The 110,098-nt window shown below is 71.9% G+C and carries 117 protein-coding genes and 1 pseudogene; 74 read left to right on the forward strand and 44 right to left on the reverse strand.

The window, feature by feature from the left end:
• The first annotated feature begins 371 nt into the window (after positions 1–371).
• From rpmE to NOCJ54_RS0108390, 17 genes are all read left to right on the forward strand, one after another.
• Positions 372–587: a 50S ribosomal protein L31 gene (gene rpmE, locus NOCJ54_RS0108310; RefSeq protein WP_028655134.1), complete on the forward strand. Its 216-nt coding sequence runs from the start codon at positions 372–374 to the stop codon at positions 585–587.
• A 99-nt stretch (positions 588–686) separates the two neighbouring features.
• A complete protein-coding gene (gene prfA, locus NOCJ54_RS0108315; protein WP_028655135.1) occupies positions 687–1,760 on the forward strand; it encodes a peptide chain release factor 1 in 1,074 nt (357 codons plus the stop codon).
• Positions 1,757–2,611 (forward strand): peptide chain release factor N(5)-glutamine methyltransferase, encoded by an 855-nt coding sequence (gene prmC / locus NOCJ54_RS0108320; protein WP_028655136.1) that lies wholly within the window; start codon positions 1,757–1,759, stop codon positions 2,609–2,611. The genes prfA and prmC overlap by 4 nt, the downstream gene beginning before the upstream one ends.
• A gap of 29 nt (positions 2,612–2,640) precedes the next feature.
• Positions 2,641–3,330: an L-threonylcarbamoyladenylate synthase gene (locus NOCJ54_RS24600; RefSeq protein ID WP_232221717.1), complete on the forward strand. Its 690-nt coding sequence runs from the start codon at positions 2,641–2,643 to the stop codon at positions 3,328–3,330.
• Positions 3,323–4,546 carry a glycosyltransferase family 4 protein gene (locus NOCJ54_RS24605; RefSeq protein WP_051485620.1) on the forward strand — a complete coding sequence of 408 codons (1,224 nt, stop codon included), beginning with the start codon at positions 3,323–3,325 and terminating at the stop codon, positions 4,544–4,546. The genes NOCJ54_RS24600 and NOCJ54_RS24605 overlap by 8 nt, the downstream gene beginning before the upstream one ends.
• 79 nt (positions 4,547–4,625) lie before the next feature.
• Positions 4,626–5,072 carry a hypothetical protein gene (locus NOCJ54_RS0108335; protein WP_028655137.1) on the forward strand — a complete coding sequence of 149 codons (447 nt, stop codon included), beginning with the start codon at positions 4,626–4,628 and terminating at the stop codon, positions 5,070–5,072.
• A 30-nt stretch (positions 5,073–5,102) separates the two neighbouring features.
• Positions 5,103–5,348, forward strand: coding sequence for an AtpZ/AtpI family protein (locus NOCJ54_RS24610; protein ID WP_051485621.1), 246 nt, complete (start codon positions 5,103–5,105; stop codon positions 5,346–5,348).
• A gap of 16 nt (positions 5,349–5,364) precedes the next feature.
• Entirely contained in the window at positions 5,365–6,168 is an 804-nt protein-coding gene (gene atpB / locus NOCJ54_RS0108345; protein WP_232221718.1) for a F0F1 ATP synthase subunit A, read from the forward strand.
• A gap of 103 nt (positions 6,169–6,271) precedes the next feature.
• Positions 6,272–6,493 (forward strand): ATP synthase F0 subunit C, encoded by a 222-nt coding sequence (gene atpE / locus NOCJ54_RS0108350; RefSeq protein WP_028655139.1) that lies wholly within the window; start codon positions 6,272–6,274, stop codon positions 6,491–6,493.
• 61 nt (positions 6,494–6,554) lie between these two features.
• Positions 6,555–7,118 carry a F0F1 ATP synthase subunit B gene (locus NOCJ54_RS0108355; RefSeq protein WP_028655140.1) on the forward strand — a complete coding sequence of 188 codons (564 nt, stop codon included), beginning with the start codon at positions 6,555–6,557 and terminating at the stop codon, positions 7,116–7,118.
• A complete protein-coding gene (locus NOCJ54_RS0108360) occupies positions 7,118–7,924 on the forward strand; it encodes a F0F1 ATP synthase subunit delta (RefSeq protein WP_036517311.1) in 807 nt (268 codons plus the stop codon). Before NOCJ54_RS0108355 ends, NOCJ54_RS0108360 begins: the two co-directional genes overlap by 1 nt.
• Before the next feature lie 54 nt (positions 7,925–7,978).
• The gene (gene atpA / locus NOCJ54_RS0108365) at positions 7,979–9,616 is read left to right on the forward strand and encodes a F0F1 ATP synthase subunit alpha (RefSeq protein ID WP_028655142.1); all 1,638 of its coding nucleotides are present in this window, start codon (positions 7,979–7,981) and stop codon (positions 9,614–9,616) included.
• A 2-nt stretch (positions 9,617–9,618) separates the two neighbouring features.
• Positions 9,619–10,533 carry a F0F1 ATP synthase subunit gamma gene (locus tag NOCJ54_RS0108370; RefSeq protein ID WP_028655143.1) on the forward strand — a complete coding sequence of 305 codons (915 nt, stop codon included), beginning with the start codon at positions 9,619–9,621 and terminating at the stop codon, positions 10,531–10,533.
• A gap of 33 nt (positions 10,534–10,566) precedes the next feature.
• A complete protein-coding gene (gene atpD / locus NOCJ54_RS0108375; RefSeq protein WP_028655144.1) occupies positions 10,567–12,021 on the forward strand; it encodes a F0F1 ATP synthase subunit beta in 1,455 nt (484 codons plus the stop codon).
• Between the two features lie 2 nt (positions 12,022–12,023).
• Positions 12,024–12,431, forward strand: a complete 408-nt coding sequence (locus NOCJ54_RS0108380; RefSeq protein ID WP_028655145.1) for a F0F1 ATP synthase subunit epsilon — start codon at positions 12,024–12,026, stop codon at positions 12,429–12,431.
• Positions 12,432–12,436: 5 nt separating this feature from the next.
• Positions 12,437–12,892: a DUF2550 domain-containing protein gene (locus NOCJ54_RS0108385; protein ID WP_028655146.1), complete on the forward strand. Its 456-nt coding sequence runs from the start codon at positions 12,437–12,439 to the stop codon at positions 12,890–12,892.
• 10 nt (positions 12,893–12,902) lie between these two features.
• Positions 12,903–14,306, forward strand: a complete 1,404-nt coding sequence (locus NOCJ54_RS0108390) for an MFS transporter (RefSeq protein WP_028655147.1) — start codon at positions 12,903–12,905, stop codon at positions 14,304–14,306.
• Between the two features lie 6 nt (positions 14,307–14,312).
• On the opposite strand, the gene NOCJ54_RS24615 is transcribed toward NOCJ54_RS0108390, so the two are convergent.
• The 3 genes from NOCJ54_RS24615 to NOCJ54_RS0108405 form a co-directional block, all read right to left on the reverse strand.
• Positions 14,313–17,513, reverse strand: a complete 3,201-nt coding sequence (locus tag NOCJ54_RS24615) for a DEAD/DEAH box helicase (RefSeq protein WP_051485622.1) — start codon at positions 17,511–17,513, stop codon at positions 14,313–14,315.
• 60 nt (positions 17,514–17,573) lie between these two features.
• The gene (locus tag NOCJ54_RS24620; RefSeq protein WP_198020157.1) at positions 17,574–18,101 is read right to left on the reverse strand and encodes a hypothetical protein; all 528 of its coding nucleotides are present in this window, start codon (positions 18,099–18,101) and stop codon (positions 17,574–17,576) included.
• 91 nt (positions 18,102–18,192) lie between these two features.
• On the reverse strand, positions 18,193–18,774 hold the full coding sequence (locus tag NOCJ54_RS0108405) for a cob(I)yrinic acid a,c-diamide adenosyltransferase (protein WP_028655148.1): 582 nt from the start codon (positions 18,772–18,774) through the stop codon (positions 18,193–18,195).
• Between the two features lie 127 nt (positions 18,775–18,901).
• Here NOCJ54_RS0108405 and NOCJ54_RS0108410 point away from each other — a divergent pair, with 127 nt between their 5' ends.
• Positions 18,902–19,240: an STAS domain-containing protein gene (locus NOCJ54_RS0108410; protein ID WP_051485623.1), complete on the forward strand. Its 339-nt coding sequence runs from the start codon at positions 18,902–18,904 to the stop codon at positions 19,238–19,240.
• A gap of 98 nt (positions 19,241–19,338) precedes the next feature.
• Positions 19,339–21,378 carry a protein meaA gene (locus tag NOCJ54_RS0108415; RefSeq protein ID WP_084254990.1) on the forward strand — a complete coding sequence of 680 codons (2,040 nt, stop codon included), beginning with the start codon at positions 19,339–19,341 and terminating at the stop codon, positions 21,376–21,378.
• A 72-nt stretch (positions 21,379–21,450) separates the two neighbouring features.
• Here NOCJ54_RS0108415 and NOCJ54_RS0108420 read toward each other — a convergent pair whose 3' ends face one another.
• Complete coding sequence (locus NOCJ54_RS0108420; RefSeq protein ID WP_232221719.1) at positions 21,451–21,810, reverse strand: ArsC/Spx/MgsR family protein; 360 nt, start codon at positions 21,808–21,810, stop codon at positions 21,451–21,453.
• Between the two features lie 95 nt (positions 21,811–21,905).
• On the opposite strand from NOCJ54_RS0108420, the gene NOCJ54_RS24625 reads away from it, so the two are divergent.
• Both NOCJ54_RS24625 and NOCJ54_RS0108430 read left to right on the forward strand, forming a co-directional pair.
• On the forward strand, positions 21,906–22,295 hold the full coding sequence (locus NOCJ54_RS24625; protein ID WP_036517313.1) for a hypothetical protein: 390 nt from the start codon (positions 21,906–21,908) through the stop codon (positions 22,293–22,295).
• Between the two features lie 53 nt (positions 22,296–22,348).
• The gene (locus tag NOCJ54_RS0108430) at positions 22,349–22,873 is read left to right on the forward strand and encodes a ferritin (RefSeq protein WP_028655152.1); all 525 of its coding nucleotides are present in this window, start codon (positions 22,349–22,351) and stop codon (positions 22,871–22,873) included.
• A gap of 1 nt (position 22,874) precedes the next feature.
• On the opposite strand, the gene NOCJ54_RS28935 is transcribed toward NOCJ54_RS0108430, so the two are convergent.
• Positions 22,875–23,477, reverse strand: coding sequence for a DUF952 domain-containing protein (locus NOCJ54_RS28935; RefSeq protein ID WP_084254991.1), 603 nt, complete (start codon positions 23,475–23,477; stop codon positions 22,875–22,877).
• 50 nt (positions 23,478–23,527) lie between these two features.
• Between NOCJ54_RS28935 and NOCJ54_RS24635 the strand changes: the two genes are divergently transcribed.
• Positions 23,528–24,724, forward strand: a complete 1,197-nt coding sequence (locus tag NOCJ54_RS24635; protein ID WP_051485624.1) for an LCP family protein — start codon at positions 23,528–23,530, stop codon at positions 24,722–24,724.
• 12 nt (positions 24,725–24,736) lie between these two features.
• Here the strand turns inward: NOCJ54_RS24635 and nucS are convergent, their stop codons facing one another.
• The gene (gene nucS / locus NOCJ54_RS0108445) at positions 24,737–25,435 is read right to left on the reverse strand and encodes an endonuclease NucS (protein WP_028655153.1); all 699 of its coding nucleotides are present in this window, start codon (positions 25,433–25,435) and stop codon (positions 24,737–24,739) included.
• 25 nt (positions 25,436–25,460) lie between these two features.
• On the opposite strand from nucS, the gene NOCJ54_RS24640 reads away from it, so the two are divergent.
• From NOCJ54_RS24640 to NOCJ54_RS0108460, 3 genes are all read left to right on the forward strand, one after another.
• Positions 25,461–25,808: a DUF167 domain-containing protein gene (locus NOCJ54_RS24640; protein ID WP_198020158.1), complete on the forward strand. Its 348-nt coding sequence runs from the start codon at positions 25,461–25,463 to the stop codon at positions 25,806–25,808.
• A gap of 107 nt (positions 25,809–25,915) precedes the next feature.
• Positions 25,916–27,082, forward strand: coding sequence for a 3-hydroxyacyl-CoA dehydrogenase NAD-binding domain-containing protein (locus NOCJ54_RS0108455; protein WP_028655154.1), 1,167 nt, complete (start codon positions 25,916–25,918; stop codon positions 27,080–27,082).
• Positions 27,083–27,113: 31 nt separating this feature from the next.
• The gene (locus tag NOCJ54_RS0108460; protein WP_028655155.1) at positions 27,114–27,902 is read left to right on the forward strand and encodes an alpha/beta fold hydrolase; all 789 of its coding nucleotides are present in this window, start codon (positions 27,114–27,116) and stop codon (positions 27,900–27,902) included.
• 17 nt (positions 27,903–27,919) lie between these two features.
• Here the strand turns inward: NOCJ54_RS0108460 and NOCJ54_RS0108465 are convergent, their stop codons facing one another.
• On the reverse strand, positions 27,920–29,080 hold the full coding sequence (locus NOCJ54_RS0108465; protein WP_232221720.1) for an endonuclease: 1,161 nt from the start codon (positions 29,078–29,080) through the stop codon (positions 27,920–27,922).
• Positions 29,081–29,121: 41 nt separating this feature from the next.
• Entirely contained in the window at positions 29,122–29,670 is a 549-nt protein-coding gene (locus NOCJ54_RS0108470) for a CGNR zinc finger domain-containing protein (protein ID WP_028655157.1), read from the reverse strand.
• A gap of 39 nt (positions 29,671–29,709) precedes the next feature.
• Between NOCJ54_RS0108470 and NOCJ54_RS24645 the strand changes: the two genes are divergently transcribed.
• The gene (locus NOCJ54_RS24645; protein ID WP_051485625.1) at positions 29,710–30,675 is read left to right on the forward strand and encodes an EamA family transporter; all 966 of its coding nucleotides are present in this window, start codon (positions 29,710–29,712) and stop codon (positions 30,673–30,675) included.
• A 16-nt stretch (positions 30,676–30,691) separates the two neighbouring features.
• Here NOCJ54_RS24645 and NOCJ54_RS24650 read toward each other — a convergent pair whose 3' ends face one another.
• The 3 genes from NOCJ54_RS24650 to ccrA all read right to left on the reverse strand — a co-directional run bounded on the left by NOCJ54_RS24650 (position 30,692) and on the right by ccrA (position 34,631).
• Positions 30,692–31,867: an AI-2E family transporter gene (locus NOCJ54_RS24650; RefSeq protein ID WP_232221721.1), complete on the reverse strand. Its 1,176-nt coding sequence runs from the start codon at positions 31,865–31,867 to the stop codon at positions 30,692–30,694.
• On the reverse strand, positions 31,864–33,120 hold the full coding sequence (locus NOCJ54_RS24655; protein WP_036517316.1) for a hypothetical protein: 1,257 nt from the start codon (positions 33,118–33,120) through the stop codon (positions 31,864–31,866). Before NOCJ54_RS24655 ends, NOCJ54_RS24650 begins: the two co-directional genes overlap by 4 nt.
• 170 nt (positions 33,121–33,290) lie before the next feature.
• Complete coding sequence (ccrA, locus tag NOCJ54_RS0108490; RefSeq protein WP_028655158.1) at positions 33,291–34,631, reverse strand: crotonyl-CoA carboxylase/reductase; 1,341 nt, start codon at positions 34,629–34,631, stop codon at positions 33,291–33,293.
• 180 nt (positions 34,632–34,811) lie between these two features.
• On the opposite strand from ccrA, the gene NOCJ54_RS0108495 reads away from it, so the two are divergent.
• From NOCJ54_RS0108495 to NOCJ54_RS0108505, 3 genes are read left to right on the forward strand one after another with little or no spacing between them, the layout of a single operon-like run.
• Complete coding sequence (locus NOCJ54_RS0108495; RefSeq protein WP_232221722.1) at positions 34,812–35,573, forward strand: LamB/YcsF family protein; 762 nt, start codon at positions 34,812–34,814, stop codon at positions 35,571–35,573.
• The gene (locus NOCJ54_RS0108500; RefSeq protein WP_028655160.1) at positions 35,570–36,235 is read left to right on the forward strand and encodes a 5-oxoprolinase subunit B family protein; all 666 of its coding nucleotides are present in this window, start codon (positions 35,570–35,572) and stop codon (positions 36,233–36,235) included. Before NOCJ54_RS0108495 ends, NOCJ54_RS0108500 begins: the two co-directional genes overlap by 4 nt.
• Positions 36,232–37,083: a biotin-dependent carboxyltransferase family protein gene (locus NOCJ54_RS0108505; protein WP_051485626.1), complete on the forward strand. Its 852-nt coding sequence runs from the start codon at positions 36,232–36,234 to the stop codon at positions 37,081–37,083. Before NOCJ54_RS0108500 ends, NOCJ54_RS0108505 begins: the two co-directional genes overlap by 4 nt.
• A gap of 25 nt (positions 37,084–37,108) precedes the next feature.
• On the opposite strand, the gene mce is transcribed toward NOCJ54_RS0108505, so the two are convergent.
• The gene (gene mce, locus NOCJ54_RS0108510; RefSeq protein WP_028655162.1) at positions 37,109–37,561 is read right to left on the reverse strand and encodes a methylmalonyl-CoA epimerase; all 453 of its coding nucleotides are present in this window, start codon (positions 37,559–37,561) and stop codon (positions 37,109–37,111) included.
• A gap of 140 nt (positions 37,562–37,701) precedes the next feature.
• On the opposite strand from mce, the gene NOCJ54_RS0108515 reads away from it, so the two are divergent.
• On the forward strand, positions 37,702–38,901 hold the full coding sequence (locus tag NOCJ54_RS0108515) for an acetyl-CoA C-acetyltransferase (RefSeq protein ID WP_028655163.1): 1,200 nt from the start codon (positions 37,702–37,704) through the stop codon (positions 38,899–38,901).
• 14 nt (positions 38,902–38,915) lie between these two features.
• On the forward strand, positions 38,916–39,896 hold the full coding sequence (gene meaB, locus NOCJ54_RS0108520; RefSeq protein WP_232221723.1) for a methylmalonyl Co-A mutase-associated GTPase MeaB: 981 nt from the start codon (positions 38,916–38,918) through the stop codon (positions 39,894–39,896).
• Here meaB and NOCJ54_RS28135 read toward each other — a convergent pair.
• Entirely contained in the window at positions 39,886–41,100 is a 1,215-nt protein-coding gene (locus tag NOCJ54_RS28135) for a polysaccharide deacetylase family protein (RefSeq protein ID WP_084254993.1), read from the reverse strand. The genes meaB and NOCJ54_RS28135 overlap by 11 nt on opposite strands.
• An 83-nt stretch (positions 41,101–41,183) precedes the next feature.
• On the opposite strand from NOCJ54_RS28135, the gene dxr reads away from it, so the two are divergent.
• The 3 genes from dxr to ispG are packed head-to-tail and all read left to right on the forward strand — an operon-like array spanning position 41,184 to position 44,825.
• Positions 41,184–42,287 (forward strand): 1-deoxy-D-xylulose-5-phosphate reductoisomerase, encoded by a 1,104-nt coding sequence (gene dxr / locus NOCJ54_RS24665; protein WP_036517318.1) that lies wholly within the window; start codon positions 41,184–41,186, stop codon positions 42,285–42,287.
• The gene (locus NOCJ54_RS0108535; RefSeq protein ID WP_315897773.1) at positions 42,284–43,642 is read left to right on the forward strand and encodes a M50 family metallopeptidase; all 1,359 of its coding nucleotides are present in this window, start codon (positions 42,284–42,286) and stop codon (positions 43,640–43,642) included. Before dxr ends, NOCJ54_RS0108535 begins: the two co-directional genes overlap by 4 nt.
• Positions 43,643–43,673: 31 nt before the next feature.
• A complete protein-coding gene (ispG, locus tag NOCJ54_RS0108540; protein WP_028655166.1) occupies positions 43,674–44,825 on the forward strand; it encodes a flavodoxin-dependent (E)-4-hydroxy-3-methylbut-2-enyl-diphosphate synthase in 1,152 nt (383 codons plus the stop codon).
• Positions 44,826–44,829: 4 nt separating this feature from the next.
• Here the strand turns inward: ispG and NOCJ54_RS28940 are convergent, their stop codons facing one another.
• Positions 44,830–45,801, reverse strand: a complete 972-nt coding sequence (locus tag NOCJ54_RS28940) for a homocysteine S-methyltransferase family protein (RefSeq protein ID WP_084255000.1) — start codon at positions 45,799–45,801, stop codon at positions 44,830–44,832.
• Here NOCJ54_RS28940 and NOCJ54_RS0108550 point away from each other — a divergent pair.
• The gene (locus NOCJ54_RS0108550; RefSeq protein ID WP_028655167.1) at positions 45,688–46,533 is read left to right on the forward strand and encodes a GNAT family N-acetyltransferase; all 846 of its coding nucleotides are present in this window, start codon (positions 45,688–45,690) and stop codon (positions 46,531–46,533) included. The genes NOCJ54_RS28940 and NOCJ54_RS0108550 overlap by 114 nt on opposite strands.
• Positions 46,534–46,537: 4 nt before the next feature.
• Here NOCJ54_RS0108550 and NOCJ54_RS0108555 read toward each other — a convergent pair whose 3' ends face one another.
• The gene (locus tag NOCJ54_RS0108555; RefSeq protein ID WP_036517323.1) at positions 46,538–47,185 is read right to left on the reverse strand and encodes a TetR/AcrR family transcriptional regulator; all 648 of its coding nucleotides are present in this window, start codon (positions 47,183–47,185) and stop codon (positions 46,538–46,540) included.
• Between the two features lie 141 nt (positions 47,186–47,326).
• Here NOCJ54_RS0108555 and NOCJ54_RS0108560 point away from each other — a divergent pair, with 141 nt between their 5' ends.
• From NOCJ54_RS0108560 to NOCJ54_RS0108575, 4 genes are all read left to right on the forward strand, one after another.
• Positions 47,327–49,081 carry a hydroxysqualene dehydroxylase gene (locus tag NOCJ54_RS0108560; RefSeq protein WP_028655169.1) on the forward strand — a complete coding sequence of 585 codons (1,755 nt, stop codon included), beginning with the start codon at positions 47,327–47,329 and terminating at the stop codon, positions 49,079–49,081.
• 97 nt (positions 49,082–49,178) lie between these two features.
• Complete coding sequence (locus NOCJ54_RS0108565; RefSeq protein ID WP_028655170.1) at positions 49,179–50,957, forward strand: proline--tRNA ligase; 1,779 nt, start codon at positions 49,179–49,181, stop codon at positions 50,955–50,957.
• A gap of 16 nt (positions 50,958–50,973) precedes the next feature.
• Positions 50,974–52,488 carry an acetyl-CoA hydrolase/transferase family protein gene (locus NOCJ54_RS0108570; protein ID WP_028655171.1) on the forward strand — a complete coding sequence of 505 codons (1,515 nt, stop codon included), beginning with the start codon at positions 50,974–50,976 and terminating at the stop codon, positions 52,486–52,488.
• A 2-nt stretch (positions 52,489–52,490) separates the two neighbouring features.
• Positions 52,491–53,201 (forward strand): HAD family hydrolase, encoded by a 711-nt coding sequence (locus NOCJ54_RS0108575; protein WP_028655172.1) that lies wholly within the window; start codon positions 52,491–52,493, stop codon positions 53,199–53,201.
• A gap of 300 nt (positions 53,202–53,501) precedes the next feature.
• On the opposite strand, the gene NOCJ54_RS24675 is transcribed toward NOCJ54_RS0108575, so the two are convergent.
• Positions 53,502–54,020, reverse strand: coding sequence for a ferritin-like domain-containing protein (locus NOCJ54_RS24675; protein ID WP_051485629.1), 519 nt, complete (start codon positions 54,018–54,020; stop codon positions 53,502–53,504).
• Complete coding sequence (locus NOCJ54_RS24680) at positions 54,017–54,520, reverse strand: hypothetical protein (protein WP_036517324.1); 504 nt, start codon at positions 54,518–54,520, stop codon at positions 54,017–54,019. The genes NOCJ54_RS24675 and NOCJ54_RS24680 overlap by 4 nt, the downstream gene beginning before the upstream one ends.
• Positions 54,521–54,596: 76 nt before the next feature.
• Between NOCJ54_RS24680 and rimP the strand changes: the two genes are divergently transcribed.
• The 13 genes and pseudogenes from rimP (at position 54,597) to NOCJ54_RS29835 (ending at position 65,819) form a co-directional block, all read left to right on the forward strand.
• Positions 54,597–55,121 (forward strand): ribosome maturation factor RimP, encoded by a 525-nt coding sequence (gene rimP, locus NOCJ54_RS0108590; protein ID WP_028655173.1) that lies wholly within the window; start codon positions 54,597–54,599, stop codon positions 55,119–55,121.
• Positions 55,121–56,086 (forward strand): transcription termination factor NusA, encoded by a 966-nt coding sequence (nusA, locus tag NOCJ54_RS0108595; RefSeq protein WP_028655174.1) that lies wholly within the window; start codon positions 55,121–55,123, stop codon positions 56,084–56,086. Before rimP ends, nusA begins: the two co-directional genes overlap by 1 nt.
• 80 nt (positions 56,087–56,166) lie before the next feature.
• On the forward strand, positions 56,167–56,523 hold the full coding sequence (locus tag NOCJ54_RS28945) for a YlxR family protein (RefSeq protein ID WP_261376555.1): 357 nt from the start codon (positions 56,167–56,169) through the stop codon (positions 56,521–56,523).
• Between the two features lie 97 nt (positions 56,524–56,620).
• Positions 56,621–59,479: a translation initiation factor IF-2 gene (gene infB, locus NOCJ54_RS0108600; protein WP_028655175.1), complete on the forward strand. Its 2,859-nt coding sequence runs from the start codon at positions 56,621–56,623 to the stop codon at positions 59,477–59,479.
• Positions 59,480–59,582: 103 nt separating this feature from the next.
• On the forward strand, positions 59,583–60,029 hold the full coding sequence (rbfA, locus tag NOCJ54_RS0108605) for a 30S ribosome-binding factor RbfA (protein ID WP_028655176.1): 447 nt from the start codon (positions 59,583–59,585) through the stop codon (positions 60,027–60,029).
• Positions 60,029–60,886: a tRNA pseudouridine(55) synthase TruB gene (gene truB, locus NOCJ54_RS0108610; RefSeq protein ID WP_028655177.1), complete on the forward strand. Its 858-nt coding sequence runs from the start codon at positions 60,029–60,031 to the stop codon at positions 60,884–60,886. Before rbfA ends, truB begins: the two co-directional genes overlap by 1 nt.
• Before the next feature lie 90 nt (positions 60,887–60,976).
• Entirely contained in the window at positions 60,977–61,396 is a 420-nt protein-coding gene (locus NOCJ54_RS0108615; RefSeq protein WP_198020160.1) for a DUF7507 domain-containing protein, read from the forward strand.
• A gap of 56 nt (positions 61,397–61,452) precedes the next feature.
• Positions 61,453–61,899 carry an FxLYD domain-containing protein gene (locus tag NOCJ54_RS0108620; RefSeq protein WP_028655179.1) on the forward strand — a complete coding sequence of 149 codons (447 nt, stop codon included), beginning with the start codon at positions 61,453–61,455 and terminating at the stop codon, positions 61,897–61,899.
• Positions 61,900–61,967: 68 nt separating this feature from the next.
• Complete coding sequence (locus NOCJ54_RS0108625; protein WP_028655180.1) at positions 61,968–62,915, forward strand: bifunctional riboflavin kinase/FAD synthetase; 948 nt, start codon at positions 61,968–61,970, stop codon at positions 62,913–62,915.
• A 22-nt stretch (positions 62,916–62,937) separates the two neighbouring features.
• The gene (locus NOCJ54_RS0108630) at positions 62,938–63,957 is read left to right on the forward strand and encodes a hypothetical protein (protein ID WP_028655181.1); all 1,020 of its coding nucleotides are present in this window, start codon (positions 62,938–62,940) and stop codon (positions 63,955–63,957) included.
• Positions 63,954–64,913, forward strand: a complete 960-nt coding sequence (locus NOCJ54_RS24685; RefSeq protein ID WP_051485630.1) for a nucleoside hydrolase — start codon at positions 63,954–63,956, stop codon at positions 64,911–64,913. Before NOCJ54_RS0108630 ends, NOCJ54_RS24685 begins: the two co-directional genes overlap by 4 nt.
• A 32-nt stretch (positions 64,914–64,945) precedes the next feature.
• A pseudogene (locus tag NOCJ54_RS30685) lies at positions 64,946–65,551 on the forward strand (molybdopterin-dependent oxidoreductase); the annotation flags it as partial.
• A gap of 64 nt (positions 65,552–65,615) precedes the next feature.
• Positions 65,616–65,819 carry a hypothetical protein gene (locus tag NOCJ54_RS29835; RefSeq protein ID WP_028655183.1) on the forward strand — a complete coding sequence of 68 codons (204 nt, stop codon included), beginning with the start codon at positions 65,616–65,618 and terminating at the stop codon, positions 65,817–65,819.
• Between the two features lie 12 nt (positions 65,820–65,831).
• Here NOCJ54_RS29835 and arfB read toward each other — a convergent pair whose 3' ends face one another.
• Together arfB and NOCJ54_RS0108655 are read right to left on the reverse strand one after the other, a co-directional pair.
• Complete coding sequence (gene arfB / locus NOCJ54_RS0108650; RefSeq protein ID WP_028655184.1) at positions 65,832–66,254, reverse strand: alternative ribosome rescue aminoacyl-tRNA hydrolase ArfB; 423 nt, start codon at positions 66,252–66,254, stop codon at positions 65,832–65,834.
• A gap of 4 nt (positions 66,255–66,258) precedes the next feature.
• Positions 66,259–68,370 carry a molybdopterin-dependent oxidoreductase gene (locus tag NOCJ54_RS0108655; protein ID WP_028655185.1) on the reverse strand — a complete coding sequence of 704 codons (2,112 nt, stop codon included), beginning with the start codon at positions 68,368–68,370 and terminating at the stop codon, positions 66,259–66,261.
• 217 nt (positions 68,371–68,587) lie between these two features.
• On the opposite strand from NOCJ54_RS0108655, the gene rpsO reads away from it, so the two are divergent.
• From rpsO to NOCJ54_RS24690, 4 genes are all read left to right on the forward strand, one after another.
• Positions 68,588–68,863 (forward strand): 30S ribosomal protein S15, encoded by a 276-nt coding sequence (gene rpsO, locus NOCJ54_RS0108660; protein WP_028655186.1) that lies wholly within the window; start codon positions 68,588–68,590, stop codon positions 68,861–68,863.
• A gap of 267 nt (positions 68,864–69,130) precedes the next feature.
• The gene (locus tag NOCJ54_RS0108665; RefSeq protein WP_028655187.1) at positions 69,131–71,359 is read left to right on the forward strand and encodes a polyribonucleotide nucleotidyltransferase; all 2,229 of its coding nucleotides are present in this window, start codon (positions 69,131–69,133) and stop codon (positions 71,357–71,359) included.
• Entirely contained in the window at positions 71,356–72,720 is a 1,365-nt protein-coding gene (locus tag NOCJ54_RS0108670) for a M16 family metallopeptidase (RefSeq protein ID WP_028655188.1), read from the forward strand. The genes NOCJ54_RS0108665 and NOCJ54_RS0108670 overlap by 4 nt, the downstream gene beginning before the upstream one ends.
• A 63-nt stretch (positions 72,721–72,783) precedes the next feature.
• Positions 72,784–74,541, forward strand: coding sequence for a BCCT family transporter (locus tag NOCJ54_RS24690; protein WP_051485631.1), 1,758 nt, complete (start codon positions 72,784–72,786; stop codon positions 74,539–74,541).
• Positions 74,542–74,598: 57 nt separating this feature from the next.
• On the opposite strand, the gene NOCJ54_RS0108680 is transcribed toward NOCJ54_RS24690, so the two are convergent.
• A complete protein-coding gene (locus tag NOCJ54_RS0108680) occupies positions 74,599–75,114 on the reverse strand; it encodes a class I SAM-dependent methyltransferase (protein WP_036517326.1) in 516 nt (171 codons plus the stop codon).
• A 51-nt stretch (positions 75,115–75,165) separates the two neighbouring features.
• Here NOCJ54_RS0108680 and dapB point away from each other — a divergent pair, with 51 nt between their 5' ends.
• Positions 75,166–75,981, forward strand: a complete 816-nt coding sequence (gene dapB / locus NOCJ54_RS24695; protein ID WP_084254995.1) for a 4-hydroxy-tetrahydrodipicolinate reductase — start codon at positions 75,166–75,168, stop codon at positions 75,979–75,981.
• A gap of 436 nt (positions 75,982–76,417) precedes the next feature.
• Here dapB and NOCJ54_RS0108690 read toward each other — a convergent pair whose 3' ends face one another.
• Genes NOCJ54_RS0108690 through NOCJ54_RS0108700 form a run of 3 tightly spaced genes read right to left on the reverse strand, consistent with a single transcriptional unit; the run spans position 76,418 to position 77,928 of the window.
• Positions 76,418–76,723 (reverse strand): AzlD domain-containing protein, encoded by a 306-nt coding sequence (locus NOCJ54_RS0108690; RefSeq protein WP_028655190.1) that lies wholly within the window; start codon positions 76,721–76,723, stop codon positions 76,418–76,420.
• Positions 76,720–77,385, reverse strand: a complete 666-nt coding sequence (locus tag NOCJ54_RS24700) for an AzlC family ABC transporter permease (protein ID WP_051485632.1) — start codon at positions 77,383–77,385, stop codon at positions 76,720–76,722. Before NOCJ54_RS24700 ends, NOCJ54_RS0108690 begins: the two co-directional genes overlap by 4 nt.
• 3 nt (positions 77,386–77,388) lie before the next feature.
• Positions 77,389–77,928 (reverse strand): GNAT family N-acetyltransferase, encoded by a 540-nt coding sequence (locus tag NOCJ54_RS0108700; RefSeq protein ID WP_036517327.1) that lies wholly within the window; start codon positions 77,926–77,928, stop codon positions 77,389–77,391.
• Between the two features lie 75 nt (positions 77,929–78,003).
• Between NOCJ54_RS0108700 and NOCJ54_RS0108705 the strand changes: the two genes are divergently transcribed.
• Positions 78,004–79,014, forward strand: coding sequence for an aldo/keto reductase family protein (locus NOCJ54_RS0108705; protein ID WP_028655191.1), 1,011 nt, complete (start codon positions 78,004–78,006; stop codon positions 79,012–79,014).
• Between the two features lie 10 nt (positions 79,015–79,024).
• Here the strand turns inward: NOCJ54_RS0108705 and NOCJ54_RS0108710 are convergent, their stop codons facing one another.
• From NOCJ54_RS0108710 to nadA, 4 genes are read right to left on the reverse strand one after another with little or no spacing between them, the layout of a single operon-like run.
• Positions 79,025–79,696, reverse strand: a complete 672-nt coding sequence (locus tag NOCJ54_RS0108710) for an EthD domain-containing protein (protein ID WP_028655192.1) — start codon at positions 79,694–79,696, stop codon at positions 79,025–79,027.
• 47 nt (positions 79,697–79,743) lie between these two features.
• Positions 79,744–80,334: a DUF3043 domain-containing protein gene (locus NOCJ54_RS0108715; RefSeq protein ID WP_028655193.1), complete on the reverse strand. Its 591-nt coding sequence runs from the start codon at positions 80,332–80,334 to the stop codon at positions 79,744–79,746.
• 2 nt (positions 80,335–80,336) lie between these two features.
• The gene (locus NOCJ54_RS0108720) at positions 80,337–80,696 is read right to left on the reverse strand and encodes a zinc ribbon domain-containing protein YjdM (protein WP_028655194.1); all 360 of its coding nucleotides are present in this window, start codon (positions 80,694–80,696) and stop codon (positions 80,337–80,339) included.
• Complete coding sequence (nadA, locus tag NOCJ54_RS0108725) at positions 80,689–81,864, reverse strand: quinolinate synthase NadA (protein WP_028655195.1); 1,176 nt, start codon at positions 81,862–81,864, stop codon at positions 80,689–80,691. Before nadA ends, NOCJ54_RS0108720 begins: the two co-directional genes overlap by 8 nt.
• Before the next feature lie 83 nt (positions 81,865–81,947).
• On the opposite strand from nadA, the gene NOCJ54_RS0108730 reads away from it, so the two are divergent.
• From NOCJ54_RS0108730 to erpA, 4 genes are all read left to right on the forward strand, one after another.
• Positions 81,948–83,033 carry a glycerate kinase family protein gene (locus NOCJ54_RS0108730; protein ID WP_028655196.1) on the forward strand — a complete coding sequence of 362 codons (1,086 nt, stop codon included), beginning with the start codon at positions 81,948–81,950 and terminating at the stop codon, positions 83,031–83,033.
• A 301-nt stretch (positions 83,034–83,334) separates the two neighbouring features.
• Positions 83,335–83,805 carry a DUF4334 domain-containing protein gene (locus NOCJ54_RS0108735; RefSeq protein ID WP_198020161.1) on the forward strand — a complete coding sequence of 157 codons (471 nt, stop codon included), beginning with the start codon at positions 83,335–83,337 and terminating at the stop codon, positions 83,803–83,805.
• The gene (locus NOCJ54_RS0108740) at positions 83,802–84,920 is read left to right on the forward strand and encodes an NAD(P)-dependent alcohol dehydrogenase (RefSeq protein ID WP_028655198.1); all 1,119 of its coding nucleotides are present in this window, start codon (positions 83,802–83,804) and stop codon (positions 84,918–84,920) included. Before NOCJ54_RS0108735 ends, NOCJ54_RS0108740 begins: the two co-directional genes overlap by 4 nt.
• Before the next feature lie 74 nt (positions 84,921–84,994).
• The gene (erpA, locus tag NOCJ54_RS24705; RefSeq protein WP_232221725.1) at positions 84,995–85,411 is read left to right on the forward strand and encodes an iron-sulfur cluster insertion protein ErpA; all 417 of its coding nucleotides are present in this window, start codon (positions 84,995–84,997) and stop codon (positions 85,409–85,411) included.
• A 140-nt stretch (positions 85,412–85,551) separates the two neighbouring features.
• Here the strand turns inward: erpA and NOCJ54_RS0108750 are convergent, their stop codons facing one another.
• Positions 85,552–85,764: a hypothetical protein gene (locus NOCJ54_RS0108750; protein ID WP_028655199.1), complete on the reverse strand. Its 213-nt coding sequence runs from the start codon at positions 85,762–85,764 to the stop codon at positions 85,552–85,554.
• Between the two features lie 130 nt (positions 85,765–85,894).
• On the opposite strand from NOCJ54_RS0108750, the gene NOCJ54_RS0108755 reads away from it, so the two are divergent.
• Positions 85,895–86,827, forward strand: coding sequence for a carbohydrate kinase family protein (locus NOCJ54_RS0108755; protein WP_232221731.1), 933 nt, complete (start codon positions 85,895–85,897; stop codon positions 86,825–86,827).
• On the opposite strand, the gene NOCJ54_RS0108760 is transcribed toward NOCJ54_RS0108755, so the two are convergent.
• Both NOCJ54_RS0108760 and NOCJ54_RS0108765 read right to left on the reverse strand, forming a co-directional pair.
• The gene (locus tag NOCJ54_RS0108760) at positions 86,820–87,053 is read right to left on the reverse strand and encodes a sulfurtransferase TusA family protein (protein WP_028655201.1); all 234 of its coding nucleotides are present in this window, start codon (positions 87,051–87,053) and stop codon (positions 86,820–86,822) included. The two genes, NOCJ54_RS0108755 and NOCJ54_RS0108760, sit on opposite strands and share 8 nt — an antisense overlap.
• Complete coding sequence (locus NOCJ54_RS0108765; protein WP_028655202.1) at positions 87,050–88,168, reverse strand: cysteine desulfurase family protein; 1,119 nt, start codon at positions 88,166–88,168, stop codon at positions 87,050–87,052. The genes NOCJ54_RS0108760 and NOCJ54_RS0108765 overlap by 4 nt, the downstream gene beginning before the upstream one ends.
• A 126-nt stretch (positions 88,169–88,294) precedes the next feature.
• On the opposite strand from NOCJ54_RS0108765, the gene ctaC reads away from it, so the two are divergent.
• The 4 genes from ctaC to NOCJ54_RS0108785 all read left to right on the forward strand — a co-directional run bounded on the left by ctaC (position 88,295) and on the right by NOCJ54_RS0108785 (position 92,969).
• Positions 88,295–89,167: an aa3-type cytochrome oxidase subunit II gene (ctaC, locus tag NOCJ54_RS24710; RefSeq protein ID WP_051485633.1), complete on the forward strand. Its 873-nt coding sequence runs from the start codon at positions 88,295–88,297 to the stop codon at positions 89,165–89,167.
• Entirely contained in the window at positions 89,164–90,852 is a 1,689-nt protein-coding gene (gene ctaD, locus NOCJ54_RS24715) for an aa3-type cytochrome oxidase subunit I (RefSeq protein WP_051485634.1), read from the forward strand. The genes ctaC and ctaD overlap by 4 nt, the downstream gene beginning before the upstream one ends.
• Positions 90,852–91,268 (forward strand): cytochrome c oxidase subunit 4, encoded by a 417-nt coding sequence (locus tag NOCJ54_RS0108780; RefSeq protein WP_028655203.1) that lies wholly within the window; start codon positions 90,852–90,854, stop codon positions 91,266–91,268. Before ctaD ends, NOCJ54_RS0108780 begins: the two co-directional genes overlap by 1 nt.
• A gap of 495 nt (positions 91,269–91,763) precedes the next feature.
• Positions 91,764–92,969: a L,D-transpeptidase gene (locus NOCJ54_RS0108785; RefSeq protein WP_028655204.1), complete on the forward strand. Its 1,206-nt coding sequence runs from the start codon at positions 91,764–91,766 to the stop codon at positions 92,967–92,969.
• A gap of 19 nt (positions 92,970–92,988) precedes the next feature.
• Here NOCJ54_RS0108785 and NOCJ54_RS0108790 read toward each other — a convergent pair whose 3' ends face one another.
• Together NOCJ54_RS0108790 and NOCJ54_RS0108795 are read right to left on the reverse strand one after the other, a co-directional pair.
• Positions 92,989–93,741 (reverse strand): hypothetical protein, encoded by a 753-nt coding sequence (locus tag NOCJ54_RS0108790; RefSeq protein WP_028655205.1) that lies wholly within the window; start codon positions 93,739–93,741, stop codon positions 92,989–92,991.
• A 17-nt stretch (positions 93,742–93,758) separates the two neighbouring features.
• On the reverse strand, positions 93,759–94,172 hold the full coding sequence (locus NOCJ54_RS0108795; protein WP_028655206.1) for an HNH endonuclease signature motif containing protein: 414 nt from the start codon (positions 94,170–94,172) through the stop codon (positions 93,759–93,761).
• Positions 94,173–94,264: 92 nt separating this feature from the next.
• On the opposite strand from NOCJ54_RS0108795, the gene NOCJ54_RS29395 reads away from it, so the two are divergent.
• A complete protein-coding gene (locus tag NOCJ54_RS29395) occupies positions 94,265–94,621 on the forward strand; it encodes a hypothetical protein (RefSeq protein ID WP_157514836.1) in 357 nt (118 codons plus the stop codon).
• A gap of 554 nt (positions 94,622–95,175) precedes the next feature.
• Here the strand turns inward: NOCJ54_RS29395 and NOCJ54_RS0108805 are convergent.
• Complete coding sequence (locus NOCJ54_RS0108805) at positions 95,176–95,982, reverse strand: acyl-CoA thioester hydrolase/BAAT C-terminal domain-containing protein (protein WP_028655207.1); 807 nt, start codon at positions 95,980–95,982, stop codon at positions 95,176–95,178.
• 37 nt (positions 95,983–96,019) lie between these two features.
• Positions 96,020–96,580 carry a hypothetical protein gene (locus NOCJ54_RS0108810; RefSeq protein WP_028655208.1) on the reverse strand — a complete coding sequence of 187 codons (561 nt, stop codon included), beginning with the start codon at positions 96,578–96,580 and terminating at the stop codon, positions 96,020–96,022.
• Positions 96,581–96,728: 148 nt separating this feature from the next.
• On the opposite strand from NOCJ54_RS0108810, the gene NOCJ54_RS0108815 reads away from it, so the two are divergent.
• Positions 96,729–97,748: a membrane protein gene (locus tag NOCJ54_RS0108815; RefSeq protein ID WP_028655209.1), complete on the forward strand. Its 1,020-nt coding sequence runs from the start codon at positions 96,729–96,731 to the stop codon at positions 97,746–97,748.
• 12 nt (positions 97,749–97,760) lie between these two features.
• On the opposite strand, the gene arsM is transcribed toward NOCJ54_RS0108815, so the two are convergent.
• Positions 97,761–98,603: an arsenite methyltransferase gene (gene arsM / locus NOCJ54_RS0108820; RefSeq protein ID WP_028655210.1), complete on the reverse strand. Its 843-nt coding sequence runs from the start codon at positions 98,601–98,603 to the stop codon at positions 97,761–97,763.
• A gap of 99 nt (positions 98,604–98,702) precedes the next feature.
• On the opposite strand from arsM, the gene NOCJ54_RS24725 reads away from it, so the two are divergent.
• Positions 98,703–99,050 (forward strand): ArsR/SmtB family transcription factor, encoded by a 348-nt coding sequence (locus NOCJ54_RS24725; protein ID WP_028655211.1) that lies wholly within the window; start codon positions 98,703–98,705, stop codon positions 99,048–99,050.
• On the opposite strand, the gene NOCJ54_RS0108830 is transcribed toward NOCJ54_RS24725, so the two are convergent.
• The 7 genes from NOCJ54_RS0108830 to ctaE all read right to left on the reverse strand — a co-directional run bounded on the left by NOCJ54_RS0108830 (position 99,040) and on the right by ctaE (position 105,243).
• A complete protein-coding gene (locus NOCJ54_RS0108830; protein ID WP_028655212.1) occupies positions 99,040–99,528 on the reverse strand; it encodes an SRPBCC family protein in 489 nt (162 codons plus the stop codon). The genes NOCJ54_RS24725 and NOCJ54_RS0108830 overlap by 11 nt on opposite strands.
• 47 nt (positions 99,529–99,575) lie before the next feature.
• Positions 99,576–100,187, reverse strand: a complete 612-nt coding sequence (locus NOCJ54_RS0108835; RefSeq protein WP_028655213.1) for a DUF5701 family protein — start codon at positions 100,185–100,187, stop codon at positions 99,576–99,578.
• A 54-nt stretch (positions 100,188–100,241) separates the two neighbouring features.
• A complete protein-coding gene (locus tag NOCJ54_RS24730; RefSeq protein ID WP_232221726.1) occupies positions 100,242–100,574 on the reverse strand; it encodes a GNAT family N-acetyltransferase in 333 nt (110 codons plus the stop codon).
• Positions 100,575–100,832: 258 nt separating this feature from the next.
• Positions 100,833–102,554: a cytochrome bc1 complex cytochrome b subunit gene (gene qcrB / locus NOCJ54_RS24735; protein WP_051485635.1), complete on the reverse strand. Its 1,722-nt coding sequence runs from the start codon at positions 102,552–102,554 to the stop codon at positions 100,833–100,835.
• Positions 102,544–103,641, reverse strand: a complete 1,098-nt coding sequence (gene qcrA / locus NOCJ54_RS0108850) for a cytochrome bc1 complex Rieske iron-sulfur subunit (RefSeq protein WP_028655214.1) — start codon at positions 103,639–103,641, stop codon at positions 102,544–102,546. Before qcrA ends, qcrB begins: the two co-directional genes overlap by 11 nt.
• Complete coding sequence (qcrC, locus tag NOCJ54_RS0108855) at positions 103,638–104,540, reverse strand: cytochrome bc1 complex diheme cytochrome c subunit (protein WP_028655215.1); 903 nt, start codon at positions 104,538–104,540, stop codon at positions 103,638–103,640. The genes qcrA and qcrC overlap by 4 nt, the downstream gene beginning before the upstream one ends.
• 58 nt (positions 104,541–104,598) lie before the next feature.
• On the reverse strand, positions 104,599–105,243 hold the full coding sequence (gene ctaE / locus NOCJ54_RS0108860; protein ID WP_442937318.1) for an aa3-type cytochrome oxidase subunit III: 645 nt from the start codon (positions 105,241–105,243) through the stop codon (positions 104,599–104,601).
• A 136-nt stretch (positions 105,244–105,379) separates the two neighbouring features.
• Between ctaE and NOCJ54_RS24740 the strand changes: the two genes are divergently transcribed.
• Genes NOCJ54_RS24740 through trpD form a run of 3 tightly spaced genes read left to right on the forward strand, consistent with a single transcriptional unit; the run spans position 105,380 to position 107,787 of the window.
• Positions 105,380–106,336 (forward strand): cytochrome c oxidase assembly protein, encoded by a 957-nt coding sequence (locus tag NOCJ54_RS24740; RefSeq protein ID WP_232221727.1) that lies wholly within the window; start codon positions 105,380–105,382, stop codon positions 106,334–106,336.
• 10 nt (positions 106,337–106,346) lie between these two features.
• On the forward strand, positions 106,347–106,748 hold the full coding sequence (locus tag NOCJ54_RS0108870; protein WP_198020162.1) for an Rv3143 family two-component system response regulator: 402 nt from the start codon (positions 106,347–106,349) through the stop codon (positions 106,746–106,748).
• Between the two features lie 16 nt (positions 106,749–106,764).
• Positions 106,765–107,787 carry an anthranilate phosphoribosyltransferase gene (gene trpD / locus NOCJ54_RS0108875; protein ID WP_028655218.1) on the forward strand — a complete coding sequence of 341 codons (1,023 nt, stop codon included), beginning with the start codon at positions 106,765–106,767 and terminating at the stop codon, positions 107,785–107,787.
• A 6-nt stretch (positions 107,788–107,793) separates the two neighbouring features.
• Here the strand turns inward: trpD and NOCJ54_RS0108880 are convergent, their stop codons facing one another.
• Complete coding sequence (locus NOCJ54_RS0108880; RefSeq protein ID WP_028655219.1) at positions 107,794–108,072, reverse strand: Lrp/AsnC family transcriptional regulator; 279 nt, start codon at positions 108,070–108,072, stop codon at positions 107,794–107,796.
• Positions 108,069–109,796 carry a DEDD exonuclease domain-containing protein gene (locus NOCJ54_RS24745; protein ID WP_051485637.1) on the reverse strand — a complete coding sequence of 576 codons (1,728 nt, stop codon included), beginning with the start codon at positions 109,794–109,796 and terminating at the stop codon, positions 108,069–108,071. The genes NOCJ54_RS0108880 and NOCJ54_RS24745 overlap by 4 nt, the downstream gene beginning before the upstream one ends.
• 87 nt (positions 109,797–109,883) lie before the next feature.
• Here NOCJ54_RS24745 and NOCJ54_RS0108890 point away from each other — a divergent pair, with 87 nt between their 5' ends.
• Positions 109,884–110,090 (forward strand): hypothetical protein, encoded by a 207-nt coding sequence (locus NOCJ54_RS0108890; protein WP_028655220.1) that lies wholly within the window; start codon positions 109,884–109,886, stop codon positions 110,088–110,090.
• The last annotated feature ends 8 nt before the right edge of the window (positions 110,091–110,098 follow it).

A 110,098-nucleotide genomic window follows, 5' to 3' on the forward strand; every position in this document is an offset into this window, starting at 1 on the left:
GGGGCGCCTCGCACCTCAACCAGCGGCGGACGGTAGGCGCTGGGGTTCTCGGTCCTCGACCACCAGCGCCGCGCTGCCGCGCGCGCGGTTGCCTTGCGTAGGTCCAGCCCCCGCCTGGCGGCAAGCCTCGGGTACTTCGCCGGACTCCCGGTGGTTGAGGTGCGACGAGCGCCAGCGAGGAGCCTCGAAACCTCCGGGCCTTCGTGGCGGGCTGTGCCCGGCACAGTCGGGCGCACCGGGCCGACGCGGGGGAACATCCCCGCCCGCCCCGCGGTTTGGGGAGGTGAGGGATCCCGCCGTAGGATCTCCCGTTGGCTCCGGTTCACGCCCGTATCCCGCGAGGCGACCCGGACCCCCGTTGAGAGGACACCATGAAGAAGGACATCCACCCCGAGTACGTCGTGACCCAGGTGACCTGCACCTGCGGCAACAGCTTCACGACCCGCAGCACCGCGACCTCCGGCTCGATCCACGCCGACGTGTGCTCGCAGTGCCACCCGTTCTACACCGGCAAGCAGAAGATCCTCGACACCGGCGGCCGCGTCGCCCGCTTCGAGGCCCGCTACGCCAAGGCTGCCAAGAAGTAGCTGCCTCCGAGCGCCGGTCCGTCCCTGCGGGGGTGGACCGGCGTTCGTCATTTCCGACCGCAGCACCTCCCGACAGCCACCTCCCCGAGGAGTCCCCCGTTGTTCGAAGCCGTCGAGGGCATGCTCGCCGAGCACGCCGAGCTGGAGGGCCGGCTCGCGCTGCCCGAGACGCACGCGGACGCCCGGCTGGCCCGGACCCTCAACCGCCGCTACGCCGAGCTGAACGCGATCATCGCGACCTGGCGCGAGTGGCGGCAGGCCGGCGAGGACGCCGAGGCGGCCCGCGAGCTCGGGGCCGACGACCCGGCGTTCGCCGAGGAGGTCGAGGGCCTGCTCGCCCAGCAGGAGGAGGCGGCCGAGCGGCTGCGCCGGCTCCTGGTGCCCCGCGACCCGGCTGACGACAAGGACGCGCTGCTCGAGGTGAAGTCCGGCGAGGGCGGCGAGGAGAGCGCCCTGTTCGCCGGTGACCTGCTGCGGATGTACACCCGCTACGCGGAGCGGCGCGGCTGGAAGACCGAGGTCCTCGACGCCACCGAGTCCGACCTCGGCGGCTACAAGTCCGTGACCGTCGCGGTCAAGGCGACGGGTACGACGGAGCCGGGCCAGGCGCCGTACGCGCTGCTCAAGTTCGAGGGCGGCGTGCACCGGGTCCAGCGGGTGCCGGTGACCGAGTCCCAGGGCCGGATCCACACCAGCGCCGCCGGCGTGCTGGTGATGCCGGAGGCCGAGCAGGTCGACGTCGAGATCCACGACAACGACCTGCGCATCGACGTCTTCCGCTCCTCGGGCCCCGGCGGACAGAGCGTCAACACCACCGACTCCGCGGTGCGGATCACGCACCTGCCGACCGGCATCGTGGTCAGCTGCCAGAACGAGAAGTCGCAGCTGCAGAACAAGGAGCAGGCACTGCGCATCCTGCGCGCCCGGCTGCTGCAGGCGGCGCAGGACGCGGCCGACGCCGAGGCCAGCGACGCCCGGCGCAGCCAGGTCCGCACCGTCGACCGGTCCGAGCGGATCCGCACCTACAACTTCCCGGAGAACCGGATCTCCGACCACCGCACCGGCTACAAGTCCTACAACCTCGACCAGGTCCTCGACGGCGACCTCCAGCCGGTCCTCGACTCCTGCGTCGAGGCCGACATGGCCGCCCGGCTCGCGGCGCTCGAGGAATGAGCGACGCCAGGCGGCTGGTCCGGGCCGCCGCCGAGCGGCTCGCCGAGGCCGGGGTCGCCAGCCCCGAGCACGACGCCGCCGAGCTGCTCGCCCACGTTCTCGGCACCACCCGCGGGGCGCTGTTCCTCCTCGACAGGGTCGACGACGACGCCCGCCGGCGCTTCGACGAGCTGCTCGCGCGGCGCGCGGCCCGGGAGCCGCTGCAGCACCTGACCGGCACCGCCGGGTTCCGCCACGTCGAGGTCGAGGTCGGACCGGGCGTCTTCGTCCCGCGCCCCGAGACCGAGCTGCTCGCCGGGTGGGCGGTCGACCGGGCCCGGGAGGTGGCGGCCGCCGGCCGCACCCCGGTGGTCGTCGACCTGTGCACGGGCTCCGGCGTGATCGCCCGCAGCATCGCCGACGAGGTGCCCCAGGCGCAGGTGCACGCCGTCGAGCTCGACCCGGCCGCGCACGCGTGGGCCGAGCGCAACCTGGCCGGCACCGGCGTCGACCTGCGCCTGGGCGACCTGGCCACCGCCTTCGACGAGCTCGCGGGAGAGGTGGACGTGCTGGTCAGCAACCCGCCCTACGTCCCGCTCGAGGCGTGGGAGTCGGTCGCGGTCGAGGCGCGCGACCACGACCCGCACCTCGCCCTCTTCTCCGGCGACGACGGGCTCGACGCGATCCGGATCATCGCCGTGCGCGGGCTGCACCTGGTGCGGCCCGGGGGAGTGGTCGGCGTCGAGCACGCCGACGTGCAGGGCGAGGCGGCCCCGGCGGTGTTCAGCGAGGGAGGGCGCTGGGAGGAGGTCCGCGACCACCGCGACCTCGCCGGCCGGCCGCGGTTCGTGACGGCACGCCGCCCCCGGTGAGCGGGCGGACGGATGCGAGGATGGGGGTCGTGAGTGCCGAGCGGTTCCCGACCGAGACCGACGAGCAGCGCGAGGCGGCGCTGGAGGCCGCCGGCCAGGCCGTGCGCCTGGGCCGCCTCGTCGTGCTGCCCACCGACACCGTCTACGGCGTCGGCGCCGACGCGTTCGACCCCTCCGCCGTGACCCGCCTGCTCGGGGCCAAGGGCCGCGGGCGGGAGATGCCCCCGCCGGTGCTGGTCGGCACGAAGGGGACGCTCGAGGCGCTCGCGACCCGGGTGCCGCCGTACGTCGCGCCGCTGGTCGAGAAGTTCTGGCCCGGCGCGCTGACCATCGTGTGCCACCAGCAGCCGTCGCTGCAGTGGGATTTGGGGGAGACCCGCGGCACGGTCGCGGTCCGGATGCCCGACCACGACGTCGCCCGCGCCCTGCTCGACCGCACCGGCCCGCTGGCCGTCAGCTCGGCCAACGTCTCCGGCCAGCCGGCGGCGCTCGACGCCGACGAGGCGGTCGCGATGCTCGGCGAGGCCGTCGCGGTCGTGGTCGACGGTGGCCCGGCCCCGGGCGGCGTGGCGTCGACCATCATCGACGCGACCGGTCCGCGCCCGCGCCTGCTGCGCGCCGGGGCGATCCCGGTCGAGGACATCGACGCGGTCCTGGTCGACCTCGGGCTGACGGTGGAGACCGACCCGACGGAGCCGACCGAGCCGTCCGATGCGTGAGTACCTCGTCGTTTTCCTCGTCGCGGCCGTCGTCACCTACCTGCTGACGGTCGTCGCGCGGGAGATCGCCGTGCGCACCGGGGCGGTCGCCAGGGTGCGCGACCGCGACGTGCACGCCGAGCCGATCCCCTACCTGGGCGGGCTGGCGATGCTCGGCGGCCTGTGGGCGGCCTACGTCGTCGCGAAGGGGCTGCCCTTCCTGGGCGGCGAGCGTGCGTTCGTCTTCGACGACGCGCTCGCGGTGCTGCTGGCCGGCACGCTGGTCTGCGCGGTCGGCGTGGTCGACGACATCATCGACCTCGACGCCCTGACCAAGTTCGGCGGCCAGGTGCTGGCCGTCGGGATCCTCGTCTACTCCGGCATCCAGTTCCGCTACTTCTACCAGTCGCAGGGCGAGGTCTTCTCGCTCGACCCGGGGCAGGGGGCGCTGCTGACCGCCTTCGCCGTCGTCGCCACCGTGAACGCCGTCAACTTCATCGACGGCCTCGACGGGCTGGCCGCCGGCGTCATCGGGATCAGCTCGGCCGCGTTCTTCCTCTTCTGCTACTCCCTCTCGGTGCTCAACGACGTCACCCGTGCGACGACGGGTGCGCTGCTCTCGGCCGCGCTGGCCGGGGCCTGCCTGGGCTTCCTGGTGCACAACTTCCACCCGGCCCGGCTGTTCATGGGCGACAGCGGCTCGATGCTGATCGGCCTGGTCCTCTCGGCGACCGCGATCACGATCACCACCCAGTTCGCGCCGGGCGACCTCACCCAGGGCGCCGACGGGACCCGCGCCAGCCTGCTGCCGGTCCTGCTGCCGGTGCTGCTGCCGATCCTGATCCTGCTGGTGCCGCTCGCCGACCTGGTCCTGGCCGTCGTACGACGGACCCGGGCCGGGCGCTCGCCGTTCGCCCCCGACAAGCAGCACCTCCACCACCGGCTGCTCGAGATCGGGCACTCCCACCGCCGCGCGGTCATCATCATGTGGCTGTGGGCCGGGCTGATCGCCTTCAGCGTCGTCGTGGCCAGCCTGTTCACCGGTCCGGCGGTGTGGGGCGCGCTGGGCGCGGGGTTCGTGCTCACGGTGGCGCTGACCTTCGCGCTGCCGCTGGTCAACACCCCCCTTGTCGAGCAGGTCATCGACCAGGCGCTGGAGACCTCCGACGCACCGCTGCCCGAGCCCGCCGAGGCGCAGGGGAGCACCCCCGATTCCGACGCCCCCGAGACCTTGTGATAACTTTCACGAAGTTCCGTCGCCCCGGTTACGGAGCCCTCCCACAGCCCGACGACCGCCTCGAGAAGAACGGCCGCCGATGATGACGACCGACAGCCGGACCCACCGCGTGGTGGCCCGTGCGGCCCTCGCGGCCACGGCGTCCGCGGTCGTGCTGGTCGGCGTCGCGGCCCTCGTCTCCGGCGGGCCGGCCGCGGCCGGCGCCGCCGTCGGGGGACTGATCGCGGTCGGCGTCTTCGCCTTCGGCTCCTTCGCCGTGGAGGCGGTCGCCCGCCTGCTGCCCTCGGCGTCGCTGCTCTTCGCGATGGTGACCTACACCTTCCAGGTGGCCCTCATGGCGCTGGTCTTCGTCGCGCTCAACACCTCCGGCCTGCTCGACGACGAGCTGGACCGGAACTGGGTCGGGGGAGCGATCATCCTCGGCGCGTTCGTGTGGATGGGCGTGCAGATCGTGCTGGCGACGACGGCCCGGATCCCGGCCTTCGAGACCCGGCCGTCCACCCCGTCCGAGGGCGGTGCGCGATGACCCGTGGCGACTGCTATTGTCCGGGGCGCAATGAGTCAGCCCGAGGAGAAGCCCCAGGGCGATCCGTGGCATGCGTTCGGCTACCTGGTGGCCGGGGTCGTGTTCTACGGCTTCCTCGGTTGGCTCGCGGACCGTTGGCTGGACACCACGTTCCTCGTAGCGGTCGGCATCCTCGTGGGTGCCGCGCTGGGGATCTACCTGACCACGAGGCGCTTCCGCATGGTTGCCTCCGAGCAGCCCGAACGCCCGAAGCCCGAATCCACAGACGAGCAGTGAACGCAGAGGAGACCTGGTGATCACCGCAGCCAGTGCCACCATCGCCGCCGAGGGGGAGTCGTTCCACGCTCCCGGCCCGAGCATCTTCGACCTGCCGCCGGTCTTCGAGATCGCCGGGTTCGGCGTGACGAAGCCGATGCTGCAGCTCGTGATCGCCGCGATCGTCGTCTTCGGCCTGCTGTACGCCGCGTCGCGCTCCCGCCAGCTCGTCCCCGGCCGGATGCAGTTCGCCGGTGAGGGCGCCTACAACTTCGTGCGCAACAGCGTCGCCCGCGACATCATCGGCAGCCGCGACTTCCAGAAGTTCGTGCCCTACCTGGTCGCGCTGTTCTTCTTCATCCTGGTGAACAACCTCTTCGCCAGCATCCCGTTCTTCCAGTTCCCGACCTTCAGCCGCGCAGGCATGGCCTACGCGCTGGCGGGGATGTCCTGGCTGATCTACAACGGCGTCGGCATGGCCAAGCACGGCGTCATCGGCTACCTGAAGCTGCAGAGCGTCCCGTCGGGTGTCAGCCCCTTCATGTACCCGCTGCTGGTGCCGCTGGAGTTCTTCTCGAACATCCTGGTCCGCCCGGTCACGCTGGCCCTCCGACTGTTCTGCAACATGTTCGCCGGCCACATCCTGCTGGTGCTCTTCGCCACCGGTGGTCTGTACCTCATCGAGCACGTCGGCGGCATCGGCTACGTCGCCGGCCCGCTCGCCTGGGTGCTCGCGATCCTCGTCAGCTTCCTCGAGATCCTGGTCCAGTTCCTGCAGGCCTACGTCTTCGTCCTGCTGAACGCGATGTACATCCAGGGCGCGCTCGCCGACGAGCACTGATCCACCAGATCCACCAGATCCACCGGATCTGCGCAGTCCAGCAGTTCCCGAACCACAACCCCACAGTTCTCGCACGAGAAAACAACCCGAAAGGAAAGAAGCCATGGGTGGCTCTCTCAACATGATCGGTTACGGCCTGGCCGCCATCGGCCCGGGTATCGGCATCGGTCTCATCTTCGCCGCGTACATCAACGGCGTCGCCCGCCAGCCCGAGGCGCAGAGCCGCCTCCAGTCGATCGCGATCCTCGGCTTCGCGCTCGCCGAGGCGCTCGCCATCATCGGTATCGCCCTCGCGTTCGTCCTCACCGGCTCCAGCACTGAGTGACGATCGTCGCAAGACGATCGCTGAGCACCGTCAGCAAGCTCGACCCAGATAGGTCAGGTCCATGAAATCACTGGTGATCCTCGCCGCAGCGGAGGGCGAAGAGCACAACCCGCTCGTCCCGCTGTGGGAGGAGGTGGCGATCGCACTCGTTGTGTTCGGCATCCTCTTCTTCGCCATCAAGAAGTTCGTCGCCCCGAACTTCGAGAAGACGTTCGCTGAGCGCTCGGCGGCGATCGAGGGCGGCATCGCTGCGGCTGAGTCGAAGCAGGCCGAGGCCGACGCCAAGCTGGCCGAGCTCGAGCAGCAGCTGAGCGAGGCGCGGCACGAGGCTGCCCGCATCCGCGAGGAGGCTCGTGAGCAGGGTGCCCAGATCGTGGCCGAGATGCGGGAGCAGGCCCAGGCCGAGGCTGCCCGCATCGTCGAGCACGGCAAGGCCCAGATCGAGGCCGAGCGCCAGCAGGCGGTCACCTCGCTCCGCGCCGAGGTCGGCACGCTCGCGACCGGCCTCGCCGGCCGGATCGTGGGTGAGTCGCTCGAGGACGAGGCGCGCCAGTCGCGCGTCGTCGAGCGGTTCCTCGCCGACCTGGAGACGGCCAACGCCTCCGACGCCGGCAAGGACGCGTGATGGTGTCCTTCCGCGGGGCCTCCGCCGACGCCGTGGCCGCCCTCACCGACCTGGTCGGTGGGGTGGCTGAGGCGTCCGCCGCCACGGTGGCGGGCGACCTGTTCTCCGTCGCTGGTGCCTTCCGGTCCGAGGCGGCGCTGCGCCGCGTGGTCACCGACCAGTCGGTCCCGGCCGAGGCCCGCGCGGGCCTGGTCGGCGACGTGTTCACGGGCAAGGTCGACGCGGCGACGCTCGGCCTGCTCCGTGAGGCAGCCGGTCGCCGCTGGACGCGCACCCGTGACCTCGCGGACGCGCTCGAGCAGCTGGGCGTCGTGGCCGCCGTACGCTCCGTCGGCATCCAGGGCGGCACCCTGGTCGACGAGCTGTTCGGCGTCCGCCAGCTGGTCACCGCCAACAGCGACCTGCGCAACGCGCTGTCGGACCCGGTCCGCTCCGCCGCCGACAAGGAGGCCCTCCTCGAGGGCATCCTCGCCGGCAAGGTGCTGCCCGCGACGCTGCAGCTGACCAAGCAGGCGCTCTCCGGCTCCTACCGGACCGTGGTGGCCGCGCTCGAGGACTACGAGCGCACCGCCGCCGAGGTGCAGGGGGAGGGCGTGGCCACCGTCCACGTCGCCCGTGCGCTGTCCGACGCCGACCAGCAGCGCCTCCAGGCCGCGCTCACGCGGCAGTACGGCCGGCCGGTCCACCTCAACGTCGTCATCGACCCGGAGGTCCTCGGAGGCCTCCGTGTGGAGATCGGCGACGATGTCATCGACGGCACCGTCGCCGCCCGGCTCGACGACGCGCGCCGCAAGATCGCCGGCTGACGCCGCACCACACCCACGACTTCACAGCTGTAGAGAAGAGAGAAGGCACCAGAGATGACGGAACTCTCCATCCGCCCGGACGAGATCCGCGACGCCCTCGCCAAGTACGTCGCGGACTTCCAGCCCGCTGCCGCGAGCAAGGAGGAGGTCGGCACCGTCGCCTCCGCCGCTGACGGCATCGCCCGCGTGTCGGGCCTCCCCTCGGCCATGGCCAACGAGCTCCTCGAGTTCGAGGACGGCACGCTCGGCCTCGCGCTGAACCTCGAGGACCGCGAGATCGGTGTCGTCATCCTCGGTGACTTCGACAAGATCGAGGAGGGCCAGACGGTCCGCCGGACCGGCGAGATCCTCTCGGTCCCCGTGGGCGAGGGCTACCTCGGCCGCGTGGTCGACCCGCTCGGCCGCCCGATCGACGGCCTCGGCGACATCGCCACCGAGGGCCGCCGCGCCCTGGAGCTGCAGGCTCCGGGCGTCATGATGCGCAAGTCGGTCCACGAGCCGCTCGCGACCGGCATCAAGGCCATCGACTCGATGACCCCGATCGGCCGTGGCCAGCGCCAGCTGATCATCGGCGACCGCGCGACCGGCAAGACCACGGTCGCCATCGACACGATCATCAACCAGAAGCAGAACTGGGAGTCGGGCGACCCGACCAAGCAGGTCCGCTGCATCTACGTCGCCATCGGCCAGAAGGGCTCGACCATCGCCTCCGTGCGTGGCGCGCTCGAGGAGGCCGGCGCGCTCGAGTACACCACGATCGTCGCCGCCCCGGCGTCCGACAGCGCGGGCTTCAAGTACCTCGCGCCGTACACCGGCTCGGCCATCGGCCAGCACTGGATGTACGACGGCAAGCACGTCCTCATCGTGTTCGACGACCTGACCAAGCAGGCCGAGGCCTACCGTGCCGTGTCGCTGCTGCTGCGTCGTCCGCCGGGCCGCGAGGCGTACCCCGGTGACGTCTTCTACCTGCACTCCCGCCTGCTGGAGCGGTGCGCGAAGCTCTCCGACTCGCTCGGCGCGGGCTCGATGACCGGCCTGCCGATCATCGAGACCAAGGCCAACGACGTCTCGGCGTTCATCCCGACCAACGTCATCTCGATCACCGACGGCCAGATCTTCCTGCAGTCGGACCTGTTCGCGGCCAACCAGCGCCCGGCCATCGACGTCGGTATCTCGGTCTCCCGCGTGGGTGGTGCCGCGATGACGAAGGCGATGAAGGCCGTCACCGGCTCGCTCAAGGTCGACCTGGCGCAGTACCGCGCCATGGAGGCCTTCGCGATGTTCGCCTCGGACCTCGACGCCGCGTCGAAGCAGCAGCTGGCCCGCGGCCAGCGGCTGATGGCGCTGCTCAAGCAGCCGGCGTACTCGCCGTACCCGCTCGAGGAGATGACCGTCTCGCTCTGGCTCGGCACCTCGGGTCGCCTGGACGCGGTCGACACCAACGACGTCCTCCGCTTCGAGGGCGAGTTCCTCGACTACCTGCGTCGTTCCCACGACGGCCTGCTCGCGCAGATCCGTGAGTCGCAGAAGTTCGAGGTCGAGGACGACCTCGCGGCGGCGTACGACTCCTTCCTGAACCAGTTCGAGACCTCCGACGGGGGCAGCATCAAGGTCGGGCACGAGCCCGAGGCCGAGGCGCTCGCCGACGACGAGCTCGAGCAGGAGCAGATCGTCAAGCAGAAGCGAGCCTGAGCATGGCCGTATCGCTGCGTGAGTACCGCGCGCGGATCAAGTCGACGGAGTCGATGAAGAAGATCACGCGCGCCATGGAGCTCATCGCTGCGTCCCGGATCATCAAGGCGCAGCAGCGGGCACAGGCGGCAGCGCCGTACGCCCGGGAGCTGACGCGCGCCGTGTCAGCGGTGGCGACGTTCTCCAACGTCGACCACCCGCTGACGCGGGAGGAGGAGAACCCGAAGAAGGCAGCGGTCCTGGTCATCACCAGCGACCGCGGCCTGGCGGGTGCCTACTCCTCGAGCGTCATCAAGGAGACCGAGCGCCTCGCCGAGCGGCTTCGTGCCGAGGGCAAGGAGATCGACTTCTACCTGGCCGGTCGCAAGGCGGAGGCGTACTTCCGGTTCCGCAACCGCCCGTTCGTCAAGGCATGGACCGGCTTCTCCGACCAGCCGACCTACGACAAGGCCGCCGAGATCGGCGCGGCCCTGATCGAGGCGTTCCTGAAGGAGCAGGGCGAGGACGGTGACGTGGACGAGGTCCACGTCGTCTACACCCGCTTCCGCTCGATGCTCACCCAGGAGCCGACCGCGATCCGGCTGCTGCCCCTCGAGGTCGTGGAGGGCGAGGAGGCTCCGGACGAGTCCGAGCTGCTGCCGCTCTACGAGTTCGAGCCGTCGGCCGCCGAGGTCCTCGACGGCCTGCTTCCGCAGTACGTCCAGAGCCGGATCTTCTACTGCCTCCTGCAGGCCGCGGCCTCCGAGCTCGCGGCCCGCCAGAAGGCGATGAAGTCCGCCACGGACAACGCCGAGGAGCTGATCAAGAAGCTCACCCGGATCGCCAACCAGGCGCGCCAGGCGGGCATCACCCAGGAGATCAGCGAGATCGTCGGCGGCGTGAACGCCCTCGCCGACGCCCAGGCCGCGAACGACTGACCCCACCAGAGACAACACCAAACGGAGTAAGACATGACTGCAACGGTTGAAGAGACCACCGCCAGCGGTGCGGCCTCGGTGGGTCGGATCGCACGGGTCATCGGCCCGGTCGTCGACATCGAGTTCCCGACCGACTCGATGCCCGAGATCTACAACAAGCTCGAGGCCGACATCACCCTCGGCGACGAGACCACCACGCTGCCCCTCGAGGTCGCCCAGCACATCGGTGACGGCATGGTCCGCGCCATCTCGCTGAAGCCGACCGACGGCCTGGTCCGCGGCCAGAGCGTCACCGACACCGGCGGCCCGATCACGGTCCCCGTCGGCGACGTGACCCTCGGCAAGGTCTTCAACGCCACCGGCGACTTCCTCAACCTCGAGGAGGGCGAGCGGGTCGAGGTCAACGAGCGCTGGGGCATCCACCGCAAGGCTCCGGCCTTCGACCAGCTCGAGTCGAAGACCCAGATGTTCGAGACCGGCATCAAGGTCATCGACCTGCTCACGCCGTACGTGACCGGTGGAAAGATCGGCCTGTTCGGTGGCGCCGGCGTCGGCAAGACCGTGCTCATCCAGGAGATGATCGCGCGCGTCGCCAAGAACCACGGTGGTGTGTCGGTGTTCGCCGGCGTCGGCGAGCGCACCCGTGAGGGCAACGACCTCATCGAGGAGATGAAGGACGCGGGCGTCTTCGACAAGGTCGCCCTGGTCTTCGGCCAGATGGACGAGCCGCCGGGCACGCGTCTGCGCGTCGCGCTGTCCGCGCTGACGATGGCGGAGTACTTCCGCGACGTCCAGAACCAGGACGTGCTGCTGTTCATCGACAACATCTTCCGGTTCACCCAGGCCGGTTCCGAGGTGTCGACCCTGCTCGGCCGCATGCCCTCCGCCGTGGGCTACCAGCCGAACCTGGCCGACGAGATGGGTGTGCTCCAGGAGCGCATCACCTCGACCCGTGGTCGCTCGATCACCTCGATGCAGGCGATCTACGTCCCCGCGGACGACTACACCGACCCGGCCCCGGCCACCACGTTCGCGCACCTCGACGCGACGACCGAGCTCTCGCGCGAGATCGCCTCGCTCGGTATCTACCCGGCCGTGGACCCGCTGACCTCGACCTCGCGGATCCTCGACCCGCAGTACATCGGTCAGGCGCACTACGACTGCGCGATCCGCGTCAAGCAGATCTTGCAGCGCAACAAGGAGCTCCAGGACATCATCGCGATCCTCGGTGTCGACGAGCTCTCCGAGGAGGACAAGATCATCGTGTCCCGTGCGCGTCGTATCCAGCGGTTCCTGTCGCAGAACACCTACGTCGCCAAGCAGTTCACCGGCATCGAGGGCTCGACCGTCCCCGTGGCCGACACCATCGAGGCGTTCAACAAGATCGCCGACGGTGAGTACGACCACGTGGCCGAGCAGGCGTTCTTCATGTGCGGCGGCCTCGACGACGTCGAGCGCAACTGGGCCGAGATCCAGAAGAGCCTCTGATCATGGCTGAGACCGCAGTCGAGCACCTGCACGTCGAGCTCGTCGCCGCCGACCGGACCGTGTGGTCCGGCGAGGCAGCGATGATCATCGCGCGCACGCTCGAGGGTGACATCGGCGTGCTGCGTGGGCACGCGCCGACCCTCTCGCTGCTGTCGCCGTCGGTGATCGAGATCCAGGTCGCGGACACGAACCAGCTCGTGGTCGCGGCCGTGGACGGCGGCTTCCTGTCGGTGGCCAACGACCGGGTCTCGATCCTGGCGGAGCGCGTCGAGCGTGCCGAGGACATCGAGGTGGACCAGGCTCGCGTGGACCTCGAGGAGGCCCGCCGCCTCCTCGACTCCAATGACGAGGCGGAGCAGCGCGTCCGGCACGCCGAGGCGCGCATCCGCGCGGCAGAGAAGGTCAGCTAGCACGGATGGCATGGTGGGAGTGGCTGCTCGACGTCTGTGGCGCCCTCCTGCTGCTGTGTGTGCTGTACGGCGCCGGACTCATCGTCCGGCGCCGTCTGCTGTCCCGGCACGGAGGCACCTTCGAGCTGAGCCACCGGTGCCGCACCGACCGTCCCGAGCGGGGCTGGGTGCTGGGCCTGGGCCGCTACTCGGGTGAGACGCTGGAGTGGTTCCGCGTCTTCTCGCTCTCGCCGCGACCCAAGAAGTCGTGGAGCCGCGAGGAGCTGGCGTACGACGGTCGCCGGGCGCCGCTCGGCGCCGAGCAGGCCTCGCTCTACCCCGACCACCTGGTCATCCAGTGCCAGTCCCCCTCGGGCCTGGTCGAGCTGGCGATGAGCGTGTCCTCGCTGACCGGCTTCCAGGCCTGGCTCGAGGCGATGCCCCCGGGCACCGACTGGAACCGCGCCAAGGGCAACCCCTAGGGCGTCGGGGGTGGCAACGCCCTCGGCGGAGGTCGCCCTCGCCTCGCCCGCCGGCCGGGCGGTCCTCGCTGCGGCCACCCTCGGCAGCGCGATGGCGCTGCTCGACAGCACCGTCGTCAACGTCGCGCTGCGCCAGGTCGGGGAGGACCTCGACGCCAGCCTCGGTGACCTCCAGTGGGTCGCCAACGGGTACCTGCTGACGCTCGCCGCCCTGACCCTGCTCGGCGGCTCGCTCGGCGACCGGTTCGGCCGGCGCCGGGTCTTCGTGCTCGGTGTCACCGGCTTCGCCCTCACCTCGGCGGCCTGCGGGCTGGCGCCGGGCGCCTCGTTCCTCGTCGTCGCCCGGATCGCCCAGGGCGTCGCCGCGGCGCTGCTGGTGCCGGGCAGCCTCGCAATGATCCAGGGAGCCTTCGCGCCGGCCGACCGGGCCCGCGCCATCGGCACCTGGACCGGGCTCGGCAGCGTCGCCGCCGCCGTCGGGCCCTTCGTGGGCGGCTGGCTCGTCGACGTCGCGAGCTGGCGCTGGGTCTTCCTCATCAACCTGCCCGTCGCGGCGTTGGCGCTGCTCGCGGTGCGCGCGGCACCTGAGACCCGCGACCCCGACGCGGTGACCGGCTTCGACGCGGCGGGCGCCGTCCTCGGTGCCCTCGGCCTCGGGGGCATCACCTACGCCCTCATCCAGTGGAGCACCACGCCGACCGGCGCGGCCGTGGCGCTGGCGGTGGGCCTGCTGGCCGGCGGTGCGTTCGTCGCGGCCGAACGTCGCAGCGCCCACCCCATGCTGCCTCTCTCGCTCTTCGGCTCCCGGCAGTTCTCGGCCGCGAACGTGATGACGTTGCTGACCTACGCCGCGCTCGGCGGCATCCTGTTCTTCCTCGTGCTGCAGCTGCAGACCGTTGCTGGGTACGACGCCCTGCGGGCCGGGCTCGCCACGCTGCCGATCACGGTCGTGATGGTCCTGCTCGCCGGGCGGGGTGGTGCGCTCGGTGCCCGGGTCGGACCCCGTGCCCCGATGACGGTCGGCCCGCTGCTGTGCGGCACCGGCAGCCTGCTGCTGGCCCGGGTGGACGACGACGTCCACTACTGGCTCGACGTCGCGCTGCCGCTCACCGTCTTCGGTCTCGGGCTCGCCACGATGGTCGCGCCGCTGACCGCGACCGTCCTCGACGCAGCCCCGGCCCACCACGCCGGGGTGGCCTCGGGTGTCAACAACGCGGTCGCGCGGGCCGGTTCGCTGCTCGCCGTCGCAGCACTGCCGCTGCTCGTCGGGCTGTCCGGCGAGGACTACCAGGTGCCGTCGGCGTTCACCGAGGGCTATCGCGACGCGATGCTGTGGTGCGCCGGCCTGCTCGCGGCGAGCGGGCTGTTCTCGTGGCTGACGATCCGCAACCCGGAGGTCGCGCGGTCCGGCTGAAGCCGCTCAGTCCTCGAACAGGCCCCGGATGTCCTCGGCGCCGATCGAGGTGCTCATCGCGCCGTCGCCGTCGATCACCTGGCTGAACAGCTCGGCCTTGCGCGCCTTGAGCTCCATCACCTTCTCCTCGATGGTGTCGCTCGCGACGAGGCGGTAGACGTGGACGTGCTGCGTCTGGCCGATCCGGTGCGCCCGGTCGACGGCCTGCGCCTCGGCGGCGGGGTTCCACCACGGGTCGAGGACGAACACGTAGTCGGCCTCGGTGAGGGTGAGCCCGGTGCCGCCGGCCTTGAGGGAGATCAGGAACACCGGCGCCTCGCCCGAGCGGAACTCGTCGATCACACCGGCCCGGTCGCGGGTGGAGCCGTCGAGGTAGGTCGTGGCGATGCCGGCCTCGCCGAGGCGGGAGCGCACCCGGGCGAGGAACGAGGTGAACTGGCTGAACACCAGGGCCCGGTGGCCCTCGGCGGTGATCTCCAGCAGGTGGTCGACCAGGACGTCGAGCTTCGCCGAACCGACCCGGTCGTGGTCGGGGTCGACCAGTGCGGGGTCGAGGGCGAGCTGGCGCAGCGTGGTCAGCGCACTGAAGATGGCGACCCGGTTGCGGTCGAAGTCCTCGACGAGGCCGAGGATCCGCTGCCGCTCCCGGGCCAGGTGGGTGTCGTAGATCTTGCGGTGCTTCGGTGACAGGTCGACGGCGAGGACCTGCTCCTGCTTCGGCGGGAGGTCGTCGGCGACGAGCTCCTTGGTGCGGCGCAGCAGGAAGGGACGCACCCGGGCGCGGAACCGCTCCAGCGCCACCTGGTCGCCGTCGCGCTCGATCGGGCGCACGACGCGCTCGTTGAACCGGCGCGGCCACGGGTAGAGGCCGGGCACGGTCACCGACAGCAACGACCACAGCTCCATCAGCCGGTTCTCGAACGGCGTGCCGGTCACCGCGAGGCGGAAGGGCGCGTCGAGGGTACGCACGGCGGTGTAGGTCTTGCTCTGGTGGTTCTTCACCTGCTGCGCCTCGTCCAGCACGACGCCGGCCCAGCCGACCGCGGCGTACTCCGCCTGGGCCAGCCGCAGCAGGGTGTAGGTCGTCACCACGACGTCGTTGTCGGCGGCGAGGGCGGCCACGTCGTCGTCGCGGCGCCCCGCGACCCCGACCCGCAGGTCGGGCGCGTGGCGCGCGGCCTCGTCGGCCCAGGCGGTGACGACGCTGGTCGGCGCGACGACGAGGAAGGGGCCCTCGTCCGGCCGCTCGGCGCGCGCGTGCGCCACCAGCGCCAGCACCTGCAGGGTCTTGCCGAGGCCCATGTCGTCGGCGAGGATCCCGCCGAGCCCGTGCTGCCACAGGAAGGCCAGCCACCAGAAGCCCTCGCGCTGGTAGCTGCGCAGCGCGGTGACCAGGCCCCGCGGCTCCGGCCGCGGGATCTCGGTCAGGTCGCGCAGGGCCTCGGCGCGCTGCACCCAGGCCGCGACCTGGCTGTCGACGACGCCGGTCTCGGCGAGCTGGGCCCACAGGCCGAGGTCCTGCCGGCCGACGGTGATCCGCTCGCCCTCGCGCTCGTGCAGCTCGGCCGCCGCGGCGACGACCTCGCGCAACCGGTCGAACTCCGGGCGGTCGGTGGTGACGTAGGTGCCGCTGGGCAGGACGAGGTAGTCCAGGCCGACGGTGAGTGCGGCCAGCACGTCGGGCAGCGGGATCGCCTCCCCGTCGACGCGGACGCTGACGGCGAGGTCGAACCAGTCGGTGCTGGGGGAGTCGGCGTCGGGCTCCACCACGTCGAAGCTGATCTCCGGCGCGACGTCGACCTCGCGGAAGTCCGGGCGCTCCTGCTCGACCACGCGGACCCCGTCGAGGGTGCGCAGGTGCGGCAGCTCGTGGATGGCGAGCAGCAGCGCCTCACCGTCGGTGGCCGTCGTCGTGCCCAGCAGCTCGGGCGGCACCTGCGCGACGATCGCGCGCTCGGCGTCGTGGTCGCGCACCCCGCCGAGGGGGTTGCGGCTGCCGACCGCGCAGCTGCGGCTGCCGTCCTCGCCGTACTCCCAGGTCCAGTCCAGGGACGCCTTCGTCGCGCTGTGCCAGGTGACGGTCAGCACCAGCGTCGGGGTGAGCGGCTCGGGCAGCTCGATCGCCGGGGTCTCGCTGACCACGCTCAGGTGGCGCATCAGCACCGGCAGCTCCGCGCGCAGCTCCTCTGCCTCGGCCGGGGGCACGGTGAGGCCCGGACCGTCCACGAGGTGACGCACCGAGAGCGGCATGGGGGAGGCGAGGGTCGCCAGCACCAGGCGGCCGGCGTCGTCGACCAGGCCGACGGTGGTGGCCGGGTTGCCGATGGGGACGACGGCGTCGCCACGCCAGGACTGCTCACCGAGCGCCACCACGGCCTGCACGTCGGTGCCGCCGCCGTTCGCCGCGTCGGTGAGCCGGACGACCACCTCGGCCGGGTCGTCCGCGACCTCGACGACGTGGATGCCGCCGGTGCCGAGCAGGGTGACCCCGGCGTCGCGGGCGGTGCGCAGCGCGTGCACCACCTGGTCGCCGAACTCCTCCAGCGACGGGGCCGCGCCGGCGTAGTAGTAGGGCCGGTGGGCCAGCCAGAGGTTGTGCAGGGCGGTGACCGCCTCGGCCTGCGCCCGGGGGAAGCCGCCGGTCAGCCCGGACGCCGCGACGTCGGCCCAGTCGGCGCCGGTCTTGACCCAGGGCTTGTTGCGGCCGCGGCGCAGCGGCCGCACGTGCAGCGTCGCCCCGACGCCGGTGTAGCCGCGCCGCGGCTCCTGCAGGCTGACCTCCAGCGCGAGGGGTAGCTCGTCGACCGGCTCGCGGCGCTGCCGGTCCAGCTCGGTGACGACCCGTTCGAGGGTGCGCCGCCACGTCGACGCCGCGGGGGAGGGCGCGGGGGTCGGGGTGAAGGACTGGCGCAGGGTCAGCGCGAGCGCGGCTCCGTGCTTGCACACCGAGCGCACGGGGCACGAGCAGACGGTGAACAGCCAGCCCTCGTAGTCGTCCTTCGGTGCCTCCGCGTGCAGCTGGACCTGGTAGGGCGCCTCGCGGGTGCCCTGCACCTCAGCGGTCGCGGTGACCGACGCCGCGGACAGCATCCCGATCTCCGGGCGGCGCACGGCTCCGCGCTCGACCACCTCGCGGGCGCGCTCGAGCGTCCCGGGGTCGAAGTGACGGGCCAGGAAGGCGTCGGTGAGCTCGGCGAGGACGTTCACGATCCCTCCATGCTGGCACGGAGGTCCGACGTCCCCCGCATCCATCCACACCCGGTCGGGTCAGCGGCGCCGCCGCCGCCCGGAGCCCTCGGGGAAGGGCCACGGGATGGTGACCGACCCACCGGCGGGCAGGGCCTCCCAGCGGGCCGCGAACTCGTCGTACCGCGCGAAGATGCGGTCCAGCAGGTCCCGGTCGACCCCGCCGTCCTCGATGCTGCCGGGCCACGCCGGGTCCGGCGTGCGCCGGCCACGGGCGACCTCCCAGAACGCGACGGTCAGCGACGCCAGCCGCTCGGAGAGCTCCATGTCCGCGGACTCCTCGGGGGTCGGCGCCCGCCGGTTCCGCAGCGACTTCCTCCGCGCGGCCGGGTCCGCCGGCCAGAACATCCCGTCGTCACCGTCCGCGGCGGCCAGCCGGCCGAACACCGCGCCGCGCAGCCCGGCCTCGGACTCGGAGATGAGATGGGCGACGTCGTGGGGCACCGCGTCGTGCCAGCCCGGCCCGTTGCGGGGCGCGAGGGCAGGCCCGACCGTCCGGTCGACCCGGACCTCGTAGCGACCGCGCAGCTTCGTGAAGGTGACGTCCATCGGTCCCAGCCTCACCTGCGGGCGGGAGGGCGGACAACCGGTTTACGGCGGGGCGACCGGCGGCGGCAGGGGGCGACAGGCTGGCAGCGGCTCAGCCCTTCGCGCGCTCGCCGCCCGGCACCCACAGCACGTCGCCGCGCTCGCGGTTCGCGTAGCGGGCGAGGATGAAGACCAGGTCGGAGAGCCGGTTGAGGTAGGTGATCGCGAGCTTGTTCATCGTCTCGCCGTGCACCTCGTACGCCGCCCAGGCGCCCCGCTCCGCGCGGCGGACCACGGTCCGGGCGACGTGCAGGTGCGCAGCGGCCGGGGTGCCGCCGTTGAGGATGAACGAGCGCAGCTTCTCCAGGTGGTCGTTGTAGTGGTCGCACCAGCCCTCGAGGCGGTCGACGTAGTCCTGCTCGATGCGCAGCGGCGGGTACTCCGGGTCGGGCACGACCGGGGTGCACAGGTCGGCGCCGACGTCGAACAGGTCGTTCTGGACGTGGGTGAGCACGGCGACCACGTCGTCCTCGAGCTCCCCGGTCGCGATCGCGACGCCGAGGTGGGCGTTCGCCTCGTCCACGTCGGCGTAGGCGAGGAGCCGGAGGTCGGTCTTCGTGGTCACGCTCATGTCGCCCAGGCGGGTCTCGCCCGCGTCGCCGGTCCGGGTGTAGATGCGGGTGAGGTTGACCATGGGCGCGAGCCTACTGGCGACACGCGCGAAAAATTTCCGGGGCTCGGTGCAACCGAATGGGGTACCCGAGCGTCAAGGTGGGTAAGAGGGCACGGACGGATGGCCCGCAACGACTCGGGAGGCACGGATGGGCGCGACGATCAGGACCGACCTGGGCACCACGTCTGCCGTCCTCGTGCTGGGCGGCGAGCTCGACGTCCGCAGCACGGCGGAGCTCCGCTCGGCGCTCTACCGGCACCTCGACGAGCACGGCTCCGCCGGCGACGGCCGCGTGCTGGTCGACCTCGACGACGTCACCAGCATCGACGAGACCGCGCTCAAGGTCCTGGCAGCGGCCAGCCGCCGGGTGCGCCTGCGCGGTGGCGTGATCGTGCTCCGCGGCGGCGGTCCGGCCGTGCGGCGGATGCTGCACCTCACCCACCTGGCCCGGCTCTTCGAGCTCGAGCGCCTGCCGATCCCCGCCTGAGCGGGATCCATACCTGCCGGTTCCGGACCGGATGCTGTGCAGAACCACACAGCGAACGGGCGTTACCAACTGGTAGCAATCGGCCTAGTCTTCGCTCTATGAGCACCACGCCTGACGCCGACGCCACGCCCGAGAAGGCCTCGCGCCCCAAGGACCGCCCCTGGGTGATGCGCACCTACGCCGGGCACTCGACCGCCGAGGCGTCCAACGCGCTCTACCGCACCAACCTGGCCAAGGGCCAGACCGGCCTGTCGGTGGCCTTCGACCTGCCGACGCAGACGGGCTACGACCCGGACAGCCCGCTCTCGCGCGGCGAGGTCGGCAAGGTCGGCGTACCGGTGCCGCACCTGGGCGAGATGCGCAAGCTCTTCGACCAGATCCCGCTCACCGAGATGAACACCTCGATGACGATCAACGCGACGGCCATGTGGCTGCTCGCGCTCTACCAGGTCGTGGCGGAGGAGCAGAACCCCGACCTGTCGCCGTCGGAGGTCGCCCACCAGCTGGCCGGCACGACGCAGAACGACATCATCAAGGAGTACCTCTCGCGCGGGACCTACGTGTTCCCGCCGGAGCACTCCCTGCGGCTGATCGCCGACATGATCGCCTACACGGTCCACGAGATCCCGAAGTGGAACCCGATCAACATCTGCAGCTACCACCTGCAGGAGGCCGGCGCGACGCCGGTGCAGGAGATCGCCTACGCGATGTGCACGGCGATCGCGGTCCTCGACCAGGTCAAGGACTCCGGCCAGGTCTCGGAGGAGGACTTCGAGAAGGTCGTCGGCCGGATCTCCTTCTTCGTCAACGCGGGCGTCCGCTTCGTCGAGGAGATGTGCAAGATGCGCGCCTTCGTCGAGCTGTGGGACGAGATCACCCGTGAGCGCTACGGCGTCAAGGACCCGAAGATGCGCCGCTTCCGCTACGGCGTGCAGGTCAACAGCCTCGGCCTGACCGAGGCCCAGCCGGAGAACAACGTCCAGCGCATCGTGCTGGAGATGCTCGCGGTCACGCTGTCGAAGAACGCCCGGGCCCGCGCGGTGCAGCTGCCGGCGTGGAACGAGGCACTCGGCCTGCCGCGGCCGTGGGACCAGCAGTGGTCGCTGCGCCTGCAGCAGGTGCTGGCCTTCGAGTCCGACCTGCTCGAGTACGACGACATCTTCGACGGCTCGCCGGTCATCCAGGCGAAGGTCGACGAGCTGGTCGCCGGCGCGAAGGCGGAGATCGACCGGGTCCAGGCCATGGGTGGGGCCATCGCCGCCGTCGACTCCGGCTACATGAAGCAGGAGCTGGTCTCCTCGCACGCCCGCCGCCGCGCAGCGATCGAGGCCGGCGACGAGGTCATCGTCGGCGTCAACAAGTTCGACACCACCGAGCCCAGCCCGCTCACCGCCGACCTCGACGGCGCGATCATGGTCGCGGACCCGGAGGCCGAGAAGGCGGCCCTCGCCTCGGTCGAGGCGTGGAAGGCGCAGCGCGACCAGGCCGAGGTGGACGCAGCGCTGGCCAGGCTGGCCGAGGACGCCAAGAGCGGCACCAACCTCGTGGCCGCGACCCTCGCGGCCGCCCGTGCGGGCGCAACCACGGGGGAGTGGGCCGGCACCCTGCGCGAGGTCTTCGGCGAGTTCCGCGCCCCGACCGGCGTCTCCGGCGCCGTCGGTGTCGCGGAGGCCGGCGCCGAGCTGACCGCGGTGCGCGAGGCGGTGCAGAAGACCGGGGACGAGCTCGGCGGCCGCCTGCGCCTTCTCGTCGGCAAGCCCGGCCTCGACGGCCACTCCAACGGTGCCGAGCAGGTCGCCGTGCGGGCCCGCGACGCCGGCTTCGAGGTGATCTACCAGGGCATCCGGCTCACCCCGGAGCAGATCGTCGCGGCCGCGGTGGCCGAGGACGTGCACTGCGTCGGCCTGTCGATCCTCTCCGGCTCGCACATGGAGCTGGTGCCCGCCGTCCTCGACGGCCTCAAGGCGGCCGGCATGGACGACGTCCCGGTGATCGTCGGCGGGATCATCCCGGAGTCCGACGGCCGCGCGCTGGTGGACCTCGGCGTCGCCGCGGTCTACACCCCGAAGGACTTCGGCCTCACCGAGATCATGGGCGGCATCGTCCAGGTGATCCGCAAGGCCAACGGCCTGGCCTGAGGGCCTGGACCGACCGCCTGACCGCGACGTACGACGGCCGCCCCGGGACCTCCCGCGGCGGCCGTCGGCGTCTCAGCCCGCCTCGATGACCCGGGCCACCGACTCCGGGTCGCGGCCGACCACCGTGGTGCCGTCCGAGGCGGTGATGATCGGGCGCTGGACCAGGCGCGGGTGGTCGGCGAGCACCTGCAGCCAGGCCGCTCGCTGGGCGGGGTCCTTCGCCGGCAGCGTCACCTCGAGCTTGCGCGCGTCGCCGGTCCGGGTGATGTCCCACGGCTCCAGGCCGAGCCGGCCGAGCACGTCCTCGAGCTCGGCCACCGTCGGCGGCTCCTCGAGGTAGCGGCGCACCGTGTACTCGACGCCGGCCGCGTCGAGCTCGGTCTGCGCGGTGCGGCACTTGGAGCAGGCGGGGTTCAGCCAGATCTCGATCACGCACCGCACCCTAGCGACCGCACCGGCGGCAGCCTTCCCGTGGTGGGCGTCACATTGGTTAGGCGCGCCTTGCCTGATCGCCTACCCTCGTACCCGTGGGCAAGAAGTCCGCCGCGAAGGCCGGGAAGAAGTCGAAGAAGAAGCTCGCCGGGGCGAGTCTCTCCGAGACTGACCTGCCCGGGGCCACGCCGGCGAAGGTCAAGCCCGCGAAGGTCAAGCCCGCCAAGGACAAGCCCGGCAAGGTCAAGCCCGCCAAGGACAAGCCCGCCAGGGACAAGTACGCCAAGGGCACGTCGGCGAAGGCCGCGTCGAAGGCCAGGCTGCCCAAGATCGAGTGCTGCGTCTCGAAGGAGAGGTGCAAGCGCTGCCCGCTGCGGATGCTCAAGGAGGGCACGCTGCCGGAGGGCTTCACCGTCAAGCGCCGGGTCCTGGTCACGACCAGCGGCAAGAAGGTGACCAAGAAGCAGCTGCAGAAGGCTGCCTGACCGCGTGCGGTCCCGCTGCGGGCCGCCGCACCCGCCTCGATAGGGTGACGGCCATGGCCGCCACCCGCTTCGCCGACCAGCTCAACGTCCAGATCGGCAACGAGTTCGCCGCGCACAACCAGTACCTCGCGTGCGCCGTCTACTACGACTCCCTGACCATGCCGCAGATGGCGGGCTTCTTCTACGCGCAGGCGCTCGAGGAGCGCGAGCACGCGATGATGATGGTCAAGTACCTGCTCGACACCGACGCCGAGGTCGCCATCCCCGGTGTGGAGGCGCCGGTCTCGTCGTTCGAGGACGTCGTCGCACCGATCGCCCTGGCGCTGGAGCAGGAGAAGCGGGTCACCGAGCAGATCTACGGCCTGCTGCGCATCGCGCGCGAGGAGTGCGACTTCGCCTCCGAGCAGTTCATGCAGTGGTTCATCAAGGAGCAGGTCGAGGAGGTCGCGACGATGAACGACCTGCTCGCCGTGGTGACGCGCAGCAAGGACGACATCAACGCGATCGAGGAGTGGGTCGCGCGCGAGCAGGGCGGCGAGGGCGAGGACCCGACCGCCCCGCCGGTCGCCGGCGCCTGAGTCAGGCCACCCGCGGGTGGCGGCGCCGGTAGACCCGGACCGCCACCAGCACGCCGACCGCGAGGCCGACCAGCCCGCCGATGCCCGGCGCCCGGTCGCCGCCGATCGCCACGCCGATCGCAATCCCCAGCGCGCTGAGCAGGATCGCCACGCTCGCCACGGCAGCGTTGAAGTACATCTCGAGCAGGAACACCTTCGAGAAGCTGTCGCCGCCGGCAGCCGGGCCCGACTGGGCGGCAGGACGCGCGGGCGCAGCCGGTTCCGGCGCAGCCGCGGGCGCGCCCGGGGAGAGCGGGATCGCCCGGACCACCGCCGTGACGGGCAACCGGCCGTAGATGTGCGGGATGGTCTCCTCGACGCCGGGGGCCGGCGGCTCGTCGACGACGGGTACGTCGAGCAGGTCGGTGTCGACCTGCAGCAGCACCAGCGGCTCGGACACGTCGGCGTAGAACCGGTCGCGCACCCCCGTCCACTGGTCCGCGCGGCTGGCGTGGATGAATCCCTCCTCGGCCAGCGACCGCCCGAGCGTCGACGTCGTGTAGACGCCGGCCTCCCGGGCTGCGGCCCACTCCGAGGCGAGCGCGATGTGGAAGATCGTGGCCATGACGGCGATCTTGCCAGCAGCCCCTTGCCATGTTCCCTACGGTGGTGGGCATGAGCTCCGGTGCGGCAGGCGCGGGCCGCGGCAGGCGCAAGGCCGCCCAGCCCGGTCGCACGGTCGCGCGGGTGATCGTGGCGACGCTGGCCGCGCTCGGGCTGCTCACCGGCGTGGGGGTGGTGTGGGTCTACGCGAACTGGAACGGCAACCTCGATGTCCGCGACCTCGACGCGCTGCTCTCCGACCGGCCCGACGACGCCGTCGAGGGGCAGGTCAACATCCTGGTGATGGGTGACGACACCCGCGACGGCAAGGGCAACCGGATCGACGGCGAGGGTGGCGGCGGGTCGGACACGACCGTGCTGTTCCACCTCTCGGCGGATCGCAGCTTCGCCTACGGCATCTCCATCCCGCGCGACACGCTCGTCGACCGGCCCGAGTGCACGCTCGACGACGGCACCGTGCTGTCGGCGAAGCCGGGCGCGATGTGGAACGAGGCCTACGCGGTCGGCGGACCGGCGTGCACCATCCAGCAGTTCGAGCAGGTGACCGGCATCCGCACGCACAAGTACGTCGTGGTCGACTTCGCCGGCTTCAAGGGGATGGTGGACGCGCTCGACGGCGTGGAGGTCTGCATCCCCGAGGACATCGTGGACGAGGAGGCCGGCATCACCCTGCGTGCCGGGACCCGGGAGATCCGCGGCAACGAGGCGCTCAGCTACGTCCGGGTCCGCAAGGGCGTCGTCGGCGGCGACGGCACCGACCCGCAGCGGATCAAGCGCCAGCAGGCGTTCATGGCCTCGATGGTCGAGGAGGCCATGCGAGCGCAGATGCTGGCCCGCCCGGACCGGCTGGTCGGCTTCGTCAACGCGACCACCGACTCGCTGACGACCAACTTCGAGAACGTCGCCCAGATCGCCGACCTGGCCCGCTCCTTCCAGGGCATCGGGCTGGGCAACATCTCCTTCGTCACCACGCCCTGGGAGTACTCCACGACCCAGGAGGGTCGCGTGGAGTGGACCGACGCCGTCGACCGGCTGTGGGAGCTGGTGCGCAACGACCAGCGGCTGACGCCGGAGTTCCTCGACGAGGCGATCAGTGCGGCCGGTGGCCGCGCAGCCGGCACTCCCGGGTCGGGTGCGGACGCCTCCGGGGGCGCGAGCCGGACCCCGGACGCCTCAGGGCCAGCAGGCGCCGACGGCGGGGACAGCCGGACGCCAGACGAGCCGCCCGCCTCGCCCGGCCTCTGTTGATCCTGCAGGTGTTCAGAACAGCCGGTCCTCGACGTTGTCGATGCCGCGCAGCGCGTCGTAGTCCACGACGGCGCAGGTGATGCCACGGTCCTCGGCGAGGACGCGGGCCTGCGGCTTGATCTCCTGGGCGGCGAAGATCCCGCGAACCTGTCCCTTGCTGGTGAGCAGCGGGTCGCGGTTGAGCAGCTCGAGGTAGCGGGTGAGCTGCTCGACGCCGTCGATCTCGCCGCGCCGCTTGATCTCGACCGCCACGCTGAGCCCGTCGCCGTCGCGGCACATCAGGTCGACCGGCCCGATCGCGGTCGGGAACTCGCGGCGGACGAGGGTCAGGCCGGCGGCGAGGGTCGCGGGGTGCTCGGCCAGAAGCTCCTGCAGGTGCTTCTCGACGCCGTCCTTCTGCAGGCCCGGGTCGATGCCGAGGTCGTGCTCGCTGTCGTGGAGGATCTCGTCGACGAGGATCCGCAGGGTGTCGGGGGTCTGTCCCTTCGGCGCCCGCGCGGTGACCGTCCACTCGACCTTGCCGTCCTCGGTGGTGCCCTCGCGCACCGTGCACGGCGGCGACATCCAGTTCAGCGGCTTGTAGGAGCCGCCGTCGGAGTGCACCAGCACCGAGCCGTCGGCCTTGAGCATCAGGACCCGCGTCGCCATCGGCAGGTGGGCGGTCAACCGCCCTGCGTAGTCCACCTGGCAGCGCGCCACGACGAGTCTCACGGGGCAGCAACATACCCTCAGCCCCGTGGAGATCGAGCCCCAGCAGCCGTGGTGGCGTCCTGACGGTGCCGAACCCGGTGCCGACCCCGGTGCCCACCCCGGTGCCGACCCCGCCGGTACGACGACCTGGCTGCTCTCGGTGCGGGTGCAGCCCGGCGCCTCGCGCACCGGCGCGGCAGGTCCGACCGGGCCCGACGGTGCCGAGCTGAAGGTCCGCCTGGCCTCGCCGCCCGTGGACGGTCGCGCCAACGACGAGCTGGTGCGCTGGCTGGCGAAGGAGCTGGGCGTGCCCCGCTCGGCCGTCGAGCTGGTCCGGGGCCAGGCCTCGCGGTCCAAGCTGCTCCGGGTCGACACCTCGCAGCGCCGGCGCTGAGCCGGGCGGCGGGCAGGCGCGCGCCGGCGGTGTGACCTCTGTCTCGATGTGTCCACATTGTTACCGACGGGTAGAACTGGACCCCGGTGACTGCCAGAATCCGGCGCATGACCTCGAACGAGCAGATCTTCAACACGCTGGTGCTGCCGTACCTCAACCATGCGGTGCGCACCTACGAGTCGGGCTACGCCTCGGTGGCCGACATCGACGCCGCCATGCGCTTCGGCTGCGGCTACCCCAAGGGCCCGCTGACCGTCGTGGACGAGATCGGCGCCGCGGAGGTCCGGGACCGCCTCGCCGCCCGCTACGCGGAGACCGGTGACCACCTGCACCAGCCCGCGGACCTGCTCGAGAAGCTGGCGGCCGACGGCCGCACCTTCGCCGACGAGGCCGCGGCCGCCGGCGCCGGCGCCGCGCCCGAGCTCAAGCACGACATCACCCGGGTCGGCGTGGTCGGCACCGGCACGATGGCCTCGGGCATCGTCCAGGTCTTCGCGCAGGCCGGCTACGACGTGGTCTTCGTCGGCCGCAGCCAGGACAAGCTCGACGGGGTCGTCGGCTACATCACCAAGAACCTCGACCGCGCGATCGCCAAGGGCAAGGGCACCGAGGCCGACAAGGAGGCCCTGCTCGGCCGCCTGACCGGCGCCCTCGAGCGCGACGCGCTCGCCGACGTCGACATCGTCGTCGAGGCGATCGCCGAGGACCTCGAGGTCAAGCTCGAGCTCTTCCGGGACCTGGACAAGATCGTCAAGCCGGGCGCCATCCTGGCCACGACGACCTCGTCGCTGCCGATCACGAAGCTGGGCGAGGCCACCGGCCGCCCGCAGGACGTCATCGGCATGCACTTCTTCAACCCGGCCCCGGTCATGAAGCTGGTCGAGGTGATCACCACGTCCGCGACGTCCGCCGAGGTCGACGAGACCGTCCGCGCGCTGACCGCCAAGGTCGGCAAGGTCGGCGTCTCCGCCGGCGACCGCGCGGGCTTCATCGTGAACCTGCTGCTCTTCCCCTACCTCAACGACGCCGTGAAGCTGGCGGAGTCCGGCGAGGAGCTGGCGACCATCGACGCCGCCATCAAGGAGACCGCCGGCTTCCCGATGGGTCCCTTCGAGCTGCTCGACGTGGTCGGCAACGACGTGTCGCTGGCGATCCAGAAGGAGCTGCACGGCGAGTTCGGCGAGCCCGGCTTCGCCCCCGCGAAGACCCTCGAGGACAAGGTCACCGCCGGCGAGCTCGGCCGCAAGACCGGCAAGGGCTTCCACACCTACTGAGGCCCGCCGTGGTGCCCGATAGGGTGCCCGCGTGACTCTTCACCACACGGCTCTCGGCTCTGCCGGGAGCCGTGTGGTGTTCCTGCACGGCCTCTTCGGCCAGGGCAAGAACTGGACCCAGGTCGCCAAGCAGCTCGCCGGGCAGCACCGGGTGCAGCTCGTCGACCTGCCCCACCACGGCCGGTCGCCGTGGTCGGAGCGCTTCGACTTCCTCGAGGCGGCCGACCAGGTCGCCGAGGTCCTCGCGGACGGCGGCGACCCCGTCACCCTCGTCGGGCACTCGCTGGGCGGCAAGGTCGCCATGGTCCTCGCGCTGCGCCGGCCCGACCTGGTCGAGCGGCTGTGCGTCGCCGACATCTCGCCGGTGACCTACCCCGAGGGCCGGGAGTTCCCCGGCTACTTCGACGCGATGCGCGGCATGGACCTGGGCCGGGTCCAGCGCCGCTCCGACGCCGACCGGCTGCTCGAACCGGCAGTCCCGGACGCGACCGTGCGCTCCTTTCTGCTGCAGAACCTCCGCCGCGACCCCGAGGCACCCCAGGGCTGGAGCTGGCAGGTCAACCTCGAGGTGCTGCAGCGCGACCTCGACGTCATCAGCACGTGGCCCGAGGAGCAGCTGGCCGACCTGCCGCCGTACGACGGCCCGGTGCTGTGGCTGGCCGGCGCCCGGTCCGGCTACGTCCGGCCGGAGTACGACGAGGCGATGGACCGCTGGTTCCCGCGGAACCGGAAGGTCACCCTCAAGGACACCGGCCACTGGCTGCACTCCGAGCGCCCCGAGCTCTTCCTCGAGGTGCTGCGCCGCTTCCTCGGCGACTGAGCGCCGCGCCCGGCGGCCTACCAGATCGCCTCGGCGTACTCTGGGTGGTCGACGAACGGGTTGCGGTTGCCCTGGTAGTCGGCGTGGATGCGGTCGTTGCGGGCGCGCTCGGCCGCCGACACGGGGTCGGCTGCGTGCCAGGCCAACAGCACCGAGATCTTGCCGAGGTAGGGCGTGGAGCCGTTGGTGCTGTTGTTGAGCTCGAGGTCGGCGAAGCCGTCGCCGCCCTCGTAGCGCACCGCCATGTACATCAGGCCGCGTGCCACGTCGCCCTTGACGGCGTCGCGCGGCTCGAAGGAGTCGGCGTCGGTGAAGCACCCCGGGCACTGCGCGACCGCGGACCCGCCGTTGTCGAAGTCCTTGTTGCCGCGGGTGGAGTTGACCGTCACGTCCTCGGGGCGCAGGTGGTGCAGGTCGGTGCCGGGGCCGGCGCTGGTCCCGAAGCCGCCGTGGCCCTGCGGCCAGGTGTGCTCGCGGTTCCAGTCGTCGGGGTCGCCGCCGTTCGAGCTCTTCGGCACCGAGCGCCCCGAGTAGAACTCGATGACGTTCACGGAGCTCGCCGGGTCGGCGTCGGTCACCTCGAGCGCCTCCCAGACCTGGCTGTAGCTGAGCGTGGTGTGGCCGTCGATGATGTCGTGCAGCGCGGCGGCCAGGGCGCTGCCGGTCTTGCCGGCGGCGGCGTCGTAGTAGCCCGCGGGGACGCCCGGGTCGGTGGTGCCGCCCCCGGGTCCGCCGACCACGCTGAACGCGGTGCCGTCCTTGAGGCCGGCGTGGGAGAAGTACGCCGTGAGCCGGCCGGTCACGTCGACCTGCTTGCCGAGCAGCGACGGGTTCGACCGCAGGCCGAAGCCGGAGCGGAAGGCCGAGGGGACCTGCACGTAGACCATCTGGCTGGTCGCGGTGGTGCCGGGGGAGTCGGCCAGCGCGATCGCGTAGTCGCTGGGGAAGCCGCTGGTGACGACGGTCGTGGTCGCGGTCGGCTGCCCGACGACGTACCCGCGCACGGTGGCGACCGAGCCGTCCTGCCGGGCGACGGCCTGGCTGACGCTGATCGGTGCCGCCGCGGTCGACACCGCTGGTCGGGGCGCGACGAGCAGCGCGAGGGCGAGCGGGAGGGCGACGAGGGTGAGGGCGAGCGCGCCGGTGCGGCGACGTCGCATCCCGAGCATGCGAGTCATGACAGGGATCCTCCACCCGCCGCGGCCCGCACCGCCAGAGGTCAGCCCTCGGCAGCCTCCTCGGCCTGGCGGGCCCGGTAGGCCGCGACGGCGTTGCGGTTGCCGCAGGTCGTGGAGCAGAACCGGCGGGAACGGTTGCGCGACAGGTCGAGGACGATGCCCTCGCAGGTCGCGTCGGCGCAGGTCGACAGCCGGGACATCTCGTGGGCGCGGACCACGTCGATCATCGCCATCGCGGTCTCCACCACGATCCGCTCCGCCAGCGGCCGGTCGGCGTCGATCGCGTGCAGGTGCCAGTCGAGGCCGTCGTGCCGCCGGAGCTGGGGGAGGGCGCGGGCCTCGCGGAGCATCTCGTTGAGGAGCCGCACCGCCTCGTCGCGGTCGGCGGTGAGCAGCGCGCGCAGCCGGGGGATCACGGCGCGGACCTGGTCGACCTCGGCCTGGTCGCCGTCGTGGCGGCCGGTGTAGCCGAAGTCGGCGTAGAAGTCGCCGAGCTCGGCGGGCGTGGTCAGGCCGACCGGCTCGAGGTCGGAGTTGACCAGCGTGACGGCTGCCTGGAGGGACACGGCGGTGTCATGGGTGAAGACCACTTTGACAGGTTACTGTACCGCCGCCTATCGTCATGAGTCATGGCGACGTTGACTCGTGACACCTCGGGGCTGGGCCGCCGGGGCGCCGGAGCCGGACTGGCCCTGGCGCTCGTCTCCGCCGCCACCTTTGGGCTCTCCGGCGCCTTCGCCCGGCCGCTCCTCGACAGCGGCTGGAGCGCGGGTGGCATCGTCCTGCTGCGCATCGCCGTCGGTGCCCTCGCCGTGCTGCCGCTCGGACTGCGCGCGATGCGCGGGCGGTGGGGCCTGCTCCGGCCGGCGCTGCCGACCGTCGTCCTCTACGGCGTCCTGGCCGTCGCCGGCGCCCAGTTCTGCTACTTCTCCGCGGTGCGGACCATGGAGGTCGGGCCGGCGCTGCTCATCGAGTACACCGCCCCCGCGGCCGTCGTGCTGTGGATGTGGCTGGCCCACGGCGAGCGCCCCGGCGCGCTGACGATCGGCGGTGCGGTCGTCGCGGCCATCGGCCTGCTGCTGGTCCTCGACCTGTTCTCGGGCGCCGACTTCGACCTGGTCGGTGCGGCGTGGGCGCTGGGCGCGATGGTCGGGGCGGCGGCGTACTTCATCATCTCCGCCGACGACCGCAGCGGGCTGCCGCCGATGGCGCTGGCCACGGGCGGCCTCGTCGTGGGCGGCCTCTTCCTGGGCCTGCTGGGACTGGTGGGCCTGATGCCGGTCGCGTCGGCCTCCACCCACGTGGAGTACGCCGGCGTCGAGGTCGCGCCGTGGGTGGCCGTCCTCGCCCTCGGCCTGGTCACCGCCGCGCTGGCCTACGGCACCGGCATCGCCGCGATCCGGCGCCTCGGCTCGCGCCTGGCGTCGTTCGTCGCGCTGAGCGAGGTCGTGCTGGCCGTGCTGTGGGCGTGGGTGCTGCTCGGCCAGCTCCCCGGCGTCGTGCAGCTGCTGGGCGGCGTGCTCATCCTCGCCGGTGTCGTCGGCGTGAAGCTGGGCGAGCGCACGGTCGAGCACGAGGAGCCGGTGCTCACCTGACCGGCCGCCTGACCGGCTAGCGCAGGTCCTGCCGCTTCACCACGACCTCGCGCACGACCAGCAGCACCGCCGCCGCAGCGGGGATCGCGAGCAGGGCGCCGACCACCCCGAGCAGGGCGGTGCCGACCAGGGCAGCGATCACGATGACCGCGCCCGGCAGGTCGACCGACTTGCTCATCACCCGCGGGTAGATCACGTAGTTCTCGAACTGCTGGTAGACCACGTAGAAGATGACGCAGGCGATGCCGGTCTTGAAGTCGGTGGCGAACGCGATCGCGCTCACCACGACGGCGCCCAGGGTGGCACCGATCATCGGGATCACGTCGAGCACCGCGACGACGAAGGCCAGGGCGACGGCGTACTCCCCGATCGGGGTGAACCACAAGAACACCAGCGACGTCAGGCCGGCGCAGAGGGCCACGATGAACGCCCCGGAGACGTAGCCGCCGATGTTGCTGATCACCTTGTCGCCGAGCCGGGTGACCCGGTCGCGGCGCGAGGCCGGCGCGAGGCGGTAGATCGCGTGAGTGGTGGTCTTCAGCGACGCGAGGAAGTAGAGCGTCAGGACGACGATCACGAAGAGGTTGAAGAGCGCCGAGACGATCTTCAGCCCGAAGCCGAGGGCGCCACCGAAGAGCGCGGTGACGAAGTTCTCGTCGGTGATCTTCTCCTTGAGCTTGTCGATGATGTCGTACTCGCGGTTCAGCTCCTGGATCCGCTTGTTCTCCTGGAGCTGGTCCAGCCAGCCGGGCGCGTTGCTGGTGATCGACTGCACCTGGTCGGTGATCACCGGCACGATCGCGACCACGAACAGCGCGACCGTGCCCAGCGCCATCACGATCACCGTGGTGACCGCGATCGAGCGGCGCAGGCCGCGGCGCTGGAGGAACTCCACCGCGGGGTTGAGGCCCGCAGCGAGGAAGAACGAGACGACGACGAGCATCAGCACCGAGCCGATGCCTGCGACGGCCTGGAAGAGCCACCACGCGCTCAGCGCGCCGAGCGCCCCGACGAAGCCGTAGTAGAAGGGCGAGCGCCGGTCGAAGGGCTCGCCGATCTGGCCGTACGTCGCCTCCTCGCCGTCGCCGGCGGTCGGCGCGGCGGGATCGACCCCACCGTGCTCGGCCACCCCGTCGACCTCGGTGTCGAGGTCGTCGGGGTGGCCGGTCGCAGTGTCGTCGGGGTGGCTCAACTCTCGTCCTCGCCGAAGCCGGCGACCAGGTCGGCGAGCGAGGAGAGCTGGGCGGTGATGGAGGCCCGGCGCTTGGTGAGCCGGTCGAGCTCGGCGCGGCGGGCGGCGATCTCACGCTCGACCTCGGAGTTGCTCGACGCGGTGATCGCCTCGGCCTGGGCCTTGGCCGACGCGACGATCTGCTCGGCCTCGCGGCGGGCCCGCGCGAGCACGCCCTCGGACTCCGACTGCGCGGCCGCACGCGTCTCGGCGGCCTGCTTGCTGGCCTCGGTGCGGCGGGCCTCGGCGGCCGCGGCGCGCTGCTCGGCCTCCTCGACGAGGCGGCGGGTCTCGGCGACGGCGCTGTTGTGGTGGTCGGTGGCCTCGCGGGCGAGGCGCTCCTTCTCCACGGCCAGGGCCCGGCGGGCCTCCTGGACCTCGCGGTCGACGGCCGCGCGGGCCTGCTCGATCTCGCGCTGGGCCTGGCTGCGCAGCTCCGAGGCCTCCTGCTGGGCGGCGAGGCGGACCTGGTCGGCCTCGCGCTTCGCCGCGGCGAGGGTGTCCTCGGACTCGGCGCGGGCCAGGGTGCGCTCCTGCTCGGCGTCGGCGAGCAGGCGGGTGCGGTTCTCCTCCAGCTCGCGCAGCTGGACGGCACGCATGTCGTCGGCCTCGCGGGTCGCCTCGGCGCGGATCGCCTTGGCGTCGCGGGTCGCCTGCTCGCGGATCTCGGTGGCGTCGGCCTCCGCGGTGGCGCGGATCTCCGCGGCCTCCTCCTCGGCGAGGCGCAGCATCGCGCTGGCGCGGCCGCCGAGGCCGGCGTACGACGGGTTGTCCATCTCGGCGAGCTCGGCCTTGACCTTGGCCAGCTCCTGCTCGAGCTCGATCACGCGCTGCTCGGACTCGGCGAGGCTGGCGCCCAGGGTCGCCTTCTCCGAGGAGAGCTGGCGGATCTGGGCGTCGACGGCGTCGCGGTCGTAACCGCCCTTGCGCACGATCGGCAGGCCGCCGGCCGGCGCGGTGAAGCCGACCGGGCGCGGGGACGCTGCGTGCGCGCTGCGCGAGCTCGCCGGCCGGGGCGAGGTCGCGGCGGCGCGGTCGGGCTGGCTGGGGGTCGGTCGGTCGGAGGCGGCGGCCTGGGGGCGGGCTGCCGGCGTCTCACGGGTCGCCGGGATGACCTGGGTCGGCTCCTCGTCGGCGGACTTGGTCGTCACAGGCGTGGACTCCTCGGGGGTGCTGGGCTCGTCGTCGAAGATGGACAGACCCTGGTCGCTCATGGGGACGGAGCCTCCTGGCTCGTGGTGCGTGGTGGTGGGGGGATGCTCGGCCCCCATGATCCCCGATGGACCTGAGGTTTCCCAGCCCGGCCCGCCCGGGGGAGCGGCAAAAATCGCGGGAGGCCGGCGCGTGCTGCGCCGGCCTCCCGGGTCGTCCTGCGGCGGTGGACTCAGATGCCGCGGAACAGGTTGATCTTGTCGATGTGCTGCTCGCGGAGCTCGGTGTCCTTCACGCCGAGGCCCTCCTGCGGGGCCAGGCACAGGACGCCGACCTTGCCCTGGTGCTTGTTGTGGTGCACGTCGAGGGCGGCCTGGCCGGTCTCCTCGAGGGTGTAGGTCTTCGACAGGGTCGGGTGGATCTTGCCCTGCGCGATGAGGCGGTTGGCCTCCCACGACTCGCGGTAGTTGGCGAAGTGGCTGGAGATGATCTTCTTGAGGTTCATCCACAGGTAGCGGTTGTCGTACTCGTGCATGTAGCCCGAGGTCGACGCACAGGTGGTGATCGTGCCGCCCTTGCGGGTGACGTAGACCGAGGCGCCGAAGGTCTCACGGCCCGGGTGCTCGAAGACGATGTCGATGTCCTCGCCGCCGGTGAGCTCGCGGATCGCCTTGCCCAGGCGCTGCCACTCCTTGGGGTTCTGCTTGGTGCCGTCCTCGTTCCAGAACTTGAAGTCCATCTCGGAGCGGTTGATCACCTTGTCGGCGCCCATGTTGCGCACGATCTGGGCCTTCTCCTCGTTGGAGACCACGCAGATCGGGTTCGCGCCGCCGTTGAGGGCGTACTGGGTGGCGAAGCCCCCGAGGCCGCCGGAGGCGCCCCAGATCAGGACGTTGTCGCCCTGCTTCATGTTGCCGCCGTTGGCCGAGACGAGCTGGCGGTAGGCGGTGCAGTTCACCAGGCCGGGGGAGGCGGCCTCCTCCCAGGTGAGGTGCTCGGGCTTGGGCATGAGCTGGTTGGCCTTGACCATCGCGACGTCGGCGAGGCCGCCGAAGTTGGTCTCGAAGCCCCAGATGCGCTGCGAGGGGTCGAGCATCGTGTCGTTGTGGCCGTCGGGGGCCTCGAGCTCGACGGAGAGGCAGTGGGCGACGACGCGGTCGCCCGGCTTCCACTTGGTCACGCCGGGGCCGACCTTGAGCACGACGCCGGACAGGTCGGAGCCGACGACGTGGTAGGGCAGGTTGTGCCGGGCGCCGAGCTCGGACTCGCGGCCGTAGCGCTCGAGGAAGCCGAAGGTGGAGACGGGCTCGAAGATCGAGGTCCACACGGTGTTGTAGTTGATCGCGGAGGCCATGACGGCCACGAACGCCTCGCCCGGGCCGAGCTCGGGCAGCGCTACCTCGTCGACGTGCAGGGACTTGCGCGGGTCCTTCTCCTTCGAGGGAACGCCCTCGAACATGTCGACCTCGTCCTTGTGCACCGTCACGGCGCGGTAGGACTCGGGAAGCTCGAGGTTGGCGAAGTCCTCCGACGAGGTGTCTTCGGCCTGGATCGCATCGAGGATGTGCTGCACGGTCGTCGTCTCCCTGGGATCTGGTGGCGGCCCCGGAACGGGGCGGCTCAGGTGGCAATACGGCCGCCGCGAACATTACCCATCGGTAACCACCTCATGGCGGTTCCGTGACGGGCATCTCACCGCGGCGCCTGCACCGTCCTGGGCTCGGCGGCGCTCCTGATGGGCCACCATAGGGCCGTGACGTCGCATCCGGGTCGCCCGTCCACGTCTGGCACGCCATCGAGCGGCGTGGACCTCAACGCCGACGTGGGGGAGTCGTTCGGGCGCTGGCAGCTCGGCGACGACGAGGCCCTCCTGCCGCACCTGAGCAGCGCCAACGTCGCGTGCGGCTTCCACGCCGGGGACCCCCTCGCGCTGCGCCGCACCTGCGAGCTCGCCTCCACCCACGGCGTCGTGGTCGGGGCCCAGGTCGGCTACCGCGACCTCGCGGGGTTCGGCCGCCGCTTCGTCGACGTGCCGCCCGCCGAGCTCGAGGCCGACGTGCTCTACCAGCTCGGCGCGCTCGACGCGATCGCCCGTGCGGCCGGCACCCGGGTCGCCTACCTCAAGCCGCACGGCGCGCTCTACCACGCGGTGTCGCAGCACCCGGCCCAGGCGGAGGCGGTGGTCCGCGCGGTGCAGGCCTTCGGCGGACTGCCGGTGCTCGGGCTGGCCGGCTCGCCCTTCCTCGACACCGTCCGCGCCGCAGGCCTCGAGGCCGTCGGCGAGGGCTTCGCCGACCGGGCCTACCTCCCCGACGGCGGCCTGGTGCCGCGCTCGGAGCCGGGCGCGGTGCTCACCGACCCGGCCGCGGCCGCCGAGCAGGCCGTCCGGCTCGCCACCTCCGGCGAGGTCCGGTCGCTGTGCGTCCACGGCGACTCGCCCGGCGCGCCCGCCCTCGCGGCCGCGGTGCGGGCCGCGCTGGAGGCCGCCTCGGTCCCGGTCGCGGCGTTCGGATGAGGGTCCTCCCGTACGGCGACCGCGGGCTCCTGCTCGAGCTCGCCGACACCAGCGAGGCGGTGGCCACCGCGGCCGCCCTCCGCGCCGACCCCGCCGCCACCGCCCTGCTCGACGACGTCGTTCCCGGCGCCCGCACCGTCCTGCTGGTCGCCCGCCGCGGGGTGCCCCTCGAGCGGCTTCGGGCGGTAGTCCCTGACGAGAAGCACCGCGACACGCCGGCGGACGGTGCTTTTCGTCAGGGACTACCGCAGTCGACGCAGCAGCCGACGCAGCAGCCGGTGCATCAGGAGGTCACCATCCCGGTCGTGTACGACGGCCCGGACCTGGCCGAGGTCGGGGAGCTGACCGGGCTGGGGGAGGACGGGGTGGTGGCCGCGCACACCGGGACGCCGTGGACGGTGGCGTTCGGCGGCTTCGCGCCGGGCTTCGCCTACCTCGTCGGCGGCGACCCGCGGCTGCGGGTGCCGCGTCGGGGCCGGCCTCGCACCACCGTGCCCGCGGGGTCGGTCGGCCTCGCCGGGGAGTTCAGCGGGGTCTACCCGCGCGCCTCGCCCGGCGGCTGGCAGCTGGTGGGGCGCACCGACGTCGTGCTGTGGGACCTCGACCGCGACCCGCCGGCACTGCTCGCGGCCGGCCTGAGGGTGAGGTTCGAGGCCCGGTGAGCGCGCTGGTGGTCCACGCCGTCGGGGGACCCTGCCTCGTGCAGGACGCCGGCCGGCCCGGCCACGCCGCGATCGGTGTCGGCGTCGCGGGCGCGGCCGACCGGTCGTCGTACGCGCTGGGGAGGCGGTTGCTCGGCAACGCCGACGACGCGGCGGCCCTGGAGGTGGTGCTCGGCGGGCTCGAGGTCGAGGCGACCGGCGTGGTCTGGGCCTGCGTCACCGGGGCGCCGGCCCCGTTGACCGTCGACGGGCGGGCGGAGCCGACGGGTGCGGTCGTCGCGCTGCGGCCCGGGCAGCGGCTGCGCCTGGGGACGCCGCCGTCGGGGCTGCGCAGCTACCTGTCCGTGCGCGGCGGGATCGACGTGCCGCCGCTGCTGGGGTCGCGCTCGCGCGACACCCTCGCAGGGCTGGGCCCGGAGCCGGTGCGGCCGGGCGACCGGCTGCCGGTGGGGGACGCGGTCGCGGGGGACATGCTGGTCGATGCCGTCCCGCCCGCGTCGTACGACGACCGGCCGGTGGTGCGGGTCGTGCGAGGCCCCCGCGACGACTGGGCGGTCGACCCGGACGCCCTCGTCTCCCGCACGTGGCGGGTCGGCGCGGCCAGCGACCGGGTCGGGCTGCGGCTCGAGGGCGACCCGCTGGCCGTCGTGCCGGGGAAGGGGGAGCTGCCCAGCGAGGGCGCGCTGCGGGGGGCGGTCCAGCTCCCGCCGGACGGTCACCCCGTGGTGTTCGGCCCCGACCACCCGGTCACCGGTGGCTACCCGGTCGTGGGGGTGGTCGTGGACGCCGACGCGGACCGCCTCGCCCAGCTGCGGCCGGGCGAGGAGGTCCGCCTCCGCTGGGCGTGACCAGCGGCAGCGCGTCGGCCGGGGGTCAGTGGGCGGCGTCGGCGGCCGGCTCGACCAGCTCGACGAGGACGCCGCCGGCGTCCTTGGGGTGCACGAAGTTGATCCGGCTGTTGGCCGTGCCGCGCCTGGCCTCCGGGTAGAGCAGGCGCAGGCCGCGCTCGCGCAGGATCGCGGAGACCTGGTCGAGGTCCGTGACGCGGTAGGCGAGCTGCTGGAGGCCCGGGCCGCTGCGGTCGATGAACTTCGCGATCGTCGACTCGGCGTTGAGCGGGGCGAGGAGCTGGATCTTCGAGTCGGTGTCACCGACGGCGACCATCGCCTCCCGGACTCCCTGCTCCTCGTTGGTCTCCTCGTGCGCGACGTGCATGCCGAAGTTGTCGCGGTAGAACGCGATCGCCTCGTCGAGGTCGGGCACCGCGATGCCGACGTGGTCGATGGCGGTGAAGAGGTGGGTGGGGACGCCGTCAGTGATGCTCATGCGCGCCATTGTGCCGTTTCGCGGAGGTGTCGCCGCTGTGACGAGGGACTCACCGGACCGCACGCTGGACCCCCTGCCCCGCTTCGTGACCCGCGAGTAGAGTCGCAGAGGTTCAGACCCGTTCCACTCACGGAGGAAGCATGTCCGACAACCCCAGCGTCATCGTCGCCGGCGCCCGTACGCCCATCGGTCGCCTCCTCGGCGGCCTCAAGAGCCTGTCGGCCGCGGACCTCGCCAGCGTCGCGATCAAGGGCGCGCTGGAGAAGGCCGGTGTCTCCGGTGACCAGGTCGACTACCTCATCGTCGGACAGGTCCTCCAGGCCGGTTGCGGCCAGAACCCCGCCCGCACCGCGGGCCTCAAGGCGGGCCTGCCGGCCAGCGTCCCGTCGATCACCATCAACAAGGTGTGCCTCTCGGGCATCAACGCGATCGCCCAGGCCGACCAGCTGATCCGTGCCGGCGAGGCCGACATCGTGGTCGCCGGCGGCACCGAGTCGATGACCAACGCCCCGCACCTGCTGCCGAAGAGCCGCGAGGGCTTCAAGTACGGCGACACCGCGCTTGTCGACTCGATGGCCTACGACGCCCTCTACGACCAGGCCACCCAGCAGGCCATGGGCAACCTGACCGAGGCCTACAACGCCGACAGCACCACGCCGCTGACCCGCGAGGAGCAGGACGAGTTCTCGGCCCGCTCGCACCAGCGTGCCGCGGCCGCGCAGAAGAACGGCGTCTTCGACGAGGAGATCGTCCCGGTCAGCATCCCGCAGCGCAAGGGCGACCCGATCGTCATCACCCAGGACGAGGGTGTGCGCGGCGACACCACCGCCGAGTCGCTCGCGGGCCTGCGCCCGGCGTTCTCCAAGAACGGCACGATCACCGCCGGCTCGGCCTCGCAGATCTCCGACGGCGCGGCCGCGGTCGTCGTCACGAGCAAGAAGAAGGCCGAGGAGCTCGGCCTGCCGATCCTCGCCGAGATCGTCAGCCACGGCCAGGTGGCCGGTCCGGACTCGACGCTGCAGATGCAGCCCGCGAACGCCACGAAGAAGGCGCTCGACAAGGCCGGCCTGAGCGCCGAGGACCTCGACCTGGTCGAGTTCAACGAGGCCTTCGCCGCCGTCGGCATCGAGTCGGCCCGTGCGCTCGGCCTCGACGACGAGAAGGTCAACGTCAACGGCGGCGCCATCGCCATCGGCCACCCGCTCGGCGCCTCGGGTGCGCGCATCACGCTGCACCTCGCCCTCGAGCTCAAGCGCCGCGGCGGCGGCCTCGGCGCGGCCGCCCTCTGCGGCGGTGGCGGCCAGGGCGACGCGCTCGTCATCCGGGTCCCCGCCAGCTGATCGACGGGAACGACTTGCCCGGAGCAGGCAACCAGGGCGGCCGTCGCGGGATCACCGCGGCGGCCGTTCCTGCACTCGTGGAGAAGGCGCGGGCCGGCGACCCGCGCTCGGTCGGACGCCTGGTGTCCCAGGTCGAGGACGAGTCACCGCTGCTGCCGGAGCTGATGCGCGCCCTGGCGCCGCACACCGGCCACGCGCGGATCGTCGGGCTGACCGGCGCCCCCGGCGTGGGGAAGTCCACGTCCACCAACGCGCTGATCGGGGAGCTGCGCCGCCGCGACCAGCGGGTCGCGGTGCTGGCCGTCGACCCGTCGTCGCCGTTCTCCGGCGGTGCCCTGCTCGGCGACCGGATCCGGATGGGCGACCACGTGCTCGACCCCGGCGTCTTCATCCGCTCGATGGCGGCGCGCGGCCACCTCGGCGGCCTCGCGTGGACCACGCCGCAGGTGCTGCGGGTCCTCGACGCCGCGGGCTTCGACTACGTGCTGGTCGAGACCGTCGGGGTCGGCCAGAGCGAGGTCGAGGTGGCCGGCCAGGCCGACTCCACGGTCGTCCTGCTCGCGCCCGGCATGGGCGACGGCATCCAGGCCGCGAAGGCGGGGATCCTCGAGATCGGCGACCTCTACGTCGTCAACAAGTCCGACCGCGAGGGGGCGGACAAGGTGCGGCGCGACCTGCGCTCGATGCTCGGCCTCGCCGAGCGGCGTGAGGGCGCGTGGCGCCCGCCGGTGCTGAAGACCGTGGCGTCCACGGGCGACGGGGTCGCCGACGTCGTCGACGCGCTGGAGGAGCACGGCGCCTGGCTGCGGGAGAGCGGCGAGCTGCACCGCCGGCGGCTGCGCCGGGCGCGCAACGAGATCGAGACCCTCGCGCTCACCGTGCTGCGCCGTCGCTGGGGCGGCGTCGGCGAGGGGGACCGGCTCGAGGAGCTGGCTGCGGCCGTGGTGGCTGGCGAGACCGACCCGCACTCCGCCGCGGAGGTGCTCACCGCCTGACGGCCGGCTCCCAGACGCGGTCCGGTGCGGCGCCGCGCGAGACCCGCTCGGTGCGGGTCGTGCCCGGCGGCAGGATCTCGAGGCTCGCCGTGCCGCCCGCGATGCGCACGCCCTGCGGGGCGTCGATCTCGACGCTGGCGCGCTCGACCGGCTCCACGGTGCCGTCGGCGGTCGTCGGGATCTTCACCCGTGCGTAGCGCCGCCCGGCGGGGATGGCCACGCGGGTGGTGCGTGCCGGCAGGTCGGTGCCGACCCGGGCCGTGCCGGAGCGCACCGTCAGTCGGACCGAGGTGTCCCGACCGGCCTCGCCGGCCAGGCGGACGGTGGCGACGGCGGTGCGGCCCTCGACGACCGGGGTCACCGTCACCGACACGTCCGGCGTGTGGAAGCCCGGACGACCCTTCTCGTCCAGCGCGGTGAAGCAGTAGCCGCGGCGCTTCGCGCGGCGGACCACCGTGGCCACCGCGTCGACGGAGATGGGCGAGCGGTTCACGCCGTCGTGCTGCAGCACCACGTTCGGCCCCGGGCGAAGGCCGCGCAGGATGCGCCCGGCGATCTGGTCGGCCGACCCGTTCGCCCAGTCGTTGGAGTCGATGCTCCACAGCACGGGGACGAAGCCGGCCCGCACCAGCACCCGGCGCACTCGCGGGTTGATCGAGCCGTACGGCGGACGCACCAGCCGGGTCGGCGCCACGCCGGCGCGCTGCAGCGCGCGCCGCGTGCCGTGGACCGTCGCGCGGACCTCGCGGTCCGAGCGGGCGGTGAGCTGCTCGTGCGCCCAGGTGTGGTTGGCGACGAGGTGCCCGTTGCGCTCGATCGCGCGGACCAGCTCCGGGTGCTCGCGCACGCGCCGGCCGACCACGAAGAAGGTCGCGGGGACGTCGTGGCGGCGCAGGACCCGCAGCAGGCGCGTGGTGGTGCCGGGCACAGGACCGTCGTCGAAGGTCAGGGCGACCCGCCCCTTGCAGCGGCGGGTGGCCGCCCGGCGCCGGGTGGTCGTGGACCCCGTCGAGCCCGCGGCGGCCGGCGACCCCGCGGCGAGGACCGCGCCCTCGGTCGAGGCGCCCGGCTCGGCGGACGACGAGGGCGGCACCGGCGTCGTACCGAGGCCGAGGGCCAGGACCAGGGGGAGCAGCACGGCGGCGGCACAGGCGGAACCGAGTCTCCGTCCCGTGACCTCCGTGCGGGCACGGGGTGGAAGCACGGAGCAACTATGAAGGTTGGTGGGCCCTCTTCGTGGGACGTCCCGAAGTGTGTCTGGCCGGGTCCCGCTGAGAGGATGCCGGTGTGAAGGACGTCGTCATCCTCGGGTCCACCGGTTCGATCGGCACGCAGGCGCTCGACCTGGTGCGGGCCAACCCCGACCGGTTCCGCGTGGTCGGCCTGACCGCGGGTGGCAGCAACCCCGACCTGTTCGAGCAGCAGGTCGCGGAGCTCTCCCCGCGCTTCCACGGCCTGGGGGAGGAGGCGAGCGTCGAGGCGGCGCAGCAGGAGTGTGACGTCGTCCTCAACGGGATCACCGGCGCGGTCGGGCTGCGGCCCACCCTCGCCGCACTCGACGCCGGCGCCACCCTGGCCCTGGCCAACAAGGAGTCGCTGGTGATGGGGGGCCCGCTCGTGCTGGAGCGGGCGCGACCCGGCCAGATCGTCCCGGTCGACTCCGAGCACAGCGCGCTCGCCCAGTGCCTGCGCGGTGGCACGCCGGAGGAGGTGCGCCGGCTGGTGCTCACCGCCAGCGGCGGGCCCTTCCGCGGCCGCAGCCGCGACGAGCTGGCCGGGGTGACGCCCGGCCAGGCGCTCGCCCACCCGACCTGGGACATGGGCCCGGTCATCACCATCAACTCCGCGACCCTGGTCAACAAGGGCCTGGAGGTGATCGAGGCACACCTGCTCTTCGGCATCCCCTACGACCGGATCGAGGTCGTGGTGCACCCCACGAGCGTGGTGCACTCGATGGTCGAGTTCGTCGACGGCTCGACGCTGGTCCAGGCCAGCCCGCCGACCATGCTGATCCCGATCGCGCTCGGCCTGGCCTGGCCCGACCGGGTGCCTGACGCGGCGCCGGCCGTCGACTGGACCCGCCGCGAGACGTGGGAGTTCCTCCCGCTCGACGACGAGGCCTTCCCGGCCGTCGCCCTGGCCCGGGCCGCGGGGGAGCGCGGCGGCACCGCGCCCGCCGTCTACAACGCGGCCAACGAGGTCGCCGTCGACGCCTTCCGGCGCGGTGAGCTGGCCTTCACCGGCATTGTCGACGTAGTCGGGGACGTGGTTGCCGCCCACGACGTACCCTCGGAGCAGCAGGTCTCGCTCGACGACGTCCTCGCGGCCGACGCGTGGGCGCGCGAGGCTGCTGCCCGCACCATCGCACCGAGGACAGCCAACCGACCGTGATCTCCGTACTTCTCTACACCCTCGGCGTCGTCATCTTCGCGGTGGCGATCCTGGCGTCCATCGGCCTGCACGAGCTCGGCCACATGATCCCCGCCAAGAAGTTCGGCGGGAAGGTCACCCAGTACTTCATCGGCTTCGGCCCCACCGTGTGGAGCAAGCAGGTCGGCGAGACCGAGTACGGCGTCAAGGCGATCCCGCTCGGCGGCTACGTCAAGATCGTCGGCATGCTGCCCCCGGCGGCGGAGGACCTCGTCGAGGAGGTCGAGCGCGACGCCGACGGCAACCAGGTCTTCCGGGTGCGCAAGTCCAACACCGGGATGTTCACCCAGCTGATCTCCGACGCCCGCGCGGCCGAGTGGGAGCTGGTCGGCCCGGAGGACTCCGAGCGGCTGTTCTACAAGCTGCCGTGGTGGAAGAAGGTCGTCGTGATGGCCGGTGGGCCCACGGTGAACATCCTCATCGCGTTCGGCGTGTTCGCCGCGGTGTTCGCGACCTACGGCAACGCTGGCGACCCGAAGGTCGAGACCACCGTCGAGGTCGTGCACGCCTGCGTGAAGCCCGCCGACGAGTCCGGCGAGGTCTGCACCGAGGAGGAGATCCGCGACCAGCCCACCCCGGCGTACGCCGCGGGCATCGAGCCGGGCGACCGGATGGTCTCCTTCAACGGCACCGCGATCACCAGCTGGGACCAGATGCAGGACCTGGTCCGCGCCAACGGCACGAAGCAGGCCACCGTCGTCGTCGAGCGTGACGGCGAGCGGGTGACCATCGCGACGAAGACGACCGTCCGCCCGCCCGACGAGGCCGGCCAGGTCGTCGACGAGGAGATCGGCTTCCTCGGCGTCAGCCCGCGCATCGAGCCGACCACGGGCGGGGTGTTCTACACGGTCGGCCAGATGGGCCACATGACCGTCGACGTCGTCGAGGCGCTGGCCACGCTCCCGGCCAAGGTCTGGGACGTCGCGCAGGCCATCGTCGGGCTCGAGGAGCGCGACCCGCTGGGCCCGGTCAGCGTCGTCGGTGGTGGCCGCCTCGCGGGCGAGGTCGCCTCGCACGACGAGATCAGCGTCAACGACAAGCTCGTCTCGCTGCTGATGCTCATCGCCGGCTTCAACTTCTTCATCGGCATGTTCAACTTCGTGCCGCTGCTGCCCCTCGACGGCGGTCACATCGCCAGCGCCCTGTGGGAGGCCGCGCGGCGCGGGCTGGCCCGCCTGCGCCGTCGCCCCGACCCGGGCTACGTCGACGCCGCCAAGCTGCTCCCCGTCGCGTACGTCGTGGCGTCGGCGCTGCTGGTCATGGGCGTGGTGCTGATCGTCGGCGACCTCGTGGTGCCGCTCCACCTCGAATCCTGATCTCGAGGCCCCGCGGACTAACCTTGAGGCCATGACGTCGATCAGCCTGGGCATGCCGGCCGCGCCGCCGCCGGTGCTCGCTCCCCGCCGCCAGACCCGCCAGATCCGGGTGGGCAAGGTCGGCGTCGGCAGCGACCACCCGATCTCGGTGCAGTCGATGACGACGACGCTCACCGCCGACGTCAACAGCACGCTGCAGCAGATCGCCGAGCTCACCGCCGCCGGCTGCGACATCGTCCGGGTCGCCTGCCCGAGCCAGGACGACGCCGACGCGCTCGCCGAGATCGCCCAGCACAGCCAGATCCCGGTCATCGCCGACATCCACTTCCAGCCGAAGTACGTCTTCCAGGCCATCGAGGCCGGCTGCGCGGCGGTGCGGGTCAACCCCGGCAACATCAAGAAGTTCGACGACCAGGTCAAGGAGATCGCGAAGGCGGCCCAGGACCACGGCACGTCGATCCGGATCGGCGTCAACGCCGGCTCCCTCGACAAGCGGCTGCTGGAGAAGTACGGCAAGGCCACGCCCGAGGCCCTCGTGGAGTCCGCCGTGTGGGAGGCCAGCCTCTTCGAGGAGCACGGCTTCCGCGACTTCAAGATCTCGGTCAAGCACAACGACCCCGTCGTGATGGTGCACGCCTACGAGCTGCTCGCCGAGCAGGGCGACTGGCCGCTGCACCTCGGCGTCACCGAGGCCGGCCCCGCCTTCCAGGGCACGATCAAGTCGGCCACCGCCTTCGGTGCCCTCCTCTCGCGCGGCATCGGCGACACCATCCGCGTCTCGCTGTCCGCGCCGCCGGTCGAGGAGGTCAAGGTCGGCATCCAGATCCTCCAGTCGCTCAACCTGCGCCCGCGCAAGCTCGAGATCGTCTCCTGCCCCTCCTGCGGCCGCGCCCAGGTCGACGTCTACACGCTCGCCGAGCGCGTGACCGCCGGCCTCGACGGGCTCGAGGTGCCGCTGCGCGTGGCCGTCATGGGCTGCGTCGTCAACGGCCCGGGCGAGGCCCGCGAGGCCGACCTCGGCGTCGCGTCGGGCAACGGCAAGGGCCAGATCTTCGTCAAGGGCGAGGTCATCAAGACCGTCCCCGAGGCCGAGATCGTCGAGACCCTGATCGAGGAGGCGATGAAGATCGCCGAGTCGATGGAGCCGGTCGAGGGCGCGGAGCCCAGCGTCTCGGTCAGCTGACGCCTCACATCGCGGCCACGTGCCGCGCGTCGGTGCCGCAGCAGCCGCCGAGCACCTCCAGGTCGCCGAAGGCGTCGAGCAGCGGCTGCTGGTCGGCGGCGAGCGCCACCGGGTCGCCGCCGTCGAGCTCCTCGGCCGCGTCCAGCTCGGCGTGGCTCATCGTCGAGGCGTTGCACCGCAGGCCACCGACCCGGTCGCGCCACGGCCCCTCGTCGAGCCCGCGCAGCACGTGGCTGGGGTGTGCGCAGTTGACGAGGAAGTACGCCGGCGGGGCGACCGCGTCGACCTGCTCGATCGCCGAGGCGAGGCTGGTGCCGTCGGGCAGCCGGCCGTCGGTCTCGACGGTGAAGCCGATCGCGGCCGGGATGCCCACGTCGGCGGCTGCGCGGGCGACGCCGATCGCCTCCCCGACCTCGGTGAGGGTGAGCACGGTCGCGCGGCTCGCCCCGGCCGCCCGGAAGGACTCCAGCTGCGGGCGGTGGTAGTCCGCTGCCACGTCCAGGTCGACCGGCCCGGCTGTCGCGTAGCCGTCGCCGCGCGGGCCGAGCATGCCGCCGACCTCCCAGCCGACCAGCTCGTCGGAACGCTCGCCGGCCACGTCGGCCAGGAACTCGACGGACTGGCGGTTGACCCGGTCGAGCGCCGCGGCGTCGTACCCGAGGAGCGCGGCGTGGTCGGGGTTGGCCCGCGCAGGAAGATGAGGTCGGTCTCCAGACCTCCGTCGGTCACGTGTCGTGCCACCATCGAGGCACCCCCCTCGGACAGGTCGCTGGGTGTCGCTGGGGGAGCGTCCAGTGTGTGTCGCGGACCGGCACCGTGTCCCGTCATCAATTCCGGGCCGCCGAGGGCATAGGCTCCCTACGTGTTGACGACCCGGCACGGCGTGCGCGTCCTGGCGAGCGCCGACCTGCCCGCCTTCCTGGACCTGGCCAACCAGGACCCCGTCGTCAACGTGTTCGCCCTCCACCGCGCGCACACGACGAACCTCGAGCCGCGCTGGCTCGGTGGCGAGATGTGGGGGCGGTTCGAGGCCGGCCGGCTCGTCGCCGCGTGCCACGTCGCCGCCAACCTGGTGCCGGTCCAGGCCAGCCCCGAGGACGCTGCCGCCTTCGCCGAGCGGGCGCTGGCGCGGCGCCGTACCGCCTCGACGATCGTCGGCCCGCAGAGCGCCGTGCGTCCGTTCTGGGACGAGGTCGCCCCGGCCTGGGGCGAGCCGCGGGACGCCCGCTGGGACCAGCGGCACATGGAGATCTCCGGACCGCCGCTGGTCGCCCCCGACCCGGGGGTCCGCGCCGGCGTGCAGTCCGACATCGGTTCGCTCTACCCGGCCTGCGTCGCGATGTACACCGAGGAGGTCGGGGTCTCGCCCGAGGCGCACGGCGGGGGAGACCTCTACCGCGCCCGGGTCGCCCAGCTGATCGGCCGCGGCTGGTCCTTCGTCCGGTACGACGGCGACGAGCTCGTCTTCAAGGCCGAGGTCGCCTGCGCCACCGAGCACGCCGCGCAGGTGCAGGGCGTGTGGGTGCCGCCGCACCGCCGCGGCGAGGGGCTGGCGTCGGCGGGCATGGCGGCCGTGGTGCACCAGGTCCGCGCCCGGATCGCGCCGACGGTCTCGCTCTACGTCAACGACTGGAACCACGCCGCGCGCGCGGTCTACGAGCGGGTCGGCTTCGTGGAGACCTGTCGCTTCGCGACCGTGATGTTCTGACCCGCTAGGGCCGCTCGACCCGGGGCTCGACGCGGGGGAGGCCCTTCCAGATCAGCCGCGAGGCGGTGTCGGTGACCTCCTCGAGCGTGCTCGACGGGTGCTCCTGCCACCAGCGGGCGACGCCGTCGACGCCGGCGATGAGCAGCTCGACGACCACGGCCGCGGTCGTCGACCCGGCGACGACGCCGGCGCGGGTCAGGTCGGGGGCGAGCATGGCGGTCACCGCCTGGACCCGCGCGGAGCGGTAGGCCGCGATCACCTGGTCGAGCTGGGCGTCGCCGGTCGGCACCGGGTCGACGAGCAGCCGGCGGGCGGCCGGGCGCTCGTGCGCGAACGTCAGGTAGGCGGCGACGGTCGCCCGCAGCCGGTCCTCCCCGGCGCCGGACCCGGCGAGGCCCGAGCCGGTGATGCCCGAGCCGACCTCGGCGAGCATCGCGGCGTTCTCGACCTCGAGCACGTGCAGGTAGAGCTCGCGCTTGGAGCGGAAGTGGTCGTAGAGGACGGTGCGGGTGACGCCGGCGGCGGCCGCGACCTCGCCGACCGACGTGGCGTCGTACCCGCGCTCGGCGAAGACCTCGACGGCCGAGGCCACGATCCGCTGCCGGCGGTCGGGGCCGCGCAGCCGGCGGCGCACGGTGTCGGTGGTCGCCACGTCACCTCCTCGCTGGGTCCGCTTCCCACACCGGTGTCGGCTCGTGCGGCGGCGGGCCTTGACCGGTGCAACGGCAGTCACGATACTCGGTGCCCAACAGCAACCGACACCTGTGTCGGTTGGCGTCCATGGGGAGAACAGATGACGCACCGCCTCGACCGCCGTACCCTCCTGAGCTCGTCGGTCGCCGCCGGCGCCGGGGCCGCCCTGGCGAGCACCGGCCTGGCGCCGGCGTTCGCCGCCACGCCCGGCAAGGACGCCGTCGTCCTCGGCGGCGGGATGGCCGGGCTCACCGCCGCGCACGAGCTCGTCGAGCGCGGCTTCTCGGTCACCGTGTTCGAGCCGTCGGCCTGGGGCGGCAAGGCCCGGTCGATCCCGGTCCCCGGCACCGGGTCCGGCGGCCGCGCCGACCTGCCGGGCGAGCACGGCTTCCGGTTCTTCCCCGGCTTCTACCACCACGTCCCCGACACGATGCGACGCATCCCGTTCGGCTCCGGCACCGTCGGCGACAACCTGGTCGCCGCCACGGGCGGCAAGTTCCTGCGGGCCGGGGACCGCGGCGACGCCTTCGTCTTCGGCATCGGGCCCGACCCGGTGCAGCTGCTCACCGTCGACGGCCTGCGCCGCTTCCTGGTGGACAACCTCGGCGGCCACGCCGTGCCGGCCCACGAGCTCGTCTACTTCGTCGAGCGGCTGCTCGTCTTCCTCACCAGCTGCGACGAACGCCGGATGGGGCAGTGGGAGAAGGTGAGCTGGTGGGACTTCGTCGGCGCGGGGAAGCGCTCGCAGCCCTACCAGAAGATCCTCGCTGCCGGGCTCACCCGCAACCTCGTCGCGGCCAAGGAGACCATCGCCAGCACGCGCACGATCGGCAACATGGGCGAGGCGTTCGTCTACAACATCATGGGCCGCGGCAACGACGGAGCGCTCGACCGCGTGCTCGACCTGCCGACCAACGAGGCGTGGATCGACCCGTGGATGATCCACCTGCGCGGGCTGGGTGTGCGCTTCGTCAGCGGCCAGGCCCTGGTCCGCTACGAGACCGCCGGCGGCCGGGTCACCGCCGCCGTGCTGCGCGACACGGTCACGGGCGCCACCAGCAGGGTCGAGGCGGACTGGTTCGTCAGCGCGATGCCCGTCGAGCGGGTCGTCCCCACCCTCACCTCGAACGTGCTCGCCCTCGACCCGGGCCTGGCGAAGATGTCCGCGCTCAAGACCGACTGGATGGTGGGCATCCAGTACTTCCTGCGCGAGCACGTCGACATCACCAAGGGCCACATCACCTTCATCGACTCGCCGTGGTCGCTGACCGCGCTGACCCAGGGCCAGTTCTGGGCCGACCGCGTCGTCGCCCGCGACTACGGCGACGGGGAGGTCGTCGACATCCTCTCCGTCGACATCTCCAACTGGGACGCGAAGGGCATCCTCTACGGCAAGACGGCCAAGGAGTGCACCGCCGACGAGATCGCCGCCGAGGTCTGGGCGCAGATCAAGGAGCACCACACCGCCGGCGACCAGCTGCCCGACGAGATCGTGCACTCGTGGTTCCTCGACCCCGGCGTGCAGTGGGACGCGGCGAACCGGCGCAACTCCAACGAGACCCCGCTGCTGGTCAACACCGTCGACTCGTGGAGCAGCCGCCCCACCGCCCGGACGAAGATCCCCAACCTGCTGATGAGCGGGGACTTCGTGCAGACCGACATCGACCTCGCGACGATGGAGGGCGCCAACGAGGCGGCGCGGCATGCCGTGAACGCGATCCTCGACGAGTCCCGCTCCACGGCGCCGCGGGTGCGGACCTTCACGCTCTACGACCCGCCGGAGTTCGCCGCGCTCAAGGCCACCGACCGGCTGCTCTACAAGCTCGGCATGCGCAACGTGCTCGACCTGGGCTGAGCCGGCGGGGAGCCACCGGGGTGACCTGGACGACCCCGGCCGGTCCGCCGGGGTCACTGGTTCGCCCCGCGTCCTCGAGGCGCCGTAGGCTTCCACCGTGCTGATGCGGATGTCGACCCTGTTCGTACGGACCCTGCGCGAGGACCCCTCCGACGCCGAGGTCCCGAGCCACCGGCTGCTCGTGCGGGCCGGCTACATCCGCCGCGCCGCGCCGGGCATCTACACCTGGCTGCCGCTCGGCCTGAAGGTGCTGCGCAAGGTCGAGGGCATCATCCGCGAGGAGATGGACGCCATCGGCGCCCAGGAGGTCACCTTCCCCGCGCTGCTGCCCCGCGAGCCCTACGAGGCGACCAACCGCTGGACCGAGTACGGCGACAACATCTTCCGGCTCAAGGACCGCAAGGACGCCGACTACCTGCTCGGCCCCACCCACGAGGAGATGTTCACGCTCCTGGTCAAGGACCTGTACTCGTCGTACAAGGACCTGCCGCTGAGCATCTACCAGGTCCAGACCAAGTACCGCGACGAGGCGCGCCCCCGCGCCGGCCTGCTGCGCGGCCGCGAGTTCATCATGAAGGACTCCTACTCCTTCGACGTCGACGACGCGGGCCTGGAGGCGTCCTACCAGAAGCACCGCGACGCCTACGTGCGGATCTTCGACCGGCTCGGCTTCGACTACGTCATCGTCAAGGCGACCGCCGGCGCGATGGGCGGGTCGAAGTCGGAGGAGTTCCTCGCCAACGCGGCCGTCGGCGAGGACACCTACGTGCGCTGCACGAAGTGCGACTACGCCGCGAACGTCGAGGCCGTCGAGGTGCGCCAGCCCACCCCCGTCGCGTACGACGACGTGCCCGCCGCCCACGCCGAGGACACCCCGGGCACGCCGACCATCGAGACGCTGGTCGACCACCTCAACGCGGCGTTCCCGCGCGAGGACCGGCCCTGGCACGCCGGCGACACCCTCAAGAACGTGATGGTCGTGCTGAAGCACCCCGACGGGACCCGCGAGCCGCTCGCCATCGGCGTGCCCGGCGACCGCGAGGTCGACCAGAAGCGGCTCGAGGGCCAGCTGGAGCCGATCGAGGTCGAACCCATGGACGAGGCCGAGCTCGCGAAGCACCCCGCGCTGGTCAAGGGCTACATCGGTCCCAGCGTGCTGGGCGAGGAGTCCGCCAGCGGCATCCGCTACCTGCTCGACCCCCGGGTCAGCGAGGGCACCCGCTGGGTCTCCGGCGCCAACGAGGACGGCCGCCACGCCATCGACCTCGTCGCCGGCCGCGACTTCACCGGCGACGGCACGATCGAGGCCGCCGAGGTGCGCGACGGCGACGCCTGCCCGAGCTGCGAGGACGGCGTGCTCGAGTCCGCGCGCGGCATCGAGATGGGCCACGTCTTCCAGCTCGGCCGCAAGTACGCCGAGGCGCTCGACCTCAAGGTGCTCGACGAGAACGGCAAGCTCGTGACCGTCACCATGGGCTCCTACGGCGTGGGCGTCTCGCGCGCCGTCGCCGCGATCGCCGAGGGCACCCTCGACGAGATCGGGCTGTGCTGGCCGCGCCAGGTCGCGCCCGCCGACGTGCACGTCGTGGCCGCCGGCAAGGACCAGGCCGTGTTCGCCGCGGCCGAGCAGCTCGTCGCCGGGCTCGACGAGGCCGGGATCGACGTGCTCTACGACGACCGGGCCGGCAAGGTGAGCCCGGGCGTGAAGTTCAAGGACGCCGAGCTGATCGGCGTGCCCACGATCGTCACCGTCGGGCGCGGCGTCGCCGACCCCGACAACCAGGTGATCGAGGTCAAGGACCGTCGTACCGGCGAGAAGCAGGAGCTCCCCCTGGTCTCCGCCGTCGAGCAGATCCGGGCGCTGGTCCGGGACTGAGGGGAGGGGCGTGCCGATGCCGGCCAGCCCACGCGTGACCTGCCCGGAGCTCGGGCAGCGGATCACGACCGCCGACGAGGCGGCTGAGGTGATCCGGCCCGGCGACACCGTCGGGATCAGCGGCTTCACCGGGGCCGGCTTCCCGAAGGCGGTGCCGGGCGCCCTGGCCCGCCGCATGGAGGACGCCCGCGCCCGCGGGGAGGAGTTCCGGATCGGCCTCTGGTCCGGGGCGTCGACCGGGCCCGAGGTCGACGGCCGGCTCGCCGAGGTCGACGGCGTCGACAAGCGCCTGCCCTACAACTCCGACCCGGTGATGCGGCGACGGATCAACGCCGGCGAGGTCGACTACGTCGACGCCCACCTCTCGCACTCCGCGCAGCAGGCGTGGTTCGGCTTCTACGGCGACCTCGACGTCGCCGTCGTCGAGGTCGCGGCGATCCTGCCGAACGGGTTGCTCGTGCCGGGCACCTCGATCGGCAACAACAAGACCTGGCTCGACCGCGCCGAGAAGGTGGTCCTCGAGGTCAACAGCTGGCTGCCGCGCGAGCTCGAGGGCTTCCACGACGTCTACTACGGCGCCGCCCTGCCGCCGCACCGGATCCCGATCCAGCTCACCCACCCGATGCAGCGCATCGGCGACCCCTACCTGCGGGTCGACCCGGCCAAGGTCGTCGCCGTCGTCGAGACCCACGCGCCGGACCGCAACTCGCCGCTGGCCCAGCCCGACGATGCGTCGCGGGCGATGGCCGACCAGCTCGTCGACTTCCTGCGCCACGAGGTGCGCGCCGGCCGGCTCCCAGCGAGCCTGCTCCCGCTGCAGTCCGGGGTCGGCAGCACCGCCAACGCGGTGATGGAGGGGCTCCTCGACGCCGAGTTCGAGGGGCTCACGGCCTACACGGAGGTCATCCAGGACGGCCTGCTCGACCTGCTCGACGCGGGCAAGCTGACCTCGCTGTCGTCGACGGCGTTCGGGCTGTCCCCGGCGGGCCAGCAGCGCTTCCTCGACAACGTCGGCTCCTACAAGGGCCGCATCCTGCTGCGCAGCCAGGAGATCTCCAACCACCCCGAGCTGGTCCGGCGGCTCGGCCTGATCGCGATCAACGGGATGATCGAGGCCGACATCTACGGCAACGTGAACTCCACGCACGTCATGGGCTCGGCGATCATGAACGGCATCGGCGGCTCGGGCGACTTCGCCCGCAACGCCTACCTCAACTTCTTCGTCTCGCCCTCGCTCGCCAAGGGCGGCGCGATCTCCTCGATCGTCCCGATGGTCAGCCACGTCGACCACACCGAGCACGACGTGCACGTGCTGATCACCGAGCAGGGCCTGGCCGACCTGCGCGGCCTGTCGCCGACCGACCGCGCCGAGCGGGTCATCGACAACTGCGCCCACCCCGACTTCCGGGACCGGCTCCACGACTACGTGGCCCGCGCGCGCCGGGCCCGCCCGGACGCCCAGCACACGCCGCACCTGCTGGAGGAGGCGCTGAGCTGGCACGCGTCGTACCTGCGCGACGGCAGGATGTGACCATGGCCGTCGACGCAGTGATCTTCGACTGGGGTGGCACCCTGACCGCCTGGCACGACATCGACTTCCACGCCGAGTCGCTGGCGCTCGCGCAGGCCGTGCTCACCACGCCGGACACCTCCGACGACCACCACGCCCACGCCACCCGGCTGCACCAGGCCGGCAGCGTGATCTGGGGCCGCAGCCGCGACCACCAGCAGAGCGCGACGATCGCCGACCTGTTCACCGAGGCCGGGCTCGACCACGACCCGGACCTGCTCGACGCCTACTACGGCTTCTGGGAACCGCACACGCTCACCGACCCGGAGGTCGCGCCGCTCTTCAGCTGGCTGCGCGAGCAGGGCATCAAGGTCGGCGTGCTGTCGAACACCATCTGGCCGCGCGCCTGGCACCGCGGATTCTTCGAGCGCGACGGCGTGCTGGACCTCATCGACGGCGACGTCTACACCAGCGAGGTCCCGTGGACGAAGCCGTCGCCGCACGCCTTCCGCGCCGCGATGGAGGTGGTCGGCGCGAGCGACCCGGCTGCGTGCGTGTACGTCGGCGACCGGCTCTACGACGACGTCTGGGGCGCCCAGCAGGCCGGGATGCGGGCCATCCACGTCCCGCACAGCACCATCCCCGCCGAGCAGCACGGCCACACGAACGGGGAGCCCGACGCGGTGGCCCAGCGCCTCTCCGACATCCCGGACCTGATCGCGCCCTGGCGCTGACCGGACCCCGGTCGGCGGGTTCCGTACTGCAGGTTTGTGCAGTGCATATTTATGAGGATCGCTACCTAGAGACCCCGACCTGCTTGTGTTGCATGATTGTGCACAGGTGATCGGTGAGCCCCACCTCTCCCGTCACCCAGATGACCGTTGTCCCCGGTCACCAGTGGTTCGCGGCCCCGTCTTCGGGGGACGTCTCGGGAGTTCCCCGAAGACTCAGAGGCCGCGAACCACTGGCGTTTTGGCCCGCGGTGCCCAGTGACCGGGCGGTGCCCAGCGACCGGTCAGGTGCCTAACGATCGGTCAGGGTGCCTGGAGCCCGGGCAGCGACTGCGGCTTCGCGCCGAAGCCCAGCCCGCGCACGGCGGCGTCGAGGAGGGCCTCCACCGCCCACGCGCGGGGCTCGCCGGTCGTGCTCGCCACCACCCAGGCGTAGGTGCGCGCGGCGTCCTGCTCCAGGCGGCGGGCCCGGGCCTCCAGCGCGGCGGCGGTGCCCAGGTCGCGGGGCAGCTGGTAGCCGGGCTCGGCCGCGACCGGCTCGGCTCCGGCGTCGCGGATCATCGCGACCAGCTCGTCGCGCCGGGTGCGGTGCAGGCGGTACGCAGCGGTGAGCCGGCCGAAGAGCGCCGGCTGCGCAGAGCGCGACGCCTGGGCGCCGAGGGCGCCGTAGACGAACACCGCGGCGTGCTCGGCGGCGAGGGCGGTCTGCAGCGCCTCGGTGCCGCCGTCGGGGCCGGCCGCGCGGGGCGTCGTGGTGCCCGGGCTGGCGGGACTGTCTGGGGTGGTGGCGCTGTCCGGGGTGGTGGGGGCGGGGTCGGTCATGCCAGGCCCACCCGCAGCTGGGCGACGGCGGCGGCCATGGCGGCCAGCACCTGGGCCAGCGCGCCGCTCTCCGCCTCCCCGGCGGCCTGGACCAGTCGGTCCTGGAGGCGCCGCTCGGTGCGGGCGAGCCGGCGCAGGGCGGTGGGACGCGCCGACGGCACCACGGGGGAGTCGGCGGGTTCGGTGCCCCCGAGCTCCTCGACGTGCGCTGCGTGGAGCCGGGCGAAGCGCGTGGCCACGGGGGCCAGGGCCGGGACCGTCGTACCCACGGCGGTGGCGAGCGCCGCGGCCGCGGCCACGGCGTCCAGCACGCCGGCGACGAGGTCGCTGTCGGCGTCGACGGCAGGCGCGGTGGGCGTGACGGCGCCCGACACGCCCGGCTCGTCGTCGCCCTCGAGGAGGTCGGCGACGCTGTCGCAGCCGGTGAGGGCGAGCGCGGAGCCCGCCACGGCGCCGGTCACCAGCGCGCGCCGCGAGATCGGGATCGGTCGAGCGGGCACCGGGGAACCCTACCGCCACGCGGACACCCGCTATCGTTGACGGGCACAGCCACAACAGGACACGGGAGGACTCGTCATGGGTTCCGGCCAGGGCGCGAAGCGCGCCACAGCCGAGCGGATCGAGGAGGTTCTCACCGGACCCCTCGCTGAGCTCGGCCTCGACGTCGAGGCGGTCGAGATCACTCCGGCAGGCAAGCGGCGGGTGCTGCGGGTCGCGGTCGACACCGACGGCGGCCCGACGCTCGACGACGTGGCCGCGGCCACCAAGGTCATCGACCGGGTCCTCGAGTCCGACGGTCCCGACGGCGCCGCCGAGGTGATGGGCGAGCTGCCGTACACCCTCGAGGTGACCTCGCGTGGCGTCGACCGGCCGCTGACGCTGCCGCGGCACTGGCGGCGCAACGAGACCCGGCTGGTGAAGATCGACCTCGCCGACGACAGCACCGTCACCGGGCGCATCGGCAGCTCCGACGACGAGGCGGTCACCGTCGACGTCGACGGCACCGAGCGCCGCATCCCCTACTCCGACGTGCGCAAGGCCCTGGTGCAGGTCGAGTTCAACCGCAAGAACCGTGACGAGAACGAGAAGGACGCCGACTGATGGACATCGACCTCAGCATCCTGCGCACGCTGGAGCGGGAGAAGGAGATCAAGTTCGACGTCCTCGTCGAGGCGATCGAGCAGGCGCTCCTCACCGCCTACCACAAGACCGAGGGGTCGGTGGCCCAGGCGCGGGTCGAGCTCGACCGCAAGACCGGTCACGTCAGCGTCCTCGCGGCGGAGCTCGACGACGAGGGCAACAAGATCGGCGAGTACGACGACACCCCCGCCGACTTCGGCCGGATCGCGGCGACCACGGCGAAGCAGATCATGCTGCAGCGTCTGCGCGACGCCGAGGACGAGATCAAGTTCGGTGAGTTCTCCGGCAAGGAGGGCGACATCATCTCCGGCATCATCCAGCAGGGTCGCAACCCCGACGACGTGCTCGTCGACCTCGGCCGGATCGAGGCGCAGCTGCCGTCGAGCGAGCGGGTGCCGGGGGAGGACTACAGCCACGGCACCCGGATCAAGGCACTGGTGGTGTCGGTCCGCAAGGGCATGCGCGGCCCGCAGGTCACGCTGTCGCGCTCGCACCCGAGCCTGGTGAAGAAGCTCTTCGCGCTCGAGGTCCCCGAGATCGCCGACGGCACCGTCGAGATCGCGGCGATCGCGCGCGAGGCGGGGCACCGCACCAAGATCGCGGTCCGCTCCACCGTCTCCGGCGTCAACGCCAAGGGCGCCTGCATCGGCCCGATGGGCCAGCGGGTGCGCAACGTGATGGCCGAGCTGCACGGCGAGAAGATCGACATCGTCGACTGGTCCGACGACCCGGCCACCCTGGTCGCCAACGCGCTCTCGCCGGCCCAGGTGCAGTCGGTGACCGTCGTCGACCCGGACACGAAGTCCGCGCGCGTCGTCGTGCCGGACTTCCAGCTGTCGCTCGCGATCGGCAAGGAGGGGCAGAACGCCCGCCTCGCCGCCCGCCTCACCGGCTGGCGCATCGACATCCACTCCGACGAGGAGTGACGAGCCGCACGCTCCCGAGGCGAGGGTCGGACCGTGCCGGTTCGTGATCCTGACCGCAGGAGCGGTAGAGTTGAGCCTTGGTGGCTCACCGACTGAAATCCCCTGCACGACCTGACGACCTCCCCCTCGAGGGACCCGTCCGGACGTGCGTCGGATGCCGGCAGCGGGCCACCAAACGCGAGTTGTTGCGGGTGACCGCCGGCTCGGGTCCCGACGGCCGACCGGCTGTCGTGCCCGATCCCGACGGCACCGCGCCGGGACGTGGAGCGCACCTGCACCCCACCTCCGGTTGCTACGACCTCGCGGTACGGCGGAAAGCCTTCTCCCGTGCGCTCCGGGTCGCCCCGGACGCGGGTGGGCTCTCCAGCGTGCCGGTGGGGGAGTACGTCGCCTCGCGGACCGATCCGACCGACAGAAACTGGAGCAACAGCTCATGAGCACTCGATGAGTACCTCGCGATGAGCCAGTTCGTTCTGCACCACCCACCAACGGTCTGAGATCCCGGAAGCACGGGTCCAGGCCAGAAGGAGAACCGTGGCCAAGACCCGAGTTTCCGAACTCGCGAAGAAGTACGGCATCAAGAGCGCCGAGGCGCTCAAGATGCTCAGTGACATCGGAGAGTTCGCCAAGACGGCGTCCTCCAGCATCGAGCTTCCGGCTGTGAAGAAGTTCGAGGACACCTATGGCGCCGAGCTGCTGGCGAAGATGAAGCCCGCCGAGCCGGCCGCCGACACCGCCAAGGCCGCCAAGGGCGACGCCAAGGCTGCTGAGACCTCCGAGAAGGCTGCCGACAAGGCCGCCCCCAAGCCCGGCCCGGCCAGGAAGGCCGCCGCGAAGCCCGAGGCCCCCGCGGCCGAGGCTGCTCCGGCTGCCCCGGCTGACCCGGCCCCGGCTGCCGAGAAGCCGTCCGGCCCCAGGCCCGGCCCGCGACCCGGCCCGAAGGCCCCTGCGGCCGAGCCGAAGGCGCCCGAGGCCCCCGCGGCCCCGGCCGCTGCTGCGCCGTCGGCCCCGGCCGCCCCGGCGCCCGGCAAGCCCGGCGCCCCGAAGCCCAAGGCCCCGGCCCCGCGTCCCGTCGGCAAGCCCGGCGGCACGCCGCGTCCGGGCAACAACCCGTTCGCGCCCAGCCAGGGCATGGGCCGTCGTCCCGCGCCGCCGGCGCGCGACGGCGAGGCCGGTCCCGGCGGCCCGCGTCCCCCGGCTGGTGCCGGTGGCGGGCGTCCGGGCATGCCGCGCCCGAACCCGGCGATGATGCCGAAGTCCCCGGCCGCGTTCGGCACCGGCCCCGGTGGCCGTGGCCCCGGCGGTCCGGGTCGCCCCGGTGGCCGTGGCCCCGGTGGTCCGGGTCGTGCCGGTGCCCCCGGCCGTGGCGGTGCGGGGGCGGGTGCGCCCGGCGGTCGTGGTCCCGGCGGCTTCGGCCCCGGCGGCGGCGGTCGTCCCGGTGGCGGTCGTCCCGGCCAGCGCGGCCAGACGCAGGGTGCCTTCGGGCGTCCCGGTGGTCCGGCCCGTCGCGGTCGCAAGTCGAAGCGGGCGCGTCGCCAGGAGTTCGAGGCCATGGAGGCCCCGACGATCGGCGGCATGCGGGTCCGCAAGGGCAACGGCGAGACCGTCCGCCTGGCGCGCGGCTCCTCGCTGACCGACTTCGCCGAGAAGATCGGCGTCGACGCCGCGTCGCTCGTGCAGATGCTCTTCCACCTCGGCGAGATGGTCACGGCCACCCAGTCGGTGGGCGACGAGACCCTCGAGCTGCTCGGTGACGAGCTCAACTACAAGGTCGAGGTCGTCTCCCCGGAGGACGAGGACCGCGAGCTGCTCGAGTCCTTCGACATCGAGTTCGGCGCCGACGAGGGCGGCGAGGACGACCTGGTCGTCCGTCCGCCGGTCGTCACCGTCATGGGTCACGTCGACCACGGAAAGACCAAGCTCCTCGACGCGCTGCGCAACGCGAACGTCGTCGAGGGCGAGGCCGGTGGCATCACCCAGCACATCGGTGCCTACCAGGTGCACACCGACGTCGACGGCGAGGACCGCCGGATCACCTTCATCGACACCCCGGGTCACGAGGCGTTCACCTCGATGCGTGCCCGTGGTGCGCAGGCGACCGACATCGCCGTCCTGGTGGTCGCGGCCGACGACGGCGTGATGCCGCAGACGATCGAGGCGCTCAACCACGCCAAGGCGGCCGACGTGCCGATCGTGGTCGCGGTCAACAAGATCGACAAGGAGACCGCCGACCCGACGAAGGTCCGCGGCCAGCTCTCCGAGTACGGCCTCGTGCCCGAGGAGTACGGCGGCGACGCGATGTTCGTCGACGTCTCGGCCAAGGCCGGCCTGAACCTCGACAAGCTGCTCGAGGCGATCGTGCTGACCGCCGACGCGTCGCTCGACCTGCGGGCCAACCCGGTCCAGGACGCCCAGGGCCTCGTCATCGAGGCGCACCTCGACCGCGGTCGCGGTCCGGTCGCCACGATCCTGGTCCAGCGCGGCACGCTGCGCGTCGGTGACTCGATCGTCGCCGGTCCGGCCCACGGCCGGGTCCGCGCGATGCTCGACGAGCACGGCAACGAGCTGACCGAGGCCGACCCGGCCCGGCCCGCGATGGTGCTCGGCCTCTCGGCCGTGCCCGGCGCCGGCCAGAACTTCATCGTGGTCGAGGACGACCGGATGGCGCGCCAGATCGCCGAGAAGCGGGAGGCGCGCGAGCGTGCCGCCATGCAGGCGAAGCGCCGCGTCCGCCGTACCCTCGAGGACTTCATGGCCTCCATGGAGAAGGGCGAGAGCCAGGAGCTCAACCTCATCCTCAAGGGCGACGTGTCCGGTTCGGTCGAGGCCCTCGAGGACGCCCTCGCGCAGATCGACGTGGGCGAGGAGGTCAGCCTCCGGGTCATCGACCGCGGTGTCGGTGCGATCACCGAGACCAACGTCGACCTGGCCGCCGCCTCCGACGCCATCATCATCGGCTTCAACGTCCGCCCGCAGGGCAAGGCGGCGCAGATGGCCGAGAAGGAAGGCGTCGAGATCCGCTACTACTCGGTCATCTACCAGGCGATCGAGGAGATCGAGGCGGCCCTCAAGGGCATGCTCAAGCCGGAGTACGAGGAGAACACGCTCGGCCAGGCCGAGATCCGTGCGATCTTCCGCTCCTCCAAGATCGGCAACATCGCCGGTTGCATGGTCACCGGGGGCGTCATCCGACGCAACGCCAAGGTGCGCCTGCTCCGCGACGGTGCCGTCGTGGCCGACAACCTCGACCTCGCCTCGCTCAAGCGGGAGAAGGACGACGCGTCGGAGGTCCGGGAGGGCTTCGAGTGCGGTCTCGTGCTCAAGAACTTCCAGGACATCAAGGAGGGCGACATCGTCGAGGCCTTCGAGATGCGGGAGATCCCGCGCGCCTGAGGCACCGCTGCCGTCCCGGCAGCCCTCGGCAAGCACCGTGCTGTGCCGCCCGTCCCGTCACCGGGGCGGGCGGCGCGGCCGTTCTAGTGATAGGAAACTGACCATGGCCAGCCCCCGCGTGCGCAAGATCGCCGACCGCATCCAGGTGATCGTCGCGGAGATGCTCGAGCGCCGGATCAAGGACCCCCGCCTGGGGTTCGTGACGGTGACCGAGGTGCGGCTCACCGGTGACGCGCAGAACGCCACCATCTACTACACCGTGCTCGGCGAGGACGCCGACCAGCAGGCCACCGCCCGCGCGCTGGAGTCGGCGAAGGGCCTGCTCCGCTCCGAGGTCGGCAAGCAGCTCGGCATGCGGCACGTGCCCACGCTGGCCTTCGAGTTCGACGGCGTCCCGGAGAACGCGCGCCACCTCGACGAGGTGCTCGCCCGCGCCCGCGAGGCCGACGCCGCGGTCGCGGCTGCCCGCGAGGGCGCCCAGCCCGCCGGCGACCCGGACCCGTACAAGAAGCCGCGCGAGGCCGCCGAGGACGAGGAGAACGAGGACTGATGGCGGAGTCCGGGCTGGTCGTCGTCGACAAGCCCGCCGGCCTGACGTCCCACGCCGTCGTGGCGCGGGTGCGTCGTACCCTCGGCACGCGCAAGGTCGGCCACGCCGGCACCCTCGACCCGATGGCGACCGGCGTGCTGGTCCTCGGCGTCGAGCGCGCCACCCGGCTGCTCGGCCACCTCATGCTGACCGAGAAGACCTACTCGGCGACCGTGCGGCTCGGTGTCTCCACCACGACCGACGACGCCGAGGGCGAGGTCACTGCCACCGCGCCCGCGGCGCACCTCACCGAGGACGCCGTGCGCTCCGCGCTCTCCGCCTTCGAGGGCGACATCGAGCAGGTGCCCTCGACCGTGTCGGCCATCAAGGTCGACGGCAAGCGCGCCTACGCGCGCGCCCGCGCCGGCGAGGAGGTCGAGCTGAAGGCCAGGCCGGTGACCATCCACGAGATCGCCTGCGGCGACGTCCGCCGCGAGGGCGGCGCCGTCGACGTCGACATCCGGGTGCGCTGCTCCAGCGGCACCTACATCCGGGCCATCGCCCGCGACCTCGGCGCCGCGCTCGGCGTCGGCGGCCACCTGACCGCGCTGCGGCGCCACTCGGTGGGGGAGTTCGGCCTCGACGAGGCGAGCACCGACCTCGAGCACCTCGTCGTCACGCCGCTGGCCGACGCGGCCCGGCGCAGCTTCCCCGCCCTCGACCTCGACGCCGCCCAGGCACAGGCTGTCCGGTTCGGCCGACCCCTGCCGCTGCCGATCGACGAGCTGACCGCGGTCTTCGCTCCCGGCGGGGAGTTCCTCGCGCTCTACCAGCCCCACGGCAGCCACGCGAAGCCGGTCGCCGTCTTCGTCGGCTGATTCCCTATTGGGGATCAGGCGTCAAGTGGCGGGTTGTTTGACGTCGTCGATGCCGGTTGTCAGGATCGTTGCGGCGACGGCCGGGTGGACGTGGGGGAGAAGATCACCTACCTCTTCGAGGTCACGAACACCGGCAGCCTGCGGGTGCGCGACATCCACGTTGTCGACCCGATGATCCAGGGCGGCGTCACCTGCCCGCAGACGGTGCTCGAGCCCGGGAAGATGATGACCTGCCGCGCCGTGCACGTGGTGCGGGCCCAGGACATCGTCGACGGCCGGGTCACCAACACGGCCCAGGCCGTGGGTGAGAGCGTGGTGTCGCCGGTGACCAGCGGCGAGGACACCGCCGTACTCACCGCCGTCCCGGACGGCCCGGACGGCCCCGGTGGCCCGACCACCGACGCGGGCCTGCCCGACACCGGCGGCCCGGCCCGCTGGTTGCTCCTGCTCGGCATCCTGGCCATGCTCGGCGGTGCCGGGCTGGTCCTCAGCGCCCGGCGGCGGGCGTGACGGCCGGCGGACCCCGACGGGGCCGACCAGACCGACGAGCGACACCGAGGAGAACCATGAAGACCCTGCCAGCCGCAGCCACGGCCCTCGTGGCGCTGCTCGCGCTCGGCGCGTGCGGCGACGACGAGCCGAAGGGCGGGTCGACGTCGAAGGGCGAGGACACCGCGTCGGTCGACCCCTCGCGGGTCTCGCCGACCGACCTGCCCGAGGTCCCCGAGCTGAAGGGCTCGAAGGGCGCGGTCGCCGACGCCAGCTTCGGGCAGTGCACGGCCGCCCCCGGTGAGCAGAAGGTCAGCGGCACGGTGACGAACTCGACGCGGCAGGCGACCGACTACGTCGTCACCGTGAGCTGGATCAACGAGACCTACGACGTGCTCGCCCGCGGGGTGGCAGTCCTGGAGGACCTCGCGGCCGGCGCGTCGGAGGACTTCGAGGTCTCGGCGTCCGTCCCGGAGGACGCCGACACGTGCACCTTCCACGTCGCCCGGGGCGAGGTGCGTTGACCGGTCCGGGCGACGGTGCGGCCCGCCTCGGTTCAACGGGGAGGGCCGCATGTGCAAGAGTTGCCGCCGTGCGAGTGTGGCGCGACTTCTCCGAGGTGCCGAGCGATCTCGGCCGCACGGCGGTGACCATCGGCAACTTCGACGGCATGCACCTGGGCCACCAGCACGTCGTACGACGCGCGCGCGAGGTGGCCGGCGAGGTCGGCGTCGACCACGTGGTGGCCGTGACCTTCGACCCGCACCCGATCGCGGTGCTGCGGCCCGAGCACGCCCCGCCCACGCTGACGACCATCGAGGAGCGGCTGCAGCTGCTCCACGAGGCCGGCGTCGACGACGTGCTCGTCATCCCGTTCTCCCGCGACATCGCGGCGTGGACGCCGCACGAGTTCATCGACCGGATCCTGCTCGACACGCTGCACGTGCGTGCGGTCGTCGTCGGCGCGAACTTCCGCTTCGGCAACCGCGCCGCCGGTGACTGCAACCTGCTGCGGGCGGTCGGCGCCGAGCACGACTTCGTCCTCGAGGAGGTCACCCTCGACGGCGGGCCCCAGGTCTGGTCGTCCACCTACGTGCGCACCTGCCTCGCGGCCGGCGACGTGGCCGGCGCCGCCGAGGCGCTGGGCCGCCCGTTCACGACCCGCGGCGAGGTCATCGAGGGCGACAAGCGTGGGCGCGAGCTCGGCTACCCGACCGCCAACGTCGGGGTCCGCCCGGGCGCGGCCGCGCCCGCCGACGGCGTGTACGCCGGCCGGCTGACCGTCCTCGACGGCCCGGACGCCGGTTCGACGTACCCCGCCGCCATCAGCGTCGGCACCAACCCGACCTTCGCGGGCGAGCGGGAGCGCCGGGTCGAGTCCTACGTGCTCGACCGCACCGACCTCCAGCTCTACGGCCGCGAGGTCGAGGTGGAGTTCGTCGAGCGCCTGCGCGGCATGGTCCGCTTCGACTCCGTCGACGCCCTGCTGACGGCGATGGCCGACGACGTGGTGCGGGCCCGGACGGTCCTCACCGACTGACGGACCGGGAGCGCTGAGCGACATGGTCCGCGACCAGTCCAGTGCCGTCAGGGCCGCCGAGCGCTGGTTCGTCGACCACGGCCTGCCCTACTTCGTCGACGACCAGCGCGCGGCCGTCGCGCGCGGGCTGCGACGCTCCCGGCTGGTCGTGGTCTTCACCGTCGCGGCCGTCGTCGGCGCGGCGGCCGGCACCGGTGCCGGCGCCGTCCTCGGAGCCTCCGCGGGCCTCGGCGCGGGGATGACCGTCGCCGGCGTCGTGGTCGCGACCTACGCCGTGGCGACGCTGCGGGCCTGGCTGATCGTCGGCTGGGCGGTGCGGCGCACGCTGCGCTCATTCGGCCTGGTCCTGCCCCTCGTCACGCGGGCCCTGCCCCTGCTCCTGCTCTTCATCACCTTCCTGTTCATCAACGCCGAGGTCTGGCAGGTCGCGGCGAGCCTGGACGGCGGCGTGCTGTGGGTGGCGGTGCTGCTCTTCGCCGGCATCGCCGTCCTGTTCCTGCTCACCCGGCTGCCGGAGGAGCTCGACGACGTCGACCAGACGGTCGAGTCCGCCCAGCTGGTCACCGCCTGCACCGGCACGCCGCTCGAGGCGGCCGCGCGCGGGCTGGCCGACCGCGTCGAACGGGTCGGCGCCGTCGACGCCCAGGTCTCCGGGCTGCAGCGGGCCAACCTCGTGTTGGTGCTGCTGGTCGCGCAGACCGTGCAGGTCCTGCTGCTCGCCGTCGCGGTGTTCGCGTTCTTCATCCTCTTCGGGGCGGTGGCGATGGCGCCGGACGTGGTCAGCAGCTGGACCGGCGGGCCGCTGCACGTGGTCGACGGCGTGGTCGGGGAGTGGCTCGGCGAACGGGTCAGCCTCGAGCTGCTGCGCGTCTCGACCTTCCTCGCGGCCTTCAGCGGCCTCTACTTCACGGTGTACGCCGTCACCGACGAGCTCTACCGCAAGCAGTTCTTCTCGGTGGTGATCCGCGAGCTCGAGCGGGCGGTCAGCGCCCGGGTCGCCTACCGGTCGCTGCGCGACGCGGTGGGGGAGGAGCCGGCGTGACCGGCCAGCCCCGCCAGTCCCGCCGGCCGCGCCAACCTGTGGTCCTCGACTGCGACACCGGCACCGACGACGCCGTCGCGATCCTGCTCGCCGCCCTGCACCCGGACCTCGACCTCCTCGGCGTCACCACCGTGTGGGGCAACCACGACGTGGCCCGCACCACCGAGAACACCCTGCGCGTCCTCGACGCCGTCGGCCGCGGCGACGTGGGCGTGCACCCGGGCCGCGACGAGCCGTTCCGGCCGCGGATCGAGGCGATCCCGAGCGGGCGCGCCGACCTGCCGCCGACCCTGCCTCTGCCGGACCCGGTCTCGACTGCTGGCGAGGAGGCCGTCGAGTGGCTGGTGGGCACGCTGCGCGCGGCGGCCACCCCGGTCGCACTCGTCGCGACCGGGCCGCTGACCAACCTGGCCGCTGCCCTGGCCGCGGACCGGTCGATCACCGGCTCCGTGGGCCGCCTCGTGGTCCTCGGCGGCACGCACCGCCAGACCGGCGTCACGCCGTACGCCGAGCGCAACACGTGGTGCGACCCGGAGGCGGCCGCCGACGTGCTCGCCGCGCCGTTCCGCGACGTGTGGCTGGTGACCATGGACGCGACCTGCTCGGCCCCGCTGACCCGGGCCGACGCGGCCCGGCTGCGCGGCCTCGGCACCGCTGCCGGCCGCGTCGCCGCCGACCTGGTCGAGGAGCGGGTGGCGTGGCACCGGCGTGCAGGTGTCGAGGTCGCCGGCGGGAGAGCACCCGTGCACGACCCGCTCGCGGTCGCCGCGCTCGTGGCCCCGGACCTGCTGACCACGCTGCGCGCCTCGGTCGAGGTGGAGCGGCGCGACCCGGTGCGCTACGGCGCCACGAGGTTCACGGCCGAGCCCGACGAGCGGCGCGGCCGGCTCCGGGTCGCGGTCCGGGCCGACCACGACCGGTACGTCGACCTGCTCTGCGACACGTTGGGGCCTTAACTAGAGTAAGTCGCTAGTGTTAGTCTCTGGAAATGGTGGACTCCACGCTGCGTCGTCGCTCCGTCCTCGGTCTCCCGGTTGCGGGACTCGCTGTCGCCGGGGCCGGCTCCGCCCTCGGCACCCTCGTCGGGCCCCCGCCCGGGGCCCCTGCCGGCGCGCCGGCCATCGAGAAGCCGCTGCCGCCGACCTGGTTCATCGACCACGGCACCAACGCCGAGACCCGCTGGGAGTCGGTGGAGAACCACCGCTACCGCACGCCGCAGTCGCGGCTCTTCGTGCGCAACCACACCCGGACGCCGCAGATCGACCCGTTGTCGTACCGGCTGCGGATCCACGGCGACGGCCTCGCCGACCCGGCCGGGATGAGCATCGGGCTCGCTGACCTCCGGCGGCGCTTCCGCGCCGTCGAGGTCACCTCCGTGCACGAGTGCACCGGCAACGGGCGCAGCTTCTTCGACACCCAGCAGGGCAAGAAGGCGTCGGGCACGGCGTGGACGCTCGGCGCCGTCGGCACCGTCACCTGGCGCGGCGCGCGCCTGCGCGACGTGCTGCGCTGGGCCGGTGTGCGTCCCGAGGCCGTGTCCGTGCAGGGTGTCGGGCTCGACGACGAGTACGTCGACAAGGGCGAGAACCACGGCCGCGTGCGCCGCCCCTTCCCCATCGCCAAGGCCCTCGACAGGCACGTCGTGGTCGCCTGCCCGGTTGCGCCCGGACCCCGGACCGCGCACCGAGGGCCACGGCTGGACCCGCTGGGACTTCACCTGGCACGCCCCGCGCGCCGGCCGCCACGAGCTGCTCGCCCGGGCGACCGACCTGCACGGTCGCACGCAACCCGACGTCGCGGCCTTCAACCCGAACGGTTACTTCTTCGACGCAGTGGTGCGCCACCCCGTCGTCGTGGTCTGACCGCCTGGTCCGTCAGTCCCGGACCCGTCCGCGCAGCTGCTTGGTCTGGCCGCGCTGGCGCTTGGCCTCGAGGCGACGCTCCTTCGACCCGCGCGTGGGCTTCGTGGCCCGGCGCTGCGGAGGCGGGGGAGCCAGCAGCTCCCTGACCCGCTGGGCGAGGCGCTCACGAGCGGCGGTGCGGTTGCGGTGCTGGGAGCGGTGCTCGTGCGCGACCACGGTGATCGGGCCGTCGGTGCGGGCCAGCAGCCGGGCCCGCTGCCGCTCGTCGAGCACGCTCGAGGCAGCCGGGTCCCACACCAGCTCGACCCGGGAGTCGGTGGTGTTCACGGACTGCCCGCCCGGACCGGGGGAGCGCGAGAACCGCTCCACGAGCTCGGTGTCCGGGACGACCAGGCCCTGCGGCAGGCCGGGGCCCGGTGGGACGGTGAGGTCCACGGGGCTACGCGACCGTGACCGGGACGCCCGACAGGGCGGCGTTGCCGGAGACGTCGAGGCGCTCGGGGTCGGTCAGGTCGTTGATCGAGACCCCGGGGACACCGCTCGCGACGCCGAGGCGCACACCGTCGCGCTGGTGGCCGTAGCCGTGGGGGAGCGAGACCACCCCCGGCATCACGTCCTCGGTCGCCCTGACCTCGACGGCGACCTTGCCGACCCGCGACGTCACCGTCACCATCGCGCCGTCCGCGATGCCCCGCGCGGCGAGGTCAGCCGGGTGCATCAGCAGGTGGTGGCGCGGCTTGCCCTTCGTGAGCCGGTCGGTGTTGTGCATCCACGAGTTGCAGTCGCGCTGGTGGCGCCGCCCGATGAGGAGCAGCTCGTCACCGGTCGGCAGCTCCTGGGCGCGCAGCCGGTCCAGGTCGCCGGCGACGATGTCGGGCAGCGCCCGGACCCGCTTGTCCTTCGTGAACAGCCGGCCGGGGAGCTGGCCGGGCTTGAGCGGTCCGAGGTCGACGCCCTCCGGGTGCTTGCGCAGGTCGGTGATGGTGACGCCCGACCTGCCCGTGCGCAGCAGCATCCCGATGATGAACGCCGGGCTCATCCGCAGCCGCGCACGGGTCACCAGGTGCCGTTTCAGCGGCGGCTTGCGGTCCAGGCGCTTCGTGACGCGCGCGTGCAGGTCGCGGAAGATCTCCCAGTCGTGCCGCTGGTCGCGCCCCTTCGGGAACACCGCTGGGGTGAAGCGCGCCGTGTCGCGCACCGCCAGCACGTGGAACGGCAGGTCGTAGTGGTCACGCTCGAGCAGCGTGGTCGGCGGGAGGATCACGTCGGCGTGCCGGGTCGTCTCGTTGACGTAGATGTCGATCGCCGCGCAGAAGTCGAGGCCCTCCATCGCCGCGTCCAGTCCCGCGCCGTCGGGCGTCGAGAGGACCGGGTTGCCGGCGACCGTCAGCAGCGCCCGCACCTGCCCATCGCCGGGTGTCTCGATCTCCTCGCGCAGCACGGCCACCGGCAGCTCGCCCCCGAACTCCGGAGCCTGCCGGACCCGGGACCGGAACCGGTCGTGGTGGCCGCGGCCGATCATCCCGCGGCCGACGGCGTCGATCGCCGGTGAGGTGAGCATCGCCCCGCCCACCCGGTCGGTGTTGCCGGTCACCAGGTTGAGCAGCTGCACGGCCCACTGGCACACCAGCCCGAACTCCTGCGTCGACACGCCCATCCGCCCGTAGACCGCCGCGCCGTCCGCGGCGGCGAGCTCGCGCGCGATCCGCACGACCACCTCGGCCGGGACCCCGCTCGCCCGTTCCGCCGCCTCGGGGGTGAAGTCGGCGACCGCGTCCCGGACGGCGTCCAGCCCGTCGACGTACGACGGCGGGCTGGTCAGCCCCTCGGTGAACAGCGTGTTGAGCAGTGCCAGCAGCACCCACGCGTCCGTGCCCGGCCGCACGAAGTGGTGCTCGTCGGCGACCCGGGCGGTCTCGGTCCGGCGCGGGTCGAGCACCACCATCCGGCCGCCGCGCGCCTGCAGCTCGCGCAACCGCCCCGGGAAGTCCGGCACCGTCATCAACGAGCCGTTCGAGGCCATCGGGTTGGCGCCGAGGACGAGGAAGTAGCTCGTGCGGTCGATGTCGGGCACCGGCAGCAGCAGCTGGTGCCCGTAGAGCAGGCGACCGATCATCTGGTGGGGGAGCTGGTCCACCGACGTCGCGCTGAACTTGTTGCGGGTGCGGAACACCTGCGCGAGCGCGATGCCGTGGGTCAGCGCGCCGAGGCTGTGCGCGTTGGGGTTGCCGAGGTAGAGCGCGAACGCGTCGTCGCCGTGCTCGTTGATCGTGCGCGCGATGCCGTCCGCGACCAGGTCGAGAGCCTCGTCCCACGAGATCTCCTCCCACCGGGCGTCGGCGCCGCGGCCGATCCGGCGCACCGGCCGCCGCAGCCGGTCGGGGTCGGCGTGGATGTCGCCGATCGCCACGCCCTTCGGGCAGATGTGGCCGCGGGACAGCGGGTCGTCGGGGTTGCCGCGGACGCCGGTCACCCGGCCGTCGTCGACCGTCAGGAGCAGGCCGCAGGTCGCCTCGCACAGGTTGCACACGCCGATGTGTTGCTGGGGCACACTGGCATCGTCACACGCCGGACCCGCCCGGCGCCACGACCGCGCCCGCCGTCCGGGGCCCAGCGATTCGGTCGGGGGAGCGGCGCGCTGTTAGCCTTGACCGGTTGCCCCCGGGACCCCGGAGGGCGCACCCACCGCCGTCAGATCGGCCGCGGATCGAGAGTGCTCCAGGTAGTCAGGCTGGGGCGCCGCGCAACGAGTGAACCGAGGAGAACCCATGGCTGTCGGAACCGACGCTGAGACCAAGAAGAAGATCATCGCCGAGTACGCCACGACCGAGGGCGACACCGGTTCGCCGGAGGTGCAGATCGCGCTGCTGAGCCACCGCATCGCCCACCTCACCGAGCACCTCAAGCAGCACAAGCACGACCACCACAGCCGTCGTGGCCTGCTCCTGCTCGTCGGCCAGCGCCGTCGTCTCCTCAACTACCTCAAGAAGACCGAGATCGAGCGCTACCGCTCCATCGTCGAGCGCCTCGGCCTTCGTCGCTGATCGAACCGTCCAGCACGCGCCTGACGGCGTTGCGGCCGCTCGACGACCGCTCCGCCCCAAGGTCGCCTTCGCGGCCGCGCCTTGTCAGGCACGCACTGGACGGCCCGGATCCGTGACACCGGATCCGGACAAGATCATGAGAACGGGTGACCCTTTCGGGGGTCGCCCGTTCTGCATTTCCGCGACCTGTCGTTAGGCTGGCCAGTGACAACACATGTCCACGCCCGCGGGGCAGCGCGTCCCGCACGTACGAATAAGAGAAAACACTTGACTGAACCCGTCATCTCTGCCGTCGAGACCGTTCTGGACAACGGCAAGTTCGGCACCCGCACCGTCAAGTTCGAGACGGGCGTCTTCGCCCGCCAGGCCGCCGGATCGGTGAGCGCCTACCTCGACGACGACACGATGCTCCTGTCGGCGACCACCGCCGGCAAGCACCCCAAGGACCACTTCGACTTCTTCCCGCTGACGATCGACGTCGAGGAGCGGATGTACGCCGCGGGTCGGATCCCCGGCTCGTTCTTCCGCTCCGAGGGCCGCCCGGGCGAGGACGCGATCCTCGCCTGCCGCCTCATCGACCGCCCGCTGCGCCCGACCTTCAAGAAGGGCCTGCGCAACGAGGTCCAGGTCGTCATCACCGTCATGGCGCTCAACCCGGACACGCCGTACGACGTGCTCGCGATCAACGCCGCGTCGCTGTCGACCCAGCTCTCCGGCCTGCCGTTCAGCGGCCCCGTCGGCGCCACCCGCGTCGCGCTCATCGAGGGCCAGTGGGTCGCGTTCCCGACCCACAGCCAGCTCGAGAAGGCCGTCTTCGACATGGTCGTCGCCGGCCGCGTCACCGAGACCGGCGACGTCGCGATCATGATGGTCGAGGCCGAGGCCACCGAGGAGACCATCGAGCTCGTCCGCGGCGGCGCCCAGGCGCCGACCGAGGACGTCGTGGCGGGTGGCCTCGATGCCGCCAAGCCGTTCATCAAGCAGCTGGTCGAGGCCCAGGTCGAGCTCGCCAACGTGGCGGCCAAGCCGGTCCAGGAGTTCCCGATCTTCCTCGACTACGAGGACGACGTCTTCGCCGCCGTCGAGTCCGCCGTCAAGGCCGACCTCGCCGCCGCGATGAAGATCGCCGACAAGCAGGAGCGCAACGACCGCACCGACGAGCTCAAGGACCGCGTCCTCACCGACCTCGCGCCCCAGTTCGAGGGCCGCGAGAAGGAGATCGGCGCCGCGTTCCGCTCGGTCAACAAGCAGGTTGTGCGCGAGAGCATCCTGCGCGACAAGGTGCGCATCGACGGCCGCGGCCTCGCCGACATCCGTCCGCTGCACGCCGAGGTCGACGTGATCCCGCGGGTCCACGGCTCGGCGCTCTTCGAGCGTGGCGAGACCCAGATCCTGGGCGTCACCACCCTCGACATGCTCAAGATGGAGCAGCAGCTCGACACCCTGTCGCCGGAGACCAGCCGGCGCTACATGCACAAGTACATCTTCCCGCCGTTCTCCACCGGCGAGACCGGCCGCGTGGGCTCGCCGAAGCGTCGCGAGGTCGGCCACGGCGCGCTCGCGCGTCGTGCGCTGCTGCCGGTGCTCCCGAGCCGCGAGGAGTTCCCGTACGCCATCCGCCAGCTCTCCGAGGCCCTGGGCTCCAACGGCTCCACCTCGATGGGCTCGGTCTGCGCCTCGACCCTGTCGCTGCTGCAGGCCGGTGTCCCGCTGAAGGCGCCGGTCGCCGGCATCGCCATGGGCCTGGTATCCGGCGAGATCGACGGCAAGACCGAGTACGTCGCGTTGACCGACATCCTCGGCGCCGAGGACGCCTTCGGCGACATGGACTTCAAGGTGGCCGGCACGCGTGAGTTCGTCACCGCGCTCCAGCTCGACACCAAGCTGGACGGCATCCCGGCCGAGGTCCTCGCGCAGGCCCTCCAGCAGGCCCGCGACGCCCGGATGACCATCCTCGACGTCATGGCCGAGGCCATCGACGCCCCCGAGGAGATGTCGATCCACGCCCCGCGGATCATCACCGTGAAGGTGCCGGTCGACAAGATCGGCGAGGTCATCGGGCCCAAGGGCAAGGTGATCAACCAGATCCAGGACGACACCGGCGCGAGCGTCTCCATCGAGGACGACGGCACCGTCTACATCGGTGCGACCAACGGCGAGGCGGCCGAGGCTGCCCGGGCCGCGATCAACGCGATCGCGAACCCGACCATGCCGGAGGTCGGCGAGCGCTACCTGGGCACGGTCGTCAAGACCACGAACTTCGGTGCCTTCATCGCCCTGATGCCGGGCAAGGACGGGCTGCTGCACATCAGCAAGCTCCGCGCCCTCGCCGGTGGCAAGCGCGTGGAGAACGTCGAGGACGTCGTGGCCGTCGGCCAGAAGATCCAGGTCGAGATCGCCGAGATCGACGACCGCGGCAAGCTCTCGCTCGTCCCGGTCGTCGAGGACGCCGAGGACGGCGCCGCTGACTCCGCCCAGGAGTCTGAGGACGCGTGAGCCGAGCTCGCACGACGACGGCCGGTCAGCCCAGCGCTGACCGGCCGTCGGCCGTTTCCCGCACCTCCACGCGGACGCTGGAGACGGTCCGCGACGACGCGGGCCGGGTCACCTCCGTCGTACGACGCACCCAGCTCGCCTCGGGCCTGCGCATCGTCACCGAGGAGATGGCCGGCGCCCGGTCGTCCTCCGTCGGCGTGTGGGTCGGCGTCGGCTCCCGCGACGAGGCCGCTGCGACCCACGGCGCCTCGCACTTCCTCGAGCACCTGCTCTTCAAGGGCACCGACGAGCGCTCCGCGCTGGACATCTCGATCGCGCTGGACGCGGTCGGGGGCGAGTTCAACGCGTTCACCGCGAAGGAGTACACCTGCTTCCACGCGCGGGTGCTCTCCGACGACCTGCCACTGGCGATCGACGTGCTCGGTGACATGGTCACCGGCTCGCGGATCGACGCCCACGACGTCGAGGCCGAGCGCTACGTGATCCTCGACGAGATCGCGATGCACGACGACGACCCCGACGACGTCGTCCAGAACCTCCTCGCCGAGCTCGCCTGGGGCGCCGGCACGCCGCTGGGCCGCCCCATCGCCGGCACCGAGCAGTCGATCGAGGCGATGACCCCGGCCCAGATCCGGCGTTTCTACCGGCGGCACTACGTGCCCGCCAACACGGTCATCTCCATCGCCGGCGCCGTCGACCACGCCGCCGCGGTCAAGGCCGTGCGCAAGGCGTTCGCCCGCCACGGCTGGCTCGACGGCGCGGCCGCGCCGGTCGCCCCGCGGCCGTCGAGCGCGCGGCGCCGGCCGAAGGTCACCGCGGGCAGCGCCGAGGTGAGCCGGCCGTTCGAGCAGGTCAACCTCGTCATCGGCCGTGAGGGCGTCACCCGCGACGACGACCGCCGGTTCGCGCTGGGCGTGCTCAACACCGCTCTCGGCGGCGGCACGTCGAGCCGCCTGTTCCAGGAGGTCCGCGAGGTGCGCGGCCTGGCCTACTCGGTCTACTCCTTCGCCAGCCAGTACGCCGACTCCGGCATCGTCGGCGTGGCTGTGGGCTGCCTGCCCGACCGCACCGACGAGGTGCTCGCCGTGGTCCGGGAGCAGCTCGACGCCATCGCGGCGGAGGGGATCACCGGTGAGGAGCTCGCCCGCGGCAAGGGCCAGCTCGTCGGCGGCATGATCCTCGGGCTCGAGGACTCCGGCTCGCGGATGATGCGCCTGGGCAAGAACGAGCTCGTCCACGGCGAGGTGCTCGGCATCGACGAGGTCATCGACCGGATCGAGGCGGTCACCCTCGACGAGGTCCGCGAGGTCGCAGCCGAGGTCTTCGGGCGACCCGAGCTGCTGGCGCTCGTCGGACCCTGAGGGGTTACCTGCAGGTTTTCTGGGCACCGTGTCAAAGGAATTCTGTCGACACAGGAGAACTGAATGACTGCCGTGCACCAGTCCGACCCCGAGACCCCACCCGAGGAGCGGACCCCTCCCACCGGCAGCCGCCTCATCGCCGCGCCGCGGGTGTTCGTCCCGGCTGCCAGCCTGCTCGTCCTGTTCGTCGCGGTCACCGCCATCGCGCCGGGCAAGACGGGGGAGGTCCTCGGTGACCTCAACAGCACCGTCGTCCAGGACCTCGGGTGGTGGTACATCGCCCTCGTCACCGGCTTCGTGTTCTTCTCGATCTGGCTCGCGACGTCCCACATGGGCAACATCGTCCTGGGCAAGGACGACGAGGAGCCCGAGTTCGGGCTCGGTTCCTGGTTCGCGATGCTCTTCGCGGCCGGCATGGGCATCGGCCTCGTCTTCTGGGGCGTCGCCGAGCCGCTCAACCACTACGTCGCCCCGCCGCCGGGTGCCGCCGCAGCCACCGACGCGCAAGCGGCGCGCACCGCCATGGACACCACCTTCCTGCACTGGGGCCTGCACGCCTGGGCGATCTACGTCGTCGTCGGCCTGGCGATCGCCTACTCGGTGCACCGCCGCGGCAACCCGATCTCCATCCGCTGGGCGCTCCAGCCGCTCCTCGGTGACCGGATCCGTGGTTTCTGGGGTGACGTCATCGACGTCATCGCCGTCCTGGGCACCCTCTTCGGCGTCGCGACCTCGCTCGGCCTCGGCGTCAGCCAGATCGGCGCCGGCCTCGGCTACCTCGAGGTGATCGACGAGCCGACGACGTGGCTGCTGATCGCCCTCGTCATCGGCATCACCGCCATCGCCCTGACCTCCGTCGTCACCGGCGTCGACAAGGGCATCAAGTGGCTGTCGAACATCAACATGGTCGTCGCCGTCGCGCTCGTCTGCTTCGTCCTCGTCGCCGGTCCCACGGTGTTCATCCTCAGCGACTTCGTCACCCAGATCGGGTCGTACATCCAGAACTTCTTCCAGATGTCGTTCAACGCCCGCCCGTTCCAGGACGACGGCAAGGAGTGGCTCGGCGGCTGGACGACCTTCTACTGGGGCTGGTGGATGAGCTGGGCGCCCTTCGTCGGCGTCTTCATCGCCCGCATCTCGCGGGGGCGCACCGTGCGTGAGTTCATCGTCGGCGTGCTGCTCGTGCCCACCCTGGTCACCTTCCTGTGGTTCTCCGCGCTGGGCGGCACCGCCCTCTACGAGGAGCTCTTCGGCGACGGTGGCGTGGTCGGTGCCGACGGCGGCGTCGACACCAACACCGCGCTCTTCCAGATGCTCGACCTGCTGCCCGCCGCCGGCCTGGTCAGCGGCGTGGCGATCTTCCTCATCGTGGTCTTCTTCGTCACCAGCTCGGACTCGGGCTCCTTCGTGGTCGACATGCTCTCCTCGGGCGGCGACCAGAACCCGCCGGTGTGGAGCCGGGCGTTCTGGGCCCTCATGGAGGGCGCCGTCGCCGCTGTGCTGCTCTACGTCGGTCTCGAGGCGCAGAAGACCGACCCGGACGTGAATCCGCTCGGCGCGCTGCAGACGATGGCGATCCTGCTGGCGCTGCCGTTCAGCATCGTGATGCTGGGCCTGGCCATCGCCACGGCCAAGTCGCTGCTGGCCGAGAACCGGCTGCGGGTGCGTCGCCAGCGGCAGTGGCTCGCCGAGCAGGTGGCGGCCGAGATCGCTGCGTCGGACGAGTCGACGGCGCCGGCCGGCTCGTCCGGCGGCGCGTCGCTGCGCAAGGCCCCGGCCGGCGAGGCCGGTGACGGTCCGCCGGCACCGCCCGCAGGCTGACGCCACACGCCAACGCGCCCCGGCACCTCCACGAGGTGTCGGGGCGCGGTGCGTCTTTCAGCGGCGGCCGATGATGCCGATGACCGGCGGGGTCTTCGAGTCGACGATGTAGACGCGGAAGCCGCCGTCGCGCAGCTGCGCGGAGGCCTTGGCGAGGATGTCCGGCACCTGCTCGGGGCGGGTGGTGTCGAAGAACAGGTTGACCGAGCCGCCCGGCATCAGCCGCTCGTGCAGCAGCGCGATCTCCTCGGACGCGTCACGGACCCAGAACAGGTTGACGTCGAACGCGAACACCTTGGTGAGCCGCTTGACCGGGACCCGCAGCGTGGCCAGGTCGATCTGGCGGACCGTCAGCCGGCCGGCCTCGATGTGGGCCGCGCAGCGCTGCTTCGTGCGGTCGACGCCCGCCTCGGAGCGGTCGATCGCGAACATCTTGCCCTTGCCCTCGAGACGGCTGCAGATGAGGTCGGCGGCTGCGCCGTTGCCGCAGCCGATCTCCAGCACGTGGTCGTTGGGCTGGACGTCCATGAAGTCCACCGCCCAGCGGATCCGGGCCGGGATCTTGGTCACCATGGGGTCCAGCCTGCCAGAACGCCTGCGCGGACGACGCACTACCTTGGTCCCGTGAGCAGTCGTGTCGCGGAGAACACAGCCCCCACGGACGCATCGGCGCCGACGTCGACGGACGCCACGAGGCTCCGGGTCGGCGTCCTCGGCGCCCGCGGGAAGGTCGGCGCGGAGGTGGTCAAGGCCGTCGAGTCGGCCGACGACCTCGAGCTCAGCGCCGGCGTCGACCAGGGTGACGACGTCTCCTCGCTCGTCGACAGCGGCACGCAGGTCGTCGTCGACTTCACCCACCCCGACGTGGTGATGGACAACCTCCGCTTCTGCATCGAGAACGGCATCCACGCCGTCGTCGGCACCACCGGCTTCGACGAGGAGCGGCTCGAGGCGCTGCGCGGCTGGCTCGCCGACAGCCCCGGCACCGGCGTGCTCATCGCCCCGAACTTCTCCATCGGCGCGATCCTGATGATGCGCTTCGCCTCGATCGCCGCCCCGTTCTTCGAGTCCGTCGAGGTCGTCGAGCTGCACCACCCGACCAAGGCCGACGCGCCGAGCGGCACCGCCCGTCGTACCGCCGAGATGATCGCCGCGGCCCGGCGCGACGCCGACTGCCCGCCGGTCCCGGACGCGACCAGCACCGGCCTCGAGGGCGCCCGGGGCGCGGACGTCGACGGCATCCCCGTCCACAGCGTCCGCCTGCGCGGCCTCGTGGCCCACCAGGAGGTCCTGCTCGGTGGCCTGGGGGAGACCCTCACCATCCGCCACGACTCCATCGACCGGGTCTCCTTCACCCCCGGCGTCCTCACCGGCGTGCGCCGCATCGCGGACTTCCCCGGCCTCACCGTCGGCCTGGAGCATTTCCTGCCCCTGGGCTGAGCTGGATGGCGCGAGCGCGTCGCTCGTGCCTCGCGCCGCGCTGCCGCGCCGCGGTTGCCTCCGGTGGATGGTGACGTCCGCCTGGCGGCAAGACGGGCGGCACGCGCNGTCCCGCCTCCCTCCGCCTCCGGTCGCTCGTTCCTCGCTCCCTGCGGCTCCGGGCCGGCGGGACCGCGCGGTCAGCCGCCTCGGCACCTGGATGGCGCGAGCGCGTCGCTCGTGCCTCGCGCCGCGCTGCCGCGCCGGGGTTGCCTCCGGTGGATGGTGACGTCCGCCTGGCGGCAAGACGGGCGGCACGCGCAGTCCCGCCTCCCTCCGCCTCCGGTCGCTCGTTCCTCGCTCCCTGCGGCTCCGGGCCGGCGGGACCGCGCGGTCAGCCGCCTCGGCACCTGGATGGCGCGAGCGCGTCGCTCGTGCCTCGCGCCGCGCTGCCGCGTTACAGGAGCCGCAGCAGGGCGGCGACGGCCGCGGAGCCGAAGACGACCACCAGGAAGGGGGCGCGGGCCAGGAGCAGCAGGACCGCGACGCCCAGGGCGGCGGCACGGGCGTCCAGGGCCAGCGCCCGGCCCTCGGGGGCGGCGAGGACCTGCACGGTGACCAGCGCGGCGAGCAGGGCGGCCGGGATCAGGTCGGCGATCCGCGCGACCACCGGCCTCTCCAGCACCCGCGGGGGGACGGAGAGCCCGGCCAGCTTGAGCAGGTAGCAGCCGATGCCGGCAGCGAGGACGGCCCACCAGGTCATCGCGCCAGCGCTCCCACCAGGACGGCCACGCCGGCGGCGACGAGCACGGGCACGCCGGCAGGCGTGAGCGTGACCGCACCGGCGGCCACCAGCGCCGCGAGCAGCGCCGTGACCCGCGCCAGCGGGGTCGACAGCCTCGGCCACAGCAGGGCGAGGAAGGCGGCGCCGACCGCGGCGTCGAGGCCGAGGTCGCGGGGATCGCCGATCTGCTCGCCGGCGACCGCGCCGACCAGCGTGGTGAGGTTCCACAGCACGAAGATGGTCAGCCCGGTCGTCCAGAAGCCGGTGCGCGCCTGCTCGCGGTCGGGGCGGTTGACGGCCATCGCCGTGGACTCGTCGATGAGCACGTGCGCGGCGGCGACCCGGCGCCAGCCGCGGTAGCCGAGCAGGGGCGCCATCCGCAGGCCGTAGAGCGTGTTGCGGGTCCCCAGCAGCAGCGCGGTCAGCGCACCCGAGACCGCCGAGCCCCCGGCGCCCAGCACGCCCGCCAGAGCAAACTGCGAGGCGCCGGTGAACATCAGCAGCGACAGGACGCAGGTCTGCGCGACGTCGAGGCCGGACGCGACCCCGACGGCGCCGAAGCTGAGACCGTAGGTGCCGGTCGCGATGGCCACCCCCAGGCTGTCGCGTACGACGGCGCGCTGGTCGTGCTGCGTCGTCATCGCCTACGACAGCGCGGTGTGGAGCCGGACCTGCTTGACCGCCGAGCCCGCGTCGTCGGCGAGCTCCCGGCTGGCGCCGTCGGGGGCCCAGCCGGCGCTGGTCAGGAACGCGCGGAACGTGTCGTCGCCGGCGTCGACCCAGCACACCGCGCGGGTGAACCGGTCGGCGACGAGGGTGTCCACGCAGGCCTGGAGCAGGCGGGAGCCGTGCCCGCCGCGGGTCTCGGCGGGATCGACGGTGAACTCGCCGATCTCGCCGTCGGCGGCGGGGTCCGCGTCGGGATCGGCGTTGGGGCCGGTCAGCGCGAAGCCGACCACCCGGTCGTGGGCGAGCGCGACGAGCGCGCGGCGCCGGGCCTCGGGGGGACGGGACAGCGTGCCGCGCCAGGCCTCGGCGAGGTCGTCGACCCCGAGGCCCTGGTCGGTGAGCTGTGCGGCCAGCCGGCCGTCGTACCGCTCCTGCCAGGCGCGCAGCTGCACGCCGGCGATGCCGGCCGCGTCGGCCGGCCACCCGACCCGGACGGAGACGTCAGCGGCGACCACGGCTCGATACTGCCATCGGAAGATCCGACGCCCGGCACCGGCTCCGCCCTTGCCGCGGACACTAGGGTCGGGTCCATGGAGATTCGCAACCTCGGTGCGAGCGGCCTGAGGATCTCGGCCATCGCCTACGGCAACTGGCTCACCCACGGCTCCCAGGTCGAGGAGGACGCCGCGCTGGCGTGCGTCCGCCAGGCCCTCGAGGAGGGCATCACCACCTTCGACACCGCCGACGTCTACGCCAACACCGCGGCGGAGACCGTCCTCGGCAAGGCGCTGGCGGGGGAGCGGCGCGAGGGCCTGGAGATCTTCACGAAGGTCTTCTGGCCGACCGGTCCCGGCAAGCACAACGACCACGGGCTGTCGCGCAAGCACATCATGGAGTCGATCGACGGCTCGCTGCGCCGGCTCGGCACCGACTACGTGGACCTCTACCAGGCGCACCGCTTCGACCACGAGACGCCGCTGGAGGAGACGATGCTCGCCTTCGCCGACGTCGTCCGGGCCGGCAAGGCGCTCTACATCGGCGTCTCGGAGTGGCGCGCGGAGGAGATCCGCGCCGCTGCCGAGCTCGCCCGCGAGCTGCGGGTGCCGCTGGTCTCCAACCAGCCGCAGTACTCCATGCTCTGGCGAGTCATCGAGTCCGAGGTCGTCCCGACCTCGAAGGAGCTCGGCATCGGCCAGGTCGTCTGGTCCCCGATCGCGCAGGGCGTGCTCACCGGCAAGTACCTCCCCGGCCAGCCGCCGCCGGCCGGCTCGCGGGCCACCGACGACAAGGGCGGCGCCGACATGGTCGCCCGCTGGCTGCAGGACGACGTCCTCGAGCGGGTCCAGCAGCTCCGGCCGATCGCCGAGTCGGTGGACCTCAGCCTGGCGCAGCTCGCGGTCGCCTGGGTGCTGCAGAACGGCAACGTCTCGGCCGCGATCATCGGCGCCAGCCGCCCCGAGCAGGTCACCGAGAACGTCAAGGCCGCGGGCGTGAAGCTCGACGCCGAGACGATGGCGGCGATCGACCGGGTCCTCGACGGCGTGGTCACCACCGACCCGGCGAAGACCGTGTCGCCGCGGCGCTCGGAGATGTTCGGCTGACCCGGTTCGGTCAGGCCAGGGTGAACCGGTAGCGGCTGGTGGGCACGAGGTCGAGCCCGTCCGCCGCACCGAACCGCGCACAGCTCTCCATGAGCGTGGTGAAGCGGCGTTGCAGCTCGGCGTCGTCCCCGCCGCTGCCGTGGAACGCGTGCGGGTCCGCCATCGCCGCCATGGGGAAGAGCTCCTCGACGATGCCGGCGACGTCCTGCCCGCCGGGCGTGAGGGCCGCCAGGACCGGGTTCTGCACGTAGCCGAAGGTGCCCTGGGTGTCGATGGCGACCTGGGTGTGCCGGCCGAGCCAGTCGGCGCGCCAGTCCTCGGGCGACATCTCCGCCGGCCGGCGCAGGAAGGCGATGTTGGCCAGGGCGTCGGCGCGTTCGCCGTCCGGGACGGACGGCGGCACCAGCGGCTCGCGCTCCTCGACGAGCCACGCGTCGGCCGACGCGTCCACCTGCCGTACGACGGCCAGCAGGTCGGCCAGCAGGTCGGCAGCGTCGACGTCGGTCCACAGTGCCAGCACCGCCGTGATCGGCGTGCCGGGCCCGAGCCGCATCGCCGGGCGGACCGCCTCGTCGTCGACGTTGACCTGCAGCCGGGTCGCCCCGGCCGAGGCCAGGTCGGTGTGCAGCGCGGGGTCGAGCAGGCGCGGTCCGACGGCGGGGTCGTGCAGGGCGGCGATCATCTTCACGCCGCGCAACCTACGCCCTCACGGGCGCGGGGCGAGGGACCTCAGCGGTCGTAGTCCTCGGGCAGCGCCTGGCCGATCTTGATTCGTGCCTTCGGCAGCCGCATGAACTTCATCTGCATCGAGCGCGTGATCGCGTAGTAGGTCGTGCCCTTCAGCGACTCCTCGGGGAAGCGCTTGCGGAGCTCGCGGCGGATCCGGAAGCGCAGCACGAACATGTCCGTGACCACGAAGAGCACGGTGGCGAGCAGGATCAGGCTGCTGGCCTGCACGAGCGCGGTGTTGCCGGTGTAGCCGAGGATCAGGCCGATGATCATCAGCGGGATGACCATCTCCACGATGGAGAAGCGGCGGTCGACGTAGTCGCGGATGAACCGGCGCACCGGCCCCTTGTCCCGGGGCAGGAAGTAACGCTCGTCGCCGCTCTTCATGCCCTGGCGGATCTTGCGGCTCTCCTCGGCGCGGAACTCGCGCTGCCGTCGGGCCAGCTCCTTCTTGTCGCGCGGCGCCCGGGCCCGGGCACGCGCGGCGGCCTCGGCCTCCTTGCGGGTCGGCGTCGGGCGACCCTTGCCGCCGGGCTTGGCGGGCGCCTGGGGCGTCTCGGGAACCGCTGCGGACTTGGTGCGCTTGAACACGCTCAGGCCTTCCTGACCACGCTGGACTTGAGTTGCATCGGCCCGAAGCCGTCGACCTTGCAGTCGATGTCGTGGTCACCCACACCGTCGACGAGGCGGATGCTGCGGACCTTCGTGCCGGACTTGATCGGCTTGGGGGCGCCCTTGACCGGCAGGTCCTTGACGACGATGACGTCGTCGCCGTCGGCGAGCGGGTTCCCGTTGGCGTCACGGACGACGCCGGCGGCGGCTTGCTCCTCGGCGGCTGCCGCGGCCTCGGCGGGCGACCACTCGTGGCCGCACTCCGGGCAGACCATCAGCTCGCCCATCTCGTAGGTGTACTCGCCCGAGCACTCCGGGCAGGCAGGCAGGCCGTCAGTCACGGTGGGTCTTCCCGGGCAGGTCCAGCATCCGCTGGAGGGCGGTCAGGGCGTCGGCCTCGGTCTGCGGGTCGACCTCGATCTGGTTGACGAGGTTGCCCTCGGCGAGGTTCTCCAGCGCCCACACCAGGTGGGGGAGGTCGATCCGGTTCATCGTCGAGCAGTAGCAGACGTTCCGGTCGAGGAACATGATGTTCTTGTCCGGGTGGGCGTTCTTGAGGCGCTGCACGAGGTTGAGCTCGGTGCCGATCGCCCAGCTCGAGCCGGCCGGGGCCGCCTCGATCGTCTTGATGATGAACTCGGTGGAGCCGACCAGGTCGGCCTTCACGACGACCTCGTGCTGGCACTCGGGGTGGACCAGGACGTTGAGGTCCGGCACCTTGGCGCGCAGCTCGTCGATGACGTCGGCGGAGAAGCGGCCGTGCACGGAGCAGTGGCCCTTCCAGAGGATGATCTTCGCCGCTGCGAGCTCCTCGGGCGTGAGGCCGCCGTCGGGCTTGTGCGGGTTCCACACGACGCAGTCGTCGAGGGAGTAGCCCAGCTTGAGGACGGCGGTGTTGCGACCGAGGTGCTGGTCGGGCAGGAACAGGACCTTGGTGTCCTCGCCCTTCTGCTGGAACGCCCAGTCGAGGGCGACCTCGGCGTTGGACGAGGTGCACACCACGCCACCGTTGCGGCCGCAGAACGCCTTGATCGCGGCGCTGGAATTCATGTAGGTCACCGGGACGACCGAGTCCTGCACTCCGGCCGCTGCGAGCGCGTCCCACGCCTTCTCGACCTGCGCGATGCGCGCCATGTCGGCCATCGAGCAGCCCGCCGCGAGGTCGGGCAGGACGACCTTCTGCTGGGCGCTGGTCAGGATGTCGGCCGACTCCGCCATGAAGTGCACGCCGCAGAAGACGATGAACTCGGCGTCGGGCCGGGCCGCGGCGTCGCGGGCGAGCTTGAAGGAGTCGCCGGTGACGTCGGCGAACTGGATGACCTCGTCGCGCTGGTAGTGGTGCCCGAGAACGAAGAGGCGGTCACCGAGCGCCTCCTTCGCGGCACGGGCGCGGGCGACCAGGTCCGGGTCGGAGGCCGGCGGCAGGTCCCCGGGGCACTCGACACCCCGCTCCGAGAGCGGGTCGGAGCCGCGGCCGAGCGGCAGCAGCGGGAGGTCCACGGTGGTCATGCGTCCATCCTAGTTTGGGCGCGCTGCTGCCCCGTGATCGCGGTCCGCTGCCCGATCAGCGAGGTCTCCGCCATGATGGCCGCATGCGCGTCCTCGTGGCCCCGGACAAGTTCGCGGGCACCCTCACCGCCGTCGAGGCCGCGGAGGCCATCGCGGCGGGCTGGCGGCGCCAGGCTCCCGACGACGAGGTGCTGCTCGCGCCGATGTCGGACGGCGGGCCGGGCTTCGTCGACGTCCTCCACGCCAGCCTCGGCGGCGACCTGCTCGCCGTCATCGCCCAGTCCGCGCAGGGCCACGACGTGCCGACCACCATCTTGCTGGTCGGCGAGACGGCGTACGTCGAGAGCGCCCAGGCCTGCGGCCTCCACCTGACGAAGGGGGAGGGCGGGGAGTTCCACACCACGGTCGGGGTGGGGCAGATGGTCCTCGAGGCGATCAACGCCGGCGCGACGAAGGTCGTGGTCGGTCTCGGCGGGTCCGGGACGAACGACGGGGGAGCCGGCCTGCTGGCCGCGCTCGGTGCCGACGCCGACGTCTCCCTCGACGTGGGCGGGATCTTCCTCGACGGGGTGAGCCGGGTCGACCTCAGCATCCCCCGTGCGTACGTCGACGGTGTCGAGCTCGTCGCGGCCACCGACGTCGACAACCCGCTCACCGGCCTGTTCGGAGCGAGCAAGACCTTCGGCCCCCAGAAGGGCCTCGACGAGGAGTCGCAGGTCCTGCTCGACGGCTTCCTCGAGCAGTGGGCCGCCGCGACCGACCGGCGCCTCGCCCTCGAGGCCGGCGCGGGCGCCGCCGGGGGCCTCGGGTTCGCCCTGTTGCTCCTCGGCGCCCAGCGGGTCTCCGGGATCGAGCTGGTCGCCGAGGCCGTCGGCCTGGCCGAGCGCGCCCGCGAGGTGGACCTGGTGATCACCGGCGAGGGTGCCTTCGACTTCAGCAGCCGCGCCGGCAAGGTCCCGGCCGGCGTCGCCGCGGTGGCCTCCGCCGCCCTGCGCCCCTGCGTGGCCCTCGCCGGGCAGGTGCTGGTCGGCTCGCGCGAGATGCGCGCGCTCGGCATGGACGCGGCCTACTCCCTCGTCGACGCCGTGGGGGAGGAGCGCGCCTTCCGTGACCCCGAGGGTGCGCTCGCCGAGCTCGCCGCCCGGGTGGCGCGGACCTGGTCAGCCTGAAGGCCTTGACGTCGTCGGTGGTCGGCGGCCGCGCGTAGCCGACCGGCCCCCGGCGTCAAGGACGTCGCTGCGCTCCGCCGCTGCGCGGCGCCTCCGGCGTCCCTGACCCCGGGTCCCGGTCGGTCGGCTGTCGGCGCGGAGCCGGCACGGGCTCCGCCCGCGCCGCCGCAGGCGGCCGCCGCCGCGTCGTTTGGGTAGGAACTGCAGGCGACACGCCGTTCGCGGCTGCAGTTCGTGTTCAATCGTGAGCAAGTCCCGAGCAGTCCTGTCCTCGAACGAGAACCTGTTCTAGATTGACCGCGTGACCGACACGAGGCAGCGCTTCGACGCGCTCCGGCAGGCAGACCAGGCCGACGTCGCGGAGCTCGAGGCCCTGTGGGCCGGGCTCGCGACCGTGACCGTCGAGGAGGTGCTCGGCTCGTGGCGCGGGGGCGACTTCGCGACCGGCCACGTCGCCAGCCGGGTGCTGCAGAAGGTCCGGTGGCACGGCAAGCGCTTCGACGGCCCGCTGGCGGCGGTACCCCTGGTCTGCCGCGGCGAGGACGGCGAGCTCTACTCCAACACCGAGGCCGCCGGCGGCGGCGAGGCGTCGCTGTGGGAGGTCGCCTTCCGTGGCGAGGTCACCGCCAGCATGGTCTACGACCGGCTCCCCGTCGTCGACCACTTCAAGAAGGTCGACGACGACACCCTCATGGGCGTCATGAACGGCAAGCTCGAGGCCGCCTTCGGCGTGACGGACCCCTACTACTTCTGGCTGGAGCGTGAGCGATGAGGACGACGGTGTTCGTGGTGGAGGAGCCGGGCGGCGACTTCGTGCAGACCGAGGTCGAGCTGGACGACCCCCGGGAGGACGAGGTCCTCGTCCGGGTCGTGGCCACCGGCCTGTGCCACACCGACCTGACCGTGCCGACGATGCTGCCCCCGGAGATGCTGCCGACCGTCGTCGGCCACGAGGGCACCGGCGTGGTGGAGCGGGTCGGGGCGGCGGTGAGCGGCATCGAGGTCGGCGACCACGTGGTGATGAGCTTCCGCTCCTGCCGGTCCTGCGGGCCCTGCACGGCCGGCGATGTCGGCTACTGCGAGCAGTCGCTGCTCCTCAACTACATGGGCATGCGCGCCGACGGCTCGACCACGATGAGCCGCACCGGCGCCGACGGCCAGCAGCAGACCGTGTTCGGCAGCTTCTTCGGCCAGTCCAGCTTCGCCCGGCACGCGATCGCGTACGCCGACAACTGCGTCGTCGTCGACAAGTCCCTCGACCTCACCCGGCTCGCCCCCTTCGCCTGCGGCTACCAGACCGGCGCCGGGACGGTGCTCAACGTGCTCGACCCGGCCCCCGACGAGCCGCTGGTCGTGTTCGGCGCCGGGGCCGTCGGCCTGGCTGCCGTCGCTGCGGCGCGGGGGCGCGGCGTGGAGACCGTCGTGGTCGTCGACCCGGCTGCGCCGCGCCGCGCCGTCGCCGAGGGGTACGGCGCCACCGCGCTCGACCCGACCGAGCCGGGTGCCGCGCCGGTGGAGGAGCGGGTCAGGGAGGCCACGGGCGGGGGAGCGGCGTACGCCATCGACACCACGGCGCTGCCGGCGGTCGTGCTCCAGGCCCAGCACGCCCTGCGCTCGCGCGGCCTGCTCGTCGCGCTGGGGCTCGGTGCGGCGGAGTACACCATCGACGCCATCGACCTGCTGCAGTCCGGCAAGGTCGTCCGTTCCTCGATCGAGGGCGAGGCGGACCCGCTGGTCACCATCCCCGAGCTGATCGCGCTGCGGGAGGCCGGGAAGCTCGACGTCGACCACCTCGTGGCGACGTACCCGTTCGAGAAGATCGCGGACGCGGTGGCCGACTCGAAGGCGGGCGCGGTGGTCAAGCCCGTTCTCGTCTGGGGGGAATAACCACCTTTGTGCGACCATTGGGGTAGTCGAGACAACGGGATCGACCCCCAGAACTGACACACCCTGGAGTGAGCATGAGCGACAGCTGCTGCGGAGGCGGCCACAGCCACGAGGCCCCCGGCGCGACCACGACGGTCGCCACGCCGGTCGACTTCGAGCGCCGCGAGGACCAGATCAACCTGAGCCCGGTGGCGGCCGCGAAGGTCAAGAGCCTGCTCGAGCAGGAGGGCCGCGACGACCTGTCCCTGCGCATCTCGGTCCAGCCGGGCGGCTGCTCGGGCCTGCGCTACCAGCTGTTCTTCGACGAGCGCAGCCTCGACGGCGACGTCGTGACCGACTTCGACGGCGTGGCCGTCGTCGTCGACCGGATGAGCGTCCCCTACCTCAACGGCGCCGTCATCGACTTCGTCGACACGATCGAGAAGCAGGGCTTCACGATCGACAACCCCAACGCGACGGGTTCCTGCGCCTGCGGCGACAGCTTCCACTGAGCTGCTGAGTCGCACCTGAAGCAGGACCACGAGAGGCCCCCACCGCACGGTGGGGGCCTCTCGTGTCTCTCCTGCTGCTCGGCCTGCTGCCCGGACTGCTGCTGCGGCCGCTCCCGGGACGCGTCCGGCTGCTGCCCGGGTCAGTCGAGGTGCAGGTGCAGCGCGTTCGCCAGGCGCTGCGCGGCCTCGGAGATCTGGATCTCCCGCTTGCCGCTCTCCCGGGGCTGCTCGTCGAAGTGCAGGCTGGGCGCGGGGCGGGTGGCGCGGACCGCGGCCTGCTCGAGGCGGCGGCTCACGGCCTCGCAGTCAGCGCGCATCTCGGTAGGGGTGGCGATCTCGTCGTACGGCGTCATGTGATCGACGCTAGGCGTTACCGGGGGGTAGACCCAGCAGTGCGCGGCTACGGCTCGGTTAATGTTCCGTGTCGTGACTTCACCCACGGGCTCCCTCCTCATCGCCGGCTCGATCGCGACCGACCACCTCATGACGTTCGGCGGCAAGTTCGCCGACTCCCTGGTCGTCGACCAGCTGGACAAGCTCTCGGTGTCGTTCCTCGTGAACGACCTCGAGATCCGGCGGGGAGGGGTCGCGCCGAACATGTGCTTCGGCCTGGCCCGGCTCGGCCTGCGTCCGGTGCTCGTCGGCGCCGCCGGCGAGGACTTCACCGACTACCGCTCGTGGCTCGAGCGCCATGGCGTCGACTGCGACTCGGTGCACATCTCCGAGAGCCGGCACACCGCCCGCTTCGTGTGCACCACCGACTCCACGATGGCCCAGTTCGCCTCCTTCTACCCCGGCGCGATGAGCGAGGCCAGCCTCATCGAGCTCGCCCCGATCGTGGAGCGCGTCGGCACGCCGGCGTACGTCCTCATCGGCGCCGACGACCCGGCCGCGATGAAGCGGCACACCGAGGAGTGCCGCCAGCGCGGCTACCCGTTCATCGCCGACTGCTCCCAGCAGCTCGCCTTCGCCGAGGGCGACCTGATCCGCGACCTGATCGACGGCGCCGCGATCCTGTTCTCCAACGAGTACGAGTCGCACGTCATCGAGAAGAAGACCGGCTGGAGCGCCCAGGAGGTGCTGGACCGGGTCGGCTTCCAGGTCACCACCCTCGGCAAGGACGGCGTCCGGGTGACGTCGAAGGACGGCACGTCGTTCGAGGTGGCGGCCGCCACCGGCGTCGAGGCGGTCGAGCCGACCGGTGTCGGCGACGCCTTCCGTGCCGGCTTCCTCGCCGCCCTGTCATGGGGCACCTCCCTCGAGCGCGCGGCCCAGGTCGGCTGCGTCCTCGCGGCCTACGTCGTGGAGACGGTCGGCACGCAGGAGTACGACTTCACCACCGAGCAGTTCGTCGAGCGGGTCCGCGTCTCGTACGGCGACGAGGCCGCCGTCGAGGTGCAGAAGCACCTCAGCTGAGGCGCTTGACCACGTAGCGGGGAGCGCCGTCGTCGGCGGCCTCCTCGCCGACGTACTCCTGCCCGCGCATGCGGCACCACGCCGGCACGTCGTAGCGGGCGGCCGGGTCGCGGGCGACGACCGCGAGCAGGCCGCCCACCGGCACGCCGGGGAGCGCCTTCGCGAGCTCGATGATCGGGCGCGGGCAGGGCAGGTCGCGGCAGTCGAGCTCGACGTCGGCGCTCACAGGCCGGCCCCCGCCCGGATCTCCCCGACGACGCGGGCGAGCGCCGCACAGAAGCCGTCGACCTCCTCGTCGGTGGTGTCGCGGGACAGGGAGACCCGCACGTTGCCGTGGGTGAGCGCCCCCATCGCCGCCAGCACGTGGCTCGGCTCCAGCGTGGAGGCGGTGCAGGCGGAGCCGCTCGCGACGCCGTACCCCTCGCGCGCCAGGGCCGCGACGATCTCGTCGCCGCCGGCGTAGAGGACCGAGAACGTCACCAGGTGGGGGAGCCGCTGCACGGGGTGGCCGACGACCTCCACGTCCGGCAGCGCGGCCGCCGCGCTCCGCACCCGCTCCACCTGCGCGAACTGCCGGGCGGCGACCTCCTCGCGCTCGCAGAGCACCGCCTGGAGGGCGGCAGCCGCCGCGAGCGCCGCGGGGACGTCGGGGAAGCCGCCCACCTGGTCCAGCCCGTCGTCGCCGGGGAACGGGTTGGTCCACCGGGTGCCGCGACGCACCACGAGGACCCCGACGCCGGCCGGGCCGCCCCACTTGTGCGCCGACGCCGTCAGTGCGTCCCAGCGCCGCGGCAGGTCGACGTGGCCGACCGCGGCGGCGGCGTCCACCAGCAGCGGTACGCCGGCCGGCAGGTCCAGCGCGTCCACCGGCTGCAGCGTCCCGACCTCCTGGTTGGCCGCCTGGAGGGCGACGGCGCCCACGCCGGCGGCTCGCGCGGCTGCGGCGAGCGCGTCGACGTCGACCACCCCGTCGGCGTCGACCGGGATGCTGGCGTGGGCGGGGGAGTCCCGCCACTGCACCACGTGCAGCACGGAGGAGTGCTCGACCGCTCCGTGGACGATCCCGTCCCGACCCGTGGCCGTGGTGAGGCCCAGCAGGCCCCGGTGGACGCCCTCGGTGCCAGAGGAGGTGAAGCCGACCTCGTCGGGGCGCACGCCCAGGCACTCGGCCACCACCGCACGGGCGTTGTCGAGGAGCAGGCGGGCGTCGCGGCCGGGGCCGTGGAGGCGCCGCGGGTCGGCGTACCCCCGCTCGAGGGCGGCCAGCAAGGTGTCGCGGGCGGCGGGGTGCAGGCGCGCCGACGACGCGCTGTCGAGGTAGACCTCGGTTGTCCGGCTCACAACCTGACCATAGAACCACGCTCACCAAGCGGGCCGCCGGTCCGAAAGGACCTACCCGGCGACCATGCCGGGGCGGTCCTCCGCTAGTGTTCGCAGTGTTCTGACCCTCGAGAGGAAGGCTCGTTCGTGGGCTGGTGGCACCCCGAGCGTTCACGGGCGCAGCGACGACTCCGTCGTGCGATCCCGTTCGCCGGATTCGTCGTTCTTGCAGCTGCGCTGAGCGGCTGCTCCACCGACTCCCAGTGGGAGCGGTTCGGCATGCCGGAGATCAAGTCGGAGCAGGGTGAGCACATCCTCCAGCTCTGGCAGGGCGCCTGGGTGGCGGCCCTGATCACGGGTGTGGTCACGTGGGCCCTGATCATCGGCGTCCCGATCTGGTTCCGTCGTCGCAGCGACGACGAGGTCCCGGTGCAGACCCGCTACAACCTGCCGATCGAGATCTTCTACACGGTCTTCCCGGTCATCATGGTGATCGCGTTCTTCTCGCACACCGTGCGGGTGCAGAACCTCGCCCTGGAGCTGGACGAGAACCCCGACGTCATCGTCGAGGTCGTCGGCCAGAAGTGGCAGTGGACGTTCAACTACCCCGAGACCGAGGCGGCCGACGGCAAGAACGTCTTCGTCTCCGGCACGGGTGACAACATCCCGACGCTGGTCATCCCGGTCGACAAGACCATCGAGTTCCAGCTCTACAGCCCCGACGTCATCCACAACTTCGGCATCCCGGCCTTCGCGATGCGCATGGACGTCGTCCCCGGCAACGACAACGCCTACCAGGTCAAGCCGACCGAGACCGGCACCTACGCCGGCAAGTGCTACGAGCTCTGCGGTGCCTACCACTCGCGGATGCTCTTCACCGTCGAGGTCGTGACCGAGGCCGAGTACGAGGCGTACCTCGAGCAGCTGGCAGCCAACCCGGACAACGTCTCCGACGAGCCGGTCAAGGGTGGCCTCTACTCCGAGAACCTCATCAACCACGACGAGGAGGGCCACGAGTGACCGCGCTCGCCCGCAACGCGGACGTGCCCGAGCGCAAGACGCTCGGGAAGCAGCTCGTCCGGATCATGACGACGACCGATCACAAGCTGATCGGCAACCTGTACTTCTTCACCGCGATGTTCTGGTTCATGGCCGGCGGCATCATGGCGCTGCTCATCCGCTCCGAGCTCGCCTACCCGGGCAGCCAGCTCGTCAACGAGGAGCTGTACAACCAGCTCTTCACGATGCACGGCACGATCATGCTGCTGCTGTTCGCGACGCCGCTGTTCTTCGGCTTCGGCAACGCGATCATGCCGCTGCAGATCGGTGCGCCCGACGTCGCGTTCCCGCGCCTGAACATGTTCAGCTACTGGCTGTACCTGTTCGGCGGCCTCATCGCGGCCTCCGGCTTCCTCACCCGTGACGGCGCCGCCTCGTTCGGCTGGTTCGCCTACACGCCGCTCTCCGACTCGGTGAACAGCCCCGGCGTCGGTGGCGACCTGTGGATCATGGGTCTGTGGATGGCCGGTCTCGGTACCATCCTCGGTGCGGTCAACTTCATCACCACGATCATCTGCATGCGGGTCCCCGGCATGACGATGTTCCGGATGCCGATCTTCACCTGGACCGTGCTGATCACCGCGATCCTCGTCCTGATCGCGTTCCCGATCCTCGCCGGCGCGCTGCTCTCGCTCGAGGCCGACCGCCAGCTCGGGGCACACGTGTTCGACACCGCGACCGGTGGCGCCATCCTGTGGCAGCACCTGTTCTGGTTCTTCGGCCACCCCGAGGTCTACATCATCGCGCTGCCGTTCTTCGGCATCATCTCCGAGATCCTGCCGGTCTTCAGCCGCAAGCCGATCTTCGGCTACGTCGGCCTGGTCGGCGCGACCCTCGGCATCGCGATCCTCTCGGTGGCGGTGTGGGCGCACCACATGTTCGTGACGGGCGCGGTCAACCTCGCGTTCTTCTCCGGCATGACCTTCCTCATCGCCGTCCCGACAGGCGTGAAGTTCTTCAACTGGATCGGGACGATGTGGGGCGGATCAGTGCGCATGGACACCCCCATGCTCTGGTCGATCGGCTTCCTCACGACCTTCCTCTTCGGTGGCCTGACCGGCATCATCCTGGCCAGCCCGCCGCTCGACTTCCACGTCTCCGACTCCTACTTCGTGGTGGCGCACTTCCACTACACGGTGTTCGGCACGGTCGTGTTCGCGATGTTCGCCGGCTTCTACTTCTGGTGGCCCAAGTTCACCGGTCGGATGCTCGACGAGCGCCTCGGCAAGATCCACTTCTGGCTGCTGTTCATCGGCTTCCACACCACCTTCCTCATCCAGCACTGGCTGGGCGTCGAGGGCATGCCGCGCCGGTACGCCGACTACCTGCCGGGTGACGACTGGGAGTTCATGAACCAGGTCTCGACGATCGGTGCCTTCGTGCTCGCGTCCTCGATGCTGCCGTTCTTCTACAACGTCTATGTCTCCCGCAAGGGCCCGCTGGTCAACAGCGACGACCCGTGGGGCTGGGGCCGGTCGCTGGAGTGGGCCACGAGCTGCCCGCCGCCGCGCCACAACTTCCACACGATCCCGCGCATCCGCTCGGAGTCGCCCGCGTTCGACCTCCACCACCCGGAGATCGCCGCGATCGAGATGTACGACGACGAGCCGGCCGGCGAGCTGGACAAGAAGGGAGCTGACGCCTGATGAAGATCGAGGCATGGATCTTCGGCGTGACCACGGTCTTCCTGGTCCTGGTCAGCCCCGCCTACTGGTTCATCACCGACGCCGGTGACTCCGGCGCCGACTGGACCGGCACCTCCGCGCTCGTCATGACCACGCTGCTGTGCGCCATGGTGACCCTCTACCTCGGCTTCCACGCCGGGCGGATGGACGCGCGCCCCGAGGACCGCAAGGACGGCGAGATCGCGGAGGGTGCCGGCGAGCTCGGCTTCTTCCCGCCGTACTCCTGGTGGCCGCTGTGGTGCGGCGCCACCCTGGGCATCATCGTGTTCGCCCTGGCGATGCTCGCCTGGTGGCTGTTCATCATCGGGATCGTCCTCGGCGCCCTGGCCCTCGTCGGCTGGATCTTCGAGTACTACCGAGGCGAATTCGCCCACTGAGCTGAGCTGACTGCGCGAGCGCGTCGCCTGTCAAGGGCGAGGGGGACCCTCCGGGCCCGCCCTCGCNCTTGACGCGTCTTCGACGCCAGCGCCGCGCTGCCGCGCACGCAGTTGGCTTGCGCAGGGCCCACGTCCGCCTGGCGGCAAGCCCAGGGTGGGGGGCCCGGGCTGCGCGAGCGCGTCGCCTGTCAAGGGCGAGGGGGACCCTCCGGGCCCGCCCTCGCNCTTGACGCGTCTTCGACGCCAGCGCCGCGCTGCCGCGCACGCAGTTGGCTTGCGCAGGGCCCACGTCCGCCTGGCGGCAAGCCCAGGGTGGGGGGCCCGGGCTGCGNGAGCGCGTCGCCTGTCAAGGGCGAGGGGGACCCAACCCGACCACGGGTGTCCACCTCGCCCTTGCGGCATTTCCGGGGCCGGGTCGCGGGAGTCACACCGACGTGACTTCCGGCTGGCGGCGTGGAAACCGGATTCGTGGGTGCCGGCGGTTACGATTTCGCGGTGTTCTCGACGACCCGACGCTCCCGCACCGCGCGCGGCCTCGCTGTCCTGACCCTGCTCGTCGTCACGGCGACCGGGTGCGACGGCTCCGGCTTCACGCCCGGCGCGGGCGGCGGTGACGACGCGCCGCAGACCACGGCCGCCGCCGTCACCAAGGCGTCGGTGACGGCCAACGTCGAGCCCGGCGCGAAGGACGTCCCGGTCAGCACCGTGCTGCGGGTCGCCGCGACCGACGGCACGCTGACCTCGGTCGCGGTGCGGTCCAAGGCGGGCAACGTCCCCGGTCGCATCGTCGACGGCACCCGGTGGGTGGCGAGCGAGCGGCTCGAGCCCGGCGTGCGCTACCGGATCCGCGCTGTCGCCGAGAGCGGCGACGGCTCGACGGTCGAGAGCGTCACCCCGTTCCGCACCGAGGCGCTGACCCTCGACCAGCAGACCTACCCCTCGGTCGCCCCGCTCCAGGGCGAGACCGTCGGCGTGGGCATGCCGGTCGTGGTCCACTTCGACCTGCCGGTTTCCGACAAGGCGTCGTTCGAGAAGAACATGAAGGTGACGTCCACGCCGAAGCAGGCGGGCTCGTGGCGCTGGGTGAGCGACACCGAGGCGCACTGGCGGCCTCGGACGTACTGGAAGGCCGGCACCAAGGTCAGCGTCGACGTCGACGTCAACGGCGTCCCGGCCGGCAACGGCATCTACGGCCAGGAGGACCGCGAGGTCGACTTCCAGGTCGGTGACGCGCACATCTACAAGGTCAACGCGCGCACCCACCAGATGAAGGTCTTCGAGAACGGCAAGCTGCTCCGCACCCTGCCGATCACCACCGGCAAGGAGGGGTTCACCACCCGCTCCGGCGTCAAGGTGATCATGGAGAAGTTCGAGAGCCGCCGGATGAACTCCGAGACCGTCGGCATCCCCGCCGGCTCGGCCGAGGCCTACGACATCGACAACGTCCGCTGGGCGATGCGCCTGACCAACTCCGGAGAGTTCATCCACGCCGCCCCGTGGTCGGTCGGCTCCCAGGGCCGTGCCAACGTCTCGCACGGCTGCACCGGCCTGAGCACCGAGAACGCCGGCTGGCTCTACTCCATGTCCCGCCGCGGCGACGTCGTCGAGTACGTCGGTACCGACCGCCCGATGGAGCCCGACAACGGCTACGGCGACTGGAACATCTCCTGGCCGGACTACCGGGCCGCCTCGGCCCTCTGACCTGCCCTCTGGCCTGCCCTCAGGAGGCGGACGCCAGACCGCGTGAGAGCCGGTCAGCGGCGATCTCCAGCGAGCCGCGCAGCTCCTCCACGCCGAGTGGCCGCTGGGCGGGGAGGCTGAAGGCGGAGAGCCACACCATCCCGCGCCCCACCCGCGCGGCGACGACGTCGCCGACCATCTCGACGTCGAAGCCGTCAGCGGAGATCGGGATCGTCATGCGGTAGACCGTCACCTCGTCGCCGACCGGCGCGAACGACAGGGGATCGAGGCTGATGTCGCCGACGGTGACCTCCTGCATCTCCCCGCCGAGCTCGTTCTGGAGCTCCTCGAGCGCACACTCCCGGAAGCGGTCGGTCGAGAACACCTCGCACGCCTCGACCAGCCACTCCTCGGAGTGCGCGACACGGACGTCGACCGAGACCTCGGCGTCGTCGGGCGAGGTGAAGTCGTCCGACTCGGCGTCCGGGTGCGCGTCGACGTACAGCGTCTCGTAGTCCCCCACGCAGCGCGCCATCCGCGTCCGGGACTCCCGCTCCTCCGACGCGTCGTCCTCGCCCGCCGCCTCGGACGTCCAGCCGGGTGGCATGTCGTCGAGGGTCAGCACCGCGGCCTCGGCGATCGCCTGGTCCGCGGCGACGTCCTGCTCCACCGTCGGGCTGCCCGAGGTGACGGATCTTCGTGCGTCGCTCGGCTCCCCGTCCCCGTCGTCGTCGGCCCCGCCACAGGCGGTCAGGAAGAGGGCAACGGCCACGGCCACCGAGAACGCGCGCATGCGACGTAGTCGACGGTTCAGGCGGCGTACTCGAGCACGAGCTGCGTCGCGTAGATCTCGAAGGGCGTGGGGGTGTCGTCACCCGTGGTGGGGGTGATGTGTCGTGTTCCGGTCGGGTCGACCAGGTAGTGGGCCCCGTGGGGATCGCGCCAGATGGTGATCCCGGGGAAGGGTTGTCGGGCTTGCCAGCCGGCGTGGGTCTTGATGCGGTGGTGGGTGCGGGTGAGTGGGGCGAGGTTGTCGCTGCTCGTCTCTCCGCCTTCGCTGTGGGGTTCCTGGTGATCGATGTCGACGTTGCGCGAGGTGTTGACGGCGTAGGGGAAGACGTCGGCGGGGTGGATGAGGTGGACCATCTCGCGCAGGCGGCGGGGGATCTCGTAGGCGTCGACGGCCATGGTCTGGTTGAGGTCGATAACCGGCAGGACCTGCACGTGCCGGCGATGTGGGCGACCATGCGGCGGACCCACTCGACCGTGACCGGTCCGTGGCCTTCGAACCTGGCGATGGGGGAGTCGGGGGTGAGGTGGAGGTGGATGCGCACCTTCGGTCGCACCGGCCCGACCGCCAGGTCGGGGTGGGTGTCGGGGTTGACGAGGAGTGCGAAGGCGGCGAGCTTGCGCTCGGGCTTGCTGACGTCGGGCAGGGTGTCTTCGAGCTGCCGGGCGACGGCGTTCAACGCCGCGTCGGCGGCGAGGATGGTGGTGGCGTGGTCGCGGATGGTGAGGGTGGCGATGCCGTGGCGGTTGACGCGGGACATGCGCACGAAGCGGTCCTTCTCGGCTGCTTCCTCGCGGGCGCGGGCGAGCTCGGGGGCTGCGGCGGCGACCCTGGCCTCGACGAGGGTCTCGAACCGTGCCCAGGGCAGCCTGCCGTCGGCTGAGTCTGCGACTTCGTTGTCGACCCAGGCGGCTTCGTCGGCGGTGAGGTCGCGGGTGGCTTCGGCGACGTGGCGTGCTTGCCGGACGCGGACGGTGCCGGCGTCGATGCCGGCCTGCAGCTTGGGGAGTCGGTGGTGCAGGTCGACGGCGTCGGCGATGAGTCGTTTGGCACCGAAGGGGCTGGTCTGGATGCGGGCGCCGAAGGTGGCGGCGGCGTACTCGGTGATCCTGGGTGTGCCCTCGTCCCCGGCGGGCCTGGCGCGGTCGCGGCCGCGCTTGTCACGGCGCGGCAGGGTGTCGGGGTTGTGCAGGACGGCCCACTGGTAGGCGGCGCGGAGGATGTCGCGCTCGGCCTGCTGGCGCACCGCGTGCTGGTCCTCGACGAACTCGAGGACCTGGTTGGCGGTCATCTCCGCCACCGCCCGATCGGTGACCATGACCCCACCCAACACCAGAGGTCCGACACAAACCCCTCCTCGGAAGCCCAATCCACAGCCCGCCCCAGATCGCTCGTCGTCTTCGGGGTCGTCGGCTCTGACTCGCCGGCGCTGACCACCTACAGGATGGTCTCGAGCTCGCTCCATGCTGCGGCGCCCAGGCGGCGGTCGGCCTCGTCGGTCCCGCCTCGTCGCATGCGGATCCCGCCGGCAACACGGGGCTCGCCGGGCAGGACCGTCCGGTGGCCGGCGTCGGGATCGGACACCAGGGTCGTCGCGAGGCCGTGGCTGGCGCGTCGGCGTACCACCGCCTCGGCCATCGCGAGCGCCGGCCACACCTGGTCGTCGGCGCCGGCGACCAGCAGCACCTCTGGAATCTTCTCGACCGGGATCGTGGCAGCCGGCACCGCTTCGGCTGACTGCCGTCGGGACTGCTCGTAGAGACCCACGTACGCCGGCGGATCGGTGTCGGGTTCCCAGTCCTCCGCGAAGCCGACGTACGGCAGCGCGCTCCCCCCGAGGGTCCAGTGCGACGTCACGCTGCCGTCAGGTCGGATCCCGGCCCACACGACGTCGGTCGGCGCGAACGCGACGACCGCACCGACCACGGGGCTGTGGGCGCCGGTCAGGAGCGCCGCCTCGGCACCGAAGGAGGTGCCGAGCACGACCACGCGATCGGCAATCGCGCTGAGCCCGGTGACCCGGTCGAGGAACAGCTCGAGGGGGACGTCCCAGGGCCCTTCGTTCTGGCCCGGTCCGCCGAACCAGCGCACGGACTCCGCGACGACGCCGTGGCGAGCCAGCAGCTCGGCGCGAGACGAGTCGACGCGCCCGCTGGAGCCCGCCAGCACCAGGACAGCCGTGCCGGTCGGATGGTCAGGGACCCACCGCACGCCTTCGACGTCCGCGAGCTGCTCAGCCCTCATGCCGGCAGCCTGCCATCTCGCGTGGGCCGTTCCCGGCTCAGGTGTCGTACCCGGACCCGTCCCACGGCTCGTAGTAGACGATGAAGTCGCCGGGGCGGATGCCGATGTAGTAGGTGCCGTCGTCGTACTGGTCGACCTCCCAGCCGAAGGTCACCCCGTCGACGACGGTGAGGAACGGCTCGACCGTGATCGGCTCCAGCTCGTACGTGCCCAGCTGCCGCAGTCGTTCGGCAACGAGATCGTCGGCGCCTGCGCTGGATGCCTGTCCCGGCGGCACCCCCGCCGCCCTGCCGACCCGGTCCACGAGTACCTCGTCGAACGAGCCGTCCGCATTCCAGAGGAACAGCCCGACGTAGCCTGCCGGCTCCCCGGCGTCGGCACCGATGTCGAAGAGCTCGTCGCTCAGGAAGAACTTTCGTCCGTCCTCCGCCGTGCCGGCGTAGGGCACGTGGTAGTCGTCAGGTGCGATGGTGAAGCGTTGCGGGCGCTCCCCCGTGCTTGCCGCCTCCGGGTCTTCATGCTCGGCCTCCTCACGACCTGAGCACGCGGCCGTGATGGCAAGGGCGCAGATGGTGACTGCGGCGAGGACGGTGCGCACACGGTGATCCTGCCACTCAGGCGGCCCCTCGCGAGCAGGGCGCACCAGCAGGTCCTGATCGTCAACCCGAGCGGTACGTCGGGGAGTCGACGTGGATGGGACGCGAGCCGGGTGCGGCCCGGCGCACCGGCAGCCGTAGATTTCCAGCATGCCAACGAACGCACCCGGCCTGCTCGACGAGGTCAAGGACGCCATCTCCCTGCGAACCGTCGCGCTGATCGCCGGCGTGCTGCTCGTGCAGGTCGCGTTCATCGCCTCCTACGTCGGGGCCTTCCACCACCAGGACCCCCGCGGGATCGAGGTCGGTGTCGTCGCACCGGCGGGTCAGGCCGACGCCCTCGCCGAGCAGCTCAACGGCATCGACGGTGAGCCGCTCGACGTCCGGGTCGTGGCGTCGGCGGACGAGGCGCGGGCCGAGATCGAGGAGGGCGACCTGGTCGCCGCGCTCGTCGTCGACCCGTCCGGCACCGAGGACACGTTGCTGGTGGCCAGCGCCCGCGGAGAGTCGCTCAAGGGTGCGGTGCAGCAGGTCCTGACCGCGGCGGAGGCGCAGCAGGGGCGGACGATCGAGCTCAGCGACGTCGTACCGCTCCAGGACGGCGATGCCCGCGGCATGAGCGGCTTCTACCTCGTCATCGGCTGGCTCGTCGGTGGCTACCTCGTCGCGGCCCTGCTCGGCGTCGCGAAGGGTGCACGTCCGGCGAACCGCAACCGGGCGGCGATCCGGCTGGCGGCGATGGTGCCGTACGCCGTGCTCTCGGGCCTGCTGGGTGCGCTGGTCGTCGGTCCGGTGATCGGCGCGATCGAGGGCAGCTTCTGGGAGGTCGCGGCGGTCGGCACCCTGCTCGTCCTCTCCTCGGCCACGGTCACGATGGCGCTGCAGGTGCTGGCCGGGACGCTGGGCATCGGCCTCACCGTGCTGATCTTCGTCGTGCTCGGCAACCCGAGCGCGGGCGGTGCGTACCAGACCGAGCTGCTGCCGGGCCTGTGGCGGACGGTCGGCCAGTGGCTCCCGAACGGCGCCGGCACGACCGCGCTGCGCGAGATCATCTACTTCGACGGCAACGGTGCGAGCGGACCGGTCGTCCTCATCGCCGTGTGGGCGGTGGTCGGCGCCGCGGTCGCGCTCGCCGTCACCGCCCTGCGCGACCGCAAGGCTGACCTGTAGCCAGCCCGAGCCTCACGCGACCGGCTGCTCCGGCCTGGTCGCCCGGATGATCGCACCGTGCATGCCGGGGACGGCCTCGTGGGTGAACTCGACCTCGGCGTCGACGAACCCGGCTGCGGCCAGGCCCGCGAGGTACTCGGCGCGGGACAGGGCGCCGGCGATGCAGCCGACGTACGAGCCACGCTCGGCGCGGTCGGTGGGGGAGAGGTGGTCCTCGGCGACGACGTCGGAGATGCCGATCCGCCCGCCCGGGGTGAGCACACGGAACATCTCGGCGATGACCTTCGGCTTGTCGGTCGAGAGGTTGATGACGCAGTTGGAGATGACCACGTCGACCGAGGCGTCGGGCAGGGGGACGTCCTCGATGGTGCCCTTGAGGAACTCGACGTTGGTCGCGCCCGCCCTGGCGGCGTTGGCGCGGGCGAGGTCGAGCATCTCGTCGGTCATGTCGACGCCGTAGGCGAACCCGGTCTCCCCGACGCGACGGGCGGAGAGCAGGACGTCGATGCCGCCGCCGGAGCCGAGGTCGAGGACCCGCTCACCGGGACGGAGGTCGGCAACCGCGGTCGGGTTGCCGCACCCCAGACTCGCCGCCACGGCCTCGGCGGGGAGGGCGTCCTGGTCGTCGGTGGCGTAGAGCGCGGCCCCGAAGGCGTCGTCGATGGTGCCGGTGGCGCCGCCGCAGCACGAGGTGTCCGAGCTGCCGCAGGAGTCGACGACCTGCAGGGCGTCGTTGAGCTCGGTGTTGCTGCTGCCTCGCCCGACGGCGGTGGCGGCCTGCGCGTACCGCTGGCGGACCTGCTCGCGAACGGCGTCGCCGGAGGGTCCCGGGGTGGGGTGGTTGGTCGCGGTCACGGGGGTGCTCCTTGGGTCGAAGGATTCATCGAAGGACTTCGATTGATCGAGGTTCGTCGATGTATCGACGGATGTCAATGGATCTGGCACACTGGATCCGTGACCACCTCCGAGCTGCCCCTGCTGGATGCGTCGCAGGCGTGCTGCTCGAGCGTGACCGGCGGTGCGCTGGACGCTGACCAGGCACAGCTGCTGGCCCGGATGTTCAAGGCCCTCGGGGACCCCACCCGGGTCCGGCTGCTGTCGATGATCGCTGCGCAGCCCGAGGGTGAGGCGTGCGTCTGCGACCTCACCGAGCCGGTCGGCCTGTCGCAGCCCACGGTGTCGCACCACATGAAGCAGCTCGTCGACGCCGGCCTCGTGGTCCGTGAGCAGCGGGGCCGCTGGGCCTTCTACCGCCTCGTCGACGGCACGCTCGAACAGCTCAGCCGGGCCCTCAAGCCCTGACGTCGCTCGCCGGCGTGGGGTAGCCGCGCCGGACGGCTCGCTCGAGCAGGCCCAGGGAGGCCCGCAGCGCCTTCTCGTCGATCACCGGGAAGATCGGCTTCCACTCCTCGGCCGCGCCGGACCAGTCGCAGTACGACGTGACGGTGGTCCCGTCGGGGTGGGGTGCCAACTCGTAGCCGTACACGTGGCCGATGGGCGGCTTGACCGTCCCCTCGATCGTCCACTCGACGTGCTCGGGCGCCCGGAGCCGCGTGATGACGACGCGGACGTCGTAGGTGCCCAGGGGCACGTCGCCGAGGGCCTCGCGGTCCATGTGGGCGACGAAGGCGTCACCCACCTGCGCCACGGCGCTGCCCGAGGCGGCCTGCAGCATCCCGCTGGAGTCGATGGCGACGTGGCCGTCGGGATCGGTGAGGACGTCGAAGATCGCCTGTGGTGGCGCGGGCACGGTTCGCTGTGCGGAGATCCGCTCGGTCACGGGGTGCACCTCTCTGTCGTCGTCGGCGGGGTTCGTCGACGCGTGGATCAGTGCCTCCCGGCGGCGGATGCGAAACCCAGCCAGGTGTGCCGGTTGCGCCACCAGCACCAGCCCACCTTCGGCGCGTTCCTGCGGGCCGGGCCGTCGTGCCCGGTGCCGCCGCTGATCCACAGGGCCGGCGTGCGGGCGTCGTAGCCGTTCGGCCTGGGCTTCCTCGATCCGATGCACATGAAGCACCGGTTGGGCTCGAGGACCTCCGGCTGCTGGAGCAGCCAGCTGATGCCCTCGCTGATCGTCAACGGGGTCCGCCCGCGCCGGGCGATCGCGGGAGCCGCCTCCTCCGGGCTCCAGTTCGCCATGTCGTCACCGCGGTCGACCCCGGACACCACGTAGAGCGGCCGGTCCGGGACCACGACGTCCGGCGTGGGGTGGAAGTCGTCGAGGTCGGTCATGTCGTGGACGACGAAGCCCTGCTTGCCCTGCCTGCTGAGCAGGGGAGCGAGGGCGCTCGGTGGCGCCAGTGCGGGATGCACGGCCAGGACGTCGCCGGGCCCGACGTCGAGCCCCGCTGTCGCCGTGGCGAGGTCGGCCGGCGTGACGTCGGCGAGGGCGGGCAGGCCGAGGTCGACGAGGCGCTGCAGCTGGTCGGAAAGGGTCATGGAGCTCCTTCGAGATGTGGTGTACGTCGTACACTGTACAACGTAAACCGCTGCTCAGGAGTTCCGCCGCACGTCCTTGACGTAGCGGTGGCAGGGAACCCGGATCGGACCGTCGGGCCCCGGGGCGTCGTGCTCGAACCAGCCCTCGTCGCGCCAGCCCTGGCGCTCGTAGAAGCGGCGGGCCCGTTCGTTGCCGGGGACGACGGCCAGCCATGCCGTGCGGTGGCCGGACTCCGCGATGCGGCGCTCGGCGGCGGCGAGCAGGGGAGCAGCGACGCCGGCGCCGCGGTGCTCGGCCGCGACGTACACCTGGTCGACCTCGCCGCCGGCGACCATCACGAAGCCCATGACCGCAGCGCCGGGAGCGCCGGTGTCGGCATCGGTCACCGCGACGATCGTGTCCGCCACCCGCTGTGCCGCGCGCTCGTCGAACGACTCCCGTGGTCGGGCGGCGGTGAGCTCGTCGGGGACGTTGCCGTCGTGGGCGTCGTGTCAGACGGCGTGCCAGATCGCCGCGATGCGTGCGACGTCGGTGGCGCGGGCGGGGCGGAGCACGGGCACGCGGTCACGGTAACGAGAAATGCCAGAGGGCGCTGCTCCCGGTGGGGGAGCAGCGCCCTCTGGTTCAGCGCGACCGGCTGCCGGTCAGTGGTCCTCGGAGGGACCGTGCCGGTTCGGGCCGGCGGCGATCTGCGACTCGAGCTCGTGCAGCTCGTGCTCGGCGTGGTGCTGCGCCTCGTGCAGCTCCTCGGCCGTCGGCTTCTGCACGTTGTCGGCGAAGAAGGCAGCCTGCAGGCGCGCCCGCAGCTTGCGGATGCGGAGCTTGCGGCCCTGGAGGCCGGACGCCTCGACCTCGTCGACGGTCTCCGGCTTCGGGTCGTCGTCGCGAGCGGTGAGCGTGTAGGCCTTGCCCTCCGGGAGCGGCAGGTGCTTCTCGGCGTAGCCGCCCTCGGGGGAGCGGACCAGCACACCCGACTCGTAGCCGTGGAGCAGCTTCTCCTCGTCGTGACGCTGCAGCGAGATGCACCAGCGCTTGGTGACGATGTAGGCGATCACCGGACCGATGAACACCGCTGCCCGCAGGAAGTAGGTGATCTGGTTGATGGACAGGTCCATCTTGATCGCGATGATGTCGTTGCCGCCGGCGGCCCACGAGAGGCCGTAGAAGGTCATCAGCGCGACCATGATCGCCGTACGGGTCGGGGCGTTGCGCGGACGCTGCAGCAGGTGGTGCTCCCGCTTGTCGCCGGTGACCCAGGACTCGATGAACGGCAGCGCCATCAGGACCATGAGCATCAGCGGCGGCATCACGAGGATCGGGATGATCACGTTCCACGAGAAGGTGACGCCCCAGATGTGCGTCTCCCACGGCGGGATGATGCGCAGCAGGCCGTCGGGCCAGCCCATGTACCAGTCAGGCTGCGAGCCCGCGGTCACCTTCGACGGGTCGTACGGGCCGTACTTCCAGACCGCGTTGAGCGAGAACAGGCCACCCAGGAGGGTGATCACGCCGAACACGATGAAGAAGAAGCCACCGGCCTTGGCGGCGTAGACGGGGAGCATCGGGTAGCCGACGACGTTCTCCTCCGTGCGGCCGGGACCAGGCCACTGCGTGTGCTTGTGGTAGACGAGCAGCAGCATGTGGGCGGCGACCAGGGCCAGCAGGATCGCCGGGATCAGCAGGATGTGCATCGCGTAGAACCGCGGGATGATCGAGTCACCCGGGAACTCGCCGCCGAAGAGGAAGAACGACATGTAGGTGCCGACCACGGGGGAGGCCTTCATGAAGCCGTCCGCAGCCCGGACGCCGGTGCCCGAGAGCAGGTCGTCGGGGAGCGAGTAGCCGGTGAAGCCCTCGATCGTGCCCAGCAGCAGGAGCAGGCAGCCGATGACCCAGTTGAGCTCGCGCGGCTTGCGGAACGCGCCGGTGAAGTAGACGCGCATCATGTGGATCATCATCGAGGCGATGAAGATCATCGCGGCCCAGTGGTGCATCTGCCGCATGAGCAGGCCACCGCGGACGTCGAAGGAGATCTCCAGCGTCGAGGCCATCGCCGACGACATGTGGACGCCGCGCAGCGGGTCGTAGGAGCCGTCGTACTGGATCTCCGTCATGCTCGGGTCGAACCAGAGGGTCAGGAAGACACCGGTCAGCAGCAGGACGACGAAGCTCCACAGGGCGATCTCGCCGAGCATGAAGGACCAGTGGTCCGGGAAGACCTTGCGCAGGTTCTTCTTCATGGCCGTGCCGAGGCCCAGGCGCTCGTCCGCCCAGTTCGCGATGGCGCCGGCGGCCTTGGGGCCCTTGGCGCCGGTGGCAGGTTGCGTGCCGTTGGTCGTGGCGACCTTGCTCACATCAACGCTCATAGTAGTCACGCTCCCAGAAGCTCGGGCCGACCGGCTCGTCGAAGTCACTCTGCGCCACGAGGTAGCCCTCGGCATCGACCGTGATCGGCAGCTGCGGCAGCGGACGGCCGGCGGGGCCGAACACCACCTTGCCGGAGTCGGCGAGGTCGAAGGTCGACTGGTGGCAGGGGCAGAGCAGGTGGTGGGTCGTCCGCTCGTTCAGCGAGATCGGGCAGCCGACGTGGGTGCAGATCTTGGAGTACGCCACGATGCCGTTGACGTCCCAGTTCTCACGGCTGTTGCCGTTGGCGTCCTTGCCCGGCTTGATGTCCTCGGGCTTCATGCGCAGCAGGATCAGCGACGCCTTGGACTTGTGGATCTGGAGGTTGACGCCCTCGACCTCGGTCGGGTCGATGTCGTAGCGCTCCGGGTTGAACAGGGCGTCCGGCTGGCAGTTGACCAGGTCGCCGATCTCCAGGTCCGAGGCCAGGATCGGGGTCCAGATGCCGTCGCGCACGATGCGCATCGGGCGGTCCGGGGTGCCCTCGCCCCAGATGGTGCTGTAGAGCTTCTTGCCCGGCAGGGGACCGAGGTCGCGCAGCATGACGACCGGCGCGATGCCGACCAGGCCGAGCGCGCCGAGCAGCGAGTTGCGGATCAGCGGGCGGCGGCCGATGCCGGACTCGGCGATGCCGTCGTCCAGCGCCTTGAGCGTGACCTCGCGGTCCTCGTCGGTGGAGCGGGCCGAGTGGCGCATCTCCACCATCTCGTGGTCACCCATGAGCTTGCGGGCCCAGTGGATGATGCCGACGCCGATGAACAGCAGCGCGAAGCCGAGGCTCGCGCCCAGCGCCATGTTCGACGCGCCGAAGCCGCCGATCACGTGCCAGTTGTCACCGATGTCGAGGGTGAAGTAGGCGACCAGGAACAGGATCACGCAGACGGCCGAGAGGCCGAAGAGTGCCGCGACCTGGCGCTCCGCGCGCTTCTCCGAGGCGGGGTCGACGTCGGTCGGTCGCCACTGGTGCTCGGGCAGGCCCGGGTCGGCGATCGGTCCGACGGTCGCCAGCTCGCCGCCGTGCTCGTCAGGGGTGTGTGCGTCGCTCACGCTGCCGCCTCGTCCTTCTTCTTGCTCGAGCGGGTGGTGTGGGCCGCGATCCAGACCGCGAAGCCGACGAGGACTCCGATGCCGCCGACCCACGCGATGATGCCCTCGCTGACGGGACCGAGGCTGCCCAGCGTGAAACCGCTGTAGCTCGGGGCCTCGTCGAGGGTCTCGAGGTAGGCGATGACGGCCTTCTTGTCCTCCGGCGGGATGTTGCCGTCGGAGAAGGTGTCCATCGACTGCGGTCCGGTCAGCATCGCCTCGTAGATGTGCTTGGAGTCGACGCCGCGGATCTTGGGGGCGAAGCCGCCGCGCGGCATGGCGCCGCCGGAACCCTCGAAGTTGTGGCAGGCGGTGCAGTTGGCCAGGAAGATCTGGCCACCGCGGACGACGAGGAGCTCCTTGTCCTTGTCGTCCTGCTTGCCGTCACCGTTGAGGTCACCGGGCTTGTCGGTGTCGTAGAGGTCGGCGTCCGGGATGGCCGGGCCGGTGCCGAGGGACGCGACGTACGCCGAGAGGGCGGCGATCTCGTCCTGGGTGTAGACGACCTCCTTGCGCGGCGCCTGGGCGCCGGGCTGGGCCATCGGCATGCGGCCGGTGCCGACCTGGAAGTCGACCGCGGCGGCACCGACGTCGGTGAGGGCGGGGCCGTACTGCGAGCCGCCCTGGGTCAGGACGCCCTCGCCGTTCTGGCCGTGGCAGAACGCGCAGCCGATGAGGAAGAGCTCGCGGCCCTCCTGGACCAGCGCCTCCTGGTCGGCGTCGGTGTCGGCCTGGGCCGGCGCGAGGGCGGCGTAGAGGCCGCCCGTCAGCAGCAGGCCCAGCACGAGCACGACGAGGCCGGCGAGCGGGCCGCGGCGGTGCCTGGAGAGGCGACCGGCGGAGCGGTTCAGAAGGCGCACAATCAGTCCTTGGTCCGGGTCGGGCTGGGGGTGTGGGTCGTCATCAGGACGCGGGCTGTCACTGGATCAGGTAGATCGCCGCGAACAGTCCGATCCAGACCACGTCGACGAAGTGCCAGTAGTAGGAGACGACGATCGCGCTGACCGCCTGCTCGTGGGTGAACTTCCGGGCGACGTAGGTGCGCCCGAGCACGAAGAGGAACGCGATGAGGCCGCCGGTCACGTGGATCCCGTGGAAGCCGGTGGTCAGGTAGAACATCGTGCCGTAGCCGTCGTTCGGGATGGTCACGCCGTGGTGGATCAGCTCGGCGTACTCCAGCGCCTGGCCGCCGATGAAGATGGCGCCCATCACGTAGGTGAGGATGAACCACTCGCGCAGTCCCCACTTGTTCATCTGGAGCAGCCCGCCGGTGCGCCCGACCTGGCCACGCTCGGCGGCGAACACGCCGAACTGGCAGGTGAACGACGACAGCACGAGGATCGTCGTGTTGACGCTCGCGAACGGCACGTTGAGCAGCTCGGTGTTCTCCGCCCACATCTCCGGCGAGACCGACCGGATCGTGAAGTACGCCGCGAAGAGGGCAGCGAAGAACATGAGCTCGCTGGACAGCCAGATGATCGTGCCGACCGCCACCATGGAGGGTCGGTCGTGCTGGCCGTGCAGGCGCGAAGCAGGAAGAGATGCCGAAGCTGAGATCGCCACGAGCGCCATTATGGCGGTATCGCTCCGCCCGGGCATCCCGACCCCCCGTTATGAGCGGTCACCACCCCCCACCTACGCTCGTGGAGGCCGGTTTTCCCGCCCGGGATCCGGCCGTGACTGACGCGAGGGGGTGCCCGTGGGGCTGGTGGTGACGGCCGCCGCCGCCGTCGAGGACCTCCCGCCGTTCGACGCGGGCGCGATGCTGTCCGAGTGGGGCATGGCCCCGCTCCCGCTGGTCGTCACCGTCTGGGGGACCGGTCTCTACCTGGTGGGCGTGATGGCGCTGCGCCGGCGCGGCGACTCCTGGCCCGTCGGGCGGACCATCGCCTGGCTGATCGGCATGCTGTCGTTCTACGTCGCGACGTCGTCCGGCCTCGCGGCGTACGACACCGTCCTGCTGAGCGCGCACATGGTCCAGCACATGGTGCTGTCGATGGTGGTGCCGCTCTCCCTGGCGCTCGGCGCCCCGGTCACGCTCGCGCTGCGCACGCTGCCTCGCCTCCTGCGCGGCTGGCTGCTCGCCGTGCTGCACTCGCGCCTGGCGAAGGTGCTCGGGTTCCCGCCGCTGGCGTTCGGCCTCTACGTGATCTCGCCGTGGGCGCTCTACTTCACCGACTGGTACGAGGCGTCCCTGCGCTCGACCTACGTGCACGAGATGATGCACGTCCACCTGGTGCTGGTGGGCGCCATCTTCTTCTGGCCGATCGTGGGCGTGGACCCGCTGCCCGGCCGCGTGGCGCACCCCTTCCGGGTGCTGCTCACGGTGATGACGCTGCCCTTCCACGCCTTCCTCGGCGTCACGATCATGGGGCAGAAGGAGCTGCTGGGCGGCGACTGGTACCCCGCGTTGCACGACGGACCGATGGGCGCGTGGCTGCCCGACCCGTACGACGACCAGCACCTCGCCGGCGGGATCCTGTGGGGCGCGGGCGACCTGGTGGGCGTGATCTTCTTCGTCGTCCTGTTCATCCAGTGGGTGCGCTCGTCGATGAAGGAGGCCGAGCGGGAGGACCGCCGGCTGGACCGCCTCGAGCGGCGCGAGCGGCTCGCCGCGGCCGAGACCCGGCCCCCGGCGGGGCCCGAGGCCGAGTAGCATCGCGAGGGTGAGCTCTCCGAAGCCTCTGAAGGTGCTTGTCTACAGCGATGACGTGCACACCCGCGAGCAGGTGATCCTGGCCCTCGGCCGGCGCCCGCACCCGGACCTGCCGGAGCTGGAGTACGTCGAGGTGGCCACCGAGCCCGTGGTGATCCAGCACATGGACGCCGGGCACCTCGCCCTCGCGATCCTCGACGGCGAGGCCGTGCCCGCCGGCGGCATGGGCGTCGCCAAGCAGCTCAAGGACGAGATCTACGACTGTCCGCCGCTGCTCGTGCTGACCGGCCGCCCGCAGGACGCGTGGCTGGCGACCTGGTCGCGTGCCGACGCCGCGGTGCCGCACCCGATCGACCCGATCCAGCTGGCCGAGGCGGTCGTGTCGCTGCTGCGCGCCCGCGTCCCCGCCTGAGCAGGGGCTCCACGGGATGACGTGGCCTGACGTCCTCGGCTCGCTCGTGGCCGGGGAGGACCTGACGCCTGCCCAGGCGGCGTGGGCGATGGGGGAGATCCTCGCCGGCGAGGCGACCCCGGCGCAGATCGCCGGCTTCGTGGTCGCGCTGCGCGCCAAGGGCGAGACGATCGAGGAGCTGACCGGCCTCGTCGACGCGATGTACGACGTGATGACGCCGATCTCGGTGCCCGGGCGCCTGCTCGACGTGGTCGGCACCGGCGGGGACCGCTCGTTCTCGGTGAACATCTCGACGATGTCGGCCATCGTGGCCGCGGGCGCGGGCGCCCGCGTGGTCAAGCACGGCAACCGCTCCGCCTCGTCGAAGGCCGGCACCGCCGACGTGCTCGAGGCGCTCGGGGTCCGGCTCGACCTGCCGGCCGACCGGGTGGCCCGGGTGGCGACCGAGGCGGGGATCACCTTCTGCTTCGCCGCCGCCTTCCACCCTGCGATGCGGCACGCCGCGGTCCCGCGCAAGGAGCTGGGCATCGGCACCGCGTTCAACGTGCTCGGGCCGCTGGCCAACCCGACCCGGCCCGCCGCCCAGGCGATCGGCTGCGCCGACGCGCGGCTCGCCCCGGTGATGGCCGGCGTGTTCGCCGCGCGCGGCGTCGACGCGTGGGTGTTCCGCGGCGACGACGGGCTCGACGAGCTGACGACGACCACCACGTCCTCGCTGTGGGTCGTCCACGGCGGCACCGTGAGCACCGCGAAGGTCGACCCGGCGGCGTTCGGGCTCAGCCCCGCGACCACCGAGGACCTCCGGGGCGGTGACGCGGCACACAACGCCGACGTCGTACGACGCCTGCTGGCGGGGGAGCCCGGCCCGGTCCGGGAGGCGGTGCTGCTCAACGCGGGCGCCGCGCTCGCGGTCTACGACGCGCCCGGGGCCCCCGTGGAGGAGGCGCTCGCCGACGGCATCCGCCGCGCGGGCGAGGCGATCGACTCCGGCGCCGCCCAGTCGACGCTGGAGCGCTGGGTCGCTGCCGCGTCCGCCTGAGGCAGCTCAGTCCAGGCCGATGGAGAAGGCCGCCTCGAGGTCGTGGCGGGAGTACGCGCGGTAGGCGATGTGGGTCTCGGTGTCGACGACGCCCTCGACCTTGTTGAGCTTGTCGGACACCACGGCGGCGATGTCCTCGTGGTTGCGGACCCGCACCAGCGCGATGAGGTCGATCTGGCCGGTGACGGAGTAGACCTCGCTGACGCCGTCCAGGGCCGCGATGGCGCTGGCCACCTCCGGGATCCGCGCGGTCTCGGCCTGGACGAACACGATGGCGGTGATCATGGGTCCAGCCTAGGGAGCGTGGTGCGCACGGTCAGCCCGACGTGCCGGGCTGCGCCCTGCACCGGGCAGGTCCACTCGCCCACGACGTCGACCAGGCGCACGCCGGGGGACTCCAGCCAGCGGAGGATCCGCTCGGTCTCCTCGGCGGTCGCAGCCGGTGTCGGCCCGACCTGGGGAAGCACGGTCTCGGCGGTCTGGCGCAGCGCCTCGACCCAGGCCAGCGCGTCGGCACCGGGCGGGATGGTGCCGGCGGCGGCGAGCCGGCCGTGGCGCACGACGTGGACCGCCCAGCGGCCGTCCTCCTCGCGGCGCGCGGCGACCACCTCGGGGCAGCCGGTGAGCGCCCGGAGCCGCTGGTTGCGCGCGGCGCCGCGGATGAAGTCGGCGAGCCGGTCGCGGTGCCGGGCTGCCTCCTCGAAGCGCTCCTCCTCGGCGAGGGCGGTCATCCGTGCCTGCACGAGGTCGACGACGTCGTCGGGGCGACGCAGGAGGGTGTCCTGCAGCTGGCGGACGACGGCGGCGTAGGACTGCTCGTCGACGCTGCCGTCGCACGGGGACAGGCAGCGGTGCATCTCGGCCAGCACGCAGGGCGAGCGGGACGGACGGCGGGCGAGCCGGTCGTTGCACTGGCGGATCGGGAAGACCTCGTGCAGCGCCTGCAGCGAGCTCTCCGCGCTGGCGCGCGAGGAGAACGGGCCGACATAGTCGGCGTCGTCGTCGAGGACCCTCTTGACCAGCGACAGCCGGGGCCACGGCTCGCGGGTCAGCTTGAGCCAGGTGACCTTCTCGGGGTGTCGCGAGCGCCGGTTGTAGGGCGGCTTGTGCTCCGCGATCAGGCGCAGCTCCCGCACCTGCGCCTCCAGCGGGGTGGCGCACTCGATCCCGGTCACCGACGCGGCGAGCTGGACCATCTGGCCCATCCGGCTGCGCTTCTCGGAGGCGGTGAAGTAGGAGCGCACGCGGCGGCGCAGGTCGCGCGAGGTGCCGACGTAGAGCACGCGCTCCCGCTCGTCACGGAAGAGGTAGACCCCCGGCGCGTGGGGGAGGGCGTCGGCCAGGTGGCGCTTGCGCCGCGAGGCGGTGGCGACGCGTGCGGAGTAGCCCTGCAGCTCCTCGAGGGTGTGCACGCCCAGCCCGCCGAGGCGCTCCATCAGGCCGTGCAGCACGTCGACGGTGGCCCGGGCGTCCTCGAGCGCGCGGTGGTTGGGCGTGGTGGAGGCGCGGAAGACCCGCGCGAGCGAGGAGAGCTTGTGGTTGGGCGCCTCGTCGCGGGTCACCACGTGCCGGGCGAGCTTGACCGTGTCGAGCACCTCGAAGTCGGGCCAGGCCAGGTCCATCTCGCGGGCGAAGTGGCGCAGGAAGCCGACATCGAAGCGGGCGTTGTGGGCGACGAGCACGCTGCCGGCGGCGAACTCCAGGAAGGCGGGCAGGGCCGAGCGGATCGACGGCGCGTCGGCGACCATGCGGTTGGTGATCCCGGTCAGCACGGCGATGAAGGCGGGGATCGAGGTGTGCGGGTTGACCAGCGTCTGGAACTCGCCGAGCACCTCGCCGCCGCGGACCTTCACCGCACCGATCTCGGTGATCATGTCGCCGTCGGCGAACGAGCCGCCGGTCGTCTCCAGGTCCACCACGCAGAACGTGACGTCGTGCAGCGGGCGGCCGAGCTCCTCGAACGAGCGTTGTTCCTCCCACCGGTGCGCTGCGGTGGCGGTCGAGGTCATGCCCCGACGGTAGGCGGGACCGCCGACGCAATCGTGCAGGTGGTGGCTTGCGGGGGTTGTGTCGGCCCCTCCTGCCACGTTCGCCCCATGACGACGAGGATCGACTGCGACACCTGCGTGGTGCGGGGGCTGGCGTGCCACGACTGCGTGGTGACCGTGCTGCTCGGCCCCCCGCCCGAGCTGGTGATCGACGACGAGGAGCTGCGTGCGCTGGACGCGCTCGCGGAGGGCGGCCTGGTGCCACCGCTGCGGCTGGTCCGCCCGGTGTCCGCGCCCGAGGTGGAGTCCGCCTGACCGGAAAC

The organism is Nocardioides sp. J54 (assembly GCF_000519005.1).
GTDB lineage: Bacteria > Actinomycetota > Actinomycetes > Propionibacteriales > Nocardioidaceae > Nocardioides.

What these genes read in the sequence shown, in the direction of transcription:
- rpmE (WP_028655134.1), top strand. Translation starts at nt 372, where the DNA reads ATGAAGAAGGACATCCACCCCGAGTACGTCGTGACCCAGGTGACCTGC.
- prmC (WP_028655136.1), top strand. Translation starts at nt 1,757, where the DNA reads ATGAGCGACGCCAGGCGGCTGGTCCGGGCCGCCGCCGAGCGGCTCGCC.
- NOCJ54_RS24605 (WP_051485620.1), top strand. Translation starts at nt 3,323, where the DNA reads ATGCGTGAGTACCTCGTCGTTTTCCTCGTCGCGGCCGTCGTCACCTAC.
- NOCJ54_RS0108335 (WP_028655137.1), top strand. Translation starts at nt 4,626, where the DNA reads ATGATGACGACCGACAGCCGGACCCACCGCGTGGTGGCCCGTGCGGCC.
- NOCJ54_RS24610 (WP_051485621.1), top strand. Translation starts at nt 5,103, where the DNA reads ATGAGTCAGCCCGAGGAGAAGCCCCAGGGCGATCCGTGGCATGCGTTC.
- atpE (WP_028655139.1), top strand. Translation starts at nt 6,272, where the DNA reads ATGGGTGGCTCTCTCAACATGATCGGTTACGGCCTGGCCGCCATCGGC.
- NOCJ54_RS0108355 (WP_028655140.1), top strand. Translation starts at nt 6,555, where the DNA reads ATGAAATCACTGGTGATCCTCGCCGCAGCGGAGGGCGAAGAGCACAAC.
- NOCJ54_RS0108360 (WP_036517311.1), top strand. Translation starts at nt 7,118, where the DNA reads ATGGTGTCCTTCCGCGGGGCCTCCGCCGACGCCGTGGCCGCCCTCACC.
- atpA (WP_028655142.1), top strand. Translation starts at nt 7,979, where the DNA reads ATGACGGAACTCTCCATCCGCCCGGACGAGATCCGCGACGCCCTCGCC.
- NOCJ54_RS0108370 (WP_028655143.1), top strand. Translation starts at nt 9,619, where the DNA reads ATGGCCGTATCGCTGCGTGAGTACCGCGCGCGGATCAAGTCGACGGAG.
- atpD (WP_028655144.1), top strand. Translation starts at nt 10,567, where the DNA reads ATGACTGCAACGGTTGAAGAGACCACCGCCAGCGGTGCGGCCTCGGTG.
- NOCJ54_RS0108380 (WP_028655145.1), top strand. Translation starts at nt 12,024, where the DNA reads ATGGCTGAGACCGCAGTCGAGCACCTGCACGTCGAGCTCGTCGCCGCC.
- NOCJ54_RS0108385 (WP_028655146.1), top strand. Translation starts at nt 12,437, where the DNA reads ATGGCATGGTGGGAGTGGCTGCTCGACGTCTGTGGCGCCCTCCTGCTG.
- NOCJ54_RS24620 (WP_198020157.1), bottom strand. Translation starts at nt 18,101, where the DNA reads ATGGACGTCACCTTCACGAAGCTGCGCGGTCGCTACGAGGTCCGGGTC.
- NOCJ54_RS0108405 (WP_028655148.1), bottom strand. Translation starts at nt 18,774, where the DNA reads ATGGTCAACCTCACCCGCATCTACACCCGGACCGGCGACGCGGGCGAG.
- NOCJ54_RS0108410 (WP_051485623.1), top strand. Translation starts at nt 18,902, where the DNA reads ATGGGCGCGACGATCAGGACCGACCTGGGCACCACGTCTGCCGTCCTC.
- NOCJ54_RS0108415 (WP_084254990.1), top strand. Translation starts at nt 19,339, where the DNA reads ATGAGCACCACGCCTGACGCCGACGCCACGCCCGAGAAGGCCTCGCGC.
- NOCJ54_RS0108430 (WP_028655152.1), top strand. Translation starts at nt 22,349, where the DNA reads ATGGCCGCCACCCGCTTCGCCGACCAGCTCAACGTCCAGATCGGCAAC.
- NOCJ54_RS28935 (WP_084254991.1), bottom strand. Translation starts at nt 23,477, where the DNA reads ATGGCCACGATCTTCCACATCGCGCTCGCCTCGGAGTGGGCCGCAGCC.
- NOCJ54_RS24635 (WP_051485624.1), top strand. Translation starts at nt 23,528, where the DNA reads ATGAGCTCCGGTGCGGCAGGCGCGGGCCGCGGCAGGCGCAAGGCCGCC.
- NOCJ54_RS0108455 (WP_028655154.1), top strand. Translation starts at nt 25,916, where the DNA reads ATGACCTCGAACGAGCAGATCTTCAACACGCTGGTGCTGCCGTACCTC.
- NOCJ54_RS0108465 (WP_232221720.1), bottom strand. Translation starts at nt 29,080, where the DNA reads ATGACTCGCATGCTCGGGATGCGACGTCGCCGCACCGGCGCGCTCGCC.
- NOCJ54_RS24645 (WP_051485625.1), top strand. Translation starts at nt 29,710, where the DNA reads ATGGCGACGTTGACTCGTGACACCTCGGGGCTGGGCCGCCGGGGCGCC.
- NOCJ54_RS24655 (WP_036517316.1), bottom strand. Translation starts at nt 33,120, where the DNA reads ATGAGCGACCAGGGTCTGTCCATCTTCGACGACGAGCCCAGCACCCCC.
- NOCJ54_RS0108500 (WP_028655160.1), top strand. Translation starts at nt 35,570, where the DNA reads ATGAGGGTCCTCCCGTACGGCGACCGCGGGCTCCTGCTCGAGCTCGCC.
- mce (WP_028655162.1), bottom strand. Translation starts at nt 37,561, where the DNA reads ATGAGCATCACTGACGGCGTCCCCACCCACCTCTTCACCGCCATCGAC.
- NOCJ54_RS0108515 (WP_028655163.1), top strand. Translation starts at nt 37,702, where the DNA reads ATGTCCGACAACCCCAGCGTCATCGTCGCCGGCGCCCGTACGCCCATC.
- ispG (WP_028655166.1), top strand. Translation starts at nt 43,674, where the DNA reads ATGACGTCGATCAGCCTGGGCATGCCGGCCGCGCCGCCGCCGGTGCTC.
- NOCJ54_RS0108560 (WP_028655169.1), top strand. Translation starts at nt 47,327, where the DNA reads ATGACGCACCGCCTCGACCGCCGTACCCTCCTGAGCTCGTCGGTCGCC.
- NOCJ54_RS0108570 (WP_028655171.1), top strand. Translation starts at nt 50,974, where the DNA reads ATGCCGGCCAGCCCACGCGTGACCTGCCCGGAGCTCGGGCAGCGGATC.
- NOCJ54_RS0108575 (WP_028655172.1), top strand. Translation starts at nt 52,491, where the DNA reads ATGGCCGTCGACGCAGTGATCTTCGACTGGGGTGGCACCCTGACCGCC.
- NOCJ54_RS24675 (WP_051485629.1), bottom strand. Translation starts at nt 54,020, where the DNA reads ATGACCGACCCCGCCCCCACCACCCCGGACAGCGCCACCACCCCAGAC.
- rimP (WP_028655173.1), top strand. Translation starts at nt 54,597, where the DNA reads ATGGGTTCCGGCCAGGGCGCGAAGCGCGCCACAGCCGAGCGGATCGAG.
- nusA (WP_028655174.1), top strand. Translation starts at nt 55,121, where the DNA reads ATGGACATCGACCTCAGCATCCTGCGCACGCTGGAGCGGGAGAAGGAG.
- rbfA (WP_028655176.1), top strand. Translation starts at nt 59,583, where the DNA reads ATGGCCAGCCCCCGCGTGCGCAAGATCGCCGACCGCATCCAGGTGATC.
- truB (WP_028655177.1), top strand. Translation starts at nt 60,029, where the DNA reads ATGGCGGAGTCCGGGCTGGTCGTCGTCGACAAGCCCGCCGGCCTGACG.
- NOCJ54_RS0108620 (WP_028655179.1), top strand. Translation starts at nt 61,453, where the DNA reads ATGAAGACCCTGCCAGCCGCAGCCACGGCCCTCGTGGCGCTGCTCGCG.
- NOCJ54_RS0108630 (WP_028655181.1), top strand. Translation starts at nt 62,938, where the DNA reads ATGGTCCGCGACCAGTCCAGTGCCGTCAGGGCCGCCGAGCGCTGGTTC.
- rpsO (WP_028655186.1), top strand. Translation starts at nt 68,588, where the DNA reads ATGGCTGTCGGAACCGACGCTGAGACCAAGAAGAAGATCATCGCCGAG.
- NOCJ54_RS24690 (WP_051485631.1), top strand. Translation starts at nt 72,784, where the DNA reads ATGACTGCCGTGCACCAGTCCGACCCCGAGACCCCACCCGAGGAGCGG.
- NOCJ54_RS0108680 (WP_036517326.1), bottom strand. Translation starts at nt 75,114, where the DNA reads ATGGTGACCAAGATCCCGGCCCGGATCCGCTGGGCGGTGGACTTCATG.
- NOCJ54_RS0108690 (WP_028655190.1), bottom strand. Translation starts at nt 76,723, where the DNA reads ATGACCTGGTGGGCCGTCCTCGCTGCCGGCATCGGCTGCTACCTGCTC.
- NOCJ54_RS24700 (WP_051485632.1), bottom strand. Translation starts at nt 77,385, where the DNA reads ATGACGACGCAGCACGACCAGCGCGCCGTCGTACGCGACAGCCTGGGG.
- NOCJ54_RS0108705 (WP_028655191.1), top strand. Translation starts at nt 78,004, where the DNA reads ATGGAGATTCGCAACCTCGGTGCGAGCGGCCTGAGGATCTCGGCCATC.
- NOCJ54_RS0108710 (WP_028655192.1), bottom strand. Translation starts at nt 79,696, where the DNA reads ATGATCGCCGCCCTGCACGACCCCGCCGTCGGACCGCGCCTGCTCGAC.
- nadA (WP_028655195.1), bottom strand. Translation starts at nt 81,864, where the DNA reads ATGACCACCGTGGACCTCCCGCTGCTGCCGCTCGGCCGCGGCTCCGAC.
- NOCJ54_RS0108730 (WP_028655196.1), top strand. Translation starts at nt 81,948, where the DNA reads ATGCGCGTCCTCGTGGCCCCGGACAAGTTCGCGGGCACCCTCACCGCC.
- NOCJ54_RS0108740 (WP_028655198.1), top strand. Translation starts at nt 83,802, where the DNA reads ATGAGGACGACGGTGTTCGTGGTGGAGGAGCCGGGCGGCGACTTCGTG.
- erpA (WP_232221725.1), top strand. Translation starts at nt 84,995, where the DNA reads ATGAGCGACAGCTGCTGCGGAGGCGGCCACAGCCACGAGGCCCCCGGC.
- NOCJ54_RS0108750 (WP_028655199.1), bottom strand. Translation starts at nt 85,764, where the DNA reads ATGACGCCGTACGACGAGATCGCCACCCCTACCGAGATGCGCGCTGAC.
- NOCJ54_RS0108755 (WP_232221731.1), top strand. Translation starts at nt 85,895, where the DNA reads ATGACGTTCGGCGGCAAGTTCGCCGACTCCCTGGTCGTCGACCAGCTG.
- NOCJ54_RS0108780 (WP_028655203.1), top strand. Translation starts at nt 90,852, where the DNA reads ATGAAGATCGAGGCATGGATCTTCGGCGTGACCACGGTCTTCCTGGTC.
- NOCJ54_RS0108790 (WP_028655205.1), bottom strand. Translation starts at nt 93,741, where the DNA reads ATGCGCGCGTTCTCGGTGGCCGTGGCCGTTGCCCTCTTCCTGACCGCC.
- NOCJ54_RS0108805 (WP_028655207.1), bottom strand. Translation starts at nt 95,982, where the DNA reads ATGAGGGCTGAGCAGCTCGCGGACGTCGAAGGCGTGCGGTGGGTCCCT.
- NOCJ54_RS0108815 (WP_028655209.1), top strand. Translation starts at nt 96,729, where the DNA reads ATGCCAACGAACGCACCCGGCCTGCTCGACGAGGTCAAGGACGCCATC.
- NOCJ54_RS0108835 (WP_028655213.1), bottom strand. Translation starts at nt 100,187, where the DNA reads ATGACCCTTTCCGACCAGCTGCAGCGCCTCGTCGACCTCGGCCTGCCC.
- qcrB (WP_051485635.1), bottom strand. Translation starts at nt 102,554, where the DNA reads ATGAGCGTTGATGTGAGCAAGGTCGCCACGACCAACGGCACGCAACCT.
- trpD (WP_028655218.1), top strand. Translation starts at nt 106,765, where the DNA reads ATGACGTGGCCTGACGTCCTCGGCTCGCTCGTGGCCGGGGAGGACCTG.
- NOCJ54_RS0108880 (WP_028655219.1), bottom strand. Translation starts at nt 108,072, where the DNA reads ATGATCACCGCCATCGTGTTCGTCCAGGCCGAGACCGCGCGGATCCCG.
- NOCJ54_RS24745 (WP_051485637.1), bottom strand. Translation starts at nt 109,796, where the DNA reads ATGACCTCGACCGCCACCGCAGCGCACCGGTGGGAGGAACAACGCTCG.
- NOCJ54_RS0108890 (WP_028655220.1), top strand. Translation starts at nt 109,884, where the DNA reads ATGACGACGAGGATCGACTGCGACACCTGCGTGGTGCGGGGGCTGGCG.